The 115,343-nt window shown below is 36.3% G+C and carries 100 protein-coding genes and 1 pseudogene (1 of these 101 cut by a window edge); 10 read left to right on the top strand and 91 right to left on the bottom strand.

Going from position 1 to position 115,343, the window contains the following annotated elements:
• Positions 1-699, bottom strand: the beginning of a protein-coding gene (locus MKX53_RS03615) for a 5'-nucleotidase C-terminal domain-containing protein (RefSeq protein WP_340909154.1). The gene continues 1,971 nt to the left of window position 1, outside the view; only the first 699 of its 2,670 coding nucleotides appear in the window; the start codon lies at positions 697-699; its stop codon lies off the left edge, out of view.
• 308 nt (positions 700-1,007) lie between these two features.
• Between MKX53_RS03615 and MKX53_RS03610 the strand changes: the two genes are divergently transcribed.
• On the top strand, positions 1,008-1,643 hold the full coding sequence (locus MKX53_RS03610) for a hypothetical protein (protein WP_340909151.1): 636 nt from the start codon (positions 1,008-1,010) through the stop codon (positions 1,641-1,643).
• A 219-nt stretch (positions 1,644-1,862) separates the two neighbouring features.
• On the opposite strand, the gene MKX53_RS03605 is transcribed toward MKX53_RS03610, so the two are convergent.
• From MKX53_RS03605 to MKX53_RS03585, 5 genes are all read right to left on the bottom strand, one after another.
• Positions 1,863-2,330, bottom strand: coding sequence for a competence protein ComK (locus MKX53_RS03605; RefSeq protein ID WP_340909149.1), 468 nt, complete (start codon positions 2,328-2,330; stop codon positions 1,863-1,865).
• A 251-nt stretch (positions 2,331-2,581) separates the two neighbouring features.
• The gene (locus MKX53_RS03600; RefSeq protein WP_340909148.1) at positions 2,582-3,064 is read right to left on the bottom strand and encodes a sigma-70 family RNA polymerase sigma factor; all 483 of its coding nucleotides are present in this window, start codon (positions 3,062-3,064) and stop codon (positions 2,582-2,584) included.
• A gap of 424 nt (positions 3,065-3,488) precedes the next feature.
• Entirely contained in the window at positions 3,489-8,819 is a 5,331-nt protein-coding gene (locus MKX53_RS03595; protein ID WP_340909146.1) for a S8 family serine peptidase, read from the bottom strand.
• Between the two features lie 242 nt (positions 8,820-9,061).
• Positions 9,062-10,309, bottom strand: a complete 1,248-nt coding sequence (locus MKX53_RS03590; protein ID WP_445678258.1) for a DUF2628 domain-containing protein — start codon at positions 10,307-10,309, stop codon at positions 9,062-9,064.
• Positions 10,310-10,677: 368 nt separating this feature from the next.
• Positions 10,678-12,903: a hypothetical protein gene (locus MKX53_RS03585; RefSeq protein WP_340909144.1), complete on the bottom strand. Its 2,226-nt coding sequence runs from the start codon at positions 12,901-12,903 to the stop codon at positions 10,678-10,680.
• 175 nt (positions 12,904-13,078) lie between these two features.
• On the opposite strand from MKX53_RS03585, the gene MKX53_RS03580 reads away from it, so the two are divergent.
• Positions 13,079-13,900, top strand: coding sequence for an SLAP domain-containing protein (locus MKX53_RS03580; protein WP_340909142.1), 822 nt, complete (start codon positions 13,079-13,081; stop codon positions 13,898-13,900).
• 76 nt (positions 13,901-13,976) lie between these two features.
• On the opposite strand, the gene MKX53_RS03575 is transcribed toward MKX53_RS03580, so the two are convergent.
• From MKX53_RS03575 to MKX53_RS03505, 15 genes are all read right to left on the bottom strand, one after another.
• A complete protein-coding gene (locus MKX53_RS03575) occupies positions 13,977-16,226 on the bottom strand; it encodes a hypothetical protein (protein WP_340909141.1) in 2,250 nt (749 codons plus the stop codon).
• Positions 16,227-16,554: 328 nt separating this feature from the next.
• Entirely contained in the window at positions 16,555-17,517 is a 963-nt protein-coding gene (gene galE, locus MKX53_RS03570; protein WP_340909140.1) for a UDP-glucose 4-epimerase GalE, read from the bottom strand.
• A 100-nt stretch (positions 17,518-17,617) separates the two neighbouring features.
• Complete coding sequence (locus MKX53_RS03565; protein WP_340909138.1) at positions 17,618-19,027, bottom strand: undecaprenyl-phosphate glucose phosphotransferase; 1,410 nt, start codon at positions 19,025-19,027, stop codon at positions 17,618-17,620.
• 25 nt (positions 19,028-19,052) lie between these two features.
• Positions 19,053-19,922 carry a glycosyltransferase family 2 protein gene (locus MKX53_RS03560; protein WP_340909137.1) on the bottom strand — a complete coding sequence of 290 codons (870 nt, stop codon included), beginning with the start codon at positions 19,920-19,922 and terminating at the stop codon, positions 19,053-19,055.
• A gap of 165 nt (positions 19,923-20,087) precedes the next feature.
• Positions 20,088-20,930, bottom strand: coding sequence for a dTDP-4-dehydrorhamnose reductase (gene rfbD / locus MKX53_RS03555; protein WP_340909136.1), 843 nt, complete (start codon positions 20,928-20,930; stop codon positions 20,088-20,090).
• A complete protein-coding gene (rfbB, locus tag MKX53_RS03550) occupies positions 20,927-21,949 on the bottom strand; it encodes a dTDP-glucose 4,6-dehydratase (protein ID WP_340909134.1) in 1,023 nt (340 codons plus the stop codon). Before rfbB ends, rfbD begins: the two co-directional genes overlap by 4 nt.
• Positions 21,950-21,954: 5 nt before the next feature.
• Entirely contained in the window at positions 21,955-22,518 is a 564-nt protein-coding gene (rfbC, locus tag MKX53_RS03545) for a dTDP-4-dehydrorhamnose 3,5-epimerase (protein WP_340909132.1), read from the bottom strand.
• 14 nt (positions 22,519-22,532) lie between these two features.
• Positions 22,533-23,405 (bottom strand): glucose-1-phosphate thymidylyltransferase RfbA, encoded by an 873-nt coding sequence (gene rfbA / locus MKX53_RS03540; protein WP_340909131.1) that lies wholly within the window; start codon positions 23,403-23,405, stop codon positions 22,533-22,535.
• 21 nt (positions 23,406-23,426) lie between these two features.
• A complete protein-coding gene (locus MKX53_RS03535; RefSeq protein ID WP_340909130.1) occupies positions 23,427-23,828 on the bottom strand; it encodes a GtrA family protein in 402 nt (133 codons plus the stop codon).
• On the bottom strand, positions 23,779-24,708 hold the full coding sequence (locus MKX53_RS03530; protein ID WP_340909129.1) for a glycosyltransferase family 2 protein: 930 nt from the start codon (positions 24,706-24,708) through the stop codon (positions 23,779-23,781). Before MKX53_RS03530 ends, MKX53_RS03535 begins: the two co-directional genes overlap by 50 nt.
• On the bottom strand, positions 24,701-25,789 hold the full coding sequence (locus tag MKX53_RS03525) for a DegT/DnrJ/EryC1/StrS family aminotransferase (RefSeq protein WP_340909128.1): 1,089 nt from the start codon (positions 25,787-25,789) through the stop codon (positions 24,701-24,703). The genes MKX53_RS03530 and MKX53_RS03525 overlap by 8 nt, the downstream gene beginning before the upstream one ends.
• Before the next feature lie 13 nt (positions 25,790-25,802).
• Positions 25,803-26,369, bottom strand: a complete 567-nt coding sequence (locus MKX53_RS03520) for an acyltransferase (protein ID WP_340909126.1) — start codon at positions 26,367-26,369, stop codon at positions 25,803-25,805.
• A gap of 11 nt (positions 26,370-26,380) precedes the next feature.
• On the bottom strand, positions 26,381-26,794 hold the full coding sequence (locus MKX53_RS03515) for a sugar 3,4-ketoisomerase (RefSeq protein WP_340909124.1): 414 nt from the start codon (positions 26,792-26,794) through the stop codon (positions 26,381-26,383).
• A gap of 15 nt (positions 26,795-26,809) precedes the next feature.
• A complete protein-coding gene (locus MKX53_RS03510) occupies positions 26,810-28,507 on the bottom strand; it encodes a hypothetical protein (RefSeq protein ID WP_340909122.1) in 1,698 nt (565 codons plus the stop codon).
• A gap of 181 nt (positions 28,508-28,688) precedes the next feature.
• Positions 28,689-30,533: a hypothetical protein gene (locus MKX53_RS03505; protein WP_340909119.1), complete on the bottom strand. Its 1,845-nt coding sequence runs from the start codon at positions 30,531-30,533 to the stop codon at positions 28,689-28,691.
• A gap of 777 nt (positions 30,534-31,310) precedes the next feature.
• On the opposite strand from MKX53_RS03505, the gene MKX53_RS03500 reads away from it, so the two are divergent.
• A complete protein-coding gene (locus MKX53_RS03500) occupies positions 31,311-31,451 on the top strand; it encodes a hypothetical protein (protein ID WP_340909118.1) in 141 nt (46 codons plus the stop codon).
• Positions 31,452-31,762: 311 nt separating this feature from the next.
• Here the strand turns inward: MKX53_RS03500 and MKX53_RS03495 are convergent, their stop codons facing one another.
• The 24 genes and pseudogenes from MKX53_RS03495 to MKX53_RS03380 form a co-directional block, all read right to left on the bottom strand.
• Complete coding sequence (locus MKX53_RS03495; protein ID WP_340909116.1) at positions 31,763-33,136, bottom strand: mannose-1-phosphate guanylyltransferase/mannose-6-phosphate isomerase; 1,374 nt, start codon at positions 33,134-33,136, stop codon at positions 31,763-31,765.
• 47 nt (positions 33,137-33,183) lie between these two features.
• Positions 33,184-36,369, bottom strand: coding sequence for a glycosyltransferase (locus tag MKX53_RS03490; protein WP_340909114.1), 3,186 nt, complete (start codon positions 36,367-36,369; stop codon positions 33,184-33,186).
• A gap of 15 nt (positions 36,370-36,384) precedes the next feature.
• Positions 36,385-37,647 carry an ABC transporter ATP-binding protein gene (locus MKX53_RS03485; RefSeq protein WP_340909112.1) on the bottom strand — a complete coding sequence of 421 codons (1,263 nt, stop codon included), beginning with the start codon at positions 37,645-37,647 and terminating at the stop codon, positions 36,385-36,387.
• 11 nt (positions 37,648-37,658) lie between these two features.
• Positions 37,659-38,453, bottom strand: a complete 795-nt coding sequence (locus MKX53_RS03480) for an ABC transporter permease (RefSeq protein WP_340909110.1) — start codon at positions 38,451-38,453, stop codon at positions 37,659-37,661.
• Positions 38,454-38,494: 41 nt separating this feature from the next.
• Positions 38,495-40,081 carry an O-antigen ligase family protein gene (locus MKX53_RS03475; protein WP_340909107.1) on the bottom strand — a complete coding sequence of 529 codons (1,587 nt, stop codon included), beginning with the start codon at positions 40,079-40,081 and terminating at the stop codon, positions 38,495-38,497.
• 16 nt (positions 40,082-40,097) lie between these two features.
• Complete coding sequence (locus tag MKX53_RS03470) at positions 40,098-40,592, bottom strand: tetratricopeptide repeat protein (RefSeq protein WP_340909105.1); 495 nt, start codon at positions 40,590-40,592, stop codon at positions 40,098-40,100.
• A gap of 550 nt (positions 40,593-41,142) precedes the next feature.
• Positions 41,143-43,377: a hypothetical protein gene (locus tag MKX53_RS03465; protein WP_340909103.1), complete on the bottom strand. Its 2,235-nt coding sequence runs from the start codon at positions 43,375-43,377 to the stop codon at positions 41,143-41,145.
• A 537-nt stretch (positions 43,378-43,914) separates the two neighbouring features.
• Entirely contained in the window at positions 43,915-44,787 is an 873-nt protein-coding gene (locus MKX53_RS03460; protein ID WP_340909100.1) for an ROK family protein, read from the bottom strand.
• A gap of 142 nt (positions 44,788-44,929) precedes the next feature.
• Complete coding sequence (locus MKX53_RS03455) at positions 44,930-45,550, bottom strand: LutC/YkgG family protein (RefSeq protein WP_340909097.1); 621 nt, start codon at positions 45,548-45,550, stop codon at positions 44,930-44,932.
• Complete coding sequence (locus tag MKX53_RS03450) at positions 45,543-46,973, bottom strand: LutB/LldF family L-lactate oxidation iron-sulfur protein (protein ID WP_340909094.1); 1,431 nt, start codon at positions 46,971-46,973, stop codon at positions 45,543-45,545. The genes MKX53_RS03455 and MKX53_RS03450 overlap by 8 nt, the downstream gene beginning before the upstream one ends.
• Positions 46,974-46,975: 2 nt before the next feature.
• Positions 46,976-47,701, bottom strand: a complete 726-nt coding sequence (locus tag MKX53_RS03445) for a (Fe-S)-binding protein (protein WP_340913222.1) — start codon at positions 47,699-47,701, stop codon at positions 46,976-46,978.
• A 194-nt stretch (positions 47,702-47,895) separates the two neighbouring features.
• Positions 47,896-49,944: a bifunctional aldolase/short-chain dehydrogenase gene (locus tag MKX53_RS03440; protein ID WP_340909091.1), complete on the bottom strand. Its 2,049-nt coding sequence runs from the start codon at positions 49,942-49,944 to the stop codon at positions 47,896-47,898.
• Between the two features lie 254 nt (positions 49,945-50,198).
• Positions 50,199-51,983: an L-fucose isomerase gene (locus MKX53_RS03435; protein WP_340909089.1), complete on the bottom strand. Its 1,785-nt coding sequence runs from the start codon at positions 51,981-51,983 to the stop codon at positions 50,199-50,201.
• Between the two features lie 14 nt (positions 51,984-51,997).
• A complete protein-coding gene (locus MKX53_RS03430; RefSeq protein ID WP_340909086.1) occupies positions 51,998-53,434 on the bottom strand; it encodes a rhamnulokinase in 1,437 nt (478 codons plus the stop codon).
• A 13-nt stretch (positions 53,435-53,447) separates the two neighbouring features.
• Positions 53,448-54,089, bottom strand: a complete 642-nt coding sequence (locus MKX53_RS03425) for a class II aldolase/adducin family protein (RefSeq protein ID WP_340909083.1) — start codon at positions 54,087-54,089, stop codon at positions 53,448-53,450.
• Between the two features lie 18 nt (positions 54,090-54,107).
• Positions 54,108-55,070 (bottom strand): Gfo/Idh/MocA family protein, encoded by a 963-nt coding sequence (locus tag MKX53_RS03420; RefSeq protein WP_340909082.1) that lies wholly within the window; start codon positions 55,068-55,070, stop codon positions 54,108-54,110.
• Positions 55,071-55,157: 87 nt separating this feature from the next.
• Positions 55,158-56,138: an ABC transporter substrate-binding protein gene (locus tag MKX53_RS03415; RefSeq protein ID WP_340761516.1), complete on the bottom strand. Its 981-nt coding sequence runs from the start codon at positions 56,136-56,138 to the stop codon at positions 55,158-55,160.
• A gap of 54 nt (positions 56,139-56,192) precedes the next feature.
• Positions 56,193-57,185, bottom strand: a complete 993-nt coding sequence (locus MKX53_RS03410; protein ID WP_340909080.1) for an ABC transporter permease — start codon at positions 57,183-57,185, stop codon at positions 56,193-56,195.
• A gap of 17 nt (positions 57,186-57,202) precedes the next feature.
• Positions 57,203-58,681 (bottom strand): sugar ABC transporter ATP-binding protein, encoded by a 1,479-nt coding sequence (locus MKX53_RS03405; protein WP_422194131.1) that lies wholly within the window; start codon positions 58,679-58,681, stop codon positions 57,203-57,205.
• A gap of 174 nt (positions 58,682-58,855) precedes the next feature.
• Positions 58,856-59,623 (bottom strand): DeoR/GlpR family DNA-binding transcription regulator, encoded by a 768-nt coding sequence (locus MKX53_RS03400; RefSeq protein ID WP_340909076.1) that lies wholly within the window; start codon positions 59,621-59,623, stop codon positions 58,856-58,858.
• A gap of 19 nt (positions 59,624-59,642) precedes the next feature.
• A complete protein-coding gene (locus MKX53_RS03395) occupies positions 59,643-60,068 on the bottom strand; it encodes an RbsD/FucU family protein (RefSeq protein ID WP_340909074.1) in 426 nt (141 codons plus the stop codon).
• Between the two features lie 259 nt (positions 60,069-60,327).
• Positions 60,328-61,176, bottom strand: a complete 849-nt coding sequence (locus tag MKX53_RS03390; protein WP_340909073.1) for a nuclease-related domain-containing protein — start codon at positions 61,174-61,176, stop codon at positions 60,328-60,330.
• A 278-nt stretch (positions 61,177-61,454) separates the two neighbouring features.
• Positions 61,455-61,565: pseudogene (locus tag MKX53_RS03385) on the bottom strand (ATP-binding protein); the annotation flags it as partial.
• Between the two features lie 153 nt (positions 61,566-61,718).
• The gene (locus MKX53_RS03380; protein ID WP_340761510.1) at positions 61,719-61,994 is read right to left on the bottom strand and encodes a hypothetical protein; all 276 of its coding nucleotides are present in this window, start codon (positions 61,992-61,994) and stop codon (positions 61,719-61,721) included.
• Between the two features lie 255 nt (positions 61,995-62,249).
• Here MKX53_RS03380 and MKX53_RS03375 point away from each other — a divergent pair.
• A protein-coding gene (locus MKX53_RS03375; protein ID WP_340909071.1) for an IS3 family transposase occupies positions 62,250-63,613 on the top strand; the annotation gives its coding sequence in 2 pieces (ribosomal slippage) (positions 62,250-62,709 and positions 62,709-63,613; 1,365 coding nt in all).
• A gap of 184 nt (positions 63,614-63,797) precedes the next feature.
• Here MKX53_RS03375 and MKX53_RS03370 read toward each other — a convergent pair.
• Genes MKX53_RS03370 through MKX53_RS03360 form a run of 3 tightly spaced genes read right to left on the bottom strand, consistent with a single transcriptional unit; the run spans position 63,798 to position 66,056 of the window.
• Complete coding sequence (locus MKX53_RS03370; protein ID WP_340909069.1) at positions 63,798-64,526, bottom strand: amino acid ABC transporter ATP-binding protein; 729 nt, start codon at positions 64,524-64,526, stop codon at positions 63,798-63,800.
• Positions 64,527-64,547: 21 nt separating this feature from the next.
• On the bottom strand, positions 64,548-65,207 hold the full coding sequence (locus MKX53_RS03365; protein ID WP_340909067.1) for an amino acid ABC transporter permease: 660 nt from the start codon (positions 65,205-65,207) through the stop codon (positions 64,548-64,550).
• A gap of 21 nt (positions 65,208-65,228) precedes the next feature.
• Positions 65,229-66,056 carry a transporter substrate-binding domain-containing protein gene (locus MKX53_RS03360; RefSeq protein WP_340909064.1) on the bottom strand — a complete coding sequence of 276 codons (828 nt, stop codon included), beginning with the start codon at positions 66,054-66,056 and terminating at the stop codon, positions 65,229-65,231.
• A gap of 270 nt (positions 66,057-66,326) precedes the next feature.
• On the opposite strand from MKX53_RS03360, the gene MKX53_RS03355 reads away from it, so the two are divergent.
• Positions 66,327-66,881 carry a helix-turn-helix domain-containing protein gene (locus MKX53_RS03355; RefSeq protein WP_093537089.1) on the top strand — a complete coding sequence of 185 codons (555 nt, stop codon included), beginning with the start codon at positions 66,327-66,329 and terminating at the stop codon, positions 66,879-66,881.
• Positions 66,882-67,195: 314 nt separating this feature from the next.
• On the opposite strand, the gene MKX53_RS03350 is transcribed toward MKX53_RS03355, so the two are convergent.
• The 12 genes from MKX53_RS03350 to MKX53_RS03295 form a co-directional block, all read right to left on the bottom strand.
• On the bottom strand, positions 67,196-68,149 hold the full coding sequence (locus MKX53_RS03350; protein ID WP_340909062.1) for a nuclease-related domain-containing protein: 954 nt from the start codon (positions 68,147-68,149) through the stop codon (positions 67,196-67,198).
• 441 nt (positions 68,150-68,590) lie between these two features.
• Complete coding sequence (locus tag MKX53_RS03345) at positions 68,591-69,715, bottom strand: acetylornithine transaminase (RefSeq protein WP_340909060.1); 1,125 nt, start codon at positions 69,713-69,715, stop codon at positions 68,591-68,593.
• Positions 69,712-70,491 (bottom strand): acetylglutamate kinase, encoded by a 780-nt coding sequence (gene argB, locus MKX53_RS03340; protein WP_340909057.1) that lies wholly within the window; start codon positions 70,489-70,491, stop codon positions 69,712-69,714. Before argB ends, MKX53_RS03345 begins: the two co-directional genes overlap by 4 nt.
• Complete coding sequence (gene argJ, locus MKX53_RS03335) at positions 70,454-71,680, bottom strand: bifunctional ornithine acetyltransferase/N-acetylglutamate synthase (RefSeq protein ID WP_340909054.1); 1,227 nt, start codon at positions 71,678-71,680, stop codon at positions 70,454-70,456. Before argJ ends, argB begins: the two co-directional genes overlap by 38 nt.
• An 18-nt stretch (positions 71,681-71,698) precedes the next feature.
• Positions 71,699-72,733, bottom strand: a complete 1,035-nt coding sequence (argC, locus tag MKX53_RS03330; RefSeq protein ID WP_340909052.1) for an N-acetyl-gamma-glutamyl-phosphate reductase — start codon at positions 72,731-72,733, stop codon at positions 71,699-71,701.
• 148 nt (positions 72,734-72,881) lie between these two features.
• Entirely contained in the window at positions 72,882-73,568 is a 687-nt protein-coding gene (locus MKX53_RS03325; RefSeq protein ID WP_340909049.1) for an L-ribulose-5-phosphate 4-epimerase, read from the bottom strand.
• 22 nt (positions 73,569-73,590) lie between these two features.
• Positions 73,591-75,126, bottom strand: a complete 1,536-nt coding sequence (locus MKX53_RS03320) for an FGGY-family carbohydrate kinase (protein WP_340909047.1) — start codon at positions 75,124-75,126, stop codon at positions 73,591-73,593.
• Positions 75,127-75,159: 33 nt separating this feature from the next.
• The gene (locus MKX53_RS03315) at positions 75,160-76,233 is read right to left on the bottom strand and encodes an alcohol dehydrogenase catalytic domain-containing protein (RefSeq protein ID WP_340909043.1); all 1,074 of its coding nucleotides are present in this window, start codon (positions 76,231-76,233) and stop codon (positions 75,160-75,162) included.
• Between the two features lie 19 nt (positions 76,234-76,252).
• Complete coding sequence (locus MKX53_RS03310) at positions 76,253-77,245, bottom strand: ABC transporter permease (protein ID WP_340909040.1); 993 nt, start codon at positions 77,243-77,245, stop codon at positions 76,253-76,255.
• Positions 77,238-78,746: a sugar ABC transporter ATP-binding protein gene (locus MKX53_RS03305; protein WP_340909036.1), complete on the bottom strand. Its 1,509-nt coding sequence runs from the start codon at positions 78,744-78,746 to the stop codon at positions 77,238-77,240. The genes MKX53_RS03310 and MKX53_RS03305 overlap by 8 nt, the downstream gene beginning before the upstream one ends.
• A 62-nt stretch (positions 78,747-78,808) precedes the next feature.
• The gene (locus tag MKX53_RS03300) at positions 78,809-79,762 is read right to left on the bottom strand and encodes an ABC transporter substrate-binding protein (protein ID WP_340909034.1); all 954 of its coding nucleotides are present in this window, start codon (positions 79,760-79,762) and stop codon (positions 78,809-78,811) included.
• 276 nt (positions 79,763-80,038) lie between these two features.
• Positions 80,039-80,620 carry an ANTAR domain-containing response regulator gene (locus MKX53_RS03295; protein ID WP_340909032.1) on the bottom strand — a complete coding sequence of 194 codons (582 nt, stop codon included), beginning with the start codon at positions 80,618-80,620 and terminating at the stop codon, positions 80,039-80,041.
• A 75-nt stretch (positions 80,621-80,695) separates the two neighbouring features.
• Here MKX53_RS03295 and MKX53_RS03290 point away from each other — a divergent pair, with 75 nt between their 5' ends.
• Complete coding sequence (locus MKX53_RS03290) at positions 80,696-82,549, top strand: histidine kinase dimerization/phosphoacceptor domain -containing protein (protein ID WP_340909029.1); 1,854 nt, start codon at positions 80,696-80,698, stop codon at positions 82,547-82,549.
• A gap of 45 nt (positions 82,550-82,594) precedes the next feature.
• On the opposite strand, the gene MKX53_RS03285 is transcribed toward MKX53_RS03290, so the two are convergent.
• The 13 genes from MKX53_RS03285 to MKX53_RS03225 all read right to left on the bottom strand — a co-directional run bounded on the left by MKX53_RS03285 (position 82,595) and on the right by MKX53_RS03225 (position 94,495).
• Positions 82,595-83,449, bottom strand: coding sequence for an anti-sigma factor domain-containing protein (locus tag MKX53_RS03285; protein ID WP_340909025.1), 855 nt, complete (start codon positions 83,447-83,449; stop codon positions 82,595-82,597).
• Positions 83,446-84,195: an RNA polymerase sigma-I factor gene (gene sigI / locus MKX53_RS03280; protein ID WP_340909024.1), complete on the bottom strand. Its 750-nt coding sequence runs from the start codon at positions 84,193-84,195 to the stop codon at positions 83,446-83,448. The genes MKX53_RS03285 and sigI overlap by 4 nt, the downstream gene beginning before the upstream one ends.
• A 155-nt stretch (positions 84,196-84,350) precedes the next feature.
• Positions 84,351-85,049, bottom strand: a complete 699-nt coding sequence (locus MKX53_RS03275; RefSeq protein ID WP_340909021.1) for a hypothetical protein — start codon at positions 85,047-85,049, stop codon at positions 84,351-84,353.
• Between the two features lie 209 nt (positions 85,050-85,258).
• Positions 85,259-85,636 carry a hypothetical protein gene (locus tag MKX53_RS03270; RefSeq protein WP_340909018.1) on the bottom strand — a complete coding sequence of 126 codons (378 nt, stop codon included), beginning with the start codon at positions 85,634-85,636 and terminating at the stop codon, positions 85,259-85,261.
• A gap of 176 nt (positions 85,637-85,812) precedes the next feature.
• Positions 85,813-86,724: a DMT family transporter gene (locus MKX53_RS03265; protein ID WP_340909016.1), complete on the bottom strand. Its 912-nt coding sequence runs from the start codon at positions 86,722-86,724 to the stop codon at positions 85,813-85,815.
• A gap of 15 nt (positions 86,725-86,739) precedes the next feature.
• Positions 86,740-88,188, bottom strand: coding sequence for a sodium/pantothenate symporter (gene panF, locus MKX53_RS03260; protein ID WP_340909015.1), 1,449 nt, complete (start codon positions 88,186-88,188; stop codon positions 86,740-86,742).
• Positions 88,185-88,451, bottom strand: a complete 267-nt coding sequence (locus tag MKX53_RS03255; RefSeq protein ID WP_093538686.1) for a YhdT family protein — start codon at positions 88,449-88,451, stop codon at positions 88,185-88,187. Before MKX53_RS03255 ends, panF begins: the two co-directional genes overlap by 4 nt.
• A 377-nt stretch (positions 88,452-88,828) precedes the next feature.
• A complete protein-coding gene (locus MKX53_RS03250; protein WP_340909014.1) occupies positions 88,829-90,088 on the bottom strand; it encodes an efflux RND transporter periplasmic adaptor subunit in 1,260 nt (419 codons plus the stop codon).
• Positions 90,085-90,765: a hypothetical protein gene (locus MKX53_RS03245; RefSeq protein WP_340909011.1), complete on the bottom strand. Its 681-nt coding sequence runs from the start codon at positions 90,763-90,765 to the stop codon at positions 90,085-90,087. The genes MKX53_RS03250 and MKX53_RS03245 overlap by 4 nt, the downstream gene beginning before the upstream one ends.
• Positions 90,766-90,781: 16 nt before the next feature.
• Positions 90,782-92,155 carry a S41 family peptidase gene (locus MKX53_RS03240; RefSeq protein ID WP_340909008.1) on the bottom strand — a complete coding sequence of 458 codons (1,374 nt, stop codon included), beginning with the start codon at positions 92,153-92,155 and terminating at the stop codon, positions 90,782-90,784.
• 50 nt (positions 92,156-92,205) lie between these two features.
• Positions 92,206-93,018 carry a flagellin N-terminal helical domain-containing protein gene (locus tag MKX53_RS03235; RefSeq protein WP_340909003.1) on the bottom strand — a complete coding sequence of 271 codons (813 nt, stop codon included), beginning with the start codon at positions 93,016-93,018 and terminating at the stop codon, positions 92,206-92,208.
• Positions 93,019-93,430: 412 nt separating this feature from the next.
• Positions 93,431-93,871, bottom strand: coding sequence for a transcriptional regulator (locus tag MKX53_RS03230; protein WP_340908999.1), 441 nt, complete (start codon positions 93,869-93,871; stop codon positions 93,431-93,433).
• Between the two features lie 237 nt (positions 93,872-94,108).
• Positions 94,109-94,495 carry a hypothetical protein gene (locus MKX53_RS03225; RefSeq protein ID WP_340908997.1) on the bottom strand — a complete coding sequence of 129 codons (387 nt, stop codon included), beginning with the start codon at positions 94,493-94,495 and terminating at the stop codon, positions 94,109-94,111.
• Positions 94,496-94,649: 154 nt separating this feature from the next.
• Here MKX53_RS03225 and MKX53_RS03220 point away from each other — a divergent pair, with 154 nt between their 5' ends.
• From MKX53_RS03220 to MKX53_RS03210, 3 genes are all read left to right on the top strand, one after another.
• Positions 94,650-95,048: a helix-turn-helix domain-containing protein gene (locus MKX53_RS03220; RefSeq protein ID WP_340908996.1), complete on the top strand. Its 399-nt coding sequence runs from the start codon at positions 94,650-94,652 to the stop codon at positions 95,046-95,048.
• Positions 95,049-95,189: 141 nt separating this feature from the next.
• Positions 95,190-96,770, top strand: a complete 1,581-nt coding sequence (locus tag MKX53_RS03215) for a hypothetical protein (RefSeq protein WP_340908994.1) — start codon at positions 95,190-95,192, stop codon at positions 96,768-96,770.
• On the top strand, positions 96,767-99,478 hold the full coding sequence (locus MKX53_RS03210) for a DEAD/DEAH box helicase (RefSeq protein ID WP_340908991.1): 2,712 nt from the start codon (positions 96,767-96,769) through the stop codon (positions 99,476-99,478). Before MKX53_RS03215 ends, MKX53_RS03210 begins: the two co-directional genes overlap by 4 nt.
• Before the next feature lie 92 nt (positions 99,479-99,570).
• Here MKX53_RS03210 and MKX53_RS03205 read toward each other — a convergent pair whose 3' ends face one another.
• A complete protein-coding gene (locus tag MKX53_RS03205) occupies positions 99,571-99,966 on the bottom strand; it encodes a single-stranded DNA-binding protein (RefSeq protein ID WP_340908989.1) in 396 nt (131 codons plus the stop codon).
• Between the two features lie 254 nt (positions 99,967-100,220).
• Between MKX53_RS03205 and MKX53_RS03200 the strand changes: the two genes are divergently transcribed.
• Positions 100,221-100,646 carry a YwpF family protein gene (locus tag MKX53_RS03200; protein WP_340908987.1) on the top strand — a complete coding sequence of 142 codons (426 nt, stop codon included), beginning with the start codon at positions 100,221-100,223 and terminating at the stop codon, positions 100,644-100,646.
• Positions 100,647-100,879: 233 nt separating this feature from the next.
• Here the strand turns inward: MKX53_RS03200 and MKX53_RS03195 are convergent, their stop codons facing one another.
• The 17 genes from MKX53_RS03195 to atpF all read right to left on the bottom strand — a co-directional run bounded on the left by MKX53_RS03195 (position 100,880) and on the right by atpF (position 115,164).
• The gene (locus tag MKX53_RS03195) at positions 100,880-101,266 is read right to left on the bottom strand and encodes a hypothetical protein (RefSeq protein WP_340908986.1); all 387 of its coding nucleotides are present in this window, start codon (positions 101,264-101,266) and stop codon (positions 100,880-100,882) included.
• Positions 101,267-101,418: 152 nt separating this feature from the next.
• Entirely contained in the window at positions 101,419-101,859 is a 441-nt protein-coding gene (fabZ, locus tag MKX53_RS03190) for a 3-hydroxyacyl-ACP dehydratase FabZ (RefSeq protein WP_340764372.1), read from the bottom strand.
• 28 nt (positions 101,860-101,887) lie between these two features.
• Positions 101,888-102,163, bottom strand: coding sequence for a DNA-directed RNA polymerase subunit beta (locus MKX53_RS03185; protein ID WP_340908983.1), 276 nt, complete (start codon positions 102,161-102,163; stop codon positions 101,888-101,890).
• Positions 102,164-102,187: 24 nt separating this feature from the next.
• Complete coding sequence (locus tag MKX53_RS03180) at positions 102,188-103,027, bottom strand: flagellar hook-basal body protein (protein WP_340908980.1); 840 nt, start codon at positions 103,025-103,027, stop codon at positions 102,188-102,190.
• 43 nt (positions 103,028-103,070) lie between these two features.
• The gene (locus MKX53_RS03175) at positions 103,071-103,910 is read right to left on the bottom strand and encodes a flagellar hook-basal body protein (RefSeq protein WP_340908977.1); all 840 of its coding nucleotides are present in this window, start codon (positions 103,908-103,910) and stop codon (positions 103,071-103,073) included.
• A gap of 67 nt (positions 103,911-103,977) precedes the next feature.
• A complete protein-coding gene (locus tag MKX53_RS03170; protein WP_340908974.1) occupies positions 103,978-104,970 on the bottom strand; it encodes a rod shape-determining protein in 993 nt (330 codons plus the stop codon).
• A gap of 416 nt (positions 104,971-105,386) precedes the next feature.
• Complete coding sequence (locus tag MKX53_RS03165) at positions 105,387-105,659, bottom strand: sporulation transcriptional regulator SpoIIID (protein ID WP_340908971.1); 273 nt, start codon at positions 105,657-105,659, stop codon at positions 105,387-105,389.
• A 68-nt stretch (positions 105,660-105,727) separates the two neighbouring features.
• Positions 105,728-106,393, bottom strand: a complete 666-nt coding sequence (locus MKX53_RS03160; protein WP_093538705.1) for a M23 family metallopeptidase — start codon at positions 106,391-106,393, stop codon at positions 105,728-105,730.
• Between the two features lie 31 nt (positions 106,394-106,424).
• Positions 106,425-107,366: a stage II sporulation protein D gene (gene spoIID / locus MKX53_RS03155; protein ID WP_340908969.1), complete on the bottom strand. Its 942-nt coding sequence runs from the start codon at positions 107,364-107,366 to the stop codon at positions 106,425-106,427.
• Between the two features lie 345 nt (positions 107,367-107,711).
• Positions 107,712-109,007 (bottom strand): UDP-N-acetylglucosamine 1-carboxyvinyltransferase, encoded by a 1,296-nt coding sequence (murA, locus tag MKX53_RS03150; RefSeq protein WP_093538706.1) that lies wholly within the window; start codon positions 109,005-109,007, stop codon positions 107,712-107,714.
• A gap of 320 nt (positions 109,008-109,327) precedes the next feature.
• Positions 109,328-109,564 carry a DUF1146 family protein gene (locus MKX53_RS03145; RefSeq protein ID WP_340908967.1) on the bottom strand — a complete coding sequence of 79 codons (237 nt, stop codon included), beginning with the start codon at positions 109,562-109,564 and terminating at the stop codon, positions 109,328-109,330.
• A gap of 222 nt (positions 109,565-109,786) precedes the next feature.
• Positions 109,787-110,191 carry a F0F1 ATP synthase subunit epsilon gene (locus MKX53_RS03140; protein ID WP_093538708.1) on the bottom strand — a complete coding sequence of 135 codons (405 nt, stop codon included), beginning with the start codon at positions 110,189-110,191 and terminating at the stop codon, positions 109,787-109,789.
• A 24-nt stretch (positions 110,192-110,215) separates the two neighbouring features.
• Positions 110,216-111,631 (bottom strand): F0F1 ATP synthase subunit beta, encoded by a 1,416-nt coding sequence (gene atpD, locus MKX53_RS03135; RefSeq protein WP_093538709.1) that lies wholly within the window; start codon positions 111,629-111,631, stop codon positions 110,216-110,218.
• A gap of 34 nt (positions 111,632-111,665) precedes the next feature.
• The gene (locus MKX53_RS03130) at positions 111,666-112,526 is read right to left on the bottom strand and encodes a F0F1 ATP synthase subunit gamma (RefSeq protein WP_340768244.1); all 861 of its coding nucleotides are present in this window, start codon (positions 112,524-112,526) and stop codon (positions 111,666-111,668) included.
• A 44-nt stretch (positions 112,527-112,570) separates the two neighbouring features.
• Complete coding sequence (atpA, locus tag MKX53_RS03125) at positions 112,571-114,079, bottom strand: F0F1 ATP synthase subunit alpha (RefSeq protein ID WP_093538711.1); 1,509 nt, start codon at positions 114,077-114,079, stop codon at positions 112,571-112,573.
• Between the two features lie 27 nt (positions 114,080-114,106).
• A complete protein-coding gene (locus MKX53_RS03120; protein WP_093538712.1) occupies positions 114,107-114,643 on the bottom strand; it encodes a F0F1 ATP synthase subunit delta in 537 nt (178 codons plus the stop codon).
• Positions 114,640-115,164, bottom strand: coding sequence for a F0F1 ATP synthase subunit B (gene atpF, locus MKX53_RS03115; protein WP_093538713.1), 525 nt, complete (start codon positions 115,162-115,164; stop codon positions 114,640-114,642). Before atpF ends, MKX53_RS03120 begins: the two co-directional genes overlap by 4 nt.
• Between the last annotated feature and the right edge of the window lie 179 nt (positions 115,165-115,343).

Here is a 115,343-nt window from a genome sequence, read left to right as displayed (position 1 = left end):
CATATTATCCGTAGTTGGCAATCTATAAAGTAACGATTGAATAGATTGTAGTACTTTTCTCGCATCTTCTATTTTCCCCGCTTTTAATAGAGCGTCCACTTCTCTCACCTTCATATAAACAGTTACCGGTACCATTAATTGATCACGCTTTAGGTTAGCGGGATCCTTGTACTGCTTTAACAATAGATCCCTAGTAGCTTTACCAGTAAAACGATATAGAAGGGCCGTTCTACTCTTTAATTGGACCGATAATTGGTGGTACAGCTTTTCAATTTTGACCCAATCCTTGTCCGTCTCAGCCTTCTTTATATCTTCCAAAATTGGTGTTAAATACTTGTCCGCATAATTATAAGCGTCTATATATGGCACTAATCCTTTTATAATCCGTTCATTGTACAAATCATCTAATTCTTTGAGTAACGTCTCCCTATTTTTAGCATCTGATTTTACAAGAGCATTTCTTGCTTTTTGATAGTTTATTTTAGCTAGATTTAAAGCAGGATACAATTCTATACTTGTAGCAAGTCTTCCATTTTGGGATGGTACGACATAAGCATAAGATGCTTCCTTCATATCTTTCCTAGACTGATCAACTATGTCTTGCAAAGAATTATTAGCAAAACTAGCACTAGTAGAAGTTAGTAACGATATAGCAAGAACTGAAGCTACCACAGACTTTTTTACTTTATTCTTTTTCATAAGTTCCCCCCTTATATAAATTGGCTGTTCGCTTATCCTATTTAATACAGTTCTAATTTATGAATATAGTGAAGAGAATAAAACAAGTAGTACTGTTCAAGAGAATTGTTACGAATAATATATTTATTAGATTCATATAATCAGAGTAGTGAAAGAACCTGCTAGAAATAAAGAAGTAAGGAGGAAAACCACTGAATTGTCTTAACTGTGGGCATATACAATTTGCGGGGGATTTTTGTAGTTTATGTGGAACTAAATTTGAAGAACTCGCGTTAAATACTGAAAGTGTTGCTTCTAGAACACAATCAGTGAAACCAAACGTCCATGTAGAAAATATTAAAAGAAAAACTAAAATATATAGCTCTTACTTTATACAACAATTAAAAAAACCTTCTCAAGCATACAATCATGGAGAAGGTAGGTTTAGTAGTAGTCTTGTTAGTATAATTATATTTACTGCACTTGTTACAGCATCACTATTTTTATTTACTAATGATTTATATGGGAGCAATTCACCCAGTTTTTTATCCTTTTTAATAGAAACTTTTTTACTTACATTCTTTATAATTGGACTCGTTATATTTGCTTCTTTTCTTATAAGTAATTTTTTTGGTCCCCAGCATTCATTTAGAACCATTATCAGTTTTTATGGTGGGCAATTATCTGCACCTATTATTTTAGTAACTACCTCCATTCTTCTAATGCTTGTAGAATCATTTTCTTACGGGAATGCACTTTTAACTATAAGCTTAGTTTTTTGTATTTTTATACTGCCACTTTACGTAATTAGTTTTTTACTTACAAAAAGTAATTCCGCCGTTGATCCACTCTACGGATTTATTTTGTATATTGCGACTTTCACTATTTTATTGTTGCTTTTCGTTACCATTGTTGGAAGTTCTAAGGTAGGGGAGTATTTTAATAATATGAACCATTTATTTTAAGATTGTTACAAATAGCGATAACAAACACAACTAATTGTAATGGTATTAGTTGCACTTGTTAAATTAGATTGTTTAACTAATAATAAACGCTCACCAACTTAAGAGGTGAGCGTTACATAATACAAGTGAGGGAGACAATTTTTAGTACACTTTAATGCCAAATACATAGCTTTAAGTCACATAAACAATAGAAACTTTTACCCACCGTTTCTATGTACCCTACTTTTTTCGATGATTTATACTATATATATTTAACGAGGTGTGGAGTCTCTGATGTTGTTTTAGTATTACATTCTTCGAAGTATTCACAGGAATAGAGATTCCATTCATAAAATGGATAACTGACTTTCCCTTAACCAGCTCATCTACATAAAAAGGATGATTGAATATCCAAACACATTCTACATGCCTATAAGACTTAGTTGGAAATGCGCCTAAACCATTTGGTTCTATTAGCAGTGGAGTTTTTACTGAATAATCCATTATTTTTTTTATGGCTTGTAAACGTCCTTGCATAGTGGATCCAAATCGATTGCATGCGTCTTCAAGTAACTTTAGTATACTTTCTTCTGAGTAATAAGTTCCATGGGTCGTCACAATTCGAGTCTTTACCTTGTCTATAAAAATGGACTCAAGCAATAATGTTTCTTTATCAATGAAATTAGAATTATTTTTGTTATCCTTCACTACACTTCCCCCTTTTTCGTCCCCTCCCCATATGTCTATCCTATCAAATCATCATATCACTTACTAGTCTAAATATACTAAATATATACAATATTATAAAAATAATCCTTATTTACCTCTTTCTAAACAATCATATTTAGAGTTTAGTCCTATGTTCGAAATATATTTCCTTTACCGTTAGTAGATAATAACTGAAAATGTACCGAGAAGTGATCACCATCACTTTCTCGGTTTAAATCCTTTTGGAAATCTTACTGTTCTATTCGTTCTCTTATCTTTGCTAGCAATCTTTCTCGTCGTTTTTTGATACCTGGGATTGTTATACCAACCCTCGTTGCCGCTTGCTGCAATGAAATCCCTTCCACAAAAATCCACATTAACAACTCTCGATCGTTTGAGTGTAATGATTCAATCACTATTTCTAAACCCTCATGAAATATGCTTGTCACAAGGGATTGTTCCAGTAAAAATGCTAACTTCTCATCCTCCACTGGATCAACCTGTTCCTCTAATCGTTTTTCTCTTTTTAATTCGTCTAGCATCCCCCCATATATGGATCGATATGCATAAGGTGCAAAATCTCCTTTCTCCTCGTCAAATTTAACCCATGACTTCCATAATGCAATTCGACCAGCCTGTCTGTATAGCTCATGATTTTTGTAAATGCTTAGTTTCCGTATACAGGCAGAAATCATCGGTTCAAACTGCTTCAATACATCTTCAAAATGCGTCAATGCTATATTCCTTTTGAGCCATGCACGATTCGTTTATTCCTAGGTATCCTTAGAATAGTCAACTTATCACTTGGACACCAATGAACCTTTAAGAAGTAATATTAAGGTAAACTTGACGTTTCATCCTAAAGAACGGGCAGTTCTTTGAAATATTACCGCCAAAGCTTGCACAATTACACCAGACACAAAATATTAAAATCCTTTCCGTCGTTTTGACAATAGTTTATAAGTTCTTATTAACACTCCTACTGGATTACTACATGTAATATGTGATGTGTATTAAAAAATACAATTATATAATTATAAAATAGGGAGAGCATATTATTTGTGAATATAAAAGAAACAACAAAGGATTTCTCCTCTGCTGTTTCTTTTAAGTCATTCTTTAAGAATAGTAATTGTCAACCCGAGGGACTGAAATTATTCAAACCCCGAGCATCGAGAATTCAAAATCTGGTACTGAAATTTCTAGATTTGGTTTTAAGGAGTCAAGACCTGGCAGATCATTTTCAAGACTTGGTACAAAAGAATTCAAACCTGCTTCCGTCACATTTACGTTTACAGTTAGTTCATTTTTACCGTATTTTACGGTGATTATTGTACTGCCGGCTTTTTTGGCTCTTACTAAACCACTAGTAACTGAAACTACTGCTTTATCCCCTGGAGTATATTTTGCCGCTGCGGTAACATCTCTTTCAGTTGTTGTACCATCTGGTGTTGTTGTTACTTCTTTTACTGCTATGCGGACTTCTTTTCCAGCTTCTAAATCGATTTGTGTATTATCAGCAACTAATGTTACTACCGGTGCTGCAACATTTACATTTACAGTTAGATTCTTTTCACCGTAGCTTACATTGATCGTTGTAACGCCTGCATTTTTTGCTCTGATTAAACCATTCGTTACAGTAGCCACTGAATTATCTGCTATTTTGTACTTTGCAGAAGACGTTACATTTCTTTCCGTTGTTTTTCCATCTGCCGTTGTTGTGATTTCCTTAATAGTCAGCTGCGCTTCTTTTCCTGGTTCCAAATCGATTTGTGATATGTCTGTAAACAGTGTCACTTCTGGTTTGGTTACCGTCACTTTTACAGTTATTTCATTTTTACCGTATTTCGCAGTGATCGTTGTGCTTCCTGCATCTTTGGCTTTCACTAAACCATCCGTTACAGTAGCTATTGCTTTATCTGCCACTTTATATGTTGCAGCAGTTGTCACGTTTCGTTCGTTTGTTTTTCCATCTACAGTTGTTGTTACTTCCATGATTTTTAATTGGGATTCTTTTCCTGATTCCAAACTAATATCTGGTTTGTTTACTGTAAGTGTCACTTCTGGTTCTGCCACTGTGACATTTATAGTAACTTCATTTTTACCGTATTTAGCGGTAATTGTTGTGCTTCCTACACCCTTTGCTGTTATTAACCCTTTATTTACAGTTGCAACTTTATTGTTTCCTGATTTATATGTTGCAAGACTTGTGATGTCCGTTTGTTTCGTTTTTCCATCTGCTGAAGTGATTACTTCTTTAATGGTTAATTGAGCTTCTTTTCCTGGTTCTAAATTAATTTCCGTTTTATTTGCCGTTATAGTCACTACCGGCTCTGTAACTATCACATTTATAGTTACTTCCTGTTTACCATACTTAGCGGTAATAGTAGTTTCCCCTGCCTTTGCTGCCGTTATTAAGCCATTGCTTACAGTTGCAATTTTACTGTTCGCCACCTTATACGTTGCAGCTTTTGTTACGTCTACTTTCTTTTCTTTTCCATCTGCAGTTGTTGTTACTTCCACTATCTTCAGTTGGGCTTCTTTTCCAACTTCCAAATCAACTTGCGTTTTGTTTGTCGTTAATGTCACCCCTGGTTCAGTGACTGTTGCATTTACAGTTAACTCATTTTTACCGTATTTAACTGTAATGACTGTAGTTCCTGCGTTTTTAGCTGTAACTAAACCATTTTTTACTGAAACTACTTTATTGTCAGCTACTGAATATTTGGCAGCACTTGTTACGTCTGTCTTTTTCGTTTTACCGTCTGCTGTTGTTGTTACTTCTGTTATTTTCAGTTGCGCTTCTTTTCCTTTTTGTAGGTCAATTTGTGTTTTATTTGCCGTTAAAGTTACCTCTGGTTCTGTTACGGTCACATTCACAGTTAGCTCGTTTTTACCGTATTTAACAGTGATTGCTGTGCTTCCTGCATTTTTTGCAATTACTAAACCTTCTTTTACGTTAGCGACTTTATTATCCGCTACTTTATATGTTGCAGCTTTTGTGACGTCTTTACGTTTAGTTTTTCCATCTGTTGTTGTTGTTACTTCTGTAATTTTCAGTTGTGCTTCTTTTTTCGGTTCCAAATCAATTTGTGTTTTGTTTGCCTCTAAAGTTACTCCTGGTACAATAACTACTGGATCTTTTACCGTCACATTTACAGTCACTTCATTTTTACCATGTGTAATTGTAATTGTAGTAGAACCTTTTCCAACAGCAGTTACTAATCCATTTGCAACTTTTGCAATACTTTCATCTACTACTATATACTTAGCGTCTGAAGTTACATTTTTAGTAGTTGCATCCCCTTCTACAGGCGTAGATGTTTCTGTCACTGTAAGTTGAGCCGTTTCACCAGCTGTTAAGTCTAGCTTTGTTGGGTTAACTGAAAGTGATAGAACTGGTTCTGGTACTTCCACTGCTTTTTCGTAAATTAATGCCTCGCCAACATTACCTGCAGCATCATTAATAATTACTTTCACTGAGTTTGTGTCAGCTGTTACTGGGAATGTAAAGCTACCATCTGGGTTCAAATTAAAGGCAACAGCTGCTTTTGCTACCCCATTTACAGTAGCAATATACGAAGCTTTTAGTTTTTCATTTAAGTTGTATTCTAAACCATATAAATATAGTTCTTCATTGTAATCGATATATTTGTCTGTTACTTGACCAGTTGCCGTGCCTTCCGTTACGGATCCAGTAATTACTGGTTTCGTAGTTTTTACTACAATCGGTCCCACATAGTCTTGGACAACTCCTGAAGCTGCAACGCCAGTGAAGTCAATTGTGTATAGACCATCTGGAATCGTTGTTGCAGGTGCAGTACTCCATGGTTTGTACTGTCCGGCAACGTTCAAGGTATAAGATCCTTTTGCTAATGCTGAAGTATTGTGTAAATAACCAATATAGCCATCCTCATATTCGCCACCTTCAGGATTCATAATATCCCAAAGTTCAATATAGTTAGTAGTTACGTCACCAGTTAAAGTAAATGATAGGACTGCAGTATCTTTAACACCATCACCATTAAAGGATAAATCTGTTTCTGTAATTTTGTAATTTTGAATTGCAGTTGCTGCCACTCCACCAAAGTCAGCCGCAAATGGCAAGGAAACTTCTGAAGCCCCACCATTAATATGGATATATCCTAGTATTTCAGAACCGTTTGGTGCAGTTGCTTTAGAAGCAGTTAATGTAACTTTTAATATTTGCTCTCCAGCAAGATTGAATGTCGGTTTGTCTATCGTCACTTTTGCATCACCAAATGACTTGGTTACATCTACTGAGACGTTATAGTTTCCACCTTTACCAGCAATATCTTTCACTAAAATTTCTTTTGTTACGGAAATATTGCCTTCTTTTAGTGATTGTGGACCGAAAGTAACTGTCCCTTTTAAGTTTTCTACTACTGCTCCAGTACCATCTAACACGGCCGTATCTAATGCGTATGCTAGAATTTCTGGATGAGCTGCTGCATAGGCATTCACACGGCCTGCACCTTGAGCAAATACATCATACTTCGTTGTATTCAAGATTTTAGCCGTATTGGAAAGGGCTACTTTCACATCGAAAGCATTCCAATCAGGATTTGCTTGTTTTACAAGTGCAGCAATACCTGCGATATGTGGTGTTGCCATGGAAGTTCCAGTTTTACGGTCATATGCTTCACCGTAAACTGCATCAGGAAAATCTGTTTTGTACATTGGAATGGTAGACATAATATTTGTTCCAGGTGCGCTTACATCCGGTTTAATATCAAAGTTTGGTGTAGAAGGTCCACGTGAACTGGAGTCATTTACATCATCTCCAACAGTATTCGTGGAAGCAAATTTACCAAAGCTAACTTTACCTGTTCCTTTTGCTAATTCAGCACGGATTCCCACTCCATCTGTATAAGACATATCAACTGTTGGAATGAAGGCAAATGAATCTCCAAGGAATGTACCTGATGCATTTGGTGCACCCGATCCTGTTGCAGAGTTATGAATAATTGTAGCAACTGCTCCTTGCGCCCTCGCATTTTCAATTTTATCGACAAATGCGATTGAACCACGAGCAATCAAAGCTACTTTCCCTTTCACATCAATTCCTTCAAAATCTTTTACTTCCCCTAGCCCAGGTATTGCCACTAAGTCAAACTCACCTTGAAGTTGTGTTGCTAAATCCTTTCCAAAAGTAGTACCCATTAACTGAAGTTGTTTCGTTAAGTTATAGTCTCCAACTGAAACTTTTACTTCTCCGTTATGCATCGTTTCGGGATTTGTTGTATTACCCACTGCAATCCCTAGACGTGCTGTAGCAGGAGTTCCCATCGTTCCACGATTTGGACCAGAGTTACCAGTTGCGACAACTCCGATAGTACCAGCCATCATGGCATTATTTATAGCAAATGATCCTGCATCCGTTTCAGAGTTAGCTCCCCCACCAAGTGAAAGATTGATAACATCCATTTTTTCAATTACAGCTGTATCAATTGCTTTCACTATACCTGAAGTTGATCCACTGCCATATGCTCCAAGCACACGATAAGCATATAGGTCTACTTTAGGTGCAATCCCTTTAATGCCGTATTCGTTTGCTCCAATTGCTGCAATTGTGCCGGCAACATGTGTACCATGTGATGTATAGAAAGAGCTTCCCGTTGCATTAAATTCAGGTGTTCCTGCCGGACGTTCAGAAGGTAATGTCTCCGAAGCATCATTATCTGCGCGTGTTTTTGTGTAAGTGGATGAATTTGGAATAAAGTTTTTTCCGCCTTTATAAATGCCTGCGAATTCCGGATGATCCGCATCAATACCTGTATCAAGTACAGCAACTTTTACCCCTTGTCCTTCAATTCCTTCGTTCCAAAGCTTTTCAATGCCTAAGAAAGAGATACTTGTATTCATTTTTGCATCTACTTTAGGAGTTTTAATAATCGTAGAAGGTTTTGTTGGTTTCGTTTTTTGTGGTTCCTCCGACGCATAAACAATTGTGTCAGGTTCTACTAATGTTACTCCTTGAACAGCAAGTAATTTTGGCAGGTCTTTCGCTTGTACGGTTGCTGCGAAACCGTTTAATACTGTATCAAAGGTATAACCTTGTTTAATAGCAATATTTTTTATAGATAATTCCTTTTTTACGAATGTTTGTTGTGCTTTTACTTTTGTTCTCACTTGTTTTTCTTGAGTAGCCGAGAATACTTTTCCTTTTAATTCGCTTATTCCTTTTTCAAGAGCAACTGGTTTTTCGGATAAATGAATGATAACAGCTACATCTTGGTTACCCGATTTGTCTTGTAAGTCTTTGTGTAGTTTTGGCCCACCATCTAATAGATTTAACTGATCTGCGATAGCTGATTTTAACTGCATCGTACTTTCGCTTGGCGTGTTTTGCTTGAATGGCTTTACAACTGAGTTTGCAGAAGCAGTCGTAGCCGGGCTAAGCATCGTTAAGGCCATAGCTAGTACCATAAAGGCACTAAATAACTTGCTTGATAATTTCTTCTTCAATACAATTTTCCCCTTTTCCAAAGCGTGATTTAGTTGACTAGCCTAACTATAAATTTTGCTCCATACCGCTAATGCTTTTGTATAAAAACCGCTTCCTTCCTATGAAAATAGTTAGTTATAAAGTCGCTATCATGATGTAATATCATTTCTACTATATGTGCTAGTCTTGGTGGCTATGACATGTCCACACAAAAAAGGTCCCTATGTAAGATACAATTCCGAATTGTATCTTACACAAGGACTCAATTACTAACTATTAAAGACTTATCGAATACGTAATTATATTCGCTTGTGATTATCTCATATGGAGCAAACTTCTCTACAGAACCATTTAAAGTGGTAAGCTTTGCTAAACCGTCTGGTGTGAATTCGTACATTTCGGTTCCTATTATGCGGGCACCGGTCTCGAAGAAAAGTTCCATCCAACCATCTTGGTTAATATCATAAAAGTATAGAATTGGTGCATTCTCTGCAGAAAGTATTAGTGGCGTTATTTCAAGTCCACCAAATTCTACTACTATTTCTACATTTGTATTTAAGTAAGTGCTACTTCCTTTTGCCCCACCTCTAAAAGAAATTGTTTCTAAGATTCCATCATTATTTACGTCGATTTTATCCCCAATAAAAAAATCAAATATGCTAGGTGCTTTTAATGTAGGAATATAGGAAGAATCATTAGAGGTGAACTCCGCATTTGATTTTACGGATTGCTCTTCGGTGAAATACTTTATGGACTCCACTTTACTGTCATAAAACTTCCACTCTTCTTTTTGAGGTTTCAGTGTATGGATGAATATGGACTCGTTATCTCGGAAGTTTTCTCCTTTTACAAGAGTTGTTGTTTGAGTTACACGTACTTTCACTTCTTGTTCTGAAATGGATAAAAACTCAAAATCCCTAAGTTCATATGCTAAGTCAAAGTTTTCAAATAGGTCACTTAGCATTTTTTTTATTTCCGCAAATGTTGTTTGCTCGGCATGTGTATATACCTTAGACATATACTCATCCATATTCTCATTTTCAAGTGCCTGTATATTATCTTCAAGCACTTTAATAATCTCGGATTCAATATTAGGACCTACCTCTAATTCTGTTAGTTTATTATTAGTTGGGGTAAATCTGAGCATCGTCATTACTAAAAGTAAAGACACTCCTAACAACACAAGTGCAAAAACGCTTTTCCAACTAGTACCACCACGCAACTGAATTTCGTTCTTTAATAACTTCACATCACGAATATTACCTTCTGACATTTCACTAATTCTTTTTAAAGCATGGTGACGGTAAAACCTATTACCTGTAATTCCAACAGTAAATGAAACCATGAACCCTATCACGGTATTAAAAATAACCTTGTCTGTTCCTAATACTGTAATTACAAGGTTAATTACTAAAAAAAATACTACAATCGAGAATATTGGTTTATACATTTTTCTATAACCAAACCAAAAAAGTGGAAAGAAAAAGGCTGCCCAGTTCCACGTATTCAAACCTTTTGACCATCTTCGTATGTAATAGTGTTGCTTTTTTTCACCTATAAAAAATCTAAGTAATTGATTATCAATGTTAGGTTTAGTTCTACTCCTCCTCTTGTTAGAAGTAGATTCTATTGCTTCACTTTTTGCTGCAATCCCTTTACCACATATTGAGCAATACTTTGCTATACCCTCTATTCTTGAACCACATGAAGCACAGAACAGTTATATTCCTCCTATTATTATTTTACCCCTCTCATATCATATGCTTTTGCATTTTAGGTATTCCCTAAAAGGTCCCTGTGTAAGATACAATTCAGAATTGTATCTTACACAGGGACACAAGAAAAATCCCTTCTAACTAAGTTAGAAGGGATTAAAAGTTAGTATGCAGAATGGTTATTTACAAAAGAAGTAAATCCATTACCTGTAATATTAAATGTAAGCTGATCCTGATTTACAATTTCTTTGGTCTCGGTAATAACGAATAAAGAAGCTTTATGATTATATCCGTCATCTGTAGTTACGAAATCAATGATTTGAAGAGTATCTTCATCTACATACTCAACTGTCACCACAGCATTGTTCCCAAAACCATCATTTATTATCATGATACCCGATACGTCTTTTTTAAATTCATGACCATAAGTAGGATTATGGAATGTAAATTCTAATGTGTCTGAAATAGATAATCCATTAGAACTCTTATCATTTAAATCTATTTGAGTAGAAGCGAAAGCTCCTTCATTAATAGTTGTTGTAGCAGGGTTGTTTGTATTTACTGCTCCTTCCCCGTTAATACCATCTCTTCCAGGAGCATACTGATAAGCGATAAATGTATTAGCCACTTCTTGAAGTAAACTGACAGACCCAAGTGTCCAGTTTCCTTTCGCATCCACGATAGTGTTACCTACCAATACATCATTTCTATAGACTTTCACCTTATTACCTGGTTGTGCAGTACCGCTTATATCATATGAGTACCCATCAAATGTAAGTGGAGAAGTTACTGGATTTTGGAATTCTAAATCTCTATCTTTCGTCAAATCTACATTAATGTTCCAAGTGGAATGATTATCTGTTCTAGTTTCATAACTAACTTCTACTCTATCCCCTTTAGATAACACTTTTTCAAAAACTTCTTGTGAAACTTGTCCATTATAGATAAAGAATAGATCATTTGCATCCCATTTATATTTATAACCACCCGTATATATAAAATCTTCTTCAGTAGCAATCTCGTCGCTATCAATGGTTAATATATAAGGCCCTTCCACATTTTGAAGCTGATAAAAATGAGTAATTCCTGCTTTTTTGGTACTTTTATTACCATCTATTTTTTGTATTTTTGGTTGGACATAGGTGACAGACGGAGTTTCGGCATTAAAACCATACGCAGCTGCTATTATAATTACTAGATTTCCATTTGGGTCTGCATAGCTAATCGTCTCTTGACCACTTTCAATCCTTTGCCCGTTGACAGAAGTAATTACCGCTGAGGATTCTCCCAGGCTAATTTGCACTCTTCCGTTATAATTACTACCATCTAAATTAGTTAGTTTAGCTGTATATACTTGGGAATCAGTCGTTTCAAGATATGCAGTTTTCTTATCCGTTAATGCTATACCTGTTGTATCAGGAACAGCTTCTATCTTAAAGTTCAATTGTTGTTCTTTCCAACTTACTGTGTAACTTGTACCAGTGCTTAAATCAGACGTAGTTAAAATTACTGATTTTTTGTCATTGGATAACTGAGCCGATTGTACAGACTCTCCAGAAACCTTAAATTGACCAGCTACTAGACCTTCTAAAGGTATATTATAAGCTTTAGAGAAGTTAATTGTTACGCTGTTTTTACCATCTGATGTTATGAACAATGGCTGTAAAGGTAAGGAATTTAAAGTTTCATCGAAAGCTTTAGTTAGAAATGTTCTAAATGTAAAATTCGTTGTTTTGTTATCTATGTAAGAGTTGGCTTTGTCTAATTCTAAGGAAGCTTGAAGTAATCTATTCTCTTCAATAAAATCATTCGCTTGGTCAAGGTACATTTTAACTGTAACGTCATATTTCACATCAGCGATTAATTTTTCCATGGACGGTTTCACTTGATCACGAATACTATCTCTAGTAGATTGCCCATATACTCGGTCTAATAATTTTACTTGTTTTCTATATTCTGCTGTTGCAATATGGTAAGCAGCTTCTACACTAATTAGATCAGCTGAATTTATAGCATTTTGTAAACTCGTTGTTAGCTTATAAATTTTTTCACTTGAAGTTATAGCATCTATGTATGCTTGTGCACGTTTTACCTGGATTTTTGGATCCACTAATTTAGCTTGAGCACTAAGTTGTTCAGAGTTTGATAACCCACCAGCAACTTTTTCTGCAGCTGCGATAGTTTCTTTTGTCGTGTTATATTGCTCAAATGGCCGAGTTTTAAAATCAGCAGATCCTTCTTTGGAAATTGCCCACTTTAATATAGTGCCTGCATTTTGTGCATCTGTAACTAATTGTTTTATATTATTAGTCGCACTTACTTGTGGGATGGTTATAGTAGAAGCAATAATGGTAATTACTATTGTAAGATATAAATATTTTTTCCACATACTAATTTGCCTCCTTTATGAATTAGTCGGAATAACCCACATAATTATATCATGCAATATTATCCAAACTTATTTCTTTATAATGGAAGTAATTGATGTAGAGTACTCTTTATATCAACTAGTAACATTGTGTTATACTTATAGGTAATGACGTAGTAATGAAAGGAACTAAAATATGACAAATTCTCCCCAAAAATATAAAACAACAATTGATTTTTCTACAGACTGGGAAATCCCCGCACCAGAGAAGTATATTTTTCAATTTTTCCATCAAAAATTAGAAGACTTAGAAGCAAACCAACTACATGTCCATGGAGTAAAACTATATACGGTCGATTCAGGAATTGTCGTAACAGCTATAATAAGACATTCTTTACCCAAAAAAATACGCCTGCAACAAGTAGTTTTAGTTGTGAAAGATAAAGAAGGAAAAGAACTAGCAAAGAAACAATTTGACATGGAGTTGTTTGGCGAGCTAGAAGCATGTACAGCAAGACCGTGGAATTTCCTATTTGAAAAGGAAGATTTACTAGTACCCTACGATGAATTAACAAATGAAATGGATTTTGAAATGGCTTTTGAGTATTATGAAAAAGTAGTGAAAGATTTTGAATTATACTTGGATGAAAATTGGTCGAATGGCCTTACAGAAGATCAACAAGGATATGTACATAGTTTAGTTTCTTCTTTAGAACCTATTAAAGAGAACGAGATCTCAGTTGTGGGATTCCATTTCCATGAGTCAGATGACGCAATCAATATTTATATAATCATTCGCAATGCATTTTCTGAAACACTAACAATTGAGAACCTGCCTATTCAACTATTTGATGCTGCCGGTGATATGGTGTGTAAACTTGGATTCCCAATCGGACAATTCGAAATTGCTTCTAAGCAAGCACGTCCAATTAGCTTATCTTTCTCTAAAGAAGTGTTCATGAAAGAAAATCCAGATTTCAGTTCTTGGCAAATTGAAATGATTCCACAAACTTTATAACAATGAGTAAAGCCGTAAAAGATTCACTCTTTTACGGCTTTTCGTTCATTTAATATTGTGTTTTGTTAAAATCAAATTAGTACCCTGTAATCTGAAACCCTGTATTTACTTTCATGTCCAGACCATATACGTTTTGAATGCCATCAATGGAAATTACTTTTAATGGTCCGGTTAACAGGCTGTCTTTTCCTTGAGACATGATAACTGCAAAACCTTTACCTGGATCAATTGTTCCGAACTTAACTTGGAAGCCATTATTCACAGGTGTGAATTTGGTATTGTCTTGGCTGTTGGTGAATTTAATTTTTGTGCCATCATTATCTTGTACTACGATTGACGCATTGGCTAAAGCCACTACTTGATCTTGTGCTAACACTAGGCCATTTTTATTTTTTAAAGGAGCAACCGTAAATACTAGCGCTTCATTGGATAGGTCTTCATCAGCTGTTAATCCTCCACTAACAGATAATAGATCAAGTGAACCTTCCACTACTCTTAATGTTTTGGCATCCGAACCAGGGTTAGTAGGCGCAGCTTTTCCAGCAACTTGTTGAACAAACGAATAATCGCTTATTGCGTTTTGGTCCACGTTCGTTGGGAAGCTCCATGCTCCGTTTGCGTTTACTCTCGTTTTTCCTATATACGAACTATTTTTATAGAAGATGATTTCATAGTTTGGTTGCGCCGTACCGTTCAAGTCAATTCTACTTCCATCCATACGGTATCCGGCTGTTCCAGATCTGTAAGCAAATTTCGAATCGAGTACAAAGTCAACAAAATAGAAATTCGATGTAATTTCAAACGTCGAACTAGCTGTCGGTTGGTATGTTCCAGTGATTGTATCTTCCACATCCAAAGCCGATTTAAATGATTCAAAGGCTACCGCAATTTCTTCATTGCGATAGACATCACTAGAGGATTTCATTTTATATTTCATACCATCTGATGTGACAAAATAATTATTGTAAGTGTCTACATAATAAATTTTCTTATTGGAGAAAGTACCCGCTTTTGCAGGCGCATAAAAGTTTATTTTGGCTGATGATTTTGTTTCTATAACTGTTTTACTCTGCATTCTATTAAAGGTAATCACATTATCAATAGCAGCGAAGTTTACATCTTTAGCAGTAAAAGCAATCGTAACATTGCCATTTTTTTCGGGTGTTACATTAATACTTTTTGCCCCTGCAATGTTATTTTCAATGCCATTAATCGAAACAACTTTAATACCTGCCGGAATGTCAACTCGTACTATGTCTTTAGAAGGTTGATTATTTGATTCTGTAAAATTACCTACTAGAGAAAGTACTTCTGTTGTTTCTCTATGCTGAATGGTTTGACTACCTATTTGAATTGGAACAACGCTACCTGGAACAACGAAGCTCGCAGAATTCCCTTTGAATTTCATCGTGTATTTAATACCAGGAGTTTGCACAGAAGTAGTTAATGTTACGACAGTACCATCATTACTTAACACCGCTCTCGAAACTGACAAAGAATTATCAAATGTAAACTCCGAAAGCTGAATAGAAGAAACGGCTTTGCTTAACTTTACCGATACAGTCGTGCTATCCAATCGTGAAATAGAAACAAGCTGAACTGGCTGAATTGCATTTACAGCATCCAGATTTTTTTGTAAGGAGCTTTCCCAAATTAGTACATTGGAATTCAAAATGGTTTGGGCTTCCTTTATTATTTTGTCTGCATCCACATAATTTCCAACCCGAAGCTGTTCAGCTGCATCCTTAATATACATATGCACTGTTACATCATTTTTAAGATAATTAATTAGCTGCTCTGCTGGTCCTTTTACTACATTACGTATCTTATCACGTGTGGATTGACCATATACACGGTCTAATAAAATCGTTTGTTTACGAAACTCTGCCGTCATTGCATGATATGCGATTTCCACTTGTTCTAAATTATTTGTACGAACTGCTTCTGAAAGAGCTTTCGTTTTTGCCTCTATCTTCGCACTCGCTGTAATGGCATCTAGATACCCTTGTGCGCGTTGAAGTTGGGTTTTAGGTTCAACTAATAATGCTTCATATTTCAACTTATCTGAATAGCTTACACCCTTTAAAGCAGCTTCTGCCTTATCAATTGTCTTCTTTGCAGTATTAAATTGAGTCCAAGGCTGGGTCACTCCATCTGCAGTACCTTCTATAGAAATTGCCCATTTTAAAACAGTCCCAGCCTTTTGCGCCTCGCTTATTAATCCATCAATATTTGTTGCCGCATCCACCTGTTGACTTGAAATCACTGAAACAATTGCTGAAGCAGCTACCGCGGAGGATATGATAATTTTAGTTTTACTACTCATAATATTTTCTCCTTTTATTCAAGCATATTATTTGACTCATTACTATTATAATATAAAATTACTATTTTATTCTAACTTTTCACACAAGTATAATAATAGTTATTTTAAAATTGATTGCTATTAGACCTTTTTATTTGAAAATTATTTCCTATTTACTGAAGTCTTTCCAAGTAATTAGTAGTATGTGAATGTTGATAAAAGGTATTAAGAGGTAAAATTAAAGAGGCTATCCCAAAAGCAGTATATTGAGATAGCCTTTTTAATTTTCAAATTGCCTGTCTTGCTAGTTCTAAAATCACCATATTGAAAACCACATACCATTTCAAATCTAACTTGAGTGCCATTTCCATGCTGTTTCAACAATAGAATTTAAGCTAAGCTTAGGCTTCCAACCAAGTAGTTCCTCGATCTTTTTGGCCTCTGCAACTAATTTAGCAGGATCTCCTTCTCTTCTTTCTTCTATAATTATCGACGCCTTTTGTTTAGTTACATTCTCACAGGCATTAATAACTTCTAAGACTGTGTATCCTAATCCAGTACCTAAATTAAAAATTTCATTTTTCACCCTATAATCTAGTAATGCATTGAGTGATTGTAGATGAGCATCGGCAAGATCCGATACATGAATATAATCTCGAATACAAGTACCATCTACTGTTGGATAATCATTTCCATATACGAATATGTTGTCCCTAGAACCAAGTAAGTGTTCTAGCACTAAGGGAATTAGATGCGTTTCTGGTGTATGATTTTCACCTATTCTCCCACTCGGATGAGCACCAGCTGCATTAAAATATCTTAGGATAACGTATTGCAAATCGTAACTTTTAGCAAAGTCTTGGAGCATCCATTCAATCATTAATTTTGATCGTCCATAGGGACTAATAGGGTTACTTGGAGTCTTTTCAGATATTAAATCTATATTTGGAGTCCCATATATAGCAGCAGTAGAAGAAAATATAATTTTGTTAATACCATGCTTTACCATTGATTCAAGCAAAACTAAAGTTGAACTAACATTATTTTCATAGTATTTTATAGGGTTGTTAACTGATTCACCCACTAAGCTAAATGCAGCAAAATGAATAACTGCTTCAATCCTATGGTTATTAAAAATAATATCTAATAATTGTGTATCCCCTAAACTTCCTTCAATGAACCTAGCATTTTTATGAACAGAATTACGGTGTCCGGTTGATAAATTATCTAAAACTAAAACTTCTTTTTCATTTATTAATTCCTCTACAAAATGACTTCCTATATAGCCTGCTCCCCCAACTACTAAAATCATGCTCTTTCCTCACAATCATCTACTAAAAATTTTTAATATAATAAAAGAATTCATCAACAATTGAGGAATTCTTTTATTTCTGTATATTTTCTTTCTATATTTAATATGCATTTTTATTAATAAAGCCATTTATTACTGTCTTGAAAATAATCTTCACATCGAAAAGCAGCGTCCAATTTTCAATATAGTAGATATCATGATCAATTCGGTTCCTGATAGATGTATCCCCTCGTAAACCACAAACTTGTGCCCAACCGGTAATACCAGGACTCACTTGATGTTTAATCATATATTTTGGAACTTCTTCTTTAAACTGATCAACAAAATATGGCCTTTCTGGACGCGGTCCAACTACACTCATATCACCTCTTAAAACATTAAAAAATTGTGGAAGCTCATCTAAACTTGTTTTTCTTATGAAAGAACCAAATTTAGTCCGTCTTGGATCGTTTTCAATTGTCCACTGAGTATTTGAAGTAATCTCTGGCATATATTTCATTGACCTAAACTTATACATATTAAAAGTTCTACGATTTAAACCTACACGTTCCTGTTTAAATAGAACTGGACCTGAAGAGGTTAATTTGACTCCTAGTGCAACCAATAATAAAATTGGAGATGTTAAAACTAGAGCAACCAGTGCAAAAGTTATATCAAACGCCCGTTTTATAATTCGATTTACGAATTCATCCAATGGCACATCGCGAACGTTTATAATTGGAAGATCACCGAATCTCTCAAAATGGGGATTAGCTGGTAATATGTCATAAAAATCAGGGACGATAGATACTCTTACTCCAGCCTTTTCACAAACAGAAATAATTTGTTGGTATTTTGGAAAGGCAGTTAATGGAAGAGCTACTACCACCTCATCCACGACTTTTTCTTGAAGAACTCTATTTAAATCTACTAATTTCCCTAATATAGGAACTTGCAAATCATTATTTGCGCCATATTCCCTTCTATTATCATCTAAGAATCCAAGAACTTTCAAACCGTATTCAGGGTGCTGTAATAAATTCTGCATATATCTACTACCTATAGACCCAGCTCCAAGTATAAGAACAAATTGTTTATTAAAACCTTTACTTCTTAAATTACGTAAACTCTGTTTGACTACAAATCTATAAATAATAGCAATCATAATATTTAATACTAAGTAGATTACTAGAAATAGCCTTGAAATATCTACTGTTTTAACTATGAAGAGAACACTTAATAATATAAACATACTAAATAAGTTTGATTGAAATATCTTTGCAATCTCTCTTGCGAACTTCATTTTCCGTTTAGGTGCATAAAGGCCTGTAATAAAAGAGACACCGATATAACTTATTGAGTAAACTATGTTCCAAAGAAAGTAAGTTGATAGTGGTAAATAAGCCCCTAATTCCTCTCCATTTAACAAATAAAATCTCGTGAACCAAGCAATAAAGAAAGATACCTGTATAAAAATAAAATCTGCGCCCATATATAGCTGCGTGATAAATCGTTCTTTTCCTCTAACCATTTTCTCACCCTAATTCGTAAACTTTTTATACATGCTTACTGTTTAATATATTCATTAAGTTTGACAGCATTAGTTTTATAAAAATCCCTATATAAACAATGCCATTAATAATAAAATTATATTTCTTAGAAAAATGCTTATGATGAAAGAGAAACATTGCTCTATGAAATTCATAAACTATTTTATATGGCTTTTTCCTGCTACTTGCACCTTTGTAATGCACTATTGAAACTTGTGGATTGTAAATAATCTTCCATCCCTTTTCCTTTATGCGATAACACCAATCAATATCTTCTCCATACATAAAGAAATTCTCATCTAACATCCCAATCTGATTGATAGTCTCTCGTCGAACAAGCATAAATGCCCCAACTAAGCAATCAATCTCGTGAACCTCTTGCATGTTCAAGTAGTTCTTATGATATCCATTAAATTTAGGTTTGTCTGGATATCTCTTAGCTATACCTGTCATATAATAGAATGAAGCTTCTGGTGTCGGAAATCCACGATGGCAAGCTTTATCTAAACTACCATCTGGCAATAATACTTTACAACCCATGGCACCAACGTCGTTATGTCGATTCATATATTCAATTGTATAAAATAGTGTATTACCCATGACTATTGTATCGGAATTTAATAATAAAACATAGCTTCCTTTTGAAACACGGATTGCTTGATTATTTGCTTTAGAAAAACCGACATTCTCTCTATTTTCAATAATATTTACATTAGGAAACTTTCTCTTTATTGCATCAACTGACCCATCTGTAGAATTATTGTCGACTACGAATATTTCAAACGAATAAGATAAAATAGAACTATATATAGACTGAATACACTCGAGCGTGAGCTTTTTTGTATTAAAATTAACAATGATAATACTAAGATCCATTACTTAAACTTCCTCTTTTCACCAAATAATAATTAAGTGTCGAAAAATAAATATCCTTGTTGAATATTCTTTCTCTTTTAACTCCTATTCTAACCTTATTTTAGTAAAACTTCTACTATATACAAATAAAAATAGGTGAGTGCAATTTTAGCACTCACCTATATATCAGTTATTCTTTATTATAAAAGATTGCAATGCTTCTCTCCAATGTCTACGTGTTGAGAAGCCATTTACTTGAAGAGCCATATTATTAAGCACCGAATAGTTAGGTCTCTTGGCAGGTCTAGGGAATTGATCTGAAGTTAATGGAATTACATTAATATCTATATCAGCTTCCTCAAAAATGGCCTTAGCAAATTCATACCAGGAACATGAACCACTATTTGTACAATGATAAATGCCATATTTATTTGTTTGTACAAGTTCTATAATGAACTCTGCCAAATCCACTGCATAGGTTGGAGAACCAATTTGGTCATGAACTACGCCAATCTCATCTTTCTCTGTTGCTAATTTCAACATAGTTTTTACAAAGTTGTTCCCAAACTCACCATATACCCATGCTGTACGAACAATATAATACTTAGAATTCAAGCTTTGTGTCAACTGTTCTCCAGCATATTTTGTATATCCATATGTACCTAACGGATTTACTAAGGAATATTCTTTATAAGGCTCAACAGCATTTCCATCAAATACATAATCTGTACTGATGTAACAAATTCTAGCATCAATTTCTTCAGCTGCTACCGCTAAATTTCTTTGACCAATAGAATTTATAGAAAATGCAAGTTCTTTCTCTGTTTCTGCTCGATCTACATTTGTAAAAGCTGCAGCATTTATAATAATATCTGGATGAATCTCCCTAACAATTTTTTGTACTCTTTTAAAATCTGTAATATCTAAATTGTTTTTTGTATAAGAAAAAAGTGAAATATCTATTCGTTCTAACTGGTGAACTAGTTCTGTTCCAAGTTGTCCATTTGCTCCAGTTACAAGTATTTTCATTTTTCATTACCTGATTTGTTACCATATTGTTCATCATAATATAGTTTATAGTCACCGGAAATGATATTCTCCCACCAAGAACGATTTGTTAGATACCACTCTATTGTTTCCTTTAAACCCGTTTCAAAAGTATATTTAGGTTTCCACCCAAGCTCTGTTTGAAGTTTTGTTGGATCTATAGCGTAACGACGATCATGTCCTAAACGGTCATTTACATATTCTATTAGCGATTCTGGTTTATCTAGTTGTCTTAATATCTCAGTAACTACATCGATATTTGATCTCTCATTGTGACCACCAACATTATAAACTTCTCCAGTCTTACCTTCATGTAATACAAGATCAATCGCACTACAATGATCTTCAACATGTAACCAATCACGAATATTAAGTCCGTCTCCATAAATAGGTAATGATTTATTATTTAACGCATTAATAATCATTAAAGGTATTAGCTTTTCTGGAAAGTGGAATGGACCATAATTATTAGAACATCTCGTAATATTTACTGGCAATCCATATGTCTCAGAGTAAGCTTGAACTAGTAGATCCGCACCAGCTTTACTTGCACTATATGGACTATTCGGTGCTAGTGGAGTTTCTTCCGTAAAGTAACCTTCTTTTCCTAAAGTACCGTAAACTTCATCAGTAGACACTTGAACATACTTCTTTATGTTATTTTTTCTAGCTGCATCAAGAAGCACTTGTGTACCCTGAATATTCGTACTTACAAATACTCCTGGATTTGTTATACTACGATCCACATGTGATTCAGCTGCGAAGTTTATTATAACGTCTACCTTCTCAGCAAGAATAGAATCGATAAGATCCTTGTCCGTAATATCACCTTTTATAAAACGATAATTACTTTTACCTTCTGATTCCTTCAGATTTTCTAGGTTTCCCGCATAGGTAAGGGCATCTAAGTTCAAAATTTCATAATTAGAATACTTACGAACCATATAATTTACGAAATTACTTCCGATAAAGCCTGCTCCACCAGTTACTAATATTTTCATTTTTATCATTCCTTACTTTTAAAAGTAAATTGACAATCTACATCCGTTAAATGAGGATGTTTTTTATCCTTTTCTGAGAGAATTGGATTAGAAGTCGGCCAAGGAATATTTAACTGAGGATCATCCCAAGAAATACCTCTATCATGTTCTGGTGAATAGTAATTGTCCACTTTATATTGAACTTCAGTGTTTTGAACTAATGTACAATATCCATGAGCAAAACCTTTTGGTACCAAAAGCTGTCTCTTATTATCCTCACTCAAGATAAATCCTTCCCACTTCCCATACGTCGGAGAACCTGTCCGTATATCTACAATTACATCATAAACAGCACCCTTAGTTACTCTTAAAAGTTTCGTCTGAGCATATGGATCTAACTGATAATGAAGACCTCTAATTGTTCCCGTTTCTACTGACAATGAATGGTTATCTTGAATAAAATCAAATGAAAACCCATTTTCTTTAAATAATCTTGCGTTATAGGTTTCGGTAAAGAAACCGCGATGATCACCAAATACATCTGGTTCAAAAATGTAAGCATCGACTAAGCTTGTTTTAATAAACTTCACTTTCGTATGTCTCCTCACAGTTTTCTATTTGCCAACTCGATTAGATACTGCCCATAGCCATTTTTACTTAGAGGTTCTGCTAAACTTATTAGATGTTCTCTAGTAATATAGCCTTTTCGATAAGCAATTTCTTCTAAACAAGCTACCTTTAAACTTTGTCTTCTTTCTATTGTCTCAATGAATGTCGATGCCTCAAGAAGAGATTCATGGGTACCTGTATCCAACCAAGCAAACCCACGTCCTAGTAGTTCTACATGAAGATTACCTAATTCTAAGTAGGCTTTATTTATATCAGTAATCTCTAACTCTCCTCGTGCAGACGGCTTTATTGACTTAGCTATTTCCACAACCCGATTATCATAAAAATATAGTCCAGTTACAGCATAACTCGATTTAGGCACTAATGGCTTCTCTTCAATAGATATTACTTTTCCAGAATCACTAAATTCAACAACCCCAAAACGTTCTGGGTCTTTCACATTATAACCAAAAACAGTCGCTCCACTCTCACGAGAAGCCACCTTCTCTAACATCGAAGTAAACCCATGACCATAAAATATATTATCTCCTAAAATCAAAGCCACTGAATCCTCACCAATAAATTGTTCTCCAATAACAAAGGCTTGAGCTAACCCATCTGGTGATTGTTGAACAGCATAAGATAGTTGAATCCCTAGATCCATCCCATTTCCCAATAGTTGTTCAAAGCGGGGCGTGTCCTCGGGTGTAGATATAATCATTATTTCCTTAATTCCTGCTAACATCAAAATGGACAGAGGATAATAAATCATCGGCTTATCATAGATTGGAAGCAACTGTTTTGACACTGAACGTGTAAGTGGATATAATCTTGTTCCACTACCGCCCGCTAGAATTATTCCTTTCACTTAAATTCCTCTCCTCTTATTCTATTTCTTTAAAATAAATTTAGACATAAAAAATGTAATTGGTAAAGAAATAATAATTACTAACAATGGTGCCAATGTCTCATGTAATATTCGATTCTCAACAAGAGCGTTCAGCATGAATACATTCAATATATATTGGAATATATACACTACTGGGTACTTTACAGCCTTTCCTACTGTAAGTCTCACATTAAATACATACTTTGCATTTAATAAGAAGGCTATAAGTATCCCACTCAAATATGAAATAATATAGGAGATATTATAGTTGAGGAATAGTAATAATATTAAATATAGTATATAGGTAGCTGCGGTGTTTACTAGTCCTACTATTAAAAATCGGAAGAATTCTTTATTCAAAAACTTCATCGACAATGTATCCTGGACGTTTTCTTGTTTCATCTAAAATTCTCCATAAATATTCTCCTATAATTCCAAGCATAATCATCATTATTCCTTGTAATAAAGTTATTAAAGCCACAATTGTAGTCCATCCTTGAACACCAACGTTGCCAAATAAATAACTAATCATAGTATAGAGAGCATAAATAAAGCTGAGTATTGCAATTATAAAACCCATTCCAGTCATAAATCTAATTGGAACATACGAGAAACTTACAAAGGAATCCACAAATAATTTTACCTTTTTGGAGAATGTCCATTTAGACTTACCATGCTCTCTTTCCTGTCTTATATAAGGTATCGAGGCTTGCTCATACCCTAAAGAAAAGATGAGACTCATAATATTAGTATTTTTTTCATTTATATTTTTCAACTCATTAACCACTTGTCTATCAATTAATACGAAGTCAAAACCACCTTTTGGGTACCCTTTGATGGCGAATTTGTCCATTAAATAATAGTATGTATTTGAAAAAAGTTTTTGAGAAAATGTTTCATTTCGATCTTCTCTGGTTGCCATGATAATCTTTTTGCCTTGTTCCCAGCTTTTTATCATTTCTTCAAATAATTCTGGGGGATCCTGAAGATCAGCTGAAATAATACCAACACAATCACCAGTTACATAATTTAACCCTGCTTGAATAGCTTGCATGGAACCATAATTTTTACTTAATTTTATCACCTTAATACGAGAATCTTTCTTTTTTTCATCTAATAATAATCTTAATGAATTATCTTTTGATCCATCGTCAACAAAAATAAATTCCATTTCATAGTTAGAGAAACTTTCTGATAACATCTGTAATCTTGGTATAGTATGTGGAATATTCAATTCGTTAAAATAAACCGGTATAAGAATAGAAAATTTTTTTTTACTCATAACTGTTAATTACCTCTACTATCTGTTTCACTTCTTCCATTGATAACACTGGACTAATTGGTAGGCTTAATACTTCCCTGTGTATTCTTTCTGAAATTTCATAAGAAAGATGATTCCACTCTCTATATGCTTCCTGTTTATGGGGAGGAATTGGATAATGTATTAAGGATTGGATTTTATGGTCTAATAAATATCTTTGTAACTTATCTCTATCCTTAGTTCTAACTACAAATAAATGCCAAACATGGTGTTCTTCTTGAATTAGTAATGGTAGAATAATTTTTTCGTTTTTAATATTTCCCAAATAATATTTTGCTATTTCTTTTCTATGCTCATTTTCTTTGTCTAAGTAATCTAGTTTCACTGAAAGTACAGCAGCTTGTATTTCATCAAGTCTACTATTATTGCCTTTATATATATTTTCATATTTTTTATGGGACCCATAGTTTCTATATGCTTTTAATTTCAAGTAAAGTTCTTCATCATTTGTTGTAATTGCTCCAGCGTCACCTAGTGCTCCTAAATTTTTTCCAGGGTAGAAACTAAACGCGCCAGCGTCCCCAAAACTTCCAACCTTTTGTCCCTCAAATAAAGCACCATGAGATTGTGCACAATCTTCAATTACTTTTAATTTATATTTATCCGCAATGAGTTGAATTGCAGACATATCACAAGCTTGTCCATATAAATGAACGACCATAATTGCTTTTGTTTTGTCAGTAATTTTGTTTTCAATTTTTAAAGGGTCAATGTTGTAAGTATTTATATCAGGTTCTATCAAAACTGGCGTTGCTCCGTTTAGCGAAATAGACAACATTGATGCAATGTATGTATTAGAAGGAACAATTACCTCGTCCCCTTCACCAATATCAAATGCTTTAATAATTAATGAGAGTGCGTCTAAACCATTCGCGACCCCTACACAATATCTACTACCACAGTAGCTAGCAAATTTCCCTTCAAATTTTTCGACAGATTCCCCCAATATATACCATCCAGATTTCAGAACTTTGTTTAGTTCATCACTTATTACCTCCTGATACTGTTCATTTATCGCTTTTAAATCTAAGAAAGGAATCATTAATTTACATCTCCTAGTTCAATGGGTTTATAGTTTCATTGCTATCTTTTGCATATCTTTTTCCACAATTACATAACGCAATATTTTCAGAGTCAAAAGTTAGTTTTTCAGTACATTCACATATATTATATTTAATTCTTGCTGGATTTCCATAAACTAAAGTATATGCTGGTACATCTTTAGTAATTACGGAACCTGCACCAACCATTGCGTATCTACCTATGACATTACCTGCTATTATTACACTATTAGCACCAATACTTGCCCCTTCTTCTACTGTTGTAGATAAAAAAGAGTCCGGATACTTTTTACTTCTTGGAAGTAAATCATTTGTAAATACAACATTTGGGCCTAAAAAAGCATTATTTTCTATTTTAACCCCATCCCATATGTAGATACCTGATTTTATGGTAACGTTGTCGCCGATTTCAACATTATTTTCAATAAAACAATGATCACATATATTACAGTTTTCACCAATTTTTGCGTTTGGTAGAATGTGAACAAAAGCCCAAACTCTAGTATCATTCCCAATTTTGGTACTCTCTACTAATGCATGAGAATGTTTAAAGTAATTCATAATAATACCTCCTATTTAGTCTCACTATAAACTTTAATAAACTCTTCATAATCTCTAATATAATCATTACTATTATATAATTCTGAAGCTAAAACAAGTAAAACACAATCATCCGAAAAATCGTACATTTCATGCCAATCATTTGGTTCTAATATCAATACCTTGTTAGGTGAATCCAAAATTACATCTTCTTTCCTAACTGTATTATCAAGAGAAACTTTGCAAGAACCAGCAACACTAATTAATGCCTGTTTTGTTTTATAATGAGCATGAAAACCTCTTCTTACTCCATCCTTTGTACTATAAATATAAAACACTCTCTTAATTTCGAAAGGAAGATTTATATAACTTTCGAGAACTGATAAGTTACCTCTTTCATCACCGAGTACACCAATCTCCATTAACTCACTATTATTAGTTTTCAATTAATTACCTCCAACTTATTTTGAATATATGATATTATAAGGATATTTTTTAAAATAGTTTTTTATATCTACTGTTGTAGGAATATAATCTTCTTCCCATTTGGTGTCTTTATCCGATACAGAAATTACAAAATGGTGAGGGTTTTCCCAATGTCTATTTGAAAATTTTTCTGCTGAAGAAAAATCATCATCAAATTGAAGTTTTGTACCGTCACTTTTTTCTAATATCATATCTTGTGCTTGTCCAATATCTTTAAAAGCTTTGAATTGAAAAACCTTATAACCATTATAGTCTCTTACAAACTCCCAATCTTGCTTTTGATTTAATTCTTTTGTTATTTTCAAATTACTAGTATCTTTAACAGTTAAATGCTGATACCAGTTAATTCTGTTAGTTTGTAAATCAAGTGAAAAAGAAATTGTAAAACAAACAAGGATAACAAAGAAAAATGAAACTACTTTTAGTATGTTGAGCTTCATACTTTGAATTCCATAACCCGCAAACGGTAATAAAAGCAACAATATGGGATAACCAAATCTAGATTCAATTAATGTTGTTGCAATGAACAATGTGTATAAAATTGCAGAAACTAATAAACCTAGATTAATCTTTGTCCTCTCGCTATTATAATTTACGAAAAATTTAAAAATACCTATAAAAATGAAATACCATGTACTATACAAAAATATTGAACCAAAAATCCTACTTATAGGATAGAAGTCTTTAATATATGTATCGACATATCCCCAATCAAAAACCCCGAAAATGTGAGCTGAATAAATATAAATAAATGCAAATATATTCTTATAAATTAGTTCGAAAATCGTGAAATCTTCACCCAACATAATTGGACTCTTAAAGTGCAGTGTTGGTTCTTGACCTTCTACAGTAACAGTACCATATTTAAGTGATTGTACAGCCCACTTACTTTGATCTTCATATAGACTTACATGAATAAGGGGAGTGAAATGGTTAAACTTAGTAACATTCATATAAATTTGAGGGAAAAATAATATTAAAAATGCAAACACAATCAAAAAGTATTTAAGAATATTATTAATCATGGTTCTCTTAATTTTATTTAATTTTATTATCTTATAAAGTGAAAAACCCAATACTATTGGCAGAAATATTAAAGAAGATGGTCTAATCATTACTGCAGCATAGATAAGAAAAATAGATATTGAACTTACACTTATTCTCAAGATATTTTTGTATAAAATAATTGAAATAGATAATACTATAAAGCAACTTGCTAACAGATCAGTTAATAATAAAGTAGTAGATTGGATTAGGTAGGGGTTTAGAAGTCCAAAAAAGAGTATTGACATTCCAATAATTTTTGAATCTCTAGAATTATTTTTAATTGTATTTGTAGTTATAAAAATAACAGTAAATACATAAACTAAGAATTGAAAAATACTCATGGCTATTTTTGCATAATCTAAATTACCATCAAATATAAATAAAAATAAAGATATAATTAATGGAAATAAATATGTTCTAATATCAGATTCAACATTAAAAAGACCTAACTCAATAATCTTCTGAGCAAATTCTATATATCCTCCCTCGTCATAATAATTTACACTATTGTTTAGATTTAAATAGTATAAAAATAAAGATATTGACCCCATAACGATAACAAGTAGTAATATTTTTTCTTTGAAATTTATTTTTTGTAAAAAAATACTGTTCATTTTCAGTTTCACTCTCTTTCTACTTTTCAAGCTTTACGAAGAAATTATTTCTATATTAAATTTTTTTCAAATCCTCGTGCCTGAAAAATATGTGGCTTTGCAAAAAAACACATTCTTCGATTCTATTTTCAATAAGCAGTATATTTACTTTGGGTTCAGCATGTTCATCTAACTAATAAAATATTTATTGAATTTATTGATAAAATTTTTCGTTATTGTAGTTAATGAATAATGTGTCTATCTGAATTTGATCTCCAGTTATTATGGTTTTTTTTAAGCCATTATCAATGGAATAATTTGAGGGGCTAATTGTTAATACAAAAGTATTTGCTGCTTCTACAATTTTGACACCAGTAATTTCAATATTGGAAATATCATTTTTCATTTTTCTACCAATTAAAGTATAATCATCGTAATATGTGTAATTGTATATACTAACTTGATTTGAAGTTTCAAAATTACTAACTCTATCAACTTTGCTAAATAGTAAATACTGATTTTCTGAATGTGTATTTTGTGAATATTTCAATACATATACGTTTAAAGTATCTAAAGGCACATCTTCAATATCTTTTATAATATCTACATTTTTTTCATGATTTGTTTTATAGTCGAAGTACTCATCCCAATAAGAATCATGAATTCCTAAACTACCTACTTGCTCCCATAATGTTGGGGCAACTATATATGAATTATTTGGTACATTTTTGAAGTCTTCTGATTCTATAAATTTATCGATTGTTTTCCATTTGTACATCGCTAAAGCTTGATTTTCACTAATATAATAATTATTAAAATCTACACCTATACTTATAAAAGATACACCTAAAGCTATTACAAATATTAAGATTTTACTTAATACTTTTTTTCTAATATTTAAATTCAGTAAAAACACAAGAATGAATGTGGATAATGCAATTAATGAAATATAAGAAAAATAAGAAACCGGCATGCCTAACAAGTGATCATTCATAACCGTATCTTGATAATGCTTTGTAATTGCTAGGGGTATTGATGGCGTAAAAAAATAAATAATTGCTAAGATAATTGAAACTAATAAATACTTACTGTTTTTATTCACCTTTATTTTTAATGCGCAATAAACAAAGACTGCATAAACTAAAATTGCTTTTAAAACCCATACCATTCTTAGTGAATCTATTATGTTTGAAAGTGTTAAATTTTTTTCATGTAAATCGCTATATATATATAATAAATATTGATACTTTTCATTGAATAAGAAGTAAGTAGGAATAGCCGAAATACTATATTGCCAAATTACCTTTAGGACATCCAAAGTAAAGTAATTATTACTGAGTTGTACTCCTTCATATAAACTCTCATTTAAGCTTCTAAATAACAAATAAGTAACTAAATAAAAAAATATCAGAATTAAATGACATTTACATTTTTCTACTATGTTTCTAAAGTTTTTTTCTTCTATTAAAGCTAATACAATAAATAGTAATATATAACTAACAAATAATTCATATGTATATAATGTAAAGAAATAACATAACAAACTAATATATAAGTATAACTTCTTCTTTTTTTCTAGGTATAATGAAAAAGTTATGAGTGAAAGTAATAAAATACTAATAGAAATACTAAAAAAACCTGGAAAAGATGTTATTGGGTTATGTTCCCAACTATTCTGTAAGCCTACTATTCCTAATAGAAAACAAATTAATGCTATCCATTTTGACTTAAAAACTTGATAAAATAAAGCAGCTAATAATACAATATTAGATAAAATAGTGGTAATTGAAATTATTTTATAATAAATAAAATTATCAAAAGCAAATGGTATGAAATAACTAATATATGCAATGAAATTAGGTCTTCCTTGATTTATCCAAGCTTCAATTCCAAACTTCATATAATCTATAAACCCTAATCTACTTGCATTTAAATGTGCAATGATATCATCATTAATAACTAACCAAACATTAAATAAATGGCCTATAGATAATAATATGATTGTAAAAATAACTAAAATTAAAAATATGTTATTTTTCATCTTTTTATATACTTCCATTATACTCCTCCAAAGTTCAACTTTTGATATTTACATTATATATTTTTTATGTGTCAAGGCATGTTGGAATTGACTAGACAGCTGAGTTAATTCCATAATTCTGAGCCCTTCTGACTCAAAGCGAAAGTGACAAGAAAATAGATGACTTCCCCAGCTCCTGTATTATTACAGTTACCAAACACACTTCAACAGGAAAGGAAAATGCTCTACGCCTATATAAGACGAGATAACCTGTTTGACCTACAGAAATTATTTGAAATGGGATTTACCATCGGTCCCATGCTATTTCGGCGTTAGAACTTGCATCATTGATTATAATCTTCTATAAAAGACAATAGGTTGTTCAATGATTTTTGTTATTCTCTCGTGTGTGGAAATAATACCTAATTACACGATTGGTCAAACGTTTAAAAATTGATCTATTCTTTCGGTTTGATTGTGATTTTCTATTATCAGACGAAGTGCCATTCGAAGCTTCCTACTCTCATGATTACCTCCACCAGTGAAGCTGTTGCTTTGACAAAAGTACAAATTGTGCTGATAGCTAAAGCAACGCGGACGTAAGTCTAAAAATGAACGTGCCAAGTGATAAGTGGCAAAACAAAGAGTTGAAGAAGAAAAAACAATCTATGAAAAAGAAATCGCATTCCATGGTGTTAAGAAAAAGAACGACTGAAAAAATGAAGTCTAGTTTGGTTAATGTCATATAGCCGTGAGTACCCTGAGAAAGTCAGAAGTTTAAAGAGTTCCGGTAATCTGAATGATGGAATAGCTGCAATGAGTCTATTTGAGGCTGGAATAATAGACAAGGGATACGATTTTACACCAATTTATCAGCAGTTTCGGACGATGATTCACGCAGTCATTCCTTACAATCCACGTAATGAAATTATAGTAATATGTTTTGACGAAAATTAAGCACCAACTTACGCGCGAGATTATTCTTATCGGTATGATAGGTATGATGCAAAATATGAATCCTTGAATATTCTCGGCCAAAAGAATGAGAGAACTGTCCATTAAATCACGATTTATTTCACCAAAGTTAAACTGAATTTCCAATCCGTAACACTTACTAATAGCCATAGCCCTTCACGTTTGGTATGGATAGGTTAAAGTCCGCAAAACAAAAAGTTTTGTTGTCTGCAGGTTTTAAAAAATCAAGAAAATGGTCAGAAGAATATCTTACATATTTTTAAAAGTATGATTTATGATATTGACTCATTTATTTACCTTCTCTTGAAATCATCCTCGATACGGATAATATCATCTTCCTCTAAATACTCACCTACTTGAACTTCAATTAAAACAAGATCTATTTTCCCTGAATTCTCTAATCTATGAACTTCTCCCATTTTTATATATGTCGATTCATTTGGCCTTACAAAAAACTCATTTTCTCCTACAGTAACTGTTGCTGTTCCACTTACCACTACCCAATGTTCATTTCTATGATGATGTTTCTGTAAAGATAGTTTTTTCCCGGGTTTTACGACTATTTTTTTAATCTTAAAACCTGGACTATCTTCTAAAATTGTATATACTCCCCATGGACGATGTGCTGTTATATGCTCATTCACAAGATTTGGCTGTTCTACTTTTAGTTGTTCTACAACCTTTTTAACTTCATGTGAAGAACCTTTTGAGCTTACTAACAATGCATCGGGTGTATCCACTATTATTAAATCTTCAACATTAATTGTTGCAACTGTTTTATTTGAAAGAATTAGGTTATTTTTTGAATTTAAACTTACATTTTTACCACTTGTCATATTACCTTGTTCATCTATTGGTAATTCCAGTCCTTCATAAAGTGATTCAAAGCTACCCATATCAGACCAACTTATATTTGAAGGTATTATCTTGATAGAATCTGAATTTTCCATGACTGCATAATCAACACTTAAGTCAGGAATATTGCTCATTTTTCCCAGATTAATTGAAATGTTTTCATTTACCTTTTCAGAAGTGACAATCGCTTCTTTTGCCAATGTGAATATTTCTGGTGCATACTTTTCTAATTCCTTTAAGAACGTGCTTGATTTAAACATAAACATTCCACTATTCCAGTAATAGGTCCCAGATTTTATATATTCTTGCGCAACTTCCACACTTGGCTTTTCCTTGAAAGATATTACTTCTTTCCCTATAGCCTGAATATAACCATAACCTGTCTCCGGATAGACGGGGGTAATGCCAAAAGTAACTAGGCTACCTTCTTCGGCTAACTTTTTACCTTCAGCTATTATTGCTTCATATTCTGATTTATTTTTTATTAAATGATCAGAAGGTGTAACAAGAATTATGTCATCTTGTTCCAAACTGTGACATGCTAAAGCTATTGCTGCTGCTGTATTTCTTCCAACTGGCTCTAAAATGAAAGTTGGTTCAAAATTACCTATTTCATTAAGTTGATCTTTTGCTAGAAATTGTTGTTCAGTATTTGTGACAATTATTTGCTTAGAAGTATATTTAGAATTTCTTAGAACAGTCTCTTGGAATAGTGATTTCCCATCAAATTTGCTAAATTGTTTAGGGTGAAGGGTACGTGAAATTGGCCACAATCTTGTCCCATTCCCACCACACAAAATTAAATTAATCATTTGTTTCTCCTCTATTTTTAAATAATTTTGTTGATATAATTTCTTGTCTAGTTTATATCTAATTTCACTTGTTCACTTGCAGCATCAATTGTGAAATACTTTTTGATATAGTCTTTGGACTTATAAGATAAACTTGTCCATATCTTTTCGTCATCATATAAATCTATTACCATTTTTGAAAATGCTTTATTATCTTTTGCAATCATCATGTATTCATTAGCTTCATTTAATCCTTCTGAACCTACCTCGGTAGTAACTATTGGTACTTGGTGGTATATAGCTTCAACGACTTTTCCTTTAACTCCAGCCCCATATCTTAATGGAACGACTACTATTCTAGACTTACTATAATATTGTTTTAATTCTTCATCTGTGACATAACCAGTTACAATAATATTACTAGAATTTAATAATTTAACATCCTCTGGTGGATTAGACCCGACAATGAAAAATTCCATATCTGGTTTTTGTTCTAATATAGAAGGGAAAACCTCATTAATGAACCATATTACCCCATCATAATTAGGCTTATGACCAAATCCGCCTACAAATAATATGCTTTCTCTATTTTGATAAGTTTCTTTTTCAATATTAATTTCTTCTTCATTAAACATATATAAAGGAATATTTCTAATTGGTTTATTTGGGAATTCTTTTTGAAGCACTGATTGTTCATAAGATCCTACTACATGAATAACATCTGCTTTTTCAAATAAATCAAACTCAATTTTTTTCCATTCATTCGAAGATTTTAATAGTTCTGGTTTACCCTCTACCTCATAATTTCTTAGCTCTCTTAAGTAATGTAGATCATGACCAAAATATATTAGTTTGGAGTTAGTATATTTTCTTATCATATCAACATATTTAATAGCTATATGTGGTCTATTCAAGTATACGTAATCTATATACTCTCCATTGATCTTAAACCATTTTTCTATATTTTTAGCATATTCATTACCATATAGTACTTGTATCCCTAGTGCCTGTAAGTTTGACGTATAAGGCTCATGTTTGTAAAAATTATCTCCAATGAAAATCACATTATATCCTAGTGATTTAAATAATTTCAGATAATAGTAAGTACATCGCCCACCCGCGTCTTTATCATAATGCGGTACATAGTGGTCTATAACCACAATTGTTTTCTTGTCCATACTTCTATCTCTAGCCAAAAAAACATCTTTTGCATTTGGTAACTGATATGTTTCTAACTCATTCTTCCACTTTGCAAGAAAGACATTCTTATTTTTACTTTGATAACTCTTTATATTGCTACCCTCATCAGTACCATGTGATATCCCTTCAAAATGGACTACAACAGATTTAGGTTGATACATAACTTTAAAGCCATGTTTACGTACTTCAAACGCTAAATCAGTGTCCTCATAATAAGCAGGTACATATCTTTCATCAAATCCACCAATCTCATCCCACAGCTGTTTATTGATCATAATGGCTGCACCGGAAATATAATCCACTTCTTTTACATAATTAAACTCTGACTTTGACGGATCGTCTAGTCTACCAAAATTCCAACCACTTGCATCATCCCAAATAATACCGCCGGCTTCCTGTAGACGCCCATCAGGATATACTAATTTAGATCCTACCATCCCGATACTAGCATCACTCTCAATTAACTCAACAAGTGAATCTAACCATCCCTCTTGAACCTGGGTATCATTGTTTAGAAATAAGACATACTTACCTCTAGCTGATTTTGCAGCATTTTTACAATTTAAAAGAAACCCTCTATTTTGACCATCACGAACTACAACAGCATTTTCCACATACTTATCAATATTAATAGTTTCATCTGTAGACATATCATCCGCAACAATAATTTCATATGAAACGTTCGTTGTATTTGCTACTATTGACTTTATGCATGAGTACGTGTAATCCCACTGATTATAAACAGGTATTACTATAGAAACAAACGGCTTTAAAGATTTTTCTATCGTTATTTTTTGATAATTATTATCGTTTTTAATAAGAGTTAAGTTTAATTGTGAGTTGTCATTTGTATTCCTATCTATGTATGTCTCTACTCGGTTTTCTAACATAGATAAGTTTTGATTTTTAAAGTAATATACAAATTTCTTTGCATTTTCTTTGTTTATTAATTTATAATTTCCATCTACTATAATTTTTTTGAATAATTTTATAAAAAGTCTAGCTTTTCCTTGAGAAGGAATAATTTTATCTCTTAACTTGTAATATTTAAGTAAAAAGTTCCAACCGTCCGATATATATATATTCTCTAATACTCTCTCTTTTTGTTTTAAGATTTCATTTTCAACGCGTATTTCAGTAATATCTTTAATAAGGTTATCTTTTAATTCTTCACTTTGTAATAATGCCTTTTTCAAGTCTTTTTCTACATCACTCAATCTACTGGACTCATCAACAAGTTTTATATACCTGTCTTTTTCTAATATCTCTTTGTCTAAGTGAGCTATATGTTTATTACGAACCTCTACTTCATCTTGTAGTTCAATTATTCTTTCAATATTTCTATTATATGTACCTGCTTCAATCAGCATGGAGTTTATCTTAACATCATCGCTAATAGCAAAATCTGAACAAATTGCCAGTATATATTTACTTTGTTCAGCAAAATTATTTCGAAGGTTTATACTTTTTATATTCTTATCTTGTTCATTACTTAGAAGTTGAACATTTTCCATAAATTGGTAATAAAACTCTACGTTTTCAAAAGAAGAATTCAAAAATTCATAAAACTCATTTCTGTAAAATTCTTTAACATGAAATGGGTTTTTATAGTTTCTATTGTCTGTATATACTTCTTTATTTGGAGTTGACATTATGCAGATACCATCGTGTTTTAAAACCCTTTTTATTTCTTTTAGAAATAGTGCTTGGACTTCCTCTGAAACATGCTCTATCGTTTCAAAAGATACTACAACATCAAAAAAATTGTCCTCAAATGGAAGATTAGCAATGCTACCTGTCAAGAACTTAAGGTTTGGATATATGTATTTTTTCTTTGCAAGTTCTATAGACTCTTCATCAATGTCCAAACCAAATACTAATTCTGCTTGTTCCATTAATAATTCTGAGCCGTATCCTTCTCCACATGCAGCATCTAAAACTACTTTTCCTTTAACAACATCAATTACTGCTTGATATCTCTGTAAGTGTTCTGCTTTTATTTCATCATCGTCTTCAATAGTGTTTGGAATATATCTTTCTCCTGTGAATTTCATTTTCAAACTCCTTAATTAGCTTAGTATTGTATCAAAAGATACGCTATCTAAAACCATAAAACCTTCTAAATCATAACCCTGTTTATCATCAACCTGAATTATTAATGCATCATGCACCCAACAGTGTTGAATATGTTCAAACTGACTACCTGAAGCTACAGCTGGGGAAACTGTGTAGGTTCCATTTTTTAATGGAGGTACTTGAAATTCAAATTTATAAATATAACTTCTATTAGCTAAAGCATTGTTTAGCCGTTGTTCTAAGACAAATGTATTCGTTTGGGTTACAATATTTCCAATCCTATCTTTTATACTAAAACCTATAATCGGATTTAGTATTGCTTCTTTGTAATTTACATTAATAGCGATCATTATTTTATCGCCAATCTTTGTCTGAAAAATTTTCTTCTCTTTATCATTAAACATACTTATTCCAATTATTTTGGCTTTGTTGTCACCAAACATTTGGAGACTATTATCAATTGGATCTATTTCTGCGTTTCCTTCTTGTATATCAATGACTTCATCCTCAAGATAGGTATCGAGAGCACTTCCAGCCATAAAAGCTTGATACTGCTTAGATATATCTTCTGGATCTCCATCACCTTTTAATTCACCTTCATTTATCCAAATAAGGCGGTCGCAAAATTTATTCAATTGTAATAAGTCATGAGAAACAAATAATATTGTTTTATTTCTCTTCATTTCTTCAATTTTTCTTAAACATTTTTGTTGGAATCTAATATCTCCTACACTTAGTGCCTCATCCACTATAAGTATATCTGGATCTACGCTTATTGCTACAGAAAAAGCTAATCGGACATACATACCACTTGAATAATTTTTTACAGGCTGATTTATAAAATCTCCTATATCGGCAAACTCTATTATTTCTGGGACTCTTTCTTCCATTTGTTCCCTCGTATACCCCATAATTGTTCCACTTAAATAAATATTCTGTAGTCCTGTTTGTTCAGGGTTAAAACCTGCACCCAATTCTAAAATTGCGGATATATTCCCATTTGATTTCATAAAACCAGAAGTAGGAGTTAACACTCCAGTAATTATTTTTAATAAAGTAGATTTACCCGATCCATTTTTCCCAATAATACCAACCGATTCACCTTTTTTTATTTCGAAAGAAATATCATTCAAGGCAGAAAATTCTTTTGAATATTTTCCTTTACCACTAAAGGAATCTTTTAATCTATCTATGGGGTTGTTATACAACTTATACTTTTTAGTAATTTTACTCGCAATAATTGCTATGTTTTCCATTTACATTACTCCTATAATACATCTGCAAAATGTGATCTAAGTTTTTTAAATACAAATAAACCAATGAATAGATTTATTATAGTAAATAGCCAAAAATACAAAGTTAAATTTGGCTTTTCCCAAAACCATTGTTCATAAATAAATGTATATCTGTATCCTTCGGTAATATAATATACTGGATTTAATTTCATGAGAAACTTATACTTCTCTGGTAGTATATCTAATGACCAAAAAATAGGTGTTATCCAGAAACAGAATTGTAAAAGCATATTTACTAGATGTCCTACATCCTTTAAAAATATTACCAGACTAGAAGTTAAATATGAAAATCCTATCAATAACATTACAGTAGCTATCAAATAATATATTACTTGTAAATTGTAAATATTAAAATCGTATCCATAGATAAAAAACATGATAAATAAAAAGACGATGAAAAATACATGAATATAAAAAGATGATAATATTTTTACTAAAGGCAAAATCCCAACTCTGAAATTCACCTTTTTCACCAAATAACTACTTTCTACAATAGAATTGGTAGCTCCATTTAAGCTATCCGAAAAAAAGAACCAAGGTATCATTGCACACATTAACCATAATATAAAGGGGAAATCATCCACAGGCATAGATTTGAATCCAACTTGAAAAACAAACCAAAATATTAATATTGTAATAAGTGGTTGAATAAATCCCCACAGAATGCCTAAAATTGAACCTACATATCTATTTTTCAAATCACTTTTAGAGAGTTCGATAGTTAGTTTAGTTGCTTTTTTAAATTCTACTAATTTTGAAGAAAACATAATTCACACCTACGTTTATTTGTCTTTTGAATCCATTAAAATTAATTTATAATTGAATCATCATTTTTAGTTGTGATATCTTTGTTTAACAATACTATTATTACTCCCCCTATTATAAATAGAGGTGTAGTTGTTCCAGGTAAGGAGTCATTAAATAACGCTTGAACTAAAAATGCTAACCATGTAATGCTTAATATAACTACTGGGGAAGACATATGATTAAAGCGTATAATTGATTTAATTGCTGGCCAACTAATGCTAAGAATTATACCTAAGAACCCAATTAACCCTATTATTCCTGTACCATAAATAATTCCAATGTAAAAATTATGTGGCTTATCAACAATTGTTACTTCATTTAAGTTAGCTTGAGCATCAATATCATAATGTGGAAAATTGTATATCAGAGTATCTAACCCATAGCCAAACAGTGGTTTTTCAACGACTAACTGAAGTGATTGTTTCCAAATATACACTCGACCTGTTCCAGGTCCCCATTTGTTTTCTGGTAACTCTGGTATTGTAAATTTAGTATCAGCCGCAAATGCAGCAGTACCTAGGAATCTTGTTGGATTAAAATCATTAAATTCTATTATAGATGTTTCTTTAGGTTGCTCAACCACATATGGATTTCCGGGTAAGAAGAATCCCAAAGACTCATCCCAAACTTTATAATCTTTCAGTGACAATATATGTAGAATTCCAGCAGTTAGTAAATAAAAACTAGCTAGATATAGTAAAGCTATTTTTTTATTTGAACATTTAATTGCAATCCATAAAATTACAACCGTCATACACACAAAAGTTACAAAACCACTTGCAGACATGCCTATCAGCATCGTGGTTATCCCCATCAATGCAATGATTAAGTTAACAAATCTTCGTGAATAATTATTATCTAAAATAATCCATGATAGATACATTACTGTAACAACGGCGAACATGCCGCTCATATAATTCCAATGATTAAGTGTACCTATTAAATTAGAGCCGTCTTGAAATACTATCTCCGGAGCAAAGATAGTTAATGCCTCATTAAGTGGTGCATAATTCAAAGCATCATGCCCTGTGAAATTCATTGTAGTTAAAAAGAAGTTTACAATAACTAGTGGATAAAAAGCATATAGCACATATTCCACTATTCTTTTCGGATATTTAATATGCACTGCGACAAACATCAATAAAATATAACATATGTATGAAATCCCACCATCTGATCGATTGTATTGACCAAACAGAGCTAATGTCTTATTTGGTGAAAATATAGTTGCAAAAATAATTGCTATTAAAAATATAGCAATGAAATATAAAATTGGACTTACTCTTAAACTATAATTTAAAAATAACAGTTTATATAAGAATAGCCCAACTGCAAGTATAGTTAGTGTGACTAGTGCGGTGAATTTATAAAACGTAAAAATATCAACTTTTTCTCCTGATACTAATTGATCTACATTTGAAATAATTGGACTTATCACCTCTGAAATATGTCCACCTATTAATAAGGGAACTAGGATAATTGCTGCAATCAATATATACAGAATCCATTTATCTATTTGTTGTTGTGACTGGAAATCTTCTTCTATATTGCGTTTAATGTGTATCTTTTTGTTCATAGAGTAACTCATTAATAATAACTCCTTATCATGATTTCATCGAAACCTGCATTAATAATATGTTAACAAACTCTTGGTAATCTGGCATTTGATCGGGAATTGGTAACGTCTGGCACCGTTCCAAAACGACTTTCGCTTCTTCAAACTTTTCTGCATTTAAAAGTACTTCAGCAAATTGAATCATAAACATCGAATCTTTAACTTTATAAGGATTTACATTAAGGACTTCCTGATACTCTTGACTCGCACTACTCCATTCCCCAGTATTCGATAGTGCTAATGCCAAATAATATTTTACAACCTCAGATTCAGGTTGTTCTTTACCTACTTTTGTTAACAGTGGTATTGCCAGTTCATACTGTCCACCTTGAAAATAATCTATTGCTTGATTAAATGTAGCCTGTTCTTTAAAAAACTGTTCATCTTGCTTTTCACTAGATTTTGAGGCATAGAAAATCCCCAAAATTAATACAACAATTAAAACCACAACCACATTACGTACTGTTTTATCTGCAATTTTCATCTACCTACTCGCTACCTTCCTGCCACTTTTTTAATTGACCTCATTCTATACTAATTATAAACAAAATTTACCTTAAATGATAGGGCATTCCTCATCATCAGTACATGAGTCCCAATCTTTTTTTACATGTGCGTTAGTAATATCTTAGCTAGAAATCCTCAAAAATATCGATAATCAATTTTGCGACTCTAAATCTTCTACGTAACACTATCTAACTCCAGTAAATGTATGAAGTGAAAAGATGACGTTCCATCAATATCGCTCATTTCTGAAAATTAAGAATTGTATAGTAGGAAATAGGTGTCTCACACATGCAATGATTTCAACTTTCCACACGCTCTAATTTACTCAACTTCGTTAAAATATAGCCAATTCTATTAAGTACTTTTTTACTCTACAATCGTTTCCCAACAATTCAAAAATAAAGGGTCGGGAATTCACTTGTTTTTATATTGAAATAATTCAAACAATTATATAGTGCAAAAAAAGACTGCTCAGAAGCCTAGTTGGCTTCTGAAACAGTCTTTTAAATTAAATATGAATTACTTTATTATTTAGATAATACAGCGTTAACAGGTTTTGCTACAAGACCATATTTGTTTTGGAAACCTGTAATTGAGTCTACGCTAAATGCTTTACCGAAACCAGCAATGCTTCCTGTTGCAACTTGAGTGTATGCACCAGTAATAGCGATTGAAGCTTGGCTAGGATTTGCAGAATCAACAGAGAATGTCGCATTTACACCATGAGTGTATTTAACTTTTGTTCCATCTTCGTCAACTAAAGTAATAGTTGCACCAGATTTTACAACAAAGCTATCATTTAATGAAACAGTAGTGTCATTAAATTGAATAGTTTTCCCTAGTAATGTATCTGCTGTAGTTCCAACAAGTTGAACGTCTTCAATTGCAAACGCACCTTCAAGAACGTTTAATTTAGGCGCACTTGTGTAAACAGCTTTTTGACCAGCTGGAACTTGAACTGCTTCAAATGTAGTAAGTGAAGCTTTATCAAGGTTAACTTCAACTGCCCAGTTACCATTAGATCCTACAGTAGTTCTATATTCAGTTCCATTTACTGGACGAACATAAACTGTATATCCTGGTTGGCCTACACCTTCAAGAATAAATTTACCATTAGAATCTACACGGTATGCACCAGTAGCTGCATCTTCGTTACCAATTACAAAGTATTTAGAAGCAAAGTCAAAATCTTTTACTTCTTTATTGAATGAGATTTTAAAGTGTGATGCTGAAGTTGCAGTTGTACCATAAGCAGATACTTGAACTTCATCACCTTCACCTAATGCTGCAAAGAATTGATCTAAAGATAGACCATTTGTTGATTCGTTAGTGAATGCATCAATAGTTTTTGCAGTATATTTAACGTATGAAGTTCCGTTTTCTACTACAAAGTATTTATTTTTAGCGTCAACGTAAGAAACTTTTTGGCTAGAAGAATCTGCTACTGTAGCTTTTGTAGCAAAGTGTAATTTCCCACTCTTAGTTGATTCAGTTACATTACCATTAAATAATTTTTCAAATAGAACTGTAGTTCCATTATCAGCAATTAGATCTGATGAACCTTGAAGTACTACTGTTACAGTACCATTTTGGTTAGGAGTTGTTAATACAGTATCACCTGATGCTACAGGTACAGTCACTCCGTTTACTGAAACTAGAGTTGTATTTGCAGGAGCTGTAACTCTAATTTGACCAGTATATGCTTGACCAGTTTTTTCTTTAAATGTTGCTTGGATAGCTACATTTTCTCCAGTTTCTGCATAAATAGCATCTTTGTTTACAGAGATAGTAGAATTATCTGCTACTGCAGGTGTTGTGTAAGCAATAGTTTTACCATTGAAAGTAATATTGTAAGTCTTACCAGCTACTTGAGTACCAGTTTTAAGTGTAACGGTCTTTTTATCAGAACCTAAAGTTACTGAGTTTACTTGTAAACCTTCAACTGAGAATTGAGATAAGTTTACAGCTTCAACTTTTTTGCTTAGGTTAACTTGAATAGTGTTAACATCTACATAAGTTGCTGAAGAGATTGTTAATGGTAATGATGTAGCTACATCATCCACTGACTTTTGAAGTGCAGTTTCCCATTTAAGTACATTTGCATCTAAGATAGCTTGAGCATCAGCGATGTTTTTAGATGCTTCATCTAATTTGTCTGCTTTAATGTTTGCTGCTGCTGATTTAGCAAGCATGTTAACAGTTACTTCGTTTTTAACTGAAGCAACTAATTTTTCGATAGCAGGTTTCACTGCGTTACGGATACCGTCACGAGTAGATTGACCATATACGCGATCTAAAAGAGCCGCTTGTTTACGGTATTCACCAGTAGCTGCATGGTAAGCTGTTTCTACTTTTTCGATGTCATTAGTTTTGATAGCTGCATCTAATTTAGATGTCAGGTCTTTAATTTTTTCACTTGAAGTGATTGCATCGATGTAAGCTGCTGCACGTTTAACTTGTAATTTTGGTTCAACAAGTTTAGCTGCAATGCTTAATTGTTCAGATGCTGAACCTTTTTTAGCTGCAGCTTCTGCTGCTGCGATTGCTTTTTTAGCAGCATTGTATTCATTGAATGGACGTGTTGCATAATCAGCAGAACCTTCTACTGAGATAGCCCATTTCAATACTGTACCTGCATTTTGTGCGTTTGTTACTAATTGTGTTGCGTTTGTTGCTGCGTCTGCTTGTTGCGTTGGTGCTACTGCAACGAAAGCTGAAGCTGCTACTGCAGTTGAAGCTGCAATTTTGATAACTTTTTTCATAAACTTGTGATCTCCCTTCGCTTGTGTGGTGCAATTTTTTGTAGTGTGTAATGCCGGTCGCTGATCGCGTCCAATATCGTCACCCTAGCTAGTATATGAGTATACTAAACTCATATGCTAAAATCAACTAAAAACCGTAAAAGATTACCAGTTTTATTCGAAGATGACATTTTGAAAGCACCAAGGACTACATTACATATTCCATATTACAGCAATGTAACCAATAACGCTAGTTTTTTTTCTGAATAATTTATACTATCTTTTTAAATAAATAGATTCGCCCTAAAATTACTTCTTAATTCAGAATAAATTGGTTATAATCTTTTTTTAAATTATTTAATTATATGTGTGCATTTTTTAATATTTGTGTTATCATGTACTGTATAGAAGGTTACTTATAGATGTGTAACGCCGTAAACTTGTTTGTACATTCATTAGTGTGCAGCCTTCTACTTCCTTCGTTTTATCGCTCAAGAAAAGAAGCATCTGAACTTCGGATGCTTCTTTTCTTATTTTATCGGGGCTTTGATCTATTGATCAAAGCCCCTTTCTTATGTGTCCCGCAAATATTAGTCCTCCTATTAAACCTGCATTATCTCCTAAGGCTGGGGCTGTGATTGTATTCTCTAAGTTTGAAAGCGATGGATAATAGGTGTAATTATTGAGTTTCTTTATGACGTTTTGTTTTATATTCGAAAGAAGATGGGTTTGGTTCATCAATCCACCTCCTATGATTATGCGGTCAGGAGCATATGCTAGCATCATTTGATATACTCCTTGCCCTATATAGTTTGCAATAATCTCCCATGCAGGATGGTCTGCTGGGAGATTTTTTGCGTTTGGGCCATAGCGTTTTTCAATAGCAGGTCCCGATGCTAGTCCTTCAAAACAGTCGGTATGAAACGGACAGTCACTGGCTTTTATGTCTGAAGGGTCCCTAATAATAGTGATATGTCCCATTTCAGGGTGCTGAGGTGTATTGAGAAATTGTTTGTTAATAACTACTCCTCCCCCTATTCCTGTTCCAATCGTAAAATATAAAACTGTTCTATCGTTTTTACCCGCACCATATGTTGCCTCTCCAAGGGCTGCTACGTTCACATCACTTTGAAGCTCTATTGGGATATTCAATTTCTCTTTCAGTGTTTGTAAAAACGGAAAGAATCTCCAGGCTAGTTTAGGAGTGTCCAGAATAGTGCCGTATTGAGAACTTTGTCGGTCGATGTTAACTGGACCAAAGCAAGCTATACCTATTGCTTCTACTTTGTTAGATAAGAAGAAGTCTATTATTTGTTTCATATTTTCGGCAGGAGATGTTGTTTGGAACTGCACTTGTTTGAAAATATTACCTTGTTCATCTCCTACTGCGCAGTTAATCTTCGTACCACCTGCTTCTATGGAACCTAGCATTCATATACCCCTTCTCAATTAGTAAAATAGTCATTTTCATAGATGATAAGAACTATATCAGATTTATCCAAACTTTTTTAGACCATTAAAGTTGTGTTACAAAAGCTGTTTTCTGCAATGTTGCTGTTAAGAATCTATCTATTTAGATATCTTCGTCAATAATCACATAAATAGTCCTTAGTGGACCATGAACTCCTACTACTAAATAGCTTTCGATATCTGCGGAATTACTTGGTCCTGTTATGAAATTAATACAGGTTGGAATAGGCTGCCCTTGTTTTATACGTTCACTTAGCATTGTCATACTTTCCTGTAATCTTGGAATAATCGATTTTGTAGGGATGAGTACTACATGGATTTCTGGTAATAGACTGACGGATCTTCCTTTGTTATTTTCGTTAAGAAGGACAACTGTCCCAGACTCTGCTAGTGCATGGTCGCAGTACGTTAGGCCGATGGTTGCTTGTTCTGCGTGTTGAATATTTTGTGATCCTAAAGCAGGGTTCCATTTGGTTGTATTGGCTTGGAGCCAATCATCTAACTTTGAATTTCCTCTTTCTATAGAAGAAAGTACTTTTTGTCGTGGTATTTCTTTTATTAGTTCAGTTAAGGTTTCCAAAAGATTTGTTTGTGTTGTTTCTATTATATCTGCTCGGATAAGTATGGCAGATTCGATGAATACTCGTTTTAATGAATTCGTTTCGAGTTTGCTATAAACACTGGAAACAGGTAGTTCCACTTTGTTTCTTTGCAGTTTAGTCATTTTCCACTTCCTCCCGTTCTTTCATCCAGTCACGGAAACGACTTTGTTTGGGAGTAGGAAAATCCCGGCTATTCGTCCATTCTTTTAGAAGACCTGGTCCATTTGATATACTTTGTTTGTTCTTCAGTAGCATTTTAAGACTGACCGCTGCCATTTTGGAGCCACCTGTATATACAGAGTTTGTTGAAGCTCCGAAACCAAATGCTTTCATCATGAGACGCTCACTAATTGGCGCTTTCCCTTCTGTTTCTACTATTTTTTGGCGATGCTTAAGTAGAAGGCTATGCAACGGAATTTTCACTGGGCAGACATCTGTACATGCACCGCAAAGCGTGGAGGCGTACGGTAGTTCTTTGTGATCCTCGTAACCGTCAAGCAGTGGTGTGAGTACTGCACCCACTGGACCTGGATAGATGGAGCCATATGCATGACCTCCGATGTGACGGTATACGGGGCACACGTTTAGGCACGCTCCGCAGCGAATGCACTGGAGAATTTCTTGAAAGTCCGTCCCGAGAATTTTGGAGCGTCCATTGTCTACAATCACGATATGTAACTCTTCAGGACCGTCGACTTCCTCTTGTTTTTTAGGACCAGTGAGTAGACTTACATAACTTGTGATCCGTTGACCTACAGATGCTCTTGTTAGTAGAGATACCATAACGTCTAAGTCTTCGAAAGTTGGCACGAGTCGCTCCATACCCATGACGGTTATTTGGGTTTTAGGTATAGTTGTGACTAAGCGGGCATTCCCTTCATTTGTCACGAGGCAGATTGTTCCGCTTTCTGCAACTCCGAAATTACAGCCCGTTACTCCTAGATCAGCTTCTAGGAATTTTTCTCGAAGTGTATAACGTGCGTGTTTTGCTAATTCTTCGGGATTCTCTGATTTTGTGTAATTTATTTTTTTTGTAAATAAGTCCCGGATTTGTTCTTTCTTCTTATGTAAAGCAGGTACTACAATATGGGACGGTGGGTCATGGTCATCTAGTTGGAGAATGTATTCTCCTAGATCCGTTTCTACAACTTCACAGCCTATTGACTCCAGTGCAGCGTTCAACCCTATTTCTTCTGTCACCATCGATTTGGCTTTGACGATTTTTTTGGCGTTTTTTTGCTCGGCGATTTGTTTAATATAGTTCGTCGCTTCTACGTCGTCTTTCGCAAAGAATACATGTGCACCACTTTTTGTTGCCTGCTCACTGAATTGTTCTAGATAGTGCACAAGGTTATTTACGGTATGCCGGCGTATTTCTTGCCCTGCTTCTCGCCACTTTTCCCATTCTCCAAGTTGCTTGGTTGCTAAATCCCGCCTTGCCCCTAGACCATCCTGTGCGCTTGAGACTGCTTTTCTCATGAAATCATTATTTAACTCAGATGCTAGACGTTTTTTGAATGGACCAGATTTTATTTTGAGTGGCATTGTTATCCCTCCATTCCTCTGTTTAATACTTCTGCAATATGTAGTACTTCAATTTTCTGCTGTTCTCTAGAGAGTCGCCCGCCAATATTCATGAGGCAGCCACAGTCTGCTCCTATTAAATAATCAGGACTTGCTTGTTTAATATGTTCTACCTTTTCTTTCACCATTTCTGCCGAGATATCGCCCATTTTGACGGAGAATGTGCCACCGAATCCACAGCACTGACTTTGACCAATGAGTGGTTGGATGGTTAAGTTGTCTACATTTTTTAATAGAAGCTTAGGCTCTTCTTTTGCTCCGAGCAGTCTAGTCATATGACAAGAAGTATGGAATACTGCTGTTCCTGGAAGTGATGTGTCTATTTTGGTTACACCTAGAACATGGACGATGAATTGGGTTAGTTCGTATGTTTTGGAAGCGACTTGTTTTGCTATGGCATGCCATTTAGGATCATCCTGGAAGACATGTTCATATTCTTTAAGCATAAGTGCGCATGAGCCTGAAGGGGTGACGATGTATTCGGCATGCTGGAAGGTTTTGAGTAAATGAATCATTGCTGGTTTTGCTTCAAGCAAATAGCCACTGTTGTATGCTGGTTGGCCACAGCAAATTTGGGCAGGCGGGAATTCGATTTCACAGCCAAGTTTTTTGAGTAGCTCTACTGTTGCAATGCCTACGTTTGGTTGGAATAGATCCACTAGACAGGTGGAGAATAGGGTGACACGTATTGTCATATATAGTCTTCCTTTCTGAAAAAGCCGCTTCTTGTGGGAAGCGACTTTTTGGTTTATGTTGAATAACCTTATTCGTAATGATAGTAGCTATATTTAATACTACTGTTGATTTCCGTTGCAGGTGGACGCTTTCCGCGGGCACGGCTGAAAATATATCAAGAAATTAATAGCTTGAAACCAAATTCACTTTACCGAGTAAATGCCGCCGCTACTCCACCGTCTACAGTTAGCATGCAACCGGTTGTTTTGGCTGACTTGTTGGAAGCGAAGTAGGCTATAGCTTCTGCTATGTCTCTTGGGTAGATGTTCTCTTTTAAAACAGTTCGCTCTCTGTAGTGATTTTCTAATTCATCGGGTTCGATGCCGTATGCTGCCGCTCGCTCTTCGCGCCACTTAGATCCCCAAATGGCAGAGCCTTGTAGCACTGCATCAGGTAATACGGAGTTTGCACGGATTCCAAAGTCTCCACCTTCCGCAGCTATGCATCGTGCCAGATGTACTTCTAGCGCTTTTACTGCACTGTAGGCGGATGCGTTTTTGCCTGCATAGATAGAGTTTTTGGAGCCGATAAAAATCATGCTGCCACCTTTTCCTTGTGTTTTCATCACTTTGAATGCTTCTCGGGATACGAGGAAGTACCCTGTTCCAAGTACATTCATGTTCAGGTTCCATTCTTTTAAGGTTGTTTCTTCAAATGGGCTTGATGTCGCAAGTCCTGCATTATTGACTAGTATGTCTACCCCACCATATGCGCGATTCACTAGTTGGAATGCTTCAATGATTTGTTTTTCATCTGTAACGTCCATTTTTACAGCAGTTGCTCTACCTTCTCCGTATGCTGAATTTATTTCCGTTGCGATTTTTTCTGCCCCTTCTAGATTTAAGTCTGCAAGGACGACATGGGCACCAAGGGATGCGAGTAATCGGCATGTTTCACTACCGATTCCTCCTGCTCCCCCGGTTATGAATGCTACTTTTCGAGAGAACTCAGCTTCTTTTGGTGCGAGTGAGAGCTTATATAATTCCAATGGCCAGTATTCTATACCAAAAGATTCTTCCGCTGAAAGAGATGTGAAGCCTCCAAGTGCATCTGATCCTTTCATGACAGAAATTGCTCGGTGGTATAGTGCACCACTCACTAGGGCAGATGCTTTGTCTTTGCCAGTGTTAACCATCCCGATTCCAGGGATAAGGATGACCCTAGGTGATGAGTCGAACATGATGTCCTCTGATGATGCATATGCTTCAAAGTATTTTTTATATTCTTCTTTATAGGCTTCAATACTTGTTTTAATCGTTTCTAGGTTTCCATCCCAGTCTATGAAAAGTGGAATCCGTTTTGTATGCACTAAATGATCTGGACAGGCTGCTCCGACTTGGGAAAGTGACGCTGCTCGTTCGCTATTTACGAATTCTAGTATATCCTCTGAGTCATCATACGTTACGATTTGACCTTGGCTTGTTGAAACGAGTCCTCTTATATAAGGAAGGATTTCGTTTAGGGTTTGAATTCTTTTTTCTTGTGGTAGTGCTTCTGTTGATTGGCCGCCGAATGGTTTATGTTCTGTTAAATGGTGATCGATATAGGCTTTCGCTTCATTGATAATATGGATCGTTTTATCATAACTTTCTTTTGCGGTGTCTCCCCAAACGACTAGACCGTGTTTTTCCATTAGTACTAGCTCTGCATTAGGATTATTTTGTACACCTTCTGCAATCATTTTAGATAGAAGAAATCCAGGACGTATATATGGCACCCACACGAAACGGTCACCGAATATTTCTTTTGCTATTTCTTGACCATTTGGTGCACAGCAAATACTGATGATGCTGTCAGGATGGGTATGGTCTACATGTTTGTATGGAAGAAATGCATGTAAAAGTGTCTCGATGGAGGCACGTGGATGTGATTTATCTAGCATGCAATGACTTAAATAGTCGACCATTTCTTCATCTGTCATATCTTCCCGTTGTTGAAGCGGAAGAATATGCTCTAGGTGAAGTGCTGTGAAGTTCGATTCCTTCATCGTCGCAAGGTCCGAACCACTCCCCTTCACCCACATTACGTCGACTTCGTTGCCTCGAAAATCAGTTGCAACCGTTTTGAAAGAGGTATTTCCCCCTCCCCAGTTACAAACGCGACGATCGGTGCCGATTAAATTCGAACGGTAGGTAAGTTCTCCTAGTGTGTCAGATTGTATAGTTTTATTGGATTCGTCCCATAGGTTTTCGATCATATTTTTTCTCCCCTTTCAGGTGGTGAAGGTCGTGCATAATGGATAATTGCTCTGTGAAAAATGTGCTGAGATTCCGCGGATGAAACGCTTCATTTATCCCGTTCCCTAGGTCACCACTTTTCACTGCAATCAATACAAGAGTAGTACTTATTAATTGGAATTGATTCTTTCAATTAATTAGAAAATCCAGCTGCCATCTTTGGAATGTATGAAATTGGTTGTGAATACAATCCTTCAATTCATATTTACTTCACTTATTTATAAAGCGGGCCAAAGTTTTGGCATGCTCTGTAGTCGGCTGCTTCCGGTTGGTCGGTGCCGAACATATTCCATGCGCTAGGGCGGAAGATGCGTGATGCTTCGACGTTATGCATATTTACAGGAATTCTCAGGATCGATGCAAGTGTTATTAGATCGTCTCCGATATGGCCGTAGCTTAGTGCACAGTGGTTGGCTCCCCAGTTATTCATGACGGAGTAGACATCTGTGAAGGCACCTTCACCGGTTAAGTTTGGAACGAACCAAGTCGTTGGCCATGTTGGATCTGTACGCAGGTCGAGTGTGTCATGCATGTCGTTTTCTAGTTCGACTGTGTGCCCTTCGGCGATCTGCAGTACTGGGCCAATTCCTTTTACGTAGTTAATACGGGCAATTGTAACTGGCATATCGCCTTTTGTTGTGAAATCACTTGAGTAGCCGCCGCCTCGGAAGTATTCTGTTGAAGCTGGGCGGAACTGAACGTTATCTAGTGTTTCTTTTACTTCTTCATCCGTGATCTCCCAGAATGGTTTCATAACGGGTTTGCCATCTGTTTGTTGGCGACCAGTTCCATCGAGTGCTGCGGAACCTGAGTTGAGTAGATGGATGATTCCGTTTGCAGCTTTACCGGTAAGCTCTTTTCCTGTAACGCGTTTTACTGCGTCAGTACTCCAGAACGTACGTACATCTGCGAAAACTTGTGCGGTATTTGTTAGTAAGTTACCCATCGCCATAGTGACACCATTTAAACTATCGTTTTCTGTTGCTAGAATATAGGGTGCTCTTTTGCCATTCCAATCAAAGGATGAGTTTAAGAAGGTTTCCATGAAGTCTCCATTTGGGAAATAGTCGGTCCATTGACGCTGCCCTTGGAATCCAGCTATTAGTGCATTATGGCCATTTGCTTCCTCCTCAAAGCCCATTTCTTTTAGTTTGTCACTACCAATCATTAAGTCACGAGCGATGAGAGTCATTTTAATCGACCGTTGCCAGTCACTACGTTTTTCCTCTTCTGTACGCTTGAATTCTTCTTTGTTTATGTCTTCACCAATAGTTAAGTTTTCATCTGCCCATTGAAGTGCTTTTTCATATTCTTCTTTGTCGTAAATTTCTAGATCCATCCGTCGAACAAATTCACTCATGTCGATGTATTCGTTGCGCATGCCTAGGTATTCTTGGAAGAAGTCATCTTTTACAATACTTCCTGCAATCCCCATGGAGACAGAGCCCATTGCGAGATAGGATTTTCCTTTTAGCATTGCTGCTGCAAGTCCAGCTTTTGCAAAGCGTAGGAGTTTTTCTTGAACGTCCTGCGGAATAGTTGGATCTCCGGCGTCTTGAACATCATGTCCGTATATTCCGAAAGCCGGTATTCCTTTTTGGTTGTAGCCTGCAAGGGATGCCGCTAAGTAAACTGCTCCAGGACGTTCTGTTCCGTTAAAACCCCAAACTGCTTTTGGTAGTTGTGGATCCATATCCATCGTTTCACTGCCATAGCACCAGCAAGGAGTAACAGTAAGAGAAACGCCGACGCCTTCTTTTTTAAATTTCTCTGCCGCGTGTGCCGCTTCAGCTACACCGCCTATACAAGTGTCTGCGATAACACATTCTACTGGTTCCCCGTTATAGTACTTTAGGTTTTCGGAAAGAAATTTTGCTACGTTTTTTGCCATATTCATCGTCGTTTCTTCAAGGGATTCACGTACTCCTCTTCTTCGCCCATCAATTGTTGGTCTTATTCCTATTTTTGGTAAAGCTCCGATATACCGCTCTTTTGTCATGAATAATTCCTCCATTACTTATGTAGTAGTTGATGAAATCGGTCGATTGCTTCTTGCCATTCGATATTGTGTTGCGGTTCATATTGTTTTATCTCAAAAGAGTTTGCGACAAGCTGGCGTCCTTCTTCGATTGAGTGAAGTTCTCCAAGTGCTCGCAGTTGGGATAGCCCGTTACCGATAGAACTTGCCTCGGTTGGCCCAGTGTGGACTATTTTGTTCGATGCATTTGCGATAAATTGGCATAGATTTGTATTTTGTGTTCCGCCACCACCGATGTAAATGTCTGTTGTTTTCGTTTTTGTGATTGTTTCAATTTGTTCGATTGTGTATGCGTATTTTAAGGCAAGACTTTCAGTGAAACAGCGGATATGTTCACCTGGTGTAATCGGGACTTGCTGATTTGTTTGAATACAGTATTGCTTGATCGCTTGCAGCATGGATACTGGGTTAAAGAATAGGTCGTCATCTGGATCAATGAATGTATTAAATGATTTAGCTTGTTGTAGAGCCTGTATTTCTAGCTCATATGTGAAGTGGAGTCCTTGTTGCTTCCATTCTTCTCGGCATTTTTGGAGAATCCAAAATCCCATAGCATTTTTTTGGAATCGGTATTGCCCTTCACTCGTTCCTTCGTTTGTAAAACGTTGTTGGAATGCATCATCTGTAATGATCGGTGCTTTTGTTTCCTTGCCAATTAACCCCCATGTACCAATACTAATGAACACGGCATTCAGGTTTTGGATCGGTAGTGCAGACAATGCGCAAGCTGTGTCATGGCCCGGTACGAGCACCATTTGGATTGCTGAATGATTTTTTAAATTACCTACGATTTGATGCGGCATTTCGATTGCTGCAAATGGGTGCGTTCGATTGAAAAGGGTGTGTTGAATATCTTTATCCCATTGCTTATTTTTGTTTACTAGCTGTGATGTAGAGGCGATAGTAAATTCGTTCAGTTTGACGCCTGATAATGCGTGCATGAGTAAATTCGGCGTCATAAGTATGTCGGTTGTTTGGCTCAAGTATTGCGGGTATTGACTTTGGATAGCCATGAGTTGAAATACTGTGTTTATAGAAGAAATTTCGTTACCTGTTTGTTCAAATAATGTTTGGGCTGGAATATGTTTCATCGCTTTCTGAACATATGGGACAGTGTGCGAGTCTCGGTATGAAAATGGTTTGGAGACTAGCTGTCCATTTTTGTTTAGTAATCCGAAGTCTACTCCCCAAGTGTCGATGCCAAGTGACTTGGCAGGTGATGTTACTTTGTCGAGACCTTGGTTTAGCTCTTTTACCAAGTTGTCATAATCCCAGTAATAATGATTATTTTCAAAGGTGGGTTTATTTTGGAACCGATGAATTTCCTTGGTCGTGAGCGTTTGCCCATTGAATGTTTGGGCGACTAGTCGACCACTGGATGCTCCGAGATCATAGGCAAGTACGGTTGTCATAGTGATTCACCCCCTATTCCTTTAGCAATTTCGAGCGATATCTTTCTGCCGAAAGGTTTCGAAGGTCCTCGCATTCTTGATCGGTTAATACTCGCGGACCACCGAAAATGGAACTTATCGTATATACTTTGGCGGATTCCTCTGTTAGTTGCATGAAAAAATATGCTTCTTTCATTGTTTTCCCTAGTGTTAGCACTCCGTGGTTACGCATAATGATGACATCTTTGTCGACGAGTTCTGCTACTTTTTCGGCTAGAAGATTAGTCGTCGGTATAACGTAATCGATGTAGCCCACACTCTTCACCATTGCTGGAAAATCCGGAAATAAAGGCGGAATGTCTTTACCAGCAGAGGAGACACCTACTGAATAGGTCGGATGGGCATGAAGAACTGCTTGAATTTCCTCATTTTTTCGGAAGCATTCCAAATGCATGAGTACTTCAGATGATGGGCGAAGACTGCCTTCAATTTCTCCTGTTATAATATCTACCTTCACCCATTGATGAGGCTCTATTTCCTTTAGATCAAAGCCACTCGGAGAGATGTACATATAATTTCCATCTCGCATACTGAGGTTTCCGCCAGCTCCTACTACTAGCCCTTGGTCTACTAATTTATGTGCATATTTGTTTAGTTCTTCGATGACATTGGACATTTGGTCACTTCCTTTCTATTAGAGTGCTTTAGCAATACGTTCCATTGTTTCTGTTTGTTGGAGCATTTGTGCATTTGTATATGTTAATGATTCTTTGTTTTCGATTGCCTGGTGGAATGCCTTGATCTGTTCCGTATAGGCATTTCCTGTTTCTTTAATAGTGTGTGTTTCATTGTTTGACTGGTAATGGATGATTCCATCGTAATTGTTTTCGTCTGCTCTGAAAGCATATGGTAGCTGCATCGTTCCTTTTGTGCCGATTATATCAATTGTTTGAGTCATCGGACCGTAAAAACTTGCATCGAACTGACCAAGTATTCCAGATGGATAGCTAAGTTGGACCGCTATATGAGTATCTATTTCTATTGTTGATTTACCCTGGAGAGCTTGAACACTTTTTGGACTTTCTTCTATTAAATAGTTAAGTACATTTACCGGGTAACAGCCGATGTCATTGAGTACCCCTCCCCCAAGAGTTGGATCGAGGCGTATGTCGTTGTCCCAGTTTTCTAAAGTGAAGTGGAATCGAGCACGAATTGTGAGGATTTCCCCTATAGCTCCTGCTGTTAACAATTGCTTTACTTTTCCTATTTGCGGATGGAAACGATACATGAAGGCTTCCATTAGGAGTACATTATGCTTTTTGGCTGCTTGTTGGAGTTCGGTTAAGTCTTCTGTAGTGAGTACAATAGGCTTTTCACAAAGGACATGTTTGTTTGCTTGGATTGCGGCAAGTGCCCATTGTTTGTGATGCGCGTTCGGAAGCGCTATGTACACTGCATCCACATCTGGTGATTCAAGAAGCGCTTCGTATGAATGGAATATGTTAGGAATATGGAATTGCTGTGCTAGTGCTTCCGCTTTGCCACTTTGACTTGCAATTGCAGTTAGCTCGTTGTTTGTTGTTTGCCTGATTGCTGGAATAACTTGTTGTTTAGCAATGTTCGCAGCTCCTATGATGCCCCATCGCAATGTTATCAATTCAGTTAGCCTCCTTTTCAATGTTGCAGTTTGTTACTGGTGCTTTGTTAGCCACCAATAACTTTTGTGCAACTGGACTGCTATGTTTTATTCGTAAATTGCGTTTTGTACTTCCTCTGAATCGATGTTGTCTTTGTCATACCAGATGAAGCCTGTGTCGATTGTTTTTTCTACTTTTTTACCGTTCATCGCGTCTACTGCTGCTTTAACTGTTTCGTAACCGATGCCGACTGGATTTTGCGTTACTGCACCAGACATTAAGCCACTTTTAATAGCGTCAATTTGTTGTTTCCCAGAATCGAAGCCGACAACTACTAGCTCACCTGATTTGTTTAGCTCTTGTACTGCGTTTACAACACCGATTGCGGAGCCTTCATTGGAACCGAAAATTCCTTTTAGGTCGCTATGTGCTTGAATCATTGTTTTAGCAAGGTCAGTAGATTTCAGATGATCTCCACCACCGTACTGGATGTCGACGATTTCAATATTCGGATATTTGGACTCGATTTGTTCTTTGAAACCGTCACGACGTTGTACTCCTGTTACTGAAGTTTGGTCATGTACGACTAGTGCAATCTTTCCTTCTCCACCGATGAATTCTGCCATTTTGTCTGCTGCAAGAGCTGCAGCTGCTTTGTTATCTGTAGAAGCAGTTGCAAGGGGGATATCACTTTCTACTCCTGAGTCAAAGGCAATAATAGGAATTTCACTTTTTTGTGCTTCTTCTAATAATGGCGTTGCCGCTTGCGAGTCGAGTGCTGCAAAACCTAGTGCATCAGGCTTTTTGTCTAGTACTGCGCGAAGCATCTCTATTTGTTTATCCACTTGTGATTCACTTTCTGGTCCTTCAAATGTAATTTCTACATCAAATTCTTCAGCTGCATCTTCTGCTCCTTTTTTTACCGCTTGCCAGAATTGATGTTGGAATCCTTTGGAGACAATAGCTACGTACGGTTTGTCGCCACTTGGTTCTGATGTTTTGCTAGAATCGGCTTCTTCTGAATTACATGCACCTAAAATCATTGAAACTGCTAACATACTCCCTAAAATCCACGATCTTTTCTTCATTTTTTCTCCCCATTCCCATTTATATTTAACGTCACATGGACGATACAACCATTGTTATTCTTTACGTCTTCTAAGGATATCCATATATACTGCGAGAATAATAACCAGTCCGACTACGACTGTTTGCCATTCCTGTGGGATAGACATGATACGTAAACCATTTGTTAGAACACTCATGATCAGAGCACCAATTACTGTTCCAATGATTGTGCCTTTTCCTCCACTAAGGGATGTTCCACCAATCACAACAGCTGCAATCGCTTCCAATTCATAGCCCTGACCTAGTGCTGGCTGCGCCGAGTTTAGACGAGATGCCATAATTACTCCCGCAATTCCTGTAAAAGCTCCTGCCAATGAATAAATAGTCACTTTCCAGAAATCCACGTTCACTCCTGAAAGCTTTGTTGCTTCTTCATTGCTCCCAATTGCGAAATTATAACGTCCTAAAATTGTTTTCGATAAAATGACCGCTCCAATAATTGCAACGATGAAAAAAATTAGTACTGCATTCGGTATCTCCACCCCTGGAATAATTGTGCCAAGTGCAATTTTTGTGAATAGAGCATGGTCTGTGAAATAAATAGGTGCTGCTCCTGAAATAACTAATGCCAACCCTTTTGCAATCATCATCATGGCAAGTGTGGCAATAAATGGCGGGATCTTCAGCTTCGTGATGGCAATTCCACAAAGGAATCCACAGAATGCCCCAGTCGCAATACCTGCGAAAACTCCTACAACTAGCGGTAGGCCTGCATTGACAATAACTACCCCTGATATGACCGAGGATAACGTCATTACTGTCCCTACTGAAAGGTCAATTCCACCTGTAATAATGACAAAGGTAGCTCCAAGTGCAAGAATTCCAATTACTGCCGTTGATAATAAAATGCCGATCATGTTGCTCCATTGTAGAAAACTATCTGAAGCTAATGAGAAGAATATAACTAATACGATTAAACTTCCGAAGGCTAAAGTTTGTTGAATCGCCCCTGGTGGTATGACTTTTTTCTTTACTGGCTCTTTTTCAATAATTGTTCCCACGTTCAATTAATTCACCCCTATTATTAGTGGAGCTGTGTTGCATACTCCATTATTTTTTCTTGTGTTGCTTCTTCCGAGGAAAGCACCCCTGTAATCTTCCCTTCTGACATTACGACAATCCGATGACTCATACGTAAAACTTCTGGTAATTCAGATGAGATCATGATGATTGATTTTCCGCTTGCTGCGAGCTCATCTAGTAGTTTATAAATCTCTCCTTTTGCACCAACGTCAATGCCTCGTGTTGGTTCATCGAATATTAGGATGTCGCAATCTCTTTGTAGCCACTTTGCGATAACTACTTTTTGCTGATTTCCTCCGGAGAGGAGTCTAATCTCTTGGTCTACGGATGGAGTTTTAATCTTTAGACTGTCAACATATTTTGTAGCTATTTTTTTAATTTTGGAATCGCTTACAAAATATGATTTCGTTTGATAGTCTTTTATAGTTGCGAGTGCAATGTTAGATTTGACATCCATGCTGACAAGTAAACCGTATTGTTTTCGGTCTTCAGATAAGTAGCCTATTCCTTGTTTCACGGCATCTGCTGGTGATTTTATTTTGACTACTTTACCATTTAGGCTGATTGTTCCTTTTGTAGATGGATCTGCACCGAATAGTACTCTGGCTACTTCTGTCCTTCCAGCGCCCATTAAGCCAGCAAATCCGAGAATTTCTCCTTTTTTTAATTCGAAGGAAATATCTTTTAAAAGATGTTTCGTTGAGATATTACTCACCTTTAGCACGGTTTCCTTTTCTCCAGAAGCGATGTTTGGCTTCGATTCTATGTATATATGTCGGCCAACCATCAGTTGAATGACTTTGCCCATTTCCGTTTCCGATGTCTTCAAGGTATCCACGTATGTTCCGTCTCTCATAACAGTGATTCTGTCAGAGATTCGCTTTAGTTCGTCCATTCGATGAGAAATATAAATGATGCCGACACCTTTTTCTCTGATGCTATTAATAATGTCAAAGAGGGTATCAATTTCTGTTTCTGTCAGTGCGGTGGTTGGTTCGTCCATGATGAGTATTTTCGAGTTGAATGAAAGTGCCTTTGCTATTTCTACCATTTGTTGCTTAGCTACAGTTAGGTGACGCACTTTGGTTTTGGGGTCTAAATCTAAGTTGAGTTTTTCAAATAATTCGGCTGTTTGTTTGTTCAGTTTTTTATCGTTTACTAGTAGGTTCATCGTTCCTTTTGGCTCACGTCCGATGAAAATATTTTCTGCCACTGTGAGATCTTTCATCAAGTTGAGTTCTTGGTGAATGATGGAAATCCCCAGTTCTTGTGCTTGTTTTGGAGATTGAATTGAAATTTCCTTCCCCTGAAGTGTTATCGTTCCATCGTCCTTCGGATAAATACCAGTCAGGATTTTCATGAGCGTTGACTTTCCAGCACCATTTTCACCGACGAGTGCTAATACTTCTCCGTATTGGAGATCAATTGTTACATCAGATAGGGCTTTGACACCCGGGAAGGATTTGCTGATATGTTCCATTCGTAAAAGAGGCTCCACTTTCATCCCACCTTTTCATTAATTATTCTTTGTTTGTTATTGTTTTTCTTTATTTATGTTGATTATAAATTACATTTTCCGTAAAATCAAGCTGTTTTTCTATAATTCTGAATATTTGTTTTGCATTTTGGTTATTATATGATGCGCAATGAGGAATCAACCCAATTGCGCATAGGAAATTTTTATGTTTTTTTCTTCGAAATACTTTAAATATGTTTTATTTGCTAATTCGTCAATTATTATTGTATTTATAACCTCTTCTTTTTCAATATGAGCAAATGCTTTTTTGTTGAGTTTCGTATGGTCCAGTAGGAGTATTCTCTGATCAGCCATCTCAATCATTTTACGTTTGACGATTGCTTGCTGCTCGTTTGAGTCACTGATTCCCCAGTCTTTGTGTAAACCTTTGCAGGAGAAAAAGACTTTGTTTACATGGTATCGTTCCAATGTGCTGACAGTTAGTGGACCAACTAAAGATAAAGAAGTAGGTGAGAGATTGCCTCCTGATACTATCACATGAATATGAGTTGAGTTTGCTAGTTCAGCCGCTACTCTTAGCGAATTGGTTAGTACGGTAATTTTCTTATTAGGTAGTAATTTGGCTAGATACAATGCTGTGGAACTAGCATCTAAGAAAATGATGTCGTCTTCTTGAATTAAAGTGACTGCTAATTTTGCGACCGCCATTTTTTCTTGTTGGTTCATCACTTCTCGTTGGAAATAAGGGATGTCCCCTTCTTCCTCTTGTGTAGAAATAGCACCTCCATGCGTACGAGCAAGTTTGTTCTCCGCTTCTAGTTTTTCTAAATCTCGTCGGATAGTTTCCTCTGTAACTTTCAGTAGTTTACTTAGTTCAGATACACGTGCGGTTTTGTTTTCATTGACTATGTTAATTATTTTTTTATGTCTTTCTGGTACTAACATAAGTGGATTCCTTCTTTCTTTATGTGATTACGCCTTTTTTTAGAATGATATTGGCATAGAGTGCATGCTCGCTAGTCGCAATGATTGCATATGCGTCTTTGGCTTGTTCGTAAAACTGAAAACGCTCAAGTTTGGCAGGTATAACTGTTTGGTTTTTTGTGATTTGAAGGATTTCATCATATTCTCTCCATATTGGCGGTGCAGAGATTTCTGCTCCATGCATCATATAAAACACTGACGAATCCGCGTAAGTGTCGAGGGGCATGAGCGTTAAAATAGCTTCCAGTATTTCCGGAACATGGAGTCCATCCAGTCTTATTAAATTTTTGGCGTGTGATGCAGCCGGGAAATTACCATCTGCGATGACGATTTCATCTCCATGCCCCATCTCCATGAGAATTTTGAGGAGATCTGGTGAAATACAGTGCGGTATATTTTTTAACATGTGTTTTCTCCTTTGTTTGTCTTTGTTTTATTCTATAATACCAAAGATTTTGAAGAATAAAAGTGTTTTTTGTGGGTGTGTCGGTGGAACTGGATTTAGCTTGGGTGGAACTCGTCGCTTGAGTTGAACTCGAGAGGTATTGGGTGGAGCTGGCATCTTTCTAGTGAAACTCCAGCTGTATTGAGTGGATCTGGCGTCTACTGGGGTGGAACTCGTTTTTCTGAAATTAGAAAACACCATCTTGAGATAGTTAGTGTTTTTAATTGTTACTTTTTTGATAAGTAGTTTTGTTTCCTTTTTTTGTTTTGATTAGCTTCATTTTCTGGAATGTATAATTCAGGGTGTATCGAGATTTTAGTTGTAGTAAATCCATACACTCTTGCATGGTGACTTCGTGTTTCATCAGGGTAAAAAGATCTTCTACATTTCTAGGGATTGGATCTTTGTCATTTATTCCACACGCAGTGCATGTCCACTGACGTTCACTAATTCTATTTAATCGATTTCCACAGTTTATGCAAAGTACTCCTTTCTTTAATTCACTTGTCGAGATTTCATATTTTGAGCATAGGGGTGGTTCTACAAAATGCATGTTTTTTCGCATCAAAATTTCTTTTATTTTTAAATATTGGGCTTTGGTAAGTAGAGGCGGTAGTTTGTTTAGTTTTTGTATAAAGAGTGGTAAATTCTTTGAGAAAAGAATAGTTTGTTCCTTAGGCGCATTTTCTATTATTGCTTTATCGGATGCGAAAACAAGTACAGTGTATATGGGTATTTTCCATTGGGTTTGATTTAACCATAGTTGAAAGCCGTCCTGATTTCTTTGTAGTTGAATTATTGGACAGTTGAAAGCAGTAGTTTCATTATCTAATGTTCTTATTAATTGATTGGGGAAGGTTTTAAAAATGATATTGCCTATAATATTTTTAACTTCTACTATAAGAATATAACTGCTAGTGATGATTAATGTATCAACTTGGATGTAACGATTCTCGTGAATTTTCATGTGGAAATCTGGGATGATGTGTACTTCTGAGGGAAACTGTACTTCTTTGATTGAACGGTCAACACGCAATTCTCCGTAGTGGCCAGCTTCTATGAGGCCCATTTTTTCAAGAACTTTTCTGTATTGTTTGTGGTGGGCGGGTAGACGATGCTTTAAGCGGAGATAGTTGAAGTAGTTAGGGGGGAAATTTCTAAATATTTGTATGGTGGATTCTCCTTTCGATTTGTCATTGCAAATAGATTACCAGATTTTAAGTAGATGGACAATAAGTTTTGAGTTTTAAGTGGATGCTTAGGTCTGGCACGAAATCAGACTAACTTTAGGGAATATAAATGTCAACACAAATATGTACATTTTCGCTTGCGTAAGGATGTACAAAATTACTCGTATTCTTTCGTTAAATGATTCTTCAATCTATAGGAATCATCTACAATAGAAACGACAGTTGCGTGGTGTAAAACACGGTCTAAAATTGCATTTGCTAACTTGGGCTTCCTGGAAGACTTCGTACCGCATATCAATTCACCTAGATAGTTACCATGCCTGGCACACATATAAAAAGAACGCCCTACATGGACGCACCAGTTCGTTACACCTAATAAGCATACCCTATTAGAAACCCTTAATGTTGAATATTATTCATCTTATCGTCGTAGTCTTTTCTTAAGTTTAATATTCCATTCGCCGATTTCTGACCCATCACAATCTTTTACCATAAAAGGTCCAGAAAATATCGCTTTTCCACTTTCTTTTTTAAATGTCAGCTTTCTCACCATCAATTTATCTTGTAGGCGTTGTTCAAAAAGTTTTGCTACTGTATTATCGGACGTGACAACATGGATAAACTGTCCTTTTTCAGTGTATATCCCTTCACCCACTACTGTAGCAATTTCATCAGAGCATTCAATAAACTTGTTCACATAATTCCTCCCCTTTTTTACATAATTCGACAGTAGGAGGAAGAAATCCTTCTAAATTTCCCCAATTTATTACGACACTTTATCAAACAAGTGTAAAATTAAGAATTGAGTGTTATTTATAAAACTAACCGTTACAGGACCTTGAGTGGAGTGGAGCTAAGATTTGAAGGCATTTTATTCAAATTAAAAACCACTAGATTTTGAACTGCACCCCAATTGTTAGACAAAAATCTAACAATTGGAGGTGCTTTTCTTTTGTCGAAATTTACGGAAGAAGAAAAAGTAGAGTTTGTCAAAATATATTTAAATGGGGATGAAGGGCTTAAACCAGTCTCAAATATGGTAGGAGTTGATCATTCGGTATTACTAAACTGGATTAAGCAATATCAACATCATGGAGATGAAGCTTTTAAGAAACGCTGTACAAATTATACAGTGGAATATAAACTAGACGTACTCAATTACATGAACGAAAATGGGACGTCTATACGAGAAACAGCAGCAATTTTTAATATTCCAACTCACTCCACAATTTTGACATGGAAAAAGCAGTTGGAAGACATTGGAATTGACGCCCTTAAATCAAAGAAAAAGGGGCGTCCATTCATGAAAAACGAAAACGTAAAACAAGCTATTAAAAACAACACTCCAGCAGAAGGATCAGTGGAAGCGTTACAAGCAGAATTAGAACGCTTGCGTATGGAAAATGCGTATTTAAAAAAGTTGAATGCCTTAGTTCAAAACAAGGAAAAATCACCAAACAAGACAAAGCTCAAGTAGTCTATGAATTAAGGCATGAGTTTCCGGTGAAAGAATTAGTAAAGCTAGCAGAAATTCCTCGAAGTACCTATTATTTTTATGTAAAACAAATGGATAGAGTTGATCCAGATGCCGATTTAAAAGTAGAAATTAAAACGATTTATGAGGAACATGAAGGTCGTTATGGATATCGTCGTATTCGTGATGAATTAACCAATCGTGGGCAAAGAGTAAATCATAAAAAAATACAGCGAATTATGAAAGAGTTAGGTTTAAAATGCCTTGTGCGTATGAAAAAATATAAATCCTATAAAGGAACAGTTGGTAAAGTTGCGCCGAATATTTTAAATCGTCAATTCACAGCCGAGCAACCGAATGAAAAATGGGTTACAGATATTACAGAGTTTAAATTATTCGGAGAAAAGCTTTATCTGTCCCCTGTACTGGATTTATTTAATAGTGAAATCATTACCTATACAATCGGCTCTAAACCTACCTATTCACTTGTATCAGAAATGTTAGAGAAAGCATTTGAACGTCTCTCCGAAGAAGATGAGCTTCTCATGCATTCCGATCAAGGTTGGCATTATCAAATGAAACAGTATCGTCATGCTTTACAAAAAAGAAGCATCACGCAAAGTATGTCTCGTAAAGGGAACTGTTACGACAATTCAGTGATGGAGAATTTCTTTGGCATTATGAAATCAGAGTTTCTCTATTTAAAAGAATTTGAGAGTGTGGAACATTTTAAATTAGAACTAGAAAAATATATGGAGTACTATAATAACAAACGAATTAAGGCAAAATTAAAAGGCAAAAGTCCGATACAATACCGAACTCATGCCCAACAAGCAGCTTAATAAGTGTTAAATGATAAACGCGGTAGCGAAGCAAGCCACGACCTGCCCATCCATTTCTTCCTCGCTACGCTTCGGAAGAAATGGATGGGCAGGAAAAAGAATGACTTATTCGCTAAATCTTTTTATTCTCTCAAATATCAAATCAAATAATTATGTCTAACTTTTTGGGGTCACATCAATTTCTCTAGTGGTTTAATACTTTAGATAGGAAGTCTTGCGCACGCTGGGTGTCTGGATTGGTGAAGAACTTGGATGGTGCGGCGCGTTCGACTATTTTACCTTCTGCCATAAAGACGATTTCGTCGCAGATTTCTTTGGCGAAGCCCATTTCGTGTGTTACGACTACCATGGTCATGCCGTCTTTTGCTAGTTTGCGGATGGCATCGAGTACTTCGGTTACCATTTCTGGATCGAGTGCGGATGTTGGTTCGTCAAATAGCATGACTGTTGGGTCCATTGCTAGCGCCCTAGCGATAGCTACGCGTTGTTGCTGACCACCGGAAAGTCGGTTTGGATAAGCATCAAATTTGTCGGCAAGTCCTAGAGATGAAAGTAGTTCTTTCCCTCTTTTTTCGGCAGCTTCTTTGCTTAATCCTTTTACTTTCATCGGTGCCATTGTTACGTTTTCTAGTGCAGTTAAGAATGGAAATAGGTTGAAGCTTTGGAATACGAAGCCTATGTTTGTACGGGCTACGTTGATGTCCGTTTTTTTGTCGTGGATGGAAGTGCCGTCCACTACTATTTCCCCGGTATCTACTGGTTCTAATGCATTGATTGTACGAATCAGGGTGGATTTACCTGCTCCACTTGGGCCAATCAATGCGATTACATTCGATTTTGGCACTTCGAGCGAAACGTCGGTTAGGACATGGTGGTCGCCGAAGCTTTTATTGACATTTTTGATAGAAATCATTTGGGTACACCCTCCTTAACGTTATGTTTCACTTTTCAGTAATCGTTTTTCGAAGTATCGAATGATTAGCGAAAGACTGAATGTCATGATGAAATAAATTAGTGCAACGAATGTCCATACTTCAATGGAAGCAAACGATGTGGCAACTAGATTTTTTGCATTCAACGTTAAGTCGGTTGCGGCTATAATCGATACAAGCGATGAATCCTTTATGAGCATAATGAATTGCGACGCAAGCGGCGGTAATACTCTTCTAAATGCTTGTGGCAAAATAATATGGGTCATTGCTTTTGTATGCGTCATTCCAAGTGAACGAGCTGCTTCCATCTGCCCTTTTGGTACAGCTTGAATACCAGTTCGAACGATTTCTGCGATAAATGCACCAGCAAATATTGCTAGCCCGACGATAGATCCCCAATAGGAGCCTAGCCTAAACACTTGCCCCATTACATAGAATATCCACATTAAAAGAACAAGTAGTGGTACCCCACGAATTATTTCCACATATGTGGATGATATTAAATAAATAAATTTGTTTTTTGAAATACGTCCAAGTCCAAAGATGATTCCAATCGGAATCGCAAATAGGATTGCTATTACTGAGATTTCCAGTGTTTTAAGCGCTCCATCGATGAAGACGTCCATATTATTCGGTATGACACTCCAGTCGTAGTTGTACATGCTGATTCCCCCTAGAGTGTTTTATTCTTCTACTACTTCATCTAACCAATCAGAAGTTTCAAACCATTTGTTACGTGATGCAAGTTCCGCAGGGCTTCCAAGGTAGCTGTTTAGGAATGAGTTTACCCATTGGATTGTGTCGAAATCATTCTTCTGAATTGCTATTCCAAGGTTCTCTGTAGAAATTAGTTCTTCTAACTGATTTACTGAATCGCCATTTTTCAATTTCCAAACGGCAATTGCTGGCTCATCGTATACTACTCCATCAGCTTCCCCTTGTGCCATAGCTGCTGCTGCAGACGGGAATTCTTCAAAGTCTAGAATTTCTGCATTTTGGAAAACATCTTTAGCTAGAAGTGCACCAGTCGTTCCGATACCTACAGCAATTTTGTTACCTTTTACATCAAGATCTTGCCAAGTTTTTGTTGCTTTATCTGTTCCAGGTACCATCACGGCTTGACCTGTTTGGAAGTATGGGTCAGAGAAACTTACAGCTAATGCACGGTCACCACGAATAGTCATTCCAGCAAAAATCATATCTATTTCACCTGTTCTAAGCGCTGGAACCAAACCATCAAATGTGAATTGTTTGAATTCTACTTTGATATCTTTCCCTAGTGCTGCTGCCAGTGCATTTGCAGTGTCTACGTCATATCCAACGAAATCGCCATTTGGATCTTTCATATCAAATGGGAAATATCCTGGAGACATCCCGATAACTAATTTCTTTTCTTTTAATGCTTTTTGAATTGTAGAATTTTCTGTTGAAACTCCTCCACCTGAATCATTGCTACATCCAGCAACGATTAGTACGGTAATCATTAGTACTGCAACTAACCATTTTTTCATGTTTTTATTCCCCCGTTTTCTCTATTATTCAGTTCCCCTTATGAAACTAGTGAATTATTAGTAGTATAAATTATTATTATTCACCTGTCTACATAATAAATAATTAATTGTAATATTATTATTATTGATTCTATTTGAAAATAAGTGCAAAATATATTATATATACTTGTATTATATGGTGTTTTCCATAGATTTAGTAGTATTATATTAATAAGTCTACATGTTTTATTATTCTGTCTAATGCATTTTTATTCATAAGGAGTGTTTTTAATGGTATTTCCTAAAAGTGAGGTTGGTAAACGAATAAGGTATTTGCGCAGATTTCAAGGGTTGACGTCCGATGAACTGGCCAAAAAAACAAATGTGAGCCAGAGTATGATCTCGCAAATTGAGCGTGGACAAGTGTCTCCTTCTTTAGAGACGTTATGGAAGTTAAGCCATAGTTTAAAGGTTCCCGTCTTTTCATTCTTCGAGTCAGAGGAAAGTAACGCGGTAACGTTAACGCGAAAAGGCGAGGGCAATCTGATCAAACGAGTGCGGCCTAACGTGGAATATGAACTATTATCGCCAAGTTCAGGTAAACAGATGAGCTTTTTTAAGATGATTGTATCGCCCGGAGATGGTACCGAAGACCCACTTATGTTCCACGGCGGAGAGGAGTGCGGGTTTATGCTCGTCGGTAGTTTGCGTCTTGAAATTGAAGGCGAAGTATACTTTATCGATGAAGGTGATAGTATTTACTTTGATAGTTCGCTGCCGCATCGATTTACAAATGATGGGGATACGAATGCAGTGGCTGTATGGACGATGACGCATAGTTTTTAAGGGGAAGGTCTTTCGCGATGGCGGAGGGCTTTTTTGATGTGTTTGGTGAGGGTGGAGTATCTCTGATTTTTGCGCAATTTACTCGCGGCACTCTCGTAAAGCATCGGAGCTCTCTTGCATAGAGGAGATTTTCTCTCGTATGTGGTGTGCTTTCTTGACTCTCTCTCGTATAGCTGCGGTGCTCTCTCGTTTGGCTGCAATTCTCTCTCATACGGTAGCGCTCTCTCGTTTGGAGTGGAATCCCTCTCTGAAGGATATGAGGTTCTTTTTACAATACATATATAAGTAGAACCCTTTGACTCAGTCAAAGGGTTCTACTTCGGGAAGATCATTTGATATTTAGTGCTTGAGGATTTGCCAATTTTAGTTAAGTTTGCTTTTTTCATTATTCTAGTTGCCTCATGGTTATTGTTAAGGTGTAGGAATTCTCTACACTCTTTGTTTGATATTGTTTTTCTCGCTATTAGAAAATACTCTTTCATTGTATATTGGTGTGCGGTCTGACTCTTTGCGTTACATTTCGGGCAGATCCATCTGCGTTTATATTTCTTCATACCGATATAGGCACAATTTTCACAGATAACTCCTGTGATTAAATCTTTTGTATTAATAGAATAATATTCACTTAGTGGAAATGGGTGATAATGTTTACTTTTCTGTAAAAGGAGATTTTTTATTCTTTCAAGTTGTGGTTCCGTTAAAAGTGGATTGTGGGTTTTTATTGCTCTTAGATATGGTATTAATTCGTTCTGTAAGAGAACGGTTGTCCGGTTGGAGGAATTGATGATGTGCAGTGTTTCAAAAGCAAAGACAACGGCACCAAGCACAGGAAGATGGATTTTGAATTGTTTGAAGAACTGGGTTAGTTGATAAATATATTCTTCTACTTGAGATTCAGGGCTTCTACAGACATTTATTACTCCATTCGCAAGTGTCTGAACCATTTGGCTGGGGTTGGTTGTAATTTCGACGGTGTCTTTAAAATTTTTCACTTCTAGGATTAATGCATAGTGTGGTGTAACTATTAGAATGTCCATTTGTATTAGCTTTTCGGAGTAGAGACTGATGTTGTGATAGACGTAAAATGTGTATGGGAGTTTTAGTTTTTCCAATCCTCGCATGACTACCTCTTCACCAATGTCTCCTGCGGCTTTATTCTTTGCTTTTTTCTTCATCTTCCCATGCATTGGGTGGGATACTCGGAGTCTTGTTGCAAGAGAATTTAGTCCTTCTGCATCTAGGGTTTTTTGGAAGGGTTTTACTATCAATATTTATCACCTCAGTGACAGATTATCTGTTTATGGTAAATTTATCAAACTTCCACTTTGACGTTTTGTAGGATATTATGCAGGTAAAATGAAATAGTCGCGTCTTTTGAACAATTAAACAACCGAGCCACTTTTACCGTTTTCTGTTGGTCTGGTTGAATTTGTAGTGTAACTGCAGTAGTTTGTTGAAAATATTTTTGGTATATGCGAATTTTATTTCTCCCTTCTAGAAAAGATGCAGATCCCTCTCATACTGGTGGTGATCACTCGTGTATAGGCGGTTTTTCTTCTCGTATAGGCGGAGTTCTCTCATATAGAGTGAATAGTCTCTCGGAAAGAGTGTTTTCTCTCTCACATAGACAATACAGTAAAGGACCTGCCAAATCGGCAGGTCCTTGGTTGTGAATAGCGGTTCTCTGAGCGCTTTAATTCAAGTTTTTATTAAGATAGGATGGTTTTAAGAATGTCGATGGCTTGGTCGATTTCTTCGATTGTTACAGTTAGTGGCGGCAGGAGACGGATGACGTTTGCTCCTGCCGAAACTAATAGAAGGCCTGCTTCGTCGGCTGCTGGTATGTAGGATGCCACTTCTTCTTCGCAGACGATTCCGAGTAGGAGGCCAGAGCCGACAACCTTATGACTTGGTAGAGCTTCACTTAACTTCTCGATAAAGTAAGCAGATTTTTTATTCACTTCTGCTATAAAGTCTGGTACAAATACGTTATCCAATACGGTTTGTGCGACAGCTACTGCTAGAGGGTTTCCTCCGAAGGTTGTGCCGTGTGTGCCAGGACCCAACGAATCGTGGAGGTCTGCCGTTCCAAGCATCGCCCCGATTGGGAAGCCTCCACCGAGACCTTTTGCCAACGTCATGATGTCAGGTTTTAGGACGGTTTGCTCGTATGCGTAGCGGGTTCCCGTGCGACTAATGCCTGTTTGCACCTCGTCTATAATGAGTAAAGTTCCGTTTGCTAAACATATGTCCGAGATTGCCTGAGCGAATTCAGGCGTTACTTGGTTGACGCCGCCTTCTCCTTGGATAACTTCGAGCATGATTGCGCCTACTTCATCGTCGATTACTGCTTCTAATGCAGATACGTCGTTAAATGGGACAGTTTTGAATGTTTCAAGCAATGGACCGAAGCCATTGCGTATTTTGTCTTGGCCAGTTGCAGACATGGCGCCGAATGTGCGTCCGTGAAATGACTTTTCAAAGGTGATGATTGTGTGTTTCCCTGTATGTTTGCGCGCTAGTTTGATCGCTGCTTCGTTCGCCTCTGCTCCACTGTTGCAGAAAAAGGCGTGAGCGAAGTGCGTATCGTTTACAAGGGTTTCTGCTAGTTTTTCTTGTTCTGGGTTTTCGAACAGGTTCGATATATGCCAGAGCTTTTCACTTTGTTCTTGAATTGCTCGAACTATCGCAGGATGCGTATGTCCTAGACTTAGCACGGCAATACCACTCGTGAAATCGAGGTAGTCTTTTCCGTTAGCATCTGTCACGATGGTCCCCTTCCCTTTCACAAGATGAATGGGACGGCGCGTATAGTTTTGGAATAATGAGCTCATACATATACCTCCTGTTGCAAAATTGTTGTGCCGGAAAGTTGATCGCCGACGATTTCGACGGATGGAATACCCGCTGTTAAGCAGTCAAGAGCCGCGGTAACTTTTGGAATCATTCCTCCGTATATATCTCCTGAACTGATCCAGTGACTAATTTTTTCGGAGGTAACTATTTCTTGTACTTCTCCGCCAATTTTAATGCCTGGTGTATCCGTTACGAGTTGCAGACTTTCAGCTTTAATTGCTAAAGCGACTTCGCTAGCTACAGTGTCTGCATTGATATTCAGCGGATTTCCTTCTATCGTGCAGCCAATACTTGAAATTACAGGAGTGATTCCATGCTGCAGTACTGTTTCAATTAGGGACGTATTCACTTGTTCGATTTCCCCGACAAAACCATATGTTGCTTCATCTAATACGGTGCACTCTAGTAACTGACTATCGTAGCCACTCAAACCGATTGCTTGGATTCCATTTTTATTTAGCTGATGCACTAGGGCTGGGTTTACTTGACCTACTAAAGTGGACTGGACAATGCCGATTGCTTCTGCAGATGTCACACGTATACCATTAATAGCAGTAGTCGTAACTCCATTAGCAGCAAGGGCTGCATTGATCGCTGGTCCTCCACCGTGTACGATGACAATCTCATGGCCAGATGCTTGCAGTTTTTTGAAGTTAGTGAAGAAGTTTTCATTTAAACCCTCAAGCATACTGCCACCAAGCTTGATGACGATGCGTTTAAGAGCGATAGGTTGCGTTGATTTGGACGTAGTCATATGTCAAATCGCACCCCCATGCAGTTCCTTGACCATTTCCTTGATGAATATCGACAAAGATTTTGACTTCAGGCTGTTTCAAATAAATGATTAAATCATCTTCCGAGAAAGGAACTGGCTCGCCGTTTTCCACTACTTTTGTGGTGCCAAGAAGAATCGTAATGGCGTTTGGATCGATTGTTGCACCACTATAGCCGACTGCCGCAATAATTCTTCCCCAGTTTGCATCATTTCCGAAAATGGCTGTTTTAACGAGTGGGGAACCCACTACTGTTTTAGCAATTTTGCGTGCTTCTAAATCCGTAATGGCACCTTTTACTTCCACTTCAATGAGCTTCGTTGCACCTTCCCCGTCTTTGGCAATCATTTTAGCTAAATCTTGTGACACGGTGTGTAAGGTTTGAAGGAAGTTTTCCCAGTCTGGATGTTCTGGAGTTAACGTATTATTTTGCGCCATTCCGTTCGCCATCACAATAACCATATCATTTGTCGATGTGTCGCCGTCCACTGTAATTGCGTTAAAAGTCACATCCGTAATAGCTTTTAGTGCATCTTGAAGATGGTTGGATTCGATATTGGCATCAGTTGTTATAAAACCAAGCATTGTCGCCATATTTGGTTCAATCATGCCGGATCCTTTTGCAGTTCCTGCGATGATAACCTCTTTACCGTCAATAGTAGTTGAATAAGTTGTATTTTTCGTTACAGTATCTGTTGTCATAATCGCTAATGAAAAGTCTATCGCGCCTTCCAGTTCATCTACTGGTTCTAGCTTTTGAATACCTGTAGCTACTGGTTCCATTTTCATGAGCTCCCCGATTACTCCAGTAGAAGCAACACCGATAAGTGACGAATCAATTCCTAGTTTGTCTGCTGTAAGCTGCTGCATCATATATGCATCTGCCATTCCTTGTTTTCCCGTACAGGCATTGGCATTTCCAGCGTTGACGATTATTGCTTGCATTTTACCTGTTTCATATACGACATCTTTTGTGATCAGTAGTGGTGCCGCTTTGATCGCGTTGGTTGTAAATACTCCCGCTACGCTTGCAGGTACGTCGCTAACAAGAAGTGCTAAATCCTTTTTTTTATGCTTTAAACCGCAATGGATTCCGGTTGCTTGGAAACCTTTTGGCGAGGCAATGTTTTTATAAGAGATGCTTTTCATCGCAATGGTTTTTGTCGTCATCGGTTATTCCTCCTCTGTCTAGATAAATAGTGGGACTTGCTGAAGACCAGTCGTTTGGTCGATATTAAATTGTACATTCATATTTTGAATTGCTTGACCTGCTGCTCCTTTTACGAGGTTGTCGATAACCGAAACGATAGTGGCACGGTTCGTACGTGGATCGACTTTTACGTGAATATCACAGAAATTAGAGCCGTATACTTGATTGGTTCCAAATTTATTCGTTTCTTCAATAATTCGGACGAAGGGATTATATGCATATCTTTCTTTCAATGCGTTTGTCAATTGTTGCTCGGTCACATTCGTTTGAAGAGCAGCATAGCTTGTCGCTAGAATTCCTCTCGTCATTGGTACTAAATGTGTTGTAAATGTGATCGGTGATGTCTGACCTGTAAATATATTAATAGCCTGTTCTATTTCCGGTATATGTTGATGCTGATGTATTTTATAAATTGCCGTGTTTTCATTTGTTTCACTGAAGTGCGTCATTTGAGATGGCTTGTTACCCGCTCCTGACACGCCACTCTTTGCATCTATAACTATATTCGTTGAGTCGATTAACTTTTCCTTTAATAGCGGCAATAAAGATAACAATACCGCTGTCGGATAACATCCTGGATTCGCGATTAAATCAGCTTGTTGAATGGCAGCTTCATTCCACTCCGTTAGACCATAGACACTTTTTTCTAATGCCGTTGCTGGTGCGGGTTCTTTTTGGTACCATTGCTCATAATCTAAAGGGTTTTTCAATCGGAAGTCACCGGACAAGTCAATAAGTTTCGGGCCGCTTCCTATTAAAAAAGGTAATATCCCAGAAGATACCCCTGAGGGAGTACTCGTAAAAATGACGTCATATTCTGTTAGTCTATTATGTTCAATCGCTAGAAGTTTTTGATCGTAAATATTCATTAAATGTGTATATTTATTCGAAAATTGCATTCCTTCTTCTGAAGAAGTGAATAAATCAATACGCTCGGCTTCGGGATGATTATGCAATAGCCTTATTAACTCTAGTCCACCATAACCCGTAGCACCTATAATTCCTATTTTCATCCTTATCACTCCAAACGTAAGATAATGATTAGTATAATACTGCATAATTATAAAGTCAATTGTATTTTTAATATATTTAGAATTTATCAGGTAAATCGAAAAACCCTTTGTTTAGTACAAAGGGTTTTTTACGGTAATTTTATTTATCTTACTGACCATAATATGCATTTTTACCATGCTTACGTAAAAAGTGCTTATCTAATAAGGTTTTTTCCATATTTTCTACTTTTGGTTGCAGCATACATGTATTAAATGCAAGCTTTGCAACCTCTTCCATAACCACTGCATTCTCTACAGCATGTTCAGGAGAAATGCCCCAATTAAATGGTCCATGTTTATCTACAATCACGCCAGGAAAAGATAATGGATCCTTGTCCCGCATCGTTTCCACGATTACTTTTCCAGTATTAAGTTCATAATCCTTTTGAACTTCACTATCCAATAACGGTCTAGTACATAAAATTTCCCCGTAGAAATAATCTGCGTGTGTTGTGCCAAGTGCTGGGATATTGCGACTTGCTTGCGCCCATGATGTACACCAAGAGGAATGCGTATGAACTACACCTTGTACCTTCTCAAAGTTTTTATAGATTTCTAGATGAGTTAGCAAATCTGAAGAAGGCTTTAGTTTTCCCTCTACAACATTTCCTTCTAAATCTACAACGACCATATCACTTTTATCCATATTGTCGTATGAGACACCACTTGGTTTAATCACTATTAAATTTTGGTCGCGATCGATCGCACTAACGTTTCCCCATGTAAATAAAACTAAACCATGCTGCGGCAATGATTGGTTTGCTAATAATACTCTTTCTTTTAGTGCCTCTAACAAGTAAAAACACCCCGTCCCTATTCTAGTTTGTATTTGCTAGGGTCCACATAGTTTCTTTCACATTTTCATAAAGCTTCTTATACTCTTCATAATAAATATTATATAACTGATGATTTTTCATATTAGGCTCTATCGGCTCTTCAAATTCTAACCATTCTTTAACTATGGATGAGTCTTTTATAACCCCTGTTCCTATACCAGCAAGTAACGCGTCCCCTAAAGTAGCCTCAACATCGTTTTTGATAATTCTTACTCTTTTTCCTGTTACATCTGCATAGATATGCGGCCAAATCAGGGATTTAGAGCCTCCACCTACAATAATTACTTCATTATCTAACTGGATATTGGTGCCAGCTACCATTTCCATATTGTGGCGAAGGGAATAAGCTACACCCTCCATTAATGCTTTGTAAATGTCAGCTTTGTTGTGCAAAAGACTTAAGCCGATGATTAAACCTCTGGCATCACTATCCCAAATAGGACTTCTCTCTCCCATAAAGTATGGTAATGCGATGAGACCATTCGATCCTGCCGGAACATCTTTTGATATCAAATCTAATAGAGTATAAGCATTAATTCCTGTTAGAGATTCAGCTTGCAGCTCATTTTCACCAAGAATATTTTTAAACCATTTCATCAATGCGCCGGCTGTTGCAGCTCCACCAAATGTATAAATCTTTTCTAATGGATCAATTGCATGCGGCATACTCACTAAGTTTGGAGAGAGATTTGCTTTACCTGTAACAAATCCCCAACACATAGAGGTTCCTAGCATAGCAACATGATTACCTTCCGTAAGTGCTCCAGCACCGATAGTGGAAACGGGGGCATCTACCCCTCCGCTTACTACAGGTGTGCCTTCTGAAAGACCTGTTATCTTAGCCATTTCCGAAGTAACGCTACCAACTATTTCAGTAGAAGAGACTAATCTTTCTGGTAGCATCGAAATTGGAATGCCTAGTTTCTCAGCCATTGAACTAGACCATTGTTTACTTCTAAGATCAAATACCCCACCTATATTACCTGCCGAAGAATAATCTACAGCAAGACTGCCAGTAAGTTTATATACTAAGAATGGCGCGGGCGGAACAAAGTATTTTATGTTATCCCAAACGTCAGGCTGGTTATTTTTGTACCAAAGAATTTTGGTGAATCCAAAATATGAATTGACAGAGTTTCCTGTAACCTCGAAAAGCTCATCCAGATTAATATTTTGTTGTACCCACTCGACTTCTTTTTTTGCTCTGCGATCCATCCAAATAAGGCATGGTCCGATGGCTTCCATCTCTTTGTTCACTGGTATACCGGAACCACCGTACAGACTACTGATACCTACACCTTTAATTTGTTTTGGATCAACGCTAGATTTTTTGATAACATTTTTGATGGTTGTATATGTTGCTTGTTCCCACACATCTGGCCATTGCTGTGCCCAAGATTGTTTAGGTGTTTCAACATCATAACCACTATAACTATGCGAAAGAACTTGCCCGTCTTGGTCGATCAACACAGCTTTTGTTCCTTGAGTACCTATATCTACACCTATTAGATAGTCCATCTTCAATCCTCACTTCCTAAAACTTAAGGTTCCCTACGGAATAAGTTGTACTTTAATTGCTTCTGAAGTTTGAGCAGTTGCAATTGCTTCACTAAACTCTTCAATTTTGTACTTATGTGTAATGATTCCCTCTGCAGTAACTAATTTTCGTTCAAACAAGTCAATTGCGATTGGGTATGTGTATGGCCCTAAATGGGATCCACGTATATCAAGTTCTTTTTTATCACCGATTACACTCCAATCGGTCGTCACTTCTGATCCAAAAACACTAAATTCTACAAAGCGTCCTAGTTTTCTAACCATTTGAAGACCTTGCGTTACACCAATTGGTGAGCCTGTTGCTTCTATATATACGTCACAGCCATATCCACCGGTTAAATCCTGGATATATTTCACTGCATCGACTTTTAGAGGGTTAATCACTTCATCTGCTCCTAATTTCTTCGCAGTTTCTAATCTTTTATCATTAGTATCTAGAACAATGAGTTTCTTAGGTGTTTTTAATGCAATTAATTGGACCATACACAAGCCTAATGTCCCTGCACCCGCTAAGACAACCACATCTTCAAATTCAATAGTTCCTCTTTGTACTGCATGAACAGCACACGCCATCGGTTCTATTAAACTAGCTTCATCTGCAGTAACCCCATCTGTAATTTTATAAACTCGAGAAGTATTACTAAAGCGCATGTATTCAGCCATACCACCTTCAGCAATTCCTTGTTGGAAGCCGTAGATATTATGAACTTGGCACATCCAATATTTACCGCTATCGCAGAATCTACATTTACCACATGGGTTAATTTGGTCAGCTGTTACACGATCTCCAATTTTGATATTATGTTTTTCTCCAGCACCTTCACCTAATTCAACTACAGTCCCATAAAACTCATGACCGGCAATAACTGGTGCTTTTAGCCAAGGGTTCTCTCCTGCCCAGTACATATCAGATCCATGATATGCTTTAATATCACTTCCACAAATACCACATGCTTCTACTTTTATAACTACTTCGCCTGTTCGTGCTTTAGGAACTGCTACATCCTCTACTCTATAATCTTCTGGCCCGCAGCAAACAACTGCTTTCATCATTTTTTCATTTGACATCTATAATCTCTCCTTTAATCTAGTCAACTGTTTTCTTACTGCTAAAGTAAATTGCGCCAATAATAATGATTCCTGTTAGCACCATCTGTACATAGGAAGACACGCCCATTAGATTTAATCCATTCGAAAGAACACCCATTAATAATGCTCCTAGTAGGGTTCCTCCTATATGTCCACGTCCCCCAGCTATACTAGTTCCGCCTAATACAACTGCAGCAATTGCACTCAGTTCATAGCCTTCTCCAGCGTTTGGTTGACCTGACATTAGTCGTGACACTAAAATCATTCCACTAATACTAGCCGTAATCCCACTAATCACATAAACCATAATCTTGTACTTTTTAACTTTTACACCAGATAATCGTACTGCTTCTTCATTTCCTCCGATTGCATAGATATATCTACCAAATGGGAGGTGATTTAAAATAATATAAGCTATAAGAAAAACTACGGCCATGATCAAAACAGGCACTGGAATTATCCCAAATACATAACCTCTTCCAATAACCGAAAAATTACCAGGTAATCCTGACAGAGGATAACCACCTGTATAGAGCAATCCTGCCCCGCGAGCAATTTCCATCATTGCTAAAGTTACAATAATTGCTGGTATCCTTGCATAAGCAACTAAAGAACCCGTAATATAGCCAATCAATACTCCGATTGCAATCCCAATTAATATTGCAAGAATTGGAGGTAAAGAGAAATTAATCATCATACCTGCCATCATTGTTCCTGTAAGGGCCATCACAGAACCAACGGAAAGGTCAATTCCTCCAATTAAAATTACAAATGTCATACCTACAGCCAAAATCCCCACAATGGATACTTGTCGAAGAACATTGGTTAAGTTAGATGTTGTTAAAAACTGGTCACTACCAAAACTCATAATAGCCATTAGAATAATAAAGCCTATCAGTGTGAACATTTCAGGATTCTTAAATAAATTTTTAAACTTTAGACTCATAGTTGAAGACTTAGTTCTTACTTGATTGTCTGCTAGATTATTCATTGTCTACACCACCCGTTGCATAATACATAACCTTTTCCTGTGTTGCTTCTTCCCCAGCAAGTTCTGCTTTTATCTCGCCTTTATACATTACTAAAACGCGATCACTCATACCTAAAATTTCTGGTAGTTCTGAGGAAATCATAATGATGGAGATTCCTTTTTTCGTTAAATCCCTCATGATTTTATAAATTTCTTCTTTCGCACCGATGTCTATTCCTCTTGTCGGTTCATCAAAAATCAGTACCTTACAATCTGTATTTAACCATTTCGCTAAAACTACTTTTTGTTGATTTCCTCCACTTAAGAACTTAACTTGTTGGTTAGCACTCGGTGTCTTTATTCTTAAATCCTTTATAGAGTTGTTCACAATTACTAATTCTTTTTTTCGATCAATCAGTCTCATTTTACTTTGCAAGACTTTCAGATTAGGTAAGGTGATATTCTTCGCTACAGTCATTCCTAAAACTAAGCCTTGTGTTTTTCTACTCTCGGGTATTAAGCTTATCCCGTGTTCTAGAGCTTGTGTCGGTGAGTTTATAGAAGCACGTTTATCATTGATATATACTTCTTTTTCCTTTGTTGGGTCTGCTCCGATTAACGCTCTAACTGTCTCCGTGCGACCAGCACCAACCACCCCTGCAATACCCAAAATTTCACCTTTATTTAAATGAAATGAGATATTTTTTATATGATTGTTGCTAAGTTTTTTCACATTCAGCAACCTATTTTCTTCCGAATTTTGGACTTTCAATTTTTCTGGAAAAGCATTAATAACTTCTCTGCCAACCATCATTTTTATTATGTCTTGTTTCGTAACTTCACTAACTTTTTTTGTATCAATCCATTCACCATCTCTTAGGCATGTTAGTGAATCACAAATTTGTGAGATTTCATCTAAGTGGTGGGATATGTAAATAACGGTAACTCCTTGAGCTTTTAATCTTGCAATTAGTTCAAATAACTTATCAATGTCTTTGCCTGTTAAACTTGCAGTAGGTTCATCAAATATTAGTACTTTGGTTTCTATGGATATCGCTTTAGCGATTTCAATAAATTGTTGGTTTGCTACACTTAGTCTGGAGACTAGTTGGGTTGGGTCAATCTTTGCATTCAATTGATCTAATAGATTTATAGCCTTTGATTTCATTAATCTTTTATCTAATACCGTACTCCACTTTTTCAGTTCTCTTCCTAAAAAAATGTTCTCAATGCCATTTAAGTGTGGGATTAAACTAAACTCCTGATGGATAATGCTTATACCTTTTGCTTGAGCATCCTTAGGATCATTAAATTCAACCTTTTTTCCTTCATAAATGATTTCTCCCGATGTAGGGGTATATACTCCTGATAAGAGTTTCATCAATGTAGATTTTCCAGCACCATTTTCTCCGACAAGCGCATGAACTTCTCCACGCTTAATCTTAAAGCTGACATTATTAAGTGCCACAACACCTGGAAATTCTTTTCTAATATTTTTTACTTCAAGAATAGTTTCACTCATTTTTACCACCTTCCTCGCAACTTAAGGAAATAGTAAGGCACTAATTAGTGCCTTACTAATTACTACCAGCTAAAACCTTCTGCGTTTTCAATTGTTATAAGCTCTACATCTATCGGAACTTCCTTAGGAACTACTTCCGCCCCCCATAGTTTAGCAAGTGCCATTCCCAAAGCAATTCTTACTTGGTCAGCAGGGAATTGTGCAGAAGTTGCTTTAAATGCCCCACCAGCTAAAATGGCTTCAATTACTTCTGGATGTCCATCAACACTATATAACCAAACATCTTTTCCTGAAGCTTCGATTGCCCCTAGCGCTCCTAATGCTCCCCCATCATTTACACTAAAAAGTGCATCTAAGTCAGGGTTAGCTTGCAAAATATTTTCTGTAACATCCGTAGCTACAGCCCGATCTTGTTTTCCATTTTGAATATCTACAATTTCTATTCCTGAACTTTCAGCAACAGCTGCTTTAAAACCTTCTACACGTTCTAATATTGGTACAACTGGGATTCCGTCTAAAATTGCAACTTTCCCTTTACCACCTAAATCTTCAACCATCTTTTTACCTGCTAGATAACCAGCATCATAGTTTCTTGAACCAACGAATGTATCAATCGGTCCACTTGCCTGTGCATCTACTGCAACTACAATTACTCCTGCTTCGTCAGCTGCAACGACAGCTGGCTCTATACCTTCACTATCTGTTGGATTTAAAATTAGAATATCAATACCACGTTGAATCATATCGTCAATATCATTTGCCTGTTGCGCTACATCGTGTGCTGCATCTGTAATAATTACTTCTGCTCCAATGGTTTTTGCTGCCTCTTCAAAAGCCTTTTGCATTGAAATAAAGTAAGGATTATTTAATTCTTGGAATGAAATACCTATTAATAAATCTTTTTTGGCTCCTGTGTTTCCTTCACCTTCTTTAGTACCTGCTTCATTGCTACATCCAAAAGTAATTAATACTAATCCCATAAGGACCATAAGAAACTTCATACTTCTTTTTTTCATGTTCCATTTCTCCTTCACCCCTAAATTTATAAAGCGCTTTCAAAAAATCCCTTTCCCTCCTTAATAACGTTAAATAAAATATTGTTTAAAAACAATAAAGAGCACCTCGAAATAAACAGGATAAATTCCTGTCATTCAAGGCACTCTTCACCTAGTTATATCAACTCACCAGCCGTAAGCAAGTTGTACAACAATTATTAAATTAATTTTCAAACAATTCTTATGCACATTATATACTTAATATTATTTTAATGTCAATGTAATATTTGATACTTTTTAGAATAATTCGTCAGCTTGTATTAAACTCTTGGCAACCTGCACAACTTTTTCATTTTTTTGGTTACTTATTTTTTGGAGTAATTTCATTGCTTCTGGTTCAGACAATTCTTTTCTTTTCATAAGTATTCCCTTTGCCTTTTCAATAAACACCCGATTATTCAAGGCCTCTTTAGTTGTTTTTAACTCCGTATTTAACTTCATAATTTCTTCCGCTTTGCTCATACTTATTTTAATGGCAATACTCAAATCTTTTTCATCTACAGGTTTCACAAGATAATACAAAACCCCTTCTGAACTAGCTCTCTCGATCAAGTCCGAATCATGATACGCACTAACAATTATGGATGGAATAAACAACTTTTCATTGATTCTTTTTATAGCCTCTATCCCATCTATTAATGGCATATTAATATCCATTATCAATAAGTCGGGATGATAAATATTTGCTAATTCAACAGCCTCTTCGCCATTTTCAGCTTCTGCAATCACTCTATGCCCTAGAGATTGTAGCATAACCTTAAAACCTAATCGATTTATAGAACTATCATCAGCTATAAGAATTTTTAATCCTTCGCTCATATTTATACCTCACTTCTATAATTCATCCTATGATTATGTTAGGATGTTTAGTAATAATAATGATGGAGTGATAGGATGTATCCTTTATTGGAAATAAAAGATTTAACTTTTTCAAATCCCGACGGTTCACTCAAAAACCTCTCACTCACTCTTCACCACGGTGAAATTCATGCCCTAGTAGTAAAAAATACGTCAGAACAAGCTTTAGTGATGGCAGCGATACTAAAGTATCAAGAGTCAAAAGATATTGATGGTGAAATTCTTTTGTCCAACATAAAACTTGCTAAAGGGAAGCAAAGTTTCAGGAAAGCTAATATTCAGATCATGCATGCCAAATCACAAGTAATTGAAAACCTATCGGTCACTGAGAATATGTATATGTCGAGTATGCCTAAGTTTAGACCATTTCCATTTATTAACTGGTACTCTGCCAGGAAAAAGGCTTATCGAACATTAAGAGATGCTAGTTTTGATATCAATCCTAGCATTAGAATATCCGAATTGTCGAGAGAAAATAAAAGAATTGTCTACTTTTTACGATTGCTAACGCATGAGCCTAAAATAATGATACTACAAGAACCATTTGAAGATTTATCTGAATCGACTATTTCTATTTTTAAAGATCTTATCAAACGACATGTAAATAATGGCGGTAGCATTTTATACCTAACCAAACAGTGGGAAGATGCTTTAATGATCTCTAATAGAATATCTATCTTATCCAAGGGAAAAATAATAAATGAAATGTCAACCGAAGAAGCAACTAAAAATCCAGCTGAACTTGTTCGACGGATCGAAAATATTAATCTCATCAATAAATCGATTACCGACGTTGAAGATCAAGAAACTCAACAATTACTAGAGGCAGTCTTTAAAGCAGCTGAGTTTTTAACTTCTGAATATGAATTAAATGATATATTACAACTATTAATTTCAGAAGCTATTAAAGCCCTAAACGCATTAAATGGCTCTATTATTTTATATGATGAAAAAACAAATTCTATTATTGATGAGTTTGTTATAAATGATAGCCGTACTATTTTTCAAAGGCTTAACCGTTCATCTATTTACAATGTAGTGGAAGGTAAACAAGTATATTGGGCAAATTCAACTCACTCCAATTTTAAAACTCATTTTAATAACACAGATGATACGAAGAGTTTTATATGTGCTCCTATTTTATCAAGAGAATTATATGGGATTATCCATCTTAACTTCGCAGAACTAACTACTTTTACTGAAAAAGAAATAAAATATTTAAAAGCCTTTTCAAGGCATGCTGCTTTAGCTATAGAGGATACACGTCTAATGGGTAATTCCATATTAATGAAGGAGAGTCATCATAGAATTAAAAATAATCTTCAAACTGTTTCTAATTTAGTCTTGCTACAAAAAAGTGCCCTACTGACCAATCCAGAGAGAACTATTGATGAGGCTCTAGACAATATTTCTAGTTATGTTAAAAGTATCGCACAGGTCCATGACTTAATGTCCAAAGATCATATGGGACGAAGTATTATTAATCTTAAGGACTTAATCTTATCGATTGTGCAACTAATGGACATTCACCCTGAAATTACGGTGAGTATGGAATTAGAAGATATTTTCATTCCATACAATAAAGCAACTTCAGTTGCACTAATCGTTAATGAGTTACTAATGAACTCTTATAAACATGCATTTAATGATAAACAAACTGGCTCCATTAATGTCAGTAGTTATAAGGATAATGACCAACTAATTTTTTCAATTCAAGACGATGGTATCGGCCTACCAAAAGGTTTTAATATAACTGACTCTAAGGGACTCGGTCTATCCGTTATCGAAACAATGCTAAAAAGTGAGTTTAAAGGAAACTTGATATTCAAAGGGTTAGAATTCGGCTGCCAGGTAGAAGTTAAGATCCCACTGCAGAGACTATTCTCTTAAAATTTTAGAAAATAAAACAAGAGCAGCTTTATTTGCTCTTGTTTTTTAGTTATTAGCATTTTTATTGTTACCATTATTCTTATTGGCATTGTTTCCGTTATTTGATTTGTCCTCGTTCTTTTTCTTTTCTTGACCTGGGACTTTGTTGGAATTATTTGTTGGTTTGTTTTCTTTAGGTTGTGCTTTATTCTCATTTGATTTGTCTTTTGTCTCGGTGTTCTTAACTGGTTTTTCAATAGGTGAGTTCTTTGTTTCCGTTTTTGTTGCTGGTATATTTTGGTTTGGTAACTTTTCTTCTTTTTTAATTTGACCTGGAGGCTTTGCGTTTTCTTCCTTAGGTTTCGTGTTTTTTGGTACTGGTTCGATAGAATTCTTTTGTGGCAAAGGGTTTTTATTCACTTTTTGTACTGCTTTTTCAATTTGTTTTTTTAGTTTAGGTTTATCTTCTTTTTCATAAACGGTTGATACTGCAAGTTCATTCTTATCCGTACTTATTTGTTCTACCGCTTTTGCTAACACCAAGTCCATTGGTTGTCCTTCCCAATCACTCATTGTTTCTGTGGAGGATTGAAGGGAAATAACTTTGCCGTCCTCATCTACGCCAATTTCAATAGTCGAATCACCTTCTACCTGTATATAGGCGTATGCAGGAGTAGCTTTGGGAAACCAGGATGCTACTAAAAATAGAAGGAGGATTGCTGCTATTAAGGCCGGCGCTATGAAAATAGGTTTCATCCGTCTTTTAGATGTGGTTGAAGCAATTAAATGAAACGCTGCTTCTTCACCTATTTGAACGTCTGCAATAAGTGGAACTCCACGAAGAAACTCGCCATTTTCTGTAAGAAAAACAGTGTAGCTTGCCTTCTTTTCACAAACAATGCCCCTATATTTTCGCATCATATGATTTCTCCTTTCACGTAGTCTTTTATATAAACGAAGTCACTATTTAATAGAAGTACGACTGCAATAATGTACTTTCGTTGCCGTTCGAGTGTTTTTCTCGACACTTCTACTAGTGCTTCCATTTCTTTCAAAGGTAGTTTTTTAGTTTTCATTAATAGTGTGTACAGTTCCTCTGAATCTGCGATAATTTGAGCAATTTGAAAGGCTGTTTTTCTAGTGTCTTTATGTTTCGGGGCTGCTTTTGTTAACTCGTCAAAGGATAGTTTAAAGTTTGATAATAAATCGCTGTATTTTAACAATTCTTCTTGCCTTGATAGTGTAAATTGTTCTTCTGAGTATGTAGTTACTGCATGCTGTTTTAATAAAAAATGGGCATCCTCCGATGCATTGTCATCAGTATCAAACAGTAATTCTTTTTTATTCCGAATTGTTTCTTTCCGAATAAAATCAATAATGCGTCTTTTTATAATTAAATGGGCAAAGGTTTGGAAGGAAGTATTTTCAGAAGGATTGTATGCATTAATCGCTTCGTGACATCCATTTAACGCAATGCTGAATTCTTCATCTTGCTCCTCAATAGGTCGTTTACAAATGAAACTGGCGGTTTTTTTCGCAAATTGGGTATGGGCAAAAAGGAGGTCATTTAGAACCTCCTTGTCCCCTGCTTGCGCTTTTTTAATAAGCTCTTGCATATTCTGTTTTGGTTTTGTTTTGAATAGACCTTGCATTATTGACAAGAGCATACATACCCTCCGTTCCCACATTTCCCTTAGGCAATAAGTATACTTTAGCTAAAGGGAGAATGAAAATCGGTATTAATATTAGATTACTAGACGAAATTAAAAGTATCTACACGATTTATTTCAGTTCTAATAATAGTGTTTTAGTTAAAATGGATTTATTTTTGGTTTTTGTTCTCTTTGTGTTCTTGTTTTTCAGCTTTGCGCTCTTCTTTTAACGCGTTCTTTTCTTCTTTATGCTCAGCTTGTAATGCTTTTCGTTCTTCTTTGTGTTCTTGTTGTAGCGCTTTTCTTTCTTCTTTTTCGGCTTGTTTTATTTCTATTTTAGGTTGTTTTACGGTCTCTTTCACTACTGGTTCTTTTTCAAAAGGCTTTACTACAGGTGTTTCCGATACAGGTATTTCTGTTTTCGGCTGCTCCATCACAGGAGGTTGTACAATAGGATCTTCTTTTTTAGGTTCTGTTTGTTTTGGTTCTTCTTGTTTAATTGGCTTTAGAGTTTCTACTTGTTTAGCTTCAAACTTTGCAATTGCGCGTTCTGCATTGCGTTTAATCGCAGCTTTAGCAGTTTCATTACCAGCATTTTCATAAGCTTTAGAAAGGGCTACTAAGTTTCCAGCGTTGTATCCTTCTGGAATATTAATATCCATGCCTACTGTATCGCCTGTTGTCACAACTGGTATCACAGTGTCTGGTGTCGAAGTTTTCGGCACTTCAACTGTTTCCGTTTCTTTTTGATCAAGCACTTTGTTCAAGTCTACCGTATCAAACAAATTTTCGTTTGCCCAAGCATAACTCGCTCCTGTTACCGTCATTGTAGCTACTAATAATGCTGCTCCAGTTTTTTTAAATTTCATCTGCAAAGTTACATCACCTCGTATTGGATTTTGTCTTTTGGTTTCGACACTTAGTTATTCGAAGTGATTGTCCTTTTTGTGGGGGTCGGGATAGATTTTATTTACTTACTGATGATTGCGGAATACTGGAGGTTGCCGAGTGATCGAGAGGTGGTTGCTCTCGGAACGCGTTATTTCCCCGTTTTTAATCCACCAAAAAAACGAACGCATTATTTACGTTCGTTTTTCTGGATTACATTCATTCCTTGAAGCAGTGTTTTTGCATCTTCATTTAAATACTGTTTCATTTCTTCATTCAAGAAGAGCTCTGGATTGTTGTTTACAACTAGTTTTAGCCCTGCAAGATCGAACTTAGTAGCGTAGGTATTGACCGAATATATAACAGTCATTTCGTGGCGGCTTAATGCTTTTTCATTTGTCTCTACTTTCTGTTTGATAATATCAAACATTGCTCTGGAATTGCCACGTAAAAGTTGTCTATGTTTTGTAAGTATGTCTATGTTCTCTTCGATATACTTTCTGGCTGATACTAAGTCTAGACTATCAATACTTTTGTTTAGTTGTTTTAATAGTTCTGGAAAGTCCATAATATCCCCCATCTCTTTTGTGATAAACCCTTTATATAAGTATAGGCTAAAGGATACCTGGTGTATATGGACACAATGCACCTAGAAGAATGCCATTTGTAAAATTTCCACCAGAGATCGGGAATTTGTTGAGATACTTTTGAATTATGTTGGATTTCTTTAATAGGGTCAAAGAACTATTTATTATCTGCTAATTTTCTTTTTTTCCATAAATCTTCTGCAGCTCCTGAGCCTAGCATAACGCCTGCCACGATTAATATTAGTCCAAGGAAATGGTTGAGGTGTAACACTTCCCCTAAGAATAGGGCAGAAATTATTAATGCAAATAAAGGATTTAAGTTCATGAATATCGCCGCTTTCGTTGCACCTGCTTGACCTATCGCATAGTTGTATATAAGGTGACCAATTGCAGTACTGACAACTGCAGAAGCAAAGAAAACTGCCCAAAAGGTTGGTGTTGTGTTAGCAAATTGTTTAATAGCACCAGGTTCTTGAATAAAACTAATGACAAATAGGAATGCTGCACCGATTAGCAGCATATAGACTGTCAATAATCGTGGGTCCAATGTTTGAGCAGCCTTACTAACGATCATAAAGCTTAATACTTGCACAAATATTGCTAAAAATACGTAGAAATCGCCTAGGTTTGCTCCCATCGTTTCATTGCCTATTAGAATGGAAACCGCAATCCCAGCTAGACCAAGTACTAGACCTAACCATTGAAACTTTGATGGGTAGTACTTTAAAATGATTGCTGCTGATATTGCTGTAAGCATAGGTCCAGTTCCTAAGATTAACCCTCCGTGAGTTGCACTAGTGATGGATAAGCCCATATTGAGAAAGTAATGATGCGCTACCACATTAGTGAGCGTTCCGAGTAAAATGTACTTCCACTCACTGCGCGATGGTTTACGTAGTAATTTCATTTTCCATAAAATCACGACAACGACTAACCCTGCTACTAGTATTCGAAATGAAGTAAGTGTTACGGGTGGGACTGCTTCCACCATGTATTTGAGTAGTGATACGTTAGCCCCCCAAGCGAACATGACAAATACAAGCATTGCATATATTTTCCATTGTTTCATCTGAGGATCTCCTTATTAATATATATATTTTGTTTTATTGACCAATAAACTGAATGTTACGTAGGCAATGAATGACAAGACAACCGGTATTACCACTGTATGTAGATCAAATAAGTTTCCGTATGCCAGATTGTAAAAATGGAGCACAATATAGGAAACAATTCCAGTAATCATCGATGCAATTGCACCGTATTTATTGCCATATGACCAGTATAATCCTAGCACAATCGGCCAAATAAAGGCTGCCTCAAGTCCTCCAAAAGCAAATAAGTTTAAGAATATTAACAGTTCTGGCGGATTCAATGCCAATAAAAAGACAATGCTGCCTAAAATTGCGGTTACTCCAAAACTTAAAGTTTTAACTTTCTTCTCAGTTGCATTTGGATTGATATAGTTAATATAAACGTCTTTCACAATAGAAGAACTTACAAGAATGAGCAAGGAATCTACTGTTGACATAATTGCAGCAAGTGGCGCAGCTAGCACGATACCAGCGAGCCAAGCAGGAAGAATTTTCAATGCGACAAGCGGAATCACTGTATCTGCTACTTCAATTCCTGGCATTACCGGTCGAGCAAAAATACCGATGAGATGCATATTCAGCATGATGAAACCAGTGACAAGCGTACCAATTACTAATGCACGGTGCATTGAGCGCGTATTTTTGTACGACATTGCTCTTACTGCCATTTGTGGAAGACCTACGACCCCTACTCCTACAAGGATCCAAAAGGATGACACATAGGCGGCAGATAAATTCCCTTCGTTGCCGTATGGCGTCACTAAATTTGGATTTTCGTTCAAAAGGTCCTGCATAATATTCGGTACTCCACCACCCGCAATAATGACTGCGATTAGTAGGATGAGCGTTCCAATTACCATAACCCCGCCTTGCACAGCATCTGTCACTGCCACTGCTCGGAAACCACCAATAACTACATAAACTAAAACTGATACAGCAAAAATAAATAATGCCGTCGTATACTTCAGACCAGTTAGCGATTCAATTAAACGACCGCCACCAACCCATTGGGCTGTCATAGCGGAAAACAAAAAGATAATGATACTAGCAGCAGCCAGTAAAACAACTGCTTTACTATCGTTATAGCGTACTTTCAGAAAATCTATTAATGTAATTGCGTTATATTTGCGGGCTAAGATGGCAAACTTTTTCCCAAGAATAAGTAGCACAAAATAACTTGTCACTACTTGAGTCATCGCAAGTAACACCCAGCCAAACCCCATCGTATAGGCAGTTCCTGGTCCACCTAGGAAACTGGAGGCACTACCATATGTAGCAACCATCGTCATTGCCAATACAAATCCGCCTAGCTCACGCCCACCTAAAAAGTACTCCTGTAAAAATCCACCTGTCGATGCTTCTAATTTCTTACTAGACCAAAAGCCAATGAAAAAAATAATGGCAAGAAAAATGACCATCGGGATGATTACTTGTATATTCACTGTTCATCCCCCTCTTCCTCTAACGAAACATCCTTCAACACGAATTTCACCAGTATAATAACTGTAATTGCCACAAGTATAAAACCAACAATACAACTATAAAAAAACCAATCTGGAAATCCTAGAATATATGAATATTCCTCTACTGGTTTCGAGCCAAGCCCATATGCAAAACCAAACCACCATATAAAATGTACAATTGCCAGTGCAACACCAATCAGTGCTTCTCTATGGGCAATCTTAAATCTAGGATCCATTGTCATCCACTCCTGCCGTTCGTAATGTGTCACTCTAGTATAACGAAGTTAAATTCAGTTGTTAATAGGGGTTTTTAAAGAGATTAGAAGTTTTGGAGTTTAGCATGCCTCTCATATACGGCTTTCTCGCTCTCGCATGAAGACAATTCTCTCTCGTATATACTGATTTTGCTCTCTTATTGGCGACATTCTCTCGTATACGCCTACCTCGCTCTCATATCGAAGCTATTCCCTCTCGCATGAAGACAAGTCTCTCTCGTACATACTAATTTTACCCTTTTATATTCGACATTCTCTCGTATAGCTAGAAACCTCTCTCATACAGCCACTTCTCAAAAAAACAACCGAACAGCGCAATGCTTTTCGGTTGTTATCAATGATATTTATTTGTAAGTTAAGTATTTCACGTAGTCTTTCCAGCTGACTGATTTGATGCTATTCCAGGTTGGAAGGTCTACTGGGAATGGTAGAAATACTTCGGCATTGTCTGTTTTTTGGTCATCATTGAGGAAGATGCTCCCATTACTTAGTCCTTCTGAAATAATGGCATGTTGTTTCAAGTCGAACGGTACGGTTACAGATGTACGAACGATTCTGCCCTCACTTGTCAGTGTGTAAACTTCTGCTGCATTTTCGGAGCGGTTGAGTAACCATTTCGATTTTACCTGCACAGCATTCTCTGCTTGGTTCGTAGTGATTACTGAATTTAGATTTGCGGCAAATGGCAAAGCTTCCAATGGTTCTGCTAACTGAATCTGCACTTCGTACAACGGTTCGTCCGTTTTACTTGCAAATTGTTCGTATGCTGTTAGCCATTTAGATGCATTAGCAGGTACTTGTACTTTGCTTAAAATACTGCCTTCTACTACTCCATCTCGGTGAGTTGAGTAATTTTTCACACTTTGACCTTCTTCAATATCATGCCATTCGGATTCTTTTACGTAAGTAATGACTGATTTTTCATTTGCAAATAAGTGAATAAAGTATTTCCCATTGCGTTCTTCAATAGTTGAAACAGTGCCACTTATTGGGCTTAATAAAGAAAGTTCCCCTAAATCCTGTGCAAGCTGAGCATCGACAATTTGAAGTTTACGATCTACTTCTGCTAGTTTTTGTTTTGCCTCTGCTATCCCTTGAGCAAAATTACCATCTTGCGATACGTTAACGTCCACTTGGACATTTACATCGACAATCTCGTCTGCCGTGCCTCCAGTTGCCTGTCCATTACTCGATGAACTCGGATCTGCTCCATAACGATCGGATTCCAGGTCGCTTATGATTTCATTAAGCTCTGATTGCTCTTGCATATAGGCCTGCTGCTCTGTTTCCCATAGCAAGCGTTGGTCTTCAGCAGAATTTGTTTTGAGTGTAGCAAGATCACTACCTTCCTCTACTGAATCTCCTTCTGCTACAATGACATCATTCACAGCTTCTACATCAATCGCAACAGACATCTCATTAGCAGGAATTACAATGGATTCTTTTTCGATTTCCGTAGCATATGTATTTTCATTTGCCCGTTCATATTCACTCACATAAAATGTTCTACTGATTTGACTTTTATCTGAATAGATGAGAACCGCATTAGCTCCTATAAAGGTAGCGACAACTATGGAAATCCCTATAGTTAACCATTTATTCATTTGGTTTGCCCCCCTTCGACCCATGACTCAATTGGGAGTATTTCAAAGCCAGCTGTAATAAGAGCTAAAACTATTTGAATTGCTACTAACAAGAAGAATAATTTACGTGTAGATAGCGTAGTAAAAGCTCGTAAAAAATGATATTGAATAGCAATTATTAATGCAGTAATCAAGGATAATTCATTGAAGAAATGATTGAAATAGGTATGTTCTAGAAACGTAGCTGATAGTGGTCCAAATGAAAGGACTGAGTAATCGGTCGTGTAGCCAACTACAGCATATAAGAAATAGTTAAGTGCTTTCTCCATTAAAAGAATTGCCACGACGAATAGTTGTAGAATCGCTACTTTGGATAAATCTACTTTAGTAAACTTATGTAAAATATAAGAGATTAAAAAGAAATGAAGGGCCATGTATAATAACGACCAAATAATAGTTCCTATTAAAGATATGATTCTAGCAATCGTAAATGTATCTTCATAGCCGTTGACAAATAGAGCAGTTAGTTCTTCTGTGTGTAATCCCCAAATATCTCTTAGTGCAAATAATAGGACTCCAAAGATTGCGACGAACCATACGCGACTTTGAAAGTCTCTCATCGTGGCTTCTTCCTTTAACGAGACAATGAGATCATTTCTGTTAAACAGGTATTTCCAAAAACGAAATTCAAAAAACATTCCAGTGTTCCCCCTCTTATGGTTGAACAGTTACTTCCACATAAGCACCATTTCTCATCATAATTCCTTCATTTGTTTGGAATGTCGGATGAATGAGAAGTAGATAGGCTGCTCCTTTTTCTAGTGGTGCTGTTGGTGTGACAACGAACTGTTTTGATGATTTTGCTTTAATAGTAACCGGGACCGTGTTGGTAGATCCTAATTTCACTAGTTCCACTTTTTGCTTTGTATTTTCTACTACAGTGCCGGAAAAAGTAATAGTGAATTGTTTCGTTGTCGGTACATTAAGTAATGCGGACATCTTTTTATAGTTTGTATTTGATTCTACTAATGCGTCTTGATGCGCTTGTAATAACTCATATCCAACTTCTGTTTCGTAGTTGGGCTTCACACCCTTTTTGTGAATAAGCGTTCCCTTAGGGCCAGTAAAGTTTGCAACTGTCAATTTTATAATTGATTCATCTGAAAGACTAAAGAATGATTGCATGGAACCTTTTCCATATGTAGTTTGACCATAGAGAGTTGCCGATTTTTGATCTAGTAATGCGGCTGCAGTCATTTCTGAAGCACTTGCACTATACCCATTCACTAGCACTTTCGTATTGGCAGGAAACAACGAGGGTTGCTTCGTCGATTTAGTTAATGTAGTCTCTTTTGTGGTAATAATTTTAAACGCATCAGGACTGTTTGGAAATAGACCAATAAGTTCTTCTGCTGTATGTACATATCCTCCGCCATTATTACGCAAGTCCAGTATAAATGAAGTTGCACCCTTCTTTTCTAGATCAACTTTTGCTTTTTGTACAAGAACTGCTCCATCATCAGAAAATGAATTCATACTTATATATCCAACACTACCAGCTAAGAGTTCTTTTGTTACTACAGGAATCGTAAACTTCTTTCGCGTTATGTTAAATACTTGTTTGGAATTGTTACTGGTCAATATCTGTAATTGGACGGCGGTTCCTTCTTTACCTGTAATCATCGAAGATGCTTGTTGTATTGACATACCATTAGTTGCGATACCATCAACGGAAAGAATAATATCACCCGGTGATATACCAGCTTGAGCAGCTGCTCCTCCTTCAAACGTGCCGACAATTTGAATTCCCTTCGGATGTTCTTCAATTGTCACCCCAATGCCAGTGGTCGTATTATTGATGGAATTCGTGTATGCCTCAAATTCTTCCCTCGTAAAATAAGTAGAGTAGGGATCTAACTGTTTCATTATCTCATCAATAGAATCTATGTCTACTATATTTGAAGGTACTTCACCTTTGTAGTGCTCACTAACTAAGTTTTTCACTTCATCCAGCGGTGCTGCCAATGAAGAAAACGGTGTTGAGATTAGACCGATAAAGATTACTGCAAGGACAGTAAACCTCTTCATCCCATTTCCCCCTTTTTGTTTTCTATAAACCTATCTTAACTGAAATAGTGTTACTTTAGTAGCTGTAGTACACTTTGTGCTTGCTGCATATGCAAGCTTAGGACATATTGGTTGGCTTGCATTAATATACTTGCTTTAGTGAGCGCCATCATTTCCTTTGCAATATCTACATCTCTAATTCTAGATTCGGCCGCAGTCAGGTTTTCTTCCATATTAAGTGCATTATTATATGCATGCTCCATACGATTTGTATATGCGCCCATTTTGGACCGTTCACTTGATACCTTTTGAATAGCTTTATCGAGCTCTTCCATTGCTTTTTCTGCACCGTCTCTAGTAGAAATAGATAGATTCTGTATTCCAATATTAGTAGCACCCATATTCCCAAATGACAATTCAATAAATTGTCCTGCATTAGCACCTACCTGAATTTTAATAGAATTTTGGGAGCCATCTAATAAAGGCTTTGTATTAAATTCCGTATCTTTAGAAATTCTAGAGACTTCTTTTTTTAGTTCTTCAAACTCTATCGCCATTTGATCTCGATCTGAATTGGTCAGCGTATCATTAGCTGATTGAACACTAAGTTCTCTCATCCTTTGCAAAATAGAATGAGTTTCATTCAGCGCACCTTCTGCAGTTTGGACAAGGGAAATTCCATCTTGGATATTCCTCGAAGCCTGTCCAAGCCCCCGAATTTGGGCACGCATTTTTTCAGATATAGCTAGACCAGCTGGATCATCCCCCGCTCGATTAATACGATATCCAGAAGAAATACGTTCCATGGACTTATTTATCATTGCATATTGAGAGTTCATATTCCTTAAAATAGATAGTCCAGTAGAATTCCATTTCCCAAGCATCCTATCAACTCCCTTTAGCGTTATATCGCCATATTTATATTATACTTCACCTTTCTACACTATGCTTTTCTTACTGTATGTGTTTACAAAGAATTAATTCGTTAAAAAGTGACTAACTCCTTCCTTTTTTGGACAGGATAAGTGAAACTTTTGAAATTATTTTACTACAAATTAAATAATCGAGTTATTTCCCGGGAAATTGACAGGAAAGGAGTTATATAATGAAAATCGACAAGTTTGGATTTAATTGGGGGGATATTTTGTTTGGAGTACTCGGATCCAGTGGTTTTGTGTTGTTCCTTCACTTTTTTACCGCTTCCTAAAATAGATAGCACATAAAAACACCTACCGAAATATTTCTACTCGTTAGGTGTTTTCTATTTAATAAAGTTATACAATGTGACAGCCTCCGTTAATTTTCAATATACTGTTGTAGTTTGTTAAATAACTCCTCATCTCTCATCGTCAATGCAAAGTCAAACATGCGCTCTAAATTTTGTTCTTCTAGTAGTTTGATGACTTCTTCTGTCCCTTCAATTGCTCCTTCTTGTGTATCAATTTGATTTGCTTCTTCTAAGATGGTTTGTAGATGTGTATGAATATCCGACACAAGCAATAATTGATAAAGTGGAAGTCGAATAAATCTATTCCCTTTTTGAAAAACAAATACCTCCGATAAATTTTCTACCTGTAACGTCTGCGCATTTAAAATAATCTCCTTGCCCTCTACCGGTATAAAATGAAAAAGCTCATCATCTTTCCTTATGGAAAAGTATTGGTAGGCAAACACCATCTTTATACTGTTGCCTTCATACTTTGTATAAAATGGTTTCATTAACTGTACAAGTATCATCTGCTCCTCCCCCTTTCATTAATAGAATTTTCTGATTACTATCAGTTTATCACATTTCCTTTTTTTCGTGTAGTTAATGGTTTAAAAATATTTGTCTATTGAAAATAGGTTACTTGCACTGTTGCATTGGCTACTTTCGCTCGAGTATAATATACTCCCAAAACCGGACAACCTTCTAATAAATAATTATACATACCAAAAAGCGAATGTAGAATCCATTCGCTTTTTGGTATGTCTTTATTTCCCCGTGGTTCTTGGTTTATTTCTTCCTTTTGCTATAGTGAAAAAGCCAAACAACTTTGGATTATATTCAACGATAAACGTGTTAAAGACCTTTTCTATAACTTTTGTTTGGTTAAGCTCTCCTTCATGTTCTAAGTAAAAAGATAATAAGTCGGCTTCATAATCCAATTTTAAATCATAAACCATGAAATCCTCTGCAACTATTTGATCAATCTGAGTCATCTCGTTTTCACTATATCCACTAAAATACTCTATATACTTTTTCTTCACGCCAATAACCTTTACTTCTCCTTCATTTCTTCTTGCATGATTTCGCAGTAATGTTAAAAAAGACGGTATGTATAATTGTATTTTTTCGACTGCTATCTCTCCCTTTCTCACGGAACTTATACCTATATTTTCTATTTATGTTACTCGTTGTATATTCCTTATACTATAGATATTCATTCCTTTCATGGTTATCTCCAATTTGGCGATTTTTATTCATCTTCTCTTTAATTTCGCTATTCTTGCATTGTATATGGGAGGGATGAATTTGGCATTTTGGGAGCATTTACGGGATTATCGTGAAAAACTAGATATTACACAAACGGAAGCTGCTAAAGTATTGGGTATTGACCATTCTGCATTATCAAAATATGAAAAAGGCAGTCTTGGTATATCAATAGAGTTACTGACTAAAATAAAAGAAAAATATAAAATTCCAGACGAGCAATTTTTATATATGCTTCAAGATAAGCGCTACAAAAGCGAAGACCCTATTTTAGAAGCGAGAGAAAGTAAAGCAAGATACATAGAAACTTTTCATGATGAGTATGTAGATAAAGTTATCCACCTAAAAGAGTATCGTGATCTTACTATCGATATTGTCAATTTTGCGGACAATGACAAAGATCGAAGAAACTACATTTTAAATCGTTGGAAAAAAGATTAGAGCTTTTACTTATATCACTATAAGTAAAGGCTTTTTTGTTTTTATTAAGCCATTTATTCGAATTATTTTAGGTTCGGCTTTTAATAAGTAGGTTTTAAACGTATAATGGAAGGAAAGCCTTTTTTCTTAGGAGAGATCCGTTTGAACCTTACTACTTATCAAAAACTTGCATCCCATTATAATAAGCAAATCCTTAAGTCTATGGATACGATTGCGAACAAGTTGCATCCCTCTATGTTAGAGGATGAGGAGCTTGTTCGTCGTGCCGCTTTTTTTGTGCGAAATGGTGCGGTTTCTATATCAAATTATTTACCTCAAGAGCATCGAGTCGATTTCACGGTTCGCGATGTAACGAATATTGAGGTGAACTATCATATTACAAAAGATAGTTTTCACTGTCCTTGTCCTATACATAAGCCGTGTAGACATATTGTGGCAGCGGTTTTCTACCTTTATCAACAAAATGATTCTTTGTCTACATGGATTTCTGAGTGGCGTTCTAAAGCTGATCAAGTCCAATTGACTTTACTAAAAGATGAACGTAGTCCTAGAAGCTGGGATATTATAGTCGAAAACTTTTTCCGTAAATTTATTTCGAATTACCCACCAACTAGTTTTTATTTACTTGAGTTTGCTATTCATGATTTAAAATCGCAAATTCGAAAGTCACGCCCATTTGAACGTGAATGGCAGCCTATTTTCGACATATATGTAGAACTTTCTATCCTCATAAAATCTTGGCCTTATATTGAACCTCTTGCACAGTCAAATATGCAAAATCGAGTTCTTCACTTTTTAAATGAGTATCTAGATGAGCTTAATGATCATTTAAACCAATTATCTTCGAAGCCGCGAATGTTTGCAGCAGATCCTTTTTATGAAGAAATAATGGTGAGAGTTCAGCATTTTTACTTTGACATGGAAAACCTTGTACATTACCGAAAGCAAGTGTATCTATCCTTTTGGGAGGCACTCGTAACAGACAAAAATAAACGTCTGAAAGAAGTAAAATATTTAGAAGCATTAGAAACTATAGAAGATGGTATTCCATTAAATATGGTACTTCCATACTTTTACTTAACTTTATCCATGACTGATGAACTATTATTAGCTGCGGAGAAAATGGAAGGAAACCAGTTACTTGAGTGGGTGGAAGTATGTGAAAAAGCACTTCAAACGGGAAAAAAAGAGTTAGGAACAAACTTGGCACGACAGCTACTGCCTCACGTCTCTTATTATTTAAACGAATTTATACAAAATCCATCTCGTGTTATACTCATCCGTCGATTAGAACTTTTATTTGATACGGTTCAGTTGCACCCTGCAGAGTTAGAAAAATTATATCAATCATTTGGACTGTATGGTTTGCAGTCTTATTCGAATTTACTCATTAAGGAAAAGCGTTACTATGATTGGATGGCACTTCATCAATCCGCTAATTCCTCATTGGAGTATGCAGAAGCCTGTGGACTTTCGGTTATTAAGGAAGAAGCTCCAGATGTATTACTTCCACTTTATCATGACTATGCAATGCGTTTCATCCAGGAGAAAAACCGTTATAGCTATAAACAAGCTGTCCGAATCTGGAAAAAAATGAAACAAGTAGCTAAAAAATCGAATGACATTGACTATTGGAATGCTTACGTAGAAAATGTTCGCGAGAAGTATCGTCGTCTTCGTGCTTTGCAACAAGAAATAGAGAAAGGAAACCTGCCACTATGACTCAGCCTTTATCTATTACAAAAGAATTCCCTTTAAATGTTCATCCTTTAGAAAACGGACACTTTCGCTTAGCCTCGATCACTGTACCTGCTGAAAAATGGGTACCGTCCTTATATTTGAATCACCGGGAAAGTTTTTTCGGTCTAAACGCTCAAATAGAAGATAATGCACTAATTGCATCACCTGTTGAATTAGTCGAACTTTTTTCTAGAAAATTGCATCCATTCACAGTGTTTGATGGTGTCAATGATGATTCGAATAAATGGCTAGATATTTTTAAAGAAACTGCAAAGGTTTGGGCAACTCCTGACTTATGGGATTTCATAAATATAGAAGAAAGCGAACTTAAAGTTACTGCTCCAATTACTGACAAAGGGCAAACACTCCTTGTGAACGCTGTTAAACAAAAACTGTTCCAAGCTGGTTTAACTATGGAGGATGTAGAAGCACTAATACCATTTTTCCAACGTGGAGGATGGCCAATAAAGTCTCAGACTACACATCCAAGCTTACTTGTCGCACTGAGATTGTCAGAACCAGAGGCAATGGAGGATACATGGCTTCTAGAAACTGTAGTCCGTGGAAAGAAAAGCAGTGTTTATTGGACACCTGCATATCGGAAAAAATCATTAGCTATTAGCGAAGCACTTCCAGATAAATGGAGTGAATTTAGTGATTATATAGAGGAAACACAGTCGAAGATATTTTCTCTTATCTCTTCGATTGATCGAACTAATACAGAGACATTCTATTCTTCTACATTAACAGATGAAGAAGTGCGAATGTTTCTTCGCGATGACTTAGTAAAACTTCAAGCACTAGGATTCGAGGTAGTTCTTCCAGCTTGGCTTAAAGCGGTTAAGGATACAAAAATGCGTGTAAAAACAGTCGCTAAGACAGCCAATTCATATAAAACTACTGCTGGCTTAAATGAGATACTGCAATTTAACTGGAGTTTTTCTTTGAACGGACAAGAGATTTCAGCTGATGAGTTCCAACAAATGGTCACTGAAAATCGTTCGTTTATACAAGCTGGCAATGAATGGTTCCGTATTGATTCCGCATGGATGCATGAAGTTCGAGAGCTTATAAGAAAATCAGAGGATGAGAATTGGACAGTAAAAGAGTTGCTGTTCCGTGAAATTCCTGAAGAACTTGCTCTTGCACTTGATGACGATGAGGAAACGGATGTAGATCCGTTGTTTGCATTTGAAATGCAAAAGTCCTTGCAAACGATAATGACACAGCTATCAGAGAAAAAAGGATTTCCTGCAGTGGAAATCTCTCCTAACTTATTGACTACTTTACGCCCTTATCAACAGCAAGGGTTGGAGTGGCTTGTCTTCATGCGAAATGAAAAATTCGGCGCCTGCCTTGCAGATGATATGGGCCTTGGAAAAACAGTGCAGTTGATAGCTTACCTTCTGCATGTCCATGAGAATACAGAACAGCCTACCCCTTCGCTTATTATTTGTCCAACTTCTGTGTTAGGAAACTGGCAAAAAGAAATTGCGAAGTTTGCACCTTCACTTAAAGTGCAGACACATTATGGTTCTTCACGAACAAAAGAAATCGATTTAACAAGTGATGTTGTTCTTACTACATTTGGAACTGCCATGCAGGATATTGAATCACTTACAGAAATCACATGGGCCAGTGTTACTTTAGATGAAGCACAGAACATTAAAAATATGCATACAAAACAATCTCGTGCTATTCGCAAGTTAACAGGTGGTCATCATATCGCTTTAACTGGGACACCCGTGGAAAATAGATTATCCGAACTATGGTCGATCTTTGACTTTATCCATAAAGGTTATTTGGGCTCGTTCCGTAAGTTCCAAGAAAATTATATAGCACTTATTGAACGAGATAATTCCGACGCTACGAAACATAAATTACGTCTTAAAATTCAACCATTCTTACTAAGAAGAACGAAACAAGATCCTGAACTTCTGCTTAACTTACCTGAAAAGTTGGAGCAACGAGAGTACTGTGCGCTTACTACAGAGCAAGCTGCTTTATATGAATCGCTTATACAAGAAACTGTCAGCAAGATTGACACATTGACTGGATTTGAGAAAAAAGGTCTCATCCTGAAAATGTTAAGTAAGTTGAAACAGCTTTGCAATCACCCTGCCCTTTACTTAAAAGAGCCATTTGATGATGCGGAGGATATGCTTAAGCGTTCTGAAAAATTAGCTCAAATTGTGACACTTGCTGGTGAGATTGCAGCACGTGGAGAGCAATGTCTAATCTTTACTCAGTATATTGGAATGGGTCATTTGCTTCAGCATTGTTTAACGGAGCTATATGAAATCGATGCTCCATTTTTGACTGGTAGTATGCCTAAAAATCAGCGTGATCATTTGGTAGAAGCATTCCAGGCTAAAGAGTTTCCAATATTCCTACTCTCCTTGAAGGCTGGTGGAACTGGCTTAAATCTGACTGCTGCTAGCCATGTACTCCATGCCGATCGTTGGTGGAATCCTGCAGTAGAAAATCAAGCGACAGATCGTGCTTATCGTATTGGACAGACAAACTTTGTACATGTCCATAAGTTCATCACGATTGGTACAATTGAAGAGAAAATTGATAAGTTACTCGTCGAGAAACAAGCTTTATCAGAGGAGTTAATCCATTCTAGTCAGTGGATCACTGAAATGTCGGATAATGATATTAAAGAATTACTGACATTGTCAATTTAAACGTTTTTATTAAAACCCTGACCAATAAATTTTTTGGTCAGGGTTTTTCCTCTTTGGATAATCATTGACTAAGATTGCGGTCTTATCAATCATTAAACTGGTAGTTGGTTTGGTGTTACTGGAAATTCAAAATCACTCTCACTATTCGCCTTTATTGATTGTCCTGGTTGTTCCTCGTCTCGTTTCTTTGTTGCTAAAAATCGGATGTCCTCCACAACTATTTCTGTAATGAATACCCGTGCTCCAGCTTCCTTCTCATATGACCTTGTATTGAGTCTGCCTGTTATCCCCACCAGCGACCCTTTGCCACAATACTTAACTGTTGTTTCCGCGAGCTTCCCCCAAATTGTACATAATACAAAGTCCGCTTCATCATTTTTATAGCTTTTATTTACCGCGACGATGAAATTCGTTTGCATTCTCCCCTCAGATAAATGCTTTAATTGTGGAGATTTAGTCATACGTCCGATTATTGAAACAGTGTTCAATCTGTCACCTCCTTTACTGTTAGCACTATCATACTGTCAGTATAAATTGTTGGCAAAAGCTAACAATTCATTTTCCAACCCGTTTTCAGGCTAAAAATAGCATTCTTAAAACCTCTTTTTTTATAACTCCACCTATAGATGCTTTTGAACTTTTCAATAATGCTATTTTGGTAGTTTGTACAATTATTTTTTTCCACTGAATTACCTATGTTATAATAAGAACTAATTAATGCTTTTCCAAAGGGGATTTGTGCATGAAAACATTCAAGATGATTTCAGTGAGTATTATTTCAGATCATGAAGAAGTTCCAATAGCCATTGAAGATGGTATCGTTATTAACCAAGAAAACTCTAGCCGTTCATGGATTTTAGAACTATTTACGGACCAAAATTACGAAGCATTTTTCAATGAATTAAAAATGTCTAATAAGGTATATGTTGTGAAAGTGATAATCTCCTATCCAGAAAATGAGCCTGCTCATTTTGAAGTGGTAACCTATTCTGTGAAACAAATCGGCGATCATCTATCTGTGTTGCTTAGAGGTACGCTAAAACGCGTCAGAAGAAAGTATGCTGAGTCATTGCTAGCAGAACTAATCGAAGACGGCTTAACGGGTGAAGATTTACTTTCTAAGTTTGAAAGCGATATGAAAACACGACCTGCCTTAAAGGATGATTAATAATTTTGAGATAGCGAAATCCCTGTGAAACACTGCCGGGATTTTTTTGTTGTAAATTTTATTAGGGCAAACTATATATTTTTTTACTTGCGTTAATATTTTGTTTATTCGCGGTCCTGATGATTTTACTTGCTTAATTTATTTGACTTACTTCCTATATGGGATCTTTTCCCATTAAAAAAGATGCTGACCCTAATTTTTAGGAGTCAGCATCTTTTTTGATCATTCAATCACTATTTATTAGAATCTTTATCATCAATTAACTCGTCATCATCGTGGTCTGTGCTTGGTTCTTTAATCCATTTGCCATCGTTAGGTACATTTCCGTTATCCGTTCCAGTACCATCAACATTATCATTGATACCTGGCTCGCCGTTCATTGTCCCATTGTCCATTGTTCCATTATTGTTAGTTCCCCCGTTGATGTTGCCATCGTTTACGGTTCCATTCCCACCGTTATCCATTCCGTTGTTTGTGTTCGGTGATGGAGTATTAACATCGTCACGAACATCCTCCATTGGAGTTTCGTTGTTGTCAGGAATTACATCATCATCATTGTTGTTACACCCAACTAATAGAAAAGAACATAACGCTACAGTAGGAATGACTTTTTTCCACATAAAAAAATTCCTCCTTTCTTAGATATCATCATCACTAATTTGTGACTTACGATAGGTTATCCAAGAAAAAAGGAACTATCCAATGGCATTTATGCCTGTTTTTGCAAGAAAGCATTTACAGTATAGATTAACATAGATGTGAAATACTATTACTAGTTGTTTTCTACAATTGGTCCTAATGCAAAAAGTATGTCTGTTTCACAGACTAATTCTCCATCTACTGTTGCGATTCCGTGACCTTTTCCCATTGGCCCACGAAGTTTTGTTAATTCAACTTCTAATTTCAGCTGGTCGCCAGGTTTCACTTGGCGCTTAAATCGACAATTGTCAATTCCAGTAAAGAACGCAAGTCTTCCTTTATTTTCTGGGATTTGAAGAACAGCGACAGCTCCTACTTGAGCAAGAGCTTCTACGATTAGTACCCCAGGCATTACTGGATATCCTGGAAAATGACCATTGAAGAATTCTTCGTTAATCGTTACATTTTTTAGCCCTACCGCACGTTTACCTTCTTCTAATTCTAGAATTTTATCTATCATAAGAAATGGGTAGCGATGCGGTAAAATTGCTTGAACTTGCTCTGTTGTTAACATAGAATCATCCCCCAATAAATCATCGTTATTATTTGCCATCTTTAATATCAATCATATGCTGATAGGTTTCCCATTTTAATGCATTTTTCAGATCGCCTTCGCCTAGTAGACCATAACCTACCATTAATCCTGCCATACCTGCTCCAACTAAGAGTAAAATTACAAATAGTATACGCAACCATATGGGGAACATTCGGATTTGTACCCATTTGGTTGTCCCATTTTTTCCAGCTGTCTTTATTGTTTCTTGCCCTTTTTCTAATCTACGCTGTTGTCTAGCAGAAATTTTACTTTCTTCTGTCATAAACACAACTCCTTACACAAATAATTATCTAATGCCATTAATAAGTCCCATCATCTGATCCGCTATTGTAATAGAACGAGCATTGAACTGATAAGAACGTTGTGCTGTCATTAGGTCTGTCATCTCTTTAGATGTATCCACATTAGACAACTCTAACATACCATTTGCCATAGCTATTTCCTCACGGTTTGCACCTTGTAAATCTGTCATAATATCCTCTGCGTTTAACCCTAATTCTTCTAGGTTATTTGGCATTGCAATATATGTTCCAGATAATTGCTCCATCGCATTTGGTTTTTGTAGTACAGAAACCGCTAATTCACGTTGCTGTATAGTCCCGTCTGGATATGTTGCTGTTAGAATTCCTGTTTCATTTATACTAAAATCCGTAACACCATCCGGAATAGTTATTGCTTGTCCACTAGCATTAGCGACTGGGTAACCATCACCATTCACTAGCATAAGCTGTCCATTCTCCATTGGCGAAACATAAAAGGCACCTTGACGCGTATAAGCTGTCTGTTGTCGGTTTTCTCCATCCGGCATAAGCACATTAAAGTATTGCTTTGGCTCTTGAAAAGCAAAATCTAAATTACGGTCGGTAGATTGGAGACTACCTTGCTTCCAGTTCATTTGCGTCTGCGCAAGTGCTGCACCAACACCGTAGCGAATTCCTATAGGTGAATCTCTTTCGACTTTATCTAATTTATCATTATTGTATTGTTGATATAATAGTTCTTGGAATTTAGCATCTTTTGCTTTGTAGCCATGCGTACCAGTATTGGAAAGGTTATTCCCAATGATATCTATTTGACTTTGCAATTGTGACATTGTGTTCGTAGCTGTAATCAACGTGCGTAGCATTTAAGCCTACCTCTTTTCATTGTTAAAGTTTGTAATAGCTTTATTAATTCACACGACCTACTTCGTTAACAGCTTTGTCCATACTTCTATCGTAGGCTTGAAGTACTTTTTGGTTTGCTTCAAATGCACGATACGCAGTTAACATATCAGTCATTGTTCTAGCAGTGTCCACATTTGAACCTTCAATATACCCTTGTTGCATCGTAAAAGTAACATTATCTATCTCATAAGCAGATGGGAGATTAGTACCATCAACTGATCGGTATAGTCCATTATCTTGCTTTACAAGTGTATTTGGTTGACTAGAAAAAGATACACCAATTCTGGCTACTGCCACATTATCTACTAAAATCTGACCACTTGAATCTACCTGGAAATCATCATTTTGTAGCTGAATCCGTTGACCTTCTGAATCCAAAACATGTAGTCCTTGGGGATTCGTTAAATATCCTGTACCATCTAGTGTGAAATTCGCATTTCGCGTGTATGCCTCTCCCTCAGTAGGATGCTGCAAACGATAAAACACGGCTCCTGTTTGTCCTGTTTCTTCATCCACTGGCAGGGAACCATCGATTAGTGCTATATCTGTATTTAAGTCTGTTTGCAGAAGTTGGCCTTGAGACATCAATGCCATTGTTTCTTGCATATATACACCTGTACTTAAAGCCCCAACTTGAGAATCATATTTGCCACTAATAGGATCCTTAGTTGGAATTTGAGTTGGTCCCAGTCTTGACATAAGCATTTCAGGAAATGAGCGTATCGTCGATTGATCAGCTTTGAAACCTGGTGTATTTGCATTTGCCATATTATTTGTTAATAATTCTGTTCGACGCTGTTGTGCAATCATTCCTGATGCAACTGTAGTAAATCCACGGAACATAAAAAAACCTCCTCTATCTAATGTAATAAACATACGGGCATTTTTTCGCTCCGCAGATACCGTGCATTTATCTTCTTGATATTTTGTCAATATTATCTAACATAATCCCAGTTCCTATTGCGACACAATCCATTGGGTTTTCAGCAATGAATACCGGTACTTTTAACTCTTCCATCAACAAATGGTCCATTCCGTGTAAAAGTGCTCCGCCCCCTGTTATAATCACTCCGCGATCAATAATATCAGCGGATAGCTCAGGTGGTGTTTTCTCTAATACATTTTTAGCAGCTTGGACAATACCCGACACCGATTCTCGTAATGCTTTTTCTATTTCTTCCGAACCAATTGTTATTGTTCTAGGAAGTCCAGTGACCATATCTCGCCCACGAATATCCATCTCTTCATGGCGACTGCCTGGGAAAACAGTACCTATTTCAATTTTAATATTTTCTGCAGTACGTTCCCCTATTAGAAGCTTATACTCTTTTTTAATATATTGGAGAATGTCATTATCAAAAACATCTCCCGCAATTTTAAGCGATTCACTTGTAACGATATCTCCCATGGAAAGTACTGCAACATCTGTTGTACCTCCACCGATATCAACGACCATATTACCACTTGGTTGGAAAATATCCATTCCCGCTCCAATTGCTGCTACTTTTGGTTCTTCTTCTAAATAGATTTTCTTGCCACCAGACTTCTCTGCTGCTTCACGTATCGCCTTTTGTTCTACACTAGTAATGTTTGTTGGGCAACAGATTAAAATACGGGGTTTGGATAAGAATCCTTTTACGTTTAATTTATTGATAAAATGCTTAAGCATTGCTTCTGTCACGTCAAAATCAGCAATTACACCATCTTGTAGTGGTCGAATTGCTATTATATTCCCTGGAGTTCTTCCGACCATTTGTCTTGCTTCTTCACCAACAGCAAGTACTTTTTTTGTGTTTCTATCTATAGCAACGACTGAGGGTTCATTTAAAACAATCCCTTTTCCTTTTACATGTATTAAAACATTTGCTGTACCTAAATCTATTCCTATATCCTTTGCAAACATTAATGATGTTTCTCCTTCCTTGCTAAAACCATTATGTATATTAGTCGATCTGTTTCTAACTTTAAATTTTATCATAGTTCTTTTAGAAATACACGTTATTTAACAATTAATTTTGTGAAAAATTGGCATGAAACTTGTGTCTAAATAACTACTATGATGTGCAACTATAGATTTATTTCCAGATGAGTTAATTTTATAAGAGTTTGGACAGAATAAAGTTAAAGAATTGACTTTATGGAGAGGAGTGGACGAGCACTGTGGCTGAAGCAGAATGAGTGAAACAGATGAAATCTCACCTAGCTTCCCATGCGGAAAGAGCGCAACTGGAACTGAACCCAACTTTTCATTTTGTTATTTAGCAAGCTTTTATTAATTGAATCTATTAAGAAACAATAAGAAAAAGCCGTGATCAGTTACTAATCACGACCTCTTCTATCTTCTTTTCTAGTTTTCCACTTTCTTTTCGTCGCTTCTCCACCTCGTAAATGCCTGACAGATTTATGATACGCTAAAATTTCTTTTACTTCTTTTGCCAATTGCGGATCTACTAAGTGGAGTCTTTCCGTCAAATCCTTGTGCACAGTGCTTTTGGAATGACCGGTTGTGCTTGCGATTGCACGGACAGTTTTTTTAGTCTCAATGACCATTTCACCTAAACGTATGCATCTATGACGAATCGTTTCGTGCACTAACTCTTCCTTTCGTTAGTAAAGGAACACTTTCCATCAATTTATGCATACGCTTTAGTTATTATGAATTAAAATGCTAGCAAGGTCTCTGGATTTACTAAAACACCATCTTGCAGTACTTCAAATTGTAAATGAACTCCAGCTGTTGGGTTCCATTCATTCTCTGTAGCCGTTGCAAGTGAGTCTCCTTGTTCAACCACGTCTCCGACTTTTACTAGAATACCAGTGACTGAGCGATATTTGGTTACCATACCATTTGCATGTGACAAGACGATTTCATCCCCAACAAATGGATCTAAATTGACTGCTTCTACTTTTCCACTCATAGCTGCAACTACTTCAAACGGTTCACTATTCATAGTTAGAGATACGCCTGTATTCATAACATAACTATGATCGAATACGAGTATAGACTTTTCTCGGGTCGACTCATCCGCTTCCATATCGTAAAAATGCTGTACGATTTCCACGTTATCTAGCAGAGTCTCTTTAAAAGGGTATTTCATCGATTCTGCTTGGGCATTTGTTTCAATCGTTACTGAGTTGGGATCCTTACTAGCATCTGTCCATTCTGAGTCCTTTACAGAATCATCGCTGACGTACACATTATAGCCCCAAATCATACCTACAAAAGCTACCGAAAAACCTGCATAAATCAGCGGCCAAAACCATGGCTTTTTCGGGGTATTATTGTTCTTCTTCTGAGAAGTATTGTTCTTTTGTTCTTCTCTCATTTTCATCACCTCTATTTGCATTGTTTGCAAATCAAGGAGATTTTAAACATGGTGAGAATTTTTTTATTTCTGTACCTTTGTAATAATGAAGTAAAATGTCGGTTGCCAATACAGAATCGTTTGCAAGCACTTCCGCACCGTACTGACTCATCCCCACGCCGTGTCCATATCCAACCGTGTTAACTATTACTTTATCAGACTGAAAAGTTACGGTGAAGTCAGTAGAGGGTAGTCCTAAAAGTGTTCGAACTTCACGGCCTGTCCATGTCTTACCATTCATCTGAACAGATTCTACTCGGTCCGTATCAGTTTTTGTCATTTTAAAAGTTTTAGGTATGTTTACTGTCCATTTCATATTAAAAGCTTTTGACCATTCTCCATGGGTAAATTCAAATTGCTTTGTTCTATTTAGAGCATATAGTTCCTCCGATTCACTCGGAACAGAGACTAAGTAGGGAATAGAATTACCGCTATAATTTTCCGCACTTTCTGTTTGACCGTTGCTTGAAGAGAAGAACATCGCTGTTATTAGTTGGTCTTTATAGACAATAATTTCTCCTTCTGTCGCAGCGATGACCTTTTTAAGTTTGTCCTCATATTGTTGGAAGGACTCCCCCCACTTTTTCTTCCGATCTTCCTCACTAACGTACACTTGCTTTAAAACTGTTTTGTCTATTGGTTTTTGACCATATTTCGTATCTCTTAATACATATGTCCTTGCTGCTATAGACTGCGCTTTTAATGCCTCTTCATGAAATGTAACAGGCATTTCAGCTGCCACTACACCAAGAACATAAGTTTCTAAAGGAATCTTCTCCTTAACCCCTTTCACTTCGATTAGTATTGGACAAGCAATTTCGAGTTCCGATGTTGGCGATGGTACCGTTTCTTCTTGTGGTTTTTCTTTTATTAATAAAAACGGCAAAAACAGGAGGGCTATGCATAGGATTATAAAGAGTATGTTTTGTTTCATAGAGTTACTATATGCACATATTAAGAGACTGATGATTAGATTAGAAGATAATCTATATAAGAGGATGTTAAGTTTTACAAAAATATACTTGCTCTGAAGATGATTCTCGCATATAGCAAACCTAGATTTATCGATGCGGAGATTAGTTTTAATCTCTCTGACCTTTGGATAAGACATTTATTCGCTTACTCGCAGACATCGGTGAGAGCTCGCTGGGTCTGGGTCCACATACTGGCGGAAGACATGGTCACCCATGCTGATTGATCATTTACTCACGAAACTATAATTTTTTGACACTAAAAAAGCACTTAACATGTATAAATGTAAAGTGCTTTTCATATAGTATTATACTAATTGTACTGCTTTCTCTGAGGATTCGCTACCGATGCGTTCGATATCTGCACCTAATGCCGCTAATTTTTTATCAAAATCGACATATCCTCTATCGAGGTGATACAGCTCTGTAACGCGTGTAATTCCTTCAGCCACTAATCCTGCAATAATAAGTGCTGCTGCCGCTCTAAGGTCGGTTGCTGCAACTTCTGCGCCTTGTAGGTCAGATGGGGATTCCATTATTACAGAACGGCCTTCGATCTTCATGTTACCATTCATTCTGCGGAACTCTTCCACATGCATGAAACGATTTTCGAATACGGTTTCTGTAATGATGCCAGTTCCGTGAGCAGTCATCATTAATGCCATCATTTGAGATTGCATATCTGTTGGGAAACCAGGATGTGGCATCGTTTTGATGTCAACTGACTTAAGATCTCCTCCAGAACTTACACGAAGACCATGGTCCTCTTCGGTAATTTCAATGCCCATTTCTTGCATTTTAGATATAAGTGCTGTCATATGTTCAGGTACTGCATTTTCAATAAGGACATTACCTTTTGTAATAGCTGCAGCTACCATAAATGTTCCAGCTTCAATTCGATCCGGAATAATATGGTGCTCTGTGCCGTGTAATTCTTCTACTCCTTCAATTCGAATAGTGTCGGTTCCTGCACCTTTTACCGAACCGCCCATCTCATTGATAAAGTTAGCTAAATCGACAATTTCCGGTTCTTTAGCAGCATTTTCGATAATTGTTGTACCTTCTGCTAATGCTGCAGCTGTCATAATATTTTCAGTAGCACCTACGCTTGGAACATCTAAATAAATTTTAGCACCTTGTAGGCGTCCCTTAGTAGTTGCTTCAACAAAACCATGTCCAAAGGAAATTACAGCACCCATTGCTTCAAAACCTTTTAAATGCTGATCAATCGGACGTGATCCAATTGCACAACCTCCTGGAAGAGCTACACGAGCAAAACCATTTCGCGCTAAAATTGGACCCATAACAAGTATAGATGCGCGCATTTTACGTACATACTCGAATTGGGCTTCACTAGATAACTTTTCTTGAGAATCAATTATTACTTCATTTTTTTCAGGATTATAAATTACTTCTGTATTTAAACTTTTCAGAACTTCATTAATAGTCAAAACATCTGCAAGTGTCGGTACATCTTTAATAACATTTTTGCCTTTAGTAGCTAGTAGAGCTGCAGCTAGTACTGGTAGTACAGCATTCTTTGCACCTTCTACTCGTACCTTCCCGTTTAACGTTTGGCCGCCTTTAACAACAATTTTGTCCACTACTTTCCCTCCGCGTTCATTATCCATTTGCTTTATATAAAAGAATACGTATGATGTCATTTTTTAGGTATTCAAAACAATATTCATCATACAACGTAATTCGACTACATACAAGCATCTAAAACACTATTTTTGAGCTTTTCGATTATTTTTCTTGTTCTATTATACGTATTACCCAGCCATTTCGTGTAGATAATTTTAAAATACCCATAGGGTAGGCTAGTAAACCTATCTCAAAAAAAAATTTCCCAGGAAATACGTGCAGATTCTACATGCTCATACAAACTTTCCCATAATTTGCATGAGCATATAGGATCTGTTTAGTTAAACAAAAATGGAAGCTGGTTTGACCAATTTGTCAGATTCAAGAAAAAATTTGCGACGATGGAGCCAATCATAATACTTGCTAAAATATAAAATAATTGTGCTTGAAACACACGATTTTTCTTTATTATCTTGTCCATCATTAATGCCTGTAACGCATAGAAAGATATTCCAATAAAAAAGACATTAGCAAGTATTGCGATTAGTGCTTGTTCACTACTTAATAATCCCATTTATATTCCTCCTATTTTAGGCAATAGTAAAAAAAAACAGACAGAAAGAATTCTGCCCGCTTTATTTTAAATCAAATACGCCTAGGCTATTAGATCACAATTATATAGAGTTGTTAGCCTACAAGTGTAAGCTAACAATCTTTCATCGAGCTACTTTAGCAAGATAAATATAATCTGTGGCTACCGCCAGAGACTTTAAAGTTATTCCATAAAGAAATAAACTTAAAAATTACCCTCATGAACGTTGATACGATTCATCGCACGTTTCAATGCAAGCTCAGCACGGCTATGATCGACCGAGTCTTGTTTACTTTGAATACGTTCTTCTGCACGTTTCATCGCTTCTTTAGCACGAGCTAAATCGATACTTGAAGCAACCTCAGCAGATGTTGCTAAGATCGATACCTTTTCAGGTCGAACTTCTACAAATCCACTGCTTACTGCTACGTACTCTGTTTTTGCCTCTTTTTTCAATTTTATTGCACCTACTACAAGTGGTGCAACCATTGGAATATGGCCAGGTAAAATACCGATTTCACCAGATGCTGTTTTTGCGATAATCATGTCTACTTCAGAATCGTATACCGGGCCGTCGGGAGTGACAATATTGACTGTAAGTGTCTTCATATTTTTACCTCCTGGTCCGATTTATTATACTTCTACGCCCATGCTTTTCGCTTTTTCTATAACTTCTTCAATGCGTCCAACTAAACGGAATGCATCTTCTGGTAAATGATCATATTTTCCTTCAAGAATTTGTTTGAATCCTTCAACAGTTTCTTTAACTGGAACGTATGAACCTTTTTGACCTGTAAATTGTTCTGCAACATGGAAGTTTTGAGATAGGTAGAACTGAATACGACGAGCACGGTTAACTACTTGCTTGTCTTCATCACCTAATTCATCCATACCTAAGATTGCGATAATGTCTTGAAGCTCTCTATAGCGTTGTAAAGTATATTGCACTTGACGTGCTACTTCATAATGCTCTGGACCTACGACTTCCGGAGAAAGCGCACGTGAAGAAGAAGCTAAAGGATCTACCGCTGGGTAAATACCCATCTCAGATAATTTACGTTCTAAGTTTGTAGTCGCATCTAAGTGAGCGAAAGTTGTTGCAGGAGCTGGATCCGTATAGTCATCGGCTGGTACATAAATCGCTTGGATAGATGTAACTGAACCAGTATTTGTTGACGTGATACGCTCTTGTAATTGACCCATTTCAGTTGCAAGTGTTGGTTGGTAACCAGCTGCAGAAGGCATACGACCTAATAGTGCTGAAACCTCAGAACCTGCTTGCGTGAAACGGAAGATATTATCGATGAAAAGAAGTACGTCTGCACCTTGTTCATCACGGAAATATTCTGCCATTGTAAGACCAGTTAAGGCAACACGCATACGTGCGCCAGGTGGCTCATTCATTTGACCGAATACCATTGCTGTTTTCTTAATAACGCCTGAATCGCTCATCTCGTGGAATAAGTCATTTCCTTCACGCGTACGCTCTCCAACACCAGCGAATACAGAAATACCGCCATGCTCTTGAGCAATATTATTAATAAGTTCTTGAATAAGAACAGTTTTACCTACTCCGGCACCACCGAATAGACCGATTTTACCACCTTTAATATAAGGAGCTAGTAGATCTACTACTTTGATACCTGTTTCAAGAATTTCAACTTCTGTTGAAAGGTTTTCAAATGTTGGCGCTTGACGGTGGATTGGATCACGACGATCTTCCACTGGAATTTCTTCTCCTAAGTCAATAACCTCACCAAGCACGTTGAATACACGTCCTAATGTAATATTACCAACTGGAACAGAAATTGCTGCACCAGCATCGAATACCTCTGTACCACGCTTAAGGCCGTCCGTAGATGACATTGCAATAGTACGAACAGAGTCATCTCCTAAGTGTAACGCTACTTCTAATGTTAAAGTTGTAGGCGCTTGGTTTGGACGTTCAATCGCTACAGTTAGTGCATTATAGATAGCTGGTAAATGGCCATTGTCAAACTTAACGTCGACAACTGGACCCATTACTTGTAGTACTTGTCCTTTGTTCACTACTGTTCCCTCCTGTCTTACTTTCTATCTTAAACTATTCTAAAGCCGAAGCTCCGCCGACGATTTCCGTAATTTCTTGCGTAATCGCTGCTTGACGTGCACGGTTATATACTAATGTTAAACTGCTGATCATATCAGCTGCATTGTCTGTCGCGGATTTCATCGCAGACATACGAGAAGCATGCTCACTGGCTTTACCATCGAGTAATGCACCGAAAATCAGGCTTTCCGCATATTGTGGAAGTAATACTTCTAGAATTGCTTCAGGTGAAGGCTCAAATTCATAAGAAGCAGTTGCGCCTGTTTCTACTGCAATATCCGTAAGTGGCAGTACCTTTTTCTCTGTTACTTCACTAGAGATGGCACTGACAAAGTGGTTATAGTACATATAAAGTTCATCATATGTACCATCCGTGAACATACCAACAGCTTTGCGAGCAACTTCTTTAATATCAGCAAAAGCAGGTTGGTCTGGTAAGCCGACAACTTCCCCAATTACGTTTGAACCACGTTTTAGGAAGAAGTCACGTCCCATACGACCAATTGCAAAGATTACATACTCTTCATTCGAAGAATGTCTTTCTGCTATGGCATTAGCTACAGCACGAATAACATTACTGTTATATGCTCCGGCCAATCCACGATCAGCAGTTATGACAAGATATGCAGTCTTTTTAACAGGGCGGGAAGTTAACATTGGATGTCCACTATCACTAGTACCTGATGCAATTGCTCCAACTACTTCTTGAATTTTCGACATGTAAGGAACATATGCTTTCGCATTTTCCTCCGCACGGTTCAATTTAGAAGCAGAAACCATTTGCATAGCTTTTGTTATCTGACTTGTTTTCTTTGTAGATGTAATTTTACTTTTTATGTCGCGTAATGATGCCACTGGTATTTCACCACCTTTTTGTTTTTTTCACTTAGACAAAGAAATTATTCAGATTTAGCGAAAGTTTTTTTGAATGCAGAAATTGCATTGTTCATATCTTCATCTGATGGAAGGTCTTTTGTCGTGCGAATATGATCTAAAACGTTTGTGTGGTTTGAATCTAACCAAGTTCCAAGTTCCGCTTCAAAACGAGTAATATCTTTTACTGGAATATCATCTAAATGGCCACGTGTTAGAGCATATAAAATCATAACTTGTTTTTCCACTTTAATCGGGCTATTCAAGTCTTGTTTTAATACTTCTACTGTACGCACACCACGGTTAAGTTTTGCTTGAGTTGCAGAGTCAAGATCTGATCCAAATTGAGAGAATGCTTCTAGCTCACGGAATGCTGCTAAGTCAAGACGTAGAGTTCCCGCAACTTTTTTCATTGCCTTAATTTGTGCTGATCCACCTACACGAGATACAGATAATCCGGCATTAATCGCTGGACGTACACCCGAGAAGAATAAATCAGATTGTAAGAAGATTTGACCATCTGTAATAGAAATTACGTTTGTTGGAATATAAGCAGAGATATCTCCAGCTTGTGTTTCAACAAATGGTAATGCAGTAATTGAACCTGAACCAAGTGTTTCATTTAACTTCGCAGCACGTTCTAAAAGACGGCTGTGTAAGTAGAATACATCCCCTGGATACGCTTCACGGCCTGGAGGACGACGAAGAAGTAATGAAAGTTCACGGTATGCAGCAGCTTGTTTAGATAAATCATCATAAACGATTAATACGTGCTTACCATCGAACATAAATTCTTCTGCCATAGTTACACCAGCATAAGGAGCTAAGTATAGTAATGGTGAAGGTTGTGATGCAGATGCAGTTACAACGATAGTGTATTCTAAAGCACCGTTTTTACGAAGTGTTTCTACTACGTTACGTACAGTCGATTCCTTTTGTCCAATAGCCACATAGATACAAATCATATCTTGGTCTGCTTGGTTTAGGATTGCATCGATTGCAACAGATGTTTTACCTGTTTGACGGTCACCAATGATTAACTCACGTTGTCCACGTCCGATTGGTACAAGTGCATCAATCGCTTTGATACCTGTTTGAAGCGGCTCATGTACAGATTTACGTGCCATAACCCCTTGTGCAGGACTTTCAATTGGACGTGATTTTGTAGTTGCGATAGGACCTAGTCCATCAACTGGTTGGCCAAGTGGATTTACAACGCGACCAATCAATTCTTTACCAACTGGAACTTCCATAATACGGCCTGTTCGACGTACTTCATCGCCTTCTTTGATGTCAGTGTATGGTCCAAGGATAACGATACCAACATTGTTGGCTTCCAAGTTTTGTGCCATACCTAAAACACCAGTTGAGAACTCTAAAAGTTCTCCAGCCATGACATTGTCGAGGCCATGAGCACGAGCGATACCGTCACCAATCGTGATAACCGTACCTACGTCGCTAACTTTCATCTCAGATTCGTAATTCTCAATCTGCTGCTTAATCAAGACACTGATTTCTTCAGCTTTGATGCTCATGTATGTCACCTCTCATAATTCATAATATTAACCGATCAAGTTACGTTTTAAGCGATCTAATTTTGTGCTTAGAGTGCTATCGTAAATGCGGTTTCCGATTTGAACACGTATACCACCAATAATAGATGGATCTACGATGTTTTGAATATTTAAAGATTGTTTACCTACATTTTTAGCAAATGCAGTAGATACGTTTGCACGTTCTTCTTCTGTAAGTGCACGTGTAGTATATACTTTCGCTTCCGCAACACCTTGTGCTTCATTCGAAAGAATCATAAATTCAGAAATAATGTCGGATACTTCTGCTAATCTTTTCTTATCAATTAACACTAAAAGTGTATTAATAACAATAGGGTTCGCATTTGTAAAGATTTGACGAATTAACTCTTTTTTCTTGTCTAGAGATAACTTTGGAGACGTAAATAAAGTTTTCACATCTTTGTTGCCATTCCAAACAACTTTAAGTTCACGTAAATCATTTTCGACTGCTTGTACTACATTTTTTTGTGTTGCTAGCTCGAACAAAGAGATTGCATAACGCTTAGCTACAGTTGAATTACTCACTTAACTTCGCCTGCCTTCGCAATCGTTGCCTCGATTAGCGCACGATTATCTTCTTCCGAAACTTCTTTTTCAAGAACTTTCGACGCTGCAAGTACTGAAAGTGAAACTACTTCTTCTCGTACCGCTGCAATCGCTCTTTCTTTTTCTGTATCAATTTCACGGATAGCAGATTCTTTCAAACGGATAGCTTCAGAACGAGCAGTTGTGATAATTTCCTCACGAGATGCATCGCCTTGCTTTTTCGCATTTTCTACAATCGCTAATGCTTCCGTACGTGCTTCTTTAAGTAAGTCACGTTGTTCTTCAAGTAAACGCTGAGATTCCCCGCGGCTATTTTCAGCTGCTGCGATTTCACTTGCGATTAACTCTTCACGTTGAGTCATAATCCCCATAAGTGGACCCCAAGCTACTTTCTTCAATAGAGCCATAAGTAAGATGAAGAAGAATAATGTAGCTAAAATATCCCAAATATTCAACCCATCATGGCCACTAGCACCAAGTACAAGGTAATCAAAAGACACGATTGTTTCACTCCTTTCAAACGCTATTAAGAGATCTTGCTTCTATTATTTAATAGTAATCATTGTTTTCTAGTTCATATGTTGTGTTATTCATAAAGAGAATGGCGGATGTAAAACCCGCCATCATAGATTTTTTAAAAGTAGTATGTCTAGCTCCAGGCACTAGATAGTGCCTGCTG

The sequence above is a fragment of the Psychrobacillus sp. FSL K6-4615 genome (assembly GCF_038008225.1).
Taxonomy (GTDB): domain Bacteria; phylum Bacillota; class Bacilli; order Bacillales_A; family Planococcaceae; genus Psychrobacillus; species Psychrobacillus psychrotolerans.
The sequence above is the reverse complement of the archived record's forward strand: the minus strand, read 5'-3'. Positions and strand labels throughout refer to the sequence as shown.

Excerpts from the sequence above, each read along its gene's own strand:
- MKX53_RS03275 (WP_340909021.1), bottom strand. The coding sequence starts at position 85,049 with ATGAAATTTAAAAAAACTGGAGCAGCATTATTAGTAGCTACAATGACG.
- MKX53_RS03440 (WP_340909091.1), bottom strand. The coding sequence starts at position 49,944 with ATGATCGAAAACCTATGGGACGAATCCAATAAAACTATACAATCTGAC.
- argC (WP_340909052.1), bottom strand. The coding sequence starts at position 72,733 with ATGAAAATAGGAATTATAGGTGCTACGGGTTATGGTGGACTAGAGTTA.
- MKX53_RS03530 (WP_340909129.1), bottom strand. The coding sequence starts at position 24,708 with ATGAGTAAAAAAAAATTTTCTATTCTTATACCGGTTTATTTTAACGAA.
- MKX53_RS03195 (WP_340908986.1), bottom strand. The coding sequence starts at position 101,266 with ATGTGGAAAAAAGTCATTCCTACTGTAGCGTTATGTTCTTTTCTATTA.
- MKX53_RS03485 (WP_340909112.1), bottom strand. The coding sequence starts at position 37,647 with ATGGAAAACATAGCAATTATTGCGAGTAAAATTACTAAAAAGTATAAG.
- sigI (WP_340909024.1), bottom strand. The coding sequence starts at position 84,195 with ATGCTCTTGTCAATAATGCAAGGTCTATTCAAAACAAAACCAAAACAG.
- MKX53_RS03495 (WP_340909116.1), bottom strand. The coding sequence starts at position 33,136 with ATGATTAATTTAATTTTGTGTGGTGGGAATGGGACAAGATTGTGGCCA.
- MKX53_RS03305 (WP_340909036.1), bottom strand. The coding sequence starts at position 78,746 with ATGAGTGAAACTATTCTTGAAGTAAAAAATATTAGAAAAGAATTTCCA.
- MKX53_RS03580 (WP_340909142.1), top strand. The coding sequence starts at position 13,079 with ATGACAAATTCTCCCCAAAAATATAAAACAACAATTGATTTTTCTACA.
- MKX53_RS03400 (WP_340909076.1), bottom strand. The coding sequence starts at position 59,623 with ATGTTAGTACCAGAAAGACATAAAAAAATAATTAACATAGTCAATGAA.
- MKX53_RS03235 (WP_340909003.1), bottom strand. The coding sequence starts at position 93,018 with ATGCTTGGGAAATGGAATTCTACTGGACTATCTATTTTAAGGAATATG.
- MKX53_RS03520 (WP_340909126.1), bottom strand. The coding sequence starts at position 26,369 with ATGAATTACTTTAAACATTCTCATGCATTAGTAGAGAGTACCAAAATT.
- MKX53_RS03310 (WP_340909040.1), bottom strand. The coding sequence starts at position 77,245 with ATGAATAATCTAGCAGACAATCAAGTAAGAACTAAGTCTTCAACTATG.
- MKX53_RS03370 (WP_340909069.1), bottom strand. The coding sequence starts at position 64,526 with ATGATTTCTATCAAAAATGTCAATAAAAGCTTCGGCGACCACCATGTC.
- MKX53_RS03265 (WP_340909016.1), bottom strand. The coding sequence starts at position 86,724 with ATGAAACAATGGAAAATATATGCAATGCTTGTATTTGTCATGTTCGCT.
- argJ (WP_340909054.1), bottom strand. The coding sequence starts at position 71,680 with ATGACGACAAAAACCATTGCGATGAAAAGCATCTCTTATAAAAACATT.
- galE (WP_340909140.1), bottom strand. The coding sequence starts at position 17,517 with ATGATTTTAGTAGTTGGGGGAGCAGGCTATATAGGAAGTCATTTTGTA.
- MKX53_RS03315 (WP_340909043.1), bottom strand. The coding sequence starts at position 76,233 with ATGTCAAATGAAAAAATGATGAAAGCAGTTGTTTGCTGCGGGCCAGAA.
- MKX53_RS03575 (WP_340909141.1), bottom strand. The coding sequence starts at position 16,226 with ATGAGTAGTAAAACTAAAATTATCATATCCTCCGCGGTAGCTGCTTCA.
- MKX53_RS03450 (WP_340909094.1), bottom strand. The coding sequence starts at position 46,973 with ATGCCACTCAAAATAAAATCTGGTCCATTCAAAAAACGTCTAGCATCT.
- MKX53_RS03460 (WP_340909100.1), bottom strand. The coding sequence starts at position 44,787 with ATGCTAGGTTCCATAGAAGCAGGTGGTACGAAGATTAACTGCGCAGTA.
- MKX53_RS03430 (WP_340909086.1), bottom strand. The coding sequence starts at position 53,434 with ATGACAACCGTACTTGCCTATGATCTCGGAGCATCCAGTGGTCGACTA.
- MKX53_RS03320 (WP_340909047.1), bottom strand. The coding sequence starts at position 75,126 with ATGGACTATCTAATAGGTGTAGATATAGGTACTCAAGGAACAAAAGCT.
- MKX53_RS03175 (WP_340908977.1), bottom strand. The coding sequence starts at position 103,910 with ATGTTCCGTGGATTTACTACAGTTGCATCAGGAATGATTGCACAACAG.
- MKX53_RS03475 (WP_340909107.1), bottom strand. The coding sequence starts at position 40,081 with ATGAGTTACTCTATGAACAAAAAGATACACATTAAACGCAATATAGAA.
- MKX53_RS03480 (WP_340909110.1), bottom strand. The coding sequence starts at position 38,453 with ATGTTTTCTTCAAAATTAGTAGAATTTAAAAAAGCAACTAAACTAACT.
- MKX53_RS03490 (WP_340909114.1), bottom strand. The coding sequence starts at position 36,369 with ATGAAATTCACAGGAGAAAGATATATTCCAAACACTATTGAAGACGAT.
- MKX53_RS03210 (WP_340908991.1), top strand. The coding sequence starts at position 96,767 with ATGACTCAGCCTTTATCTATTACAAAAGAATTCCCTTTAAATGTTCAT.
- MKX53_RS03565 (WP_340909138.1), bottom strand. The coding sequence starts at position 19,027 with ATGGTTAGAGGAAAAGAACGATTTATCACGCAGCTATATATGGGCGCA.
- MKX53_RS03395 (WP_340909074.1), bottom strand. The coding sequence starts at position 60,068 with ATGTTAAAAAATATACCGCACTGTATTTCACCAGATCTCCTCAAAATT.
- MKX53_RS03425 (WP_340909083.1), bottom strand. The coding sequence starts at position 54,089 with ATGTCCAATGTCATCGAAGAACTAAACAAATATGCACATAAATTAGTA.
- MKX53_RS03295 (WP_340909032.1), bottom strand. The coding sequence starts at position 80,620 with ATGAGCGAAGGATTAAAAATTCTTATAGCTGATGATAGTTCTATAAAT.
- MKX53_RS03290 (WP_340909029.1), top strand. The coding sequence starts at position 80,696 with ATGTATCCTTTATTGGAAATAAAAGATTTAACTTTTTCAAATCCCGAC.
- MKX53_RS03360 (WP_340909064.1), bottom strand. The coding sequence starts at position 66,056 with ATGAAAAAATGGTTAGTTGCAGTACTAATGATTACCGTACTAATCGTT.
- MKX53_RS03405 (WP_422194131.1), bottom strand. The coding sequence starts at position 58,681 with ATGGAACATATCAGCAAATCCTTCCCGGGTGTCAAAGCCCTATCTGAT.
- MKX53_RS03180 (WP_340908980.1), bottom strand. The coding sequence starts at position 103,027 with ATGCTACGCACGTTGATTACAGCTACGAACACAATGTCACAATTGCAA.
- MKX53_RS03470 (WP_340909105.1), bottom strand. The coding sequence starts at position 40,592 with ATGAAAATTGCAGATAAAACAGTACGTAATGTGGTTGTGGTTTTAATT.
- MKX53_RS03355 (WP_093537089.1), top strand. The coding sequence starts at position 66,327 with ATGGTATTTCCTAAAAGTGAGGTTGGTAAACGAATAAGGTATTTGCGC.
- MKX53_RS03185 (WP_340908983.1), bottom strand. The coding sequence starts at position 102,163 with ATGACAGAAGAAAGTAAAATTTCTGCTAGACAACAGCGTAGATTAGAA.
- MKX53_RS03270 (WP_340909018.1), bottom strand. The coding sequence starts at position 85,636 with ATGGACTTTCCAGAACTATTAAAACAACTAAACAAAAGTATTGATAGT.
- MKX53_RS03585 (WP_340909144.1), bottom strand. The coding sequence starts at position 12,903 with ATGTGGAAAAAATATTTATATCTTACAATAGTAATTACCATTATTGCT.
- MKX53_RS03435 (WP_340909089.1), bottom strand. The coding sequence starts at position 51,983 with ATGACAAAAGAGCGGTATATCGGAGCTTTACCAAAAATAGGAATAAGA.
- rfbB (WP_340909134.1), bottom strand. The coding sequence starts at position 21,949 with ATGAAAATATTAGTAACTGGTGGAGCAGGCTTTATCGGAAGTAATTTC.
- MKX53_RS03140 (WP_093538708.1), bottom strand. The coding sequence starts at position 110,191 with ATGAAGACACTTACAGTCAATATTGTCACTCCCGACGGCCCGGTATAC.
- MKX53_RS03455 (WP_340909097.1), bottom strand. The coding sequence starts at position 45,550 with ATGACTAAACTGCAAAGAAACAAAGTGGAACTACCTGTTTCCAGTGTT.
- spoIID (WP_340908969.1), bottom strand. The coding sequence starts at position 107,366 with ATGAAACAAAACATACTCTTTATAATCCTATGCATAGCCCTCCTGTTT.
- MKX53_RS03560 (WP_340909137.1), bottom strand. The coding sequence starts at position 19,922 with ATGGATCTTAGTATTATCATTGTTAATTTTAATACAAAAAAGCTCACG.
- MKX53_RS03505 (WP_340909119.1), bottom strand. The coding sequence starts at position 30,533 with ATGGAAGTATATAAAAAGATGAAAAATAACATATTTTTAATTTTAGTT.
- MKX53_RS03200 (WP_340908987.1), top strand. The coding sequence starts at position 100,221 with ATGAAAACATTCAAGATGATTTCAGTGAGTATTATTTCAGATCATGAA.
- MKX53_RS03535 (WP_340909130.1), bottom strand. The coding sequence starts at position 23,828 with ATGAAACAAGAAAACGTCCAGGATACATTGTCGATGAAGTTTTTGAAT.
- MKX53_RS03145 (WP_340908967.1), bottom strand. The coding sequence starts at position 109,564 with ATGGGATTATTAAGTAGTGAACAAGCACTAATCGCAATACTTGCTAAT.
- MKX53_RS03345 (WP_340909060.1), bottom strand. The coding sequence starts at position 69,715 with ATGAGCTCATTATTCCAAAACTATACGCGCCGTCCCATTCATCTTGTG.
- argB (WP_340909057.1), bottom strand. The coding sequence starts at position 70,491 with ATGACTACGTCCAAATCAACGCAACCTATCGCTCTTAAACGCATCGTC.
- MKX53_RS03525 (WP_340909128.1), bottom strand. The coding sequence starts at position 25,789 with ATGATTCCTTTCTTAGATTTAAAAGCGATAAATGAACAGTATCAGGAG.
- MKX53_RS03365 (WP_340909067.1), bottom strand. The coding sequence starts at position 65,207 with ATGTACAACTACGACTGGAGTGTCATACCGAATAATATGGACGTCTTC.
- MKX53_RS03160 (WP_093538705.1), bottom strand. The coding sequence starts at position 106,393 with ATGAGAGAAGAACAAAAGAACAATACTTCTCAGAAGAAGAACAATAAT.
- MKX53_RS03285 (WP_340909025.1), bottom strand. The coding sequence starts at position 83,449 with ATGATGCGAAAATATAGGGGCATTGTTTGTGAAAAGAAGGCAAGCTAC.
- MKX53_RS03230 (WP_340908999.1), bottom strand. The coding sequence starts at position 93,871 with ATGATACTTGTACAGTTAATGAAACCATTTTATACAAAGTATGAAGGC.
- MKX53_RS03415 (WP_340761516.1), bottom strand. The coding sequence starts at position 56,138 with ATGAAGAAAAGATCGTGGATTTTAGGGAGTATGTTAGCAGTTTCAATG.
- MKX53_RS03255 (WP_093538686.1), bottom strand. The coding sequence starts at position 88,451 with ATGACAATGGATCCTAGATTTAAGATTGCCCATAGAGAAGCACTGATT.
- rfbD (WP_340909136.1), bottom strand. The coding sequence starts at position 20,930 with ATGAAAATACTTGTAACTGGAGCAAATGGACAACTTGGAACAGAACTA.
- MKX53_RS03245 (WP_340909011.1), bottom strand. The coding sequence starts at position 90,765 with ATGTTTTTTGAATTTCGTTTTTGGAAATACCTGTTTAACAGAAATGAT.
- MKX53_RS03500 (WP_340909118.1), top strand. The coding sequence starts at position 31,311 with ATGAGTCTATTTGAGGCTGGAATAATAGACAAGGGATACGATTTTACA.
- MKX53_RS03300 (WP_340909034.1), bottom strand. The coding sequence starts at position 79,762 with ATGAAAAAAAGAAGTATGAAGTTTCTTATGGTCCTTATGGGATTAGTA.
- MKX53_RS03390 (WP_340909073.1), bottom strand. The coding sequence starts at position 61,176 with ATGGGCCTCATAGAAGCTGGCCACTACGGAGAATTGCGTGTTGACCGT.
- MKX53_RS03250 (WP_340909014.1), bottom strand. The coding sequence starts at position 90,088 with ATGAATAAATGGTTAACTATAGGGATTTCCATAGTTGTCGCTACCTTT.
- atpA (WP_093538711.1), bottom strand. The coding sequence starts at position 114,079 with ATGAGCATCAAAGCTGAAGAAATCAGTGTCTTGATTAAGCAGCAGATT.
- MKX53_RS03465 (WP_340909103.1), bottom strand. The coding sequence starts at position 43,377 with ATGAAAAAAGTTATCAAAATTGCAGCTTCAACTGCAGTAGCAGCTTCA.
- fabZ (WP_340764372.1), bottom strand. The coding sequence starts at position 101,859 with ATGTTAACAACAGAGCAAGTTCAAGCAATTTTACCGCATCGCTACCCA.
- MKX53_RS03170 (WP_340908974.1), bottom strand. The coding sequence starts at position 104,970 with ATGTTTGCAAAGGATATAGGAATAGATTTAGGTACAGCAAATGTTTTA.
- MKX53_RS03240 (WP_340909008.1), bottom strand. The coding sequence starts at position 92,155 with ATGAAGAGGTTTACTGTCCTTGCAGTAATCTTTATCGGTCTAATCTCA.